Origin of the sequence: Bradyrhizobium shewense (assembly GCF_900094605.1) — a bacterium.
In the GTDB taxonomy this organism is placed as follows: domain Bacteria; phylum Pseudomonadota; class Alphaproteobacteria; order Rhizobiales; family Xanthobacteraceae; genus Bradyrhizobium; species Bradyrhizobium shewense.
Window position 1 is genome coordinate 113,511 of record NZ_FMAI01000008.1, and the last position, 113,505, is coordinate 227,015.

General features: G+C 63.6%; 104 protein-coding genes and 3 tRNA genes (2 of these 107 running past the window's edge). 47 read left to right on the forward strand and 60 right to left on the reverse strand.

Annotation, left to right across the window (positions count from 1 at the left end; all coding sequences use genetic code 11):
• Together GA0061098_RS43815 and GA0061098_RS17220 are read right to left on the reverse strand one after the other, a co-directional pair.
• A protein-coding gene (locus tag GA0061098_RS43815; RefSeq protein WP_129590875.1) for an NAD(+)--rifampin ADP-ribosyltransferase crosses the window boundary here: on the reverse strand, window positions 1-69 show its 5' portion. Its footprint begins 354 nt before the window's first position; the window shows 69 of its 423 coding nt (coding positions 1-69); it begins with the start codon at window positions 67-69; the stop codon falls past the left edge of the window.
• Window positions 70-216: 147 nt separating this feature from the next.
• Window positions 217-4,173, reverse strand: a complete 3,957-nt coding sequence (locus tag GA0061098_RS17220; protein ID WP_091958180.1) for an NACHT domain-containing protein — start codon at window positions 4,171-4,173, stop codon at window positions 217-219.
• A gap of 167 nt (window positions 4,174-4,340) precedes the next feature.
• Between GA0061098_RS17220 and GA0061098_RS17225 the strand changes: the two genes are divergently transcribed.
• From GA0061098_RS17225 to GA0061098_RS17245, 4 genes are all read left to right on the forward strand, one after another.
• Window positions 4,341-5,012, forward strand: a complete 672-nt coding sequence (locus tag GA0061098_RS17225) for a recombinase family protein (RefSeq protein ID WP_091958185.1) — start codon at window positions 4,341-4,343, stop codon at window positions 5,010-5,012.
• Window positions 5,013-6,690: 1,678 nt separating this feature from the next.
• Window positions 6,691-8,319 carry a recombinase family protein gene (locus GA0061098_RS17235; RefSeq protein ID WP_091958193.1) on the forward strand — a complete coding sequence of 543 codons (1,629 nt, stop codon included), beginning with the start codon at window positions 6,691-6,693 and terminating at the stop codon, window positions 8,317-8,319.
• Window positions 8,320-8,516: 197 nt separating this feature from the next.
• Window positions 8,517-8,867 carry a hypothetical protein gene (locus tag GA0061098_RS17240; RefSeq protein ID WP_129590876.1) on the forward strand — a complete coding sequence of 117 codons (351 nt, stop codon included), beginning with the start codon at window positions 8,517-8,519 and terminating at the stop codon, window positions 8,865-8,867.
• 577 nt (window positions 8,868-9,444) lie between these two features.
• Window positions 9,445-11,403, forward strand: a complete 1,959-nt coding sequence (locus GA0061098_RS17245) for a DEAD/DEAH box helicase family protein (RefSeq protein ID WP_129590877.1) — start codon at window positions 9,445-9,447, stop codon at window positions 11,401-11,403.
• Between the two features lie 870 nt (window positions 11,404-12,273).
• Here the strand turns inward: GA0061098_RS17245 and GA0061098_RS17255 are convergent.
• From GA0061098_RS17255 to GA0061098_RS17265, 3 genes are all read right to left on the reverse strand, one after another.
• Window positions 12,274-14,115: a site-specific integrase gene (locus GA0061098_RS17255; RefSeq protein ID WP_165637425.1), complete on the reverse strand. Its 1,842-nt coding sequence runs from the start codon at window positions 14,113-14,115 to the stop codon at window positions 12,274-12,276.
• Between the two features lie 99 nt (window positions 14,116-14,214).
• Window positions 14,215-14,289, reverse strand: a tRNA-Glu gene (locus GA0061098_RS17260).
• Between the two features lie 57 nt (window positions 14,290-14,346).
• Window positions 14,347-14,691 carry a hypothetical protein gene (locus tag GA0061098_RS17265; protein ID WP_091958212.1) on the reverse strand — a complete coding sequence of 115 codons (345 nt, stop codon included), beginning with the start codon at window positions 14,689-14,691 and terminating at the stop codon, window positions 14,347-14,349.
• Between GA0061098_RS17265 and GA0061098_RS17270 the strand changes: the two genes are divergently transcribed.
• From GA0061098_RS17270 to GA0061098_RS17280, 3 genes are all read left to right on the forward strand, one after another.
• Entirely contained in the window at window positions 14,690-15,697 is a 1,008-nt protein-coding gene (locus GA0061098_RS17270) for an RluA family pseudouridine synthase (protein WP_091958217.1), read from the forward strand. The two genes, GA0061098_RS17265 and GA0061098_RS17270, sit on opposite strands and share 2 nt — an antisense overlap.
• A gap of 217 nt (window positions 15,698-15,914) precedes the next feature.
• The gene (rpoH, locus tag GA0061098_RS17275; protein WP_018318222.1) at window positions 15,915-16,814 is read left to right on the forward strand and encodes an RNA polymerase sigma factor RpoH; all 900 of its coding nucleotides are present in this window, start codon (window positions 15,915-15,917) and stop codon (window positions 16,812-16,814) included.
• Window positions 16,815-16,994: 180 nt separating this feature from the next.
• Window positions 16,995-17,336 carry a hypothetical protein gene (locus GA0061098_RS17280; protein ID WP_091958220.1) on the forward strand — a complete coding sequence of 114 codons (342 nt, stop codon included), beginning with the start codon at window positions 16,995-16,997 and terminating at the stop codon, window positions 17,334-17,336.
• 9 nt (window positions 17,337-17,345) lie between these two features.
• Here the strand turns inward: GA0061098_RS17280 and GA0061098_RS17285 are convergent, their stop codons facing one another.
• The 4 genes from GA0061098_RS17285 to GA0061098_RS17300 all read right to left on the reverse strand — a co-directional run bounded on the left by GA0061098_RS17285 (window position 17,346) and on the right by GA0061098_RS17300 (window position 21,160).
• Entirely contained in the window at window positions 17,346-17,972 is a 627-nt protein-coding gene (locus GA0061098_RS17285; RefSeq protein WP_091958223.1) for a peptidoglycan recognition protein family protein, read from the reverse strand.
• A 33-nt stretch (window positions 17,973-18,005) separates the two neighbouring features.
• Window positions 18,006-19,217, reverse strand: a complete 1,212-nt coding sequence (locus GA0061098_RS17290; protein WP_165637426.1) for a GGDEF domain-containing protein — start codon at window positions 19,215-19,217, stop codon at window positions 18,006-18,008.
• An 838-nt stretch (window positions 19,218-20,055) separates the two neighbouring features.
• Entirely contained in the window at window positions 20,056-20,667 is a 612-nt protein-coding gene (locus tag GA0061098_RS17295) for a LysE family translocator (RefSeq protein WP_091958231.1), read from the reverse strand.
• A gap of 118 nt (window positions 20,668-20,785) precedes the next feature.
• A complete protein-coding gene (locus tag GA0061098_RS17300; RefSeq protein ID WP_091958235.1) occupies window positions 20,786-21,160 on the reverse strand; it encodes a response regulator in 375 nt (124 codons plus the stop codon).
• A gap of 121 nt (window positions 21,161-21,281) precedes the next feature.
• On the opposite strand from GA0061098_RS17300, the gene GA0061098_RS17305 reads away from it, so the two are divergent.
• Entirely contained in the window at window positions 21,282-22,112 is an 831-nt protein-coding gene (locus GA0061098_RS17305) for an SDR family NAD(P)-dependent oxidoreductase (protein ID WP_091958239.1), read from the forward strand.
• A gap of 224 nt (window positions 22,113-22,336) precedes the next feature.
• Here the strand turns inward: GA0061098_RS17305 and GA0061098_RS17310 are convergent, their stop codons facing one another.
• On the reverse strand, window positions 22,337-23,143 hold the full coding sequence (locus GA0061098_RS17310) for a lytic murein transglycosylase (protein ID WP_091958243.1): 807 nt from the start codon (window positions 23,141-23,143) through the stop codon (window positions 22,337-22,339).
• Between the two features lie 367 nt (window positions 23,144-23,510).
• Here GA0061098_RS17310 and GA0061098_RS17315 point away from each other — a divergent pair, with 367 nt between their 5' ends.
• Together GA0061098_RS17315 and GA0061098_RS17320 are read left to right on the forward strand one after the other, a co-directional pair.
• Window positions 23,511-23,852: a hypothetical protein gene (locus tag GA0061098_RS17315; RefSeq protein ID WP_091958246.1), complete on the forward strand. Its 342-nt coding sequence runs from the start codon at window positions 23,511-23,513 to the stop codon at window positions 23,850-23,852.
• Window positions 23,853-24,413: 561 nt separating this feature from the next.
• Window positions 24,414-24,650: a hypothetical protein gene (locus tag GA0061098_RS17320; RefSeq protein WP_018318231.1), complete on the forward strand. Its 237-nt coding sequence runs from the start codon at window positions 24,414-24,416 to the stop codon at window positions 24,648-24,650.
• 18 nt (window positions 24,651-24,668) lie between these two features.
• On the opposite strand, the gene GA0061098_RS17325 is transcribed toward GA0061098_RS17320, so the two are convergent.
• From GA0061098_RS17325 to dnaG, 4 genes are all read right to left on the reverse strand, one after another.
• Entirely contained in the window at window positions 24,669-25,046 is a 378-nt protein-coding gene (locus tag GA0061098_RS17325; RefSeq protein ID WP_091958250.1) for a thiol-disulfide oxidoreductase DCC family protein, read from the reverse strand.
• Window positions 25,047-25,201: 155 nt separating this feature from the next.
• Window positions 25,202-26,665: a hypothetical protein gene (locus GA0061098_RS17330; RefSeq protein WP_091958254.1), complete on the reverse strand. Its 1,464-nt coding sequence runs from the start codon at window positions 26,663-26,665 to the stop codon at window positions 25,202-25,204.
• Between the two features lie 29 nt (window positions 26,666-26,694).
• Window positions 26,695-28,839, reverse strand: coding sequence for an RNA polymerase sigma factor RpoD (rpoD, locus tag GA0061098_RS17335; protein WP_091958258.1), 2,145 nt, complete (start codon window positions 28,837-28,839; stop codon window positions 26,695-26,697).
• 375 nt (window positions 28,840-29,214) lie between these two features.
• Window positions 29,215-31,236, reverse strand: coding sequence for a DNA primase (gene dnaG / locus GA0061098_RS17340; RefSeq protein WP_091958261.1), 2,022 nt, complete (start codon window positions 31,234-31,236; stop codon window positions 29,215-29,217).
• Between the two features lie 270 nt (window positions 31,237-31,506).
• Between dnaG and GA0061098_RS17345 the strand changes: the two genes are divergently transcribed.
• Window positions 31,507-32,070, forward strand: a complete 564-nt coding sequence (locus tag GA0061098_RS17345; protein WP_091958265.1) for a chlorite dismutase family protein — start codon at window positions 31,507-31,509, stop codon at window positions 32,068-32,070.
• On the opposite strand, the gene GA0061098_RS17350 is transcribed toward GA0061098_RS17345, so the two are convergent.
• Window positions 32,067-32,465, reverse strand: coding sequence for a gamma-glutamylcyclotransferase family protein (locus GA0061098_RS17350; protein WP_091958270.1), 399 nt, complete (start codon window positions 32,463-32,465; stop codon window positions 32,067-32,069). The two genes, GA0061098_RS17345 and GA0061098_RS17350, sit on opposite strands and share 4 nt — an antisense overlap.
• A gap of 75 nt (window positions 32,466-32,540) precedes the next feature.
• On the opposite strand from GA0061098_RS17350, the gene GA0061098_RS17355 reads away from it, so the two are divergent.
• Window positions 32,541-33,344 carry an N-formylglutamate amidohydrolase gene (locus GA0061098_RS17355; protein ID WP_091958275.1) on the forward strand — a complete coding sequence of 268 codons (804 nt, stop codon included), beginning with the start codon at window positions 32,541-32,543 and terminating at the stop codon, window positions 33,342-33,344.
• Window positions 33,345-33,347: 3 nt separating this feature from the next.
• On the opposite strand, the gene GA0061098_RS17360 is transcribed toward GA0061098_RS17355, so the two are convergent.
• Both GA0061098_RS17360 and GA0061098_RS17365 read right to left on the reverse strand, forming a co-directional pair.
• Window positions 33,348-33,968 carry a LysE family translocator gene (locus tag GA0061098_RS17360; protein WP_080670083.1) on the reverse strand — a complete coding sequence of 207 codons (621 nt, stop codon included), beginning with the start codon at window positions 33,966-33,968 and terminating at the stop codon, window positions 33,348-33,350.
• 258 nt (window positions 33,969-34,226) lie between these two features.
• The gene (locus tag GA0061098_RS17365) at window positions 34,227-35,672 is read right to left on the reverse strand and encodes an LVIVD repeat-containing protein (RefSeq protein ID WP_091958279.1); all 1,446 of its coding nucleotides are present in this window, start codon (window positions 35,670-35,672) and stop codon (window positions 34,227-34,229) included.
• Window positions 35,673-35,786: 114 nt separating this feature from the next.
• On the opposite strand from GA0061098_RS17365, the gene GA0061098_RS17370 reads away from it, so the two are divergent.
• The 3 genes from GA0061098_RS17370 to GA0061098_RS17380 are packed head-to-tail and all read left to right on the forward strand — an operon-like array spanning window position 35,787 to window position 37,073.
• Window positions 35,787-36,101, forward strand: coding sequence for an ArsR/SmtB family transcription factor (locus tag GA0061098_RS17370; protein WP_091958284.1), 315 nt, complete (start codon window positions 35,787-35,789; stop codon window positions 36,099-36,101).
• Window positions 36,094-36,564 carry an SRPBCC family protein gene (locus GA0061098_RS17375; RefSeq protein ID WP_091958289.1) on the forward strand — a complete coding sequence of 157 codons (471 nt, stop codon included), beginning with the start codon at window positions 36,094-36,096 and terminating at the stop codon, window positions 36,562-36,564. Before GA0061098_RS17370 ends, GA0061098_RS17375 begins: the two co-directional genes overlap by 8 nt.
• Window positions 36,561-37,073: an SRPBCC family protein gene (locus GA0061098_RS17380; protein WP_091958293.1), complete on the forward strand. Its 513-nt coding sequence runs from the start codon at window positions 36,561-36,563 to the stop codon at window positions 37,071-37,073. Before GA0061098_RS17375 ends, GA0061098_RS17380 begins: the two co-directional genes overlap by 4 nt.
• A 191-nt stretch (window positions 37,074-37,264) precedes the next feature.
• Here GA0061098_RS17380 and GA0061098_RS17385 read toward each other — a convergent pair whose 3' ends face one another.
• On the reverse strand, window positions 37,265-38,035 hold the full coding sequence (locus GA0061098_RS17385) for a DUF2189 domain-containing protein (RefSeq protein ID WP_091958815.1): 771 nt from the start codon (window positions 38,033-38,035) through the stop codon (window positions 37,265-37,267).
• 240 nt (window positions 38,036-38,275) lie between these two features.
• Here GA0061098_RS17385 and GA0061098_RS17390 point away from each other — a divergent pair, with 240 nt between their 5' ends.
• Window positions 38,276-40,507: an ATP-binding protein gene (locus tag GA0061098_RS17390; protein ID WP_091958298.1), complete on the forward strand. Its 2,232-nt coding sequence runs from the start codon at window positions 38,276-38,278 to the stop codon at window positions 40,505-40,507.
• Between the two features lies 1 nt (window position 40,508).
• On the opposite strand, the gene GA0061098_RS17395 is transcribed toward GA0061098_RS17390, so the two are convergent.
• From GA0061098_RS17395 to GA0061098_RS17425, 7 genes are all read right to left on the reverse strand, one after another.
• The gene (locus tag GA0061098_RS17395; protein WP_091958302.1) at window positions 40,509-40,952 is read right to left on the reverse strand and encodes a hypothetical protein; all 444 of its coding nucleotides are present in this window, start codon (window positions 40,950-40,952) and stop codon (window positions 40,509-40,511) included.
• Window positions 40,953-40,954: 2 nt separating this feature from the next.
• On the reverse strand, window positions 40,955-41,341 hold the full coding sequence (locus tag GA0061098_RS17400) for a nuclear transport factor 2 family protein (RefSeq protein WP_091958306.1): 387 nt from the start codon (window positions 41,339-41,341) through the stop codon (window positions 40,955-40,957).
• Window positions 41,342-41,420: 79 nt separating this feature from the next.
• Entirely contained in the window at window positions 41,421-41,888 is a 468-nt protein-coding gene (locus GA0061098_RS17405; protein WP_091958311.1) for a MarR family winged helix-turn-helix transcriptional regulator, read from the reverse strand.
• A gap of 42 nt (window positions 41,889-41,930) precedes the next feature.
• A complete protein-coding gene (locus tag GA0061098_RS17410; protein WP_091958819.1) occupies window positions 41,931-43,541 on the reverse strand; it encodes an acyl-CoA synthetase in 1,611 nt (536 codons plus the stop codon).
• 130 nt (window positions 43,542-43,671) lie between these two features.
• Entirely contained in the window at window positions 43,672-44,811 is a 1,140-nt protein-coding gene (locus GA0061098_RS17415; RefSeq protein ID WP_091958314.1) for an epoxide hydrolase family protein, read from the reverse strand.
• Window positions 44,812-45,035: 224 nt separating this feature from the next.
• Window positions 45,036-45,491 carry a GatB/YqeY domain-containing protein gene (locus GA0061098_RS17420; protein WP_091958318.1) on the reverse strand — a complete coding sequence of 152 codons (456 nt, stop codon included), beginning with the start codon at window positions 45,489-45,491 and terminating at the stop codon, window positions 45,036-45,038.
• Between the two features lie 51 nt (window positions 45,492-45,542).
• Window positions 45,543-46,253: an alpha/beta fold hydrolase gene (locus GA0061098_RS17425; RefSeq protein WP_091958321.1), complete on the reverse strand. Its 711-nt coding sequence runs from the start codon at window positions 46,251-46,253 to the stop codon at window positions 45,543-45,545.
• A 146-nt stretch (window positions 46,254-46,399) separates the two neighbouring features.
• On the opposite strand from GA0061098_RS17425, the gene carA reads away from it, so the two are divergent.
• Window positions 46,400-47,590 (forward strand): glutamine-hydrolyzing carbamoyl-phosphate synthase small subunit, encoded by a 1,191-nt coding sequence (gene carA, locus GA0061098_RS17430; RefSeq protein ID WP_091958325.1) that lies wholly within the window; start codon window positions 46,400-46,402, stop codon window positions 47,588-47,590.
• A gap of 173 nt (window positions 47,591-47,763) precedes the next feature.
• The gene (locus GA0061098_RS17435) at window positions 47,764-48,285 is read left to right on the forward strand and encodes a cupin domain-containing protein (RefSeq protein ID WP_091958329.1); all 522 of its coding nucleotides are present in this window, start codon (window positions 47,764-47,766) and stop codon (window positions 48,283-48,285) included.
• A gap of 122 nt (window positions 48,286-48,407) precedes the next feature.
• On the opposite strand, the gene GA0061098_RS17440 is transcribed toward GA0061098_RS17435, so the two are convergent.
• On the reverse strand, window positions 48,408-48,932 hold the full coding sequence (locus tag GA0061098_RS17440) for a Dps family protein (RefSeq protein WP_028140495.1): 525 nt from the start codon (window positions 48,930-48,932) through the stop codon (window positions 48,408-48,410).
• A 114-nt stretch (window positions 48,933-49,046) separates the two neighbouring features.
• On the opposite strand from GA0061098_RS17440, the gene GA0061098_RS17445 reads away from it, so the two are divergent.
• Both GA0061098_RS17445 and GA0061098_RS45025 read left to right on the forward strand, forming a co-directional pair.
• Window positions 49,047-49,748, forward strand: a complete 702-nt coding sequence (locus GA0061098_RS17445; RefSeq protein ID WP_091958333.1) for a class I SAM-dependent methyltransferase — start codon at window positions 49,047-49,049, stop codon at window positions 49,746-49,748.
• 54 nt (window positions 49,749-49,802) lie between these two features.
• Window positions 49,803-49,878: transfer RNA gene (locus GA0061098_RS45025), tRNA-OTHER, on the forward strand.
• A 109-nt stretch (window positions 49,879-49,987) separates the two neighbouring features.
• Here the strand turns inward: GA0061098_RS45025 and GA0061098_RS17450 are convergent.
• Window positions 49,988-50,359, reverse strand: a complete 372-nt coding sequence (locus tag GA0061098_RS17450) for an ArsR/SmtB family transcription factor (protein WP_091958337.1) — start codon at window positions 50,357-50,359, stop codon at window positions 49,988-49,990.
• Window positions 50,360-50,472: 113 nt separating this feature from the next.
• On the opposite strand from GA0061098_RS17450, the gene GA0061098_RS17455 reads away from it, so the two are divergent.
• The 3 genes from GA0061098_RS17455 to greA all read left to right on the forward strand — a co-directional run bounded on the left by GA0061098_RS17455 (window position 50,473) and on the right by greA (window position 55,948).
• Window positions 50,473-51,642: an MFS transporter gene (locus tag GA0061098_RS17455; protein ID WP_091958340.1), complete on the forward strand. Its 1,170-nt coding sequence runs from the start codon at window positions 50,473-50,475 to the stop codon at window positions 51,640-51,642.
• A gap of 142 nt (window positions 51,643-51,784) precedes the next feature.
• Window positions 51,785-55,249: a carbamoyl-phosphate synthase large subunit gene (carB, locus tag GA0061098_RS17460; RefSeq protein ID WP_091958343.1), complete on the forward strand. Its 3,465-nt coding sequence runs from the start codon at window positions 51,785-51,787 to the stop codon at window positions 55,247-55,249.
• 225 nt (window positions 55,250-55,474) lie between these two features.
• A complete protein-coding gene (greA, locus tag GA0061098_RS17465; protein WP_007596674.1) occupies window positions 55,475-55,948 on the forward strand; it encodes a transcription elongation factor GreA in 474 nt (157 codons plus the stop codon).
• 309 nt (window positions 55,949-56,257) lie between these two features.
• Here greA and GA0061098_RS17470 read toward each other — a convergent pair whose 3' ends face one another.
• Window positions 56,258-56,737 (reverse strand): Lrp/AsnC family transcriptional regulator, encoded by a 480-nt coding sequence (locus GA0061098_RS17470; RefSeq protein ID WP_057741909.1) that lies wholly within the window; start codon window positions 56,735-56,737, stop codon window positions 56,258-56,260.
• 266 nt (window positions 56,738-57,003) lie between these two features.
• Here GA0061098_RS17470 and trxB point away from each other — a divergent pair, with 266 nt between their 5' ends.
• The 5 genes from trxB to GA0061098_RS43825 all read left to right on the forward strand — a co-directional run bounded on the left by trxB (window position 57,004) and on the right by GA0061098_RS43825 (window position 61,022).
• Entirely contained in the window at window positions 57,004-57,969 is a 966-nt protein-coding gene (gene trxB, locus GA0061098_RS17475; RefSeq protein WP_091958346.1) for a thioredoxin-disulfide reductase, read from the forward strand.
• A gap of 5 nt (window positions 57,970-57,974) precedes the next feature.
• Window positions 57,975-58,898, forward strand: a complete 924-nt coding sequence (locus GA0061098_RS17480) for a LysR family transcriptional regulator (protein ID WP_026201990.1) — start codon at window positions 57,975-57,977, stop codon at window positions 58,896-58,898.
• A gap of 459 nt (window positions 58,899-59,357) precedes the next feature.
• Window positions 59,358-60,266, forward strand: coding sequence for a 4-hydroxy-tetrahydrodipicolinate synthase family protein (locus GA0061098_RS17485; RefSeq protein WP_091958349.1), 909 nt, complete (start codon window positions 59,358-59,360; stop codon window positions 60,264-60,266).
• A gap of 311 nt (window positions 60,267-60,577) precedes the next feature.
• On the forward strand, window positions 60,578-60,724 hold the full coding sequence (locus GA0061098_RS45030) for a hypothetical protein (RefSeq protein ID WP_165637427.1): 147 nt from the start codon (window positions 60,578-60,580) through the stop codon (window positions 60,722-60,724).
• Window positions 60,725-60,857: 133 nt separating this feature from the next.
• Window positions 60,858-61,022 carry a hypothetical protein gene (locus GA0061098_RS43825; protein WP_129590879.1) on the forward strand — a complete coding sequence of 55 codons (165 nt, stop codon included), beginning with the start codon at window positions 60,858-60,860 and terminating at the stop codon, window positions 61,020-61,022.
• An 80-nt stretch (window positions 61,023-61,102) separates the two neighbouring features.
• Here GA0061098_RS43825 and GA0061098_RS17490 read toward each other — a convergent pair whose 3' ends face one another.
• Both GA0061098_RS17490 and GA0061098_RS17495 read right to left on the reverse strand, forming a co-directional pair.
• Window positions 61,103-61,780, reverse strand: a complete 678-nt coding sequence (locus GA0061098_RS17490) for a ParA family protein (RefSeq protein WP_025032179.1) — start codon at window positions 61,778-61,780, stop codon at window positions 61,103-61,105.
• 338 nt (window positions 61,781-62,118) lie between these two features.
• Window positions 62,119-62,457: a hypothetical protein gene (locus GA0061098_RS17495; protein ID WP_091958353.1), complete on the reverse strand. Its 339-nt coding sequence runs from the start codon at window positions 62,455-62,457 to the stop codon at window positions 62,119-62,121.
• A gap of 491 nt (window positions 62,458-62,948) precedes the next feature.
• On the opposite strand from GA0061098_RS17495, the gene GA0061098_RS17505 reads away from it, so the two are divergent.
• The 4 genes from GA0061098_RS17505 (at window position 62,949) to GA0061098_RS17520 (ending at window position 66,475) form a co-directional block, all read left to right on the forward strand.
• Window positions 62,949-64,115, forward strand: a complete 1,167-nt coding sequence (locus GA0061098_RS17505; RefSeq protein ID WP_091958359.1) for a CaiB/BaiF CoA transferase family protein — start codon at window positions 62,949-62,951, stop codon at window positions 64,113-64,115.
• Window positions 64,116-64,117: 2 nt separating this feature from the next.
• Window positions 64,118-65,041, forward strand: coding sequence for an HpcH/HpaI aldolase/citrate lyase family protein (locus GA0061098_RS17510; RefSeq protein WP_091958362.1), 924 nt, complete (start codon window positions 64,118-64,120; stop codon window positions 65,039-65,041).
• A 6-nt stretch (window positions 65,042-65,047) separates the two neighbouring features.
• Complete coding sequence (locus GA0061098_RS17515; RefSeq protein WP_091958365.1) at window positions 65,048-65,986, forward strand: AEC family transporter; 939 nt, start codon at window positions 65,048-65,050, stop codon at window positions 65,984-65,986.
• An 84-nt stretch (window positions 65,987-66,070) separates the two neighbouring features.
• On the forward strand, window positions 66,071-66,475 hold the full coding sequence (locus GA0061098_RS17520) for a nuclear transport factor 2 family protein (RefSeq protein WP_091958368.1): 405 nt from the start codon (window positions 66,071-66,073) through the stop codon (window positions 66,473-66,475).
• Between the two features lie 33 nt (window positions 66,476-66,508).
• On the opposite strand, the gene GA0061098_RS17525 is transcribed toward GA0061098_RS17520, so the two are convergent.
• On the reverse strand, window positions 66,509-67,006 hold the full coding sequence (locus tag GA0061098_RS17525) for a DinB family protein (RefSeq protein WP_091958822.1): 498 nt from the start codon (window positions 67,004-67,006) through the stop codon (window positions 66,509-66,511).
• A 214-nt stretch (window positions 67,007-67,220) separates the two neighbouring features.
• Here GA0061098_RS17525 and GA0061098_RS17530 point away from each other — a divergent pair, with 214 nt between their 5' ends.
• Complete coding sequence (locus GA0061098_RS17530) at window positions 67,221-67,586, forward strand: DUF7677 family protein (protein ID WP_091958371.1); 366 nt, start codon at window positions 67,221-67,223, stop codon at window positions 67,584-67,586.
• Between the two features lie 250 nt (window positions 67,587-67,836).
• On the opposite strand, the gene tenA is transcribed toward GA0061098_RS17530, so the two are convergent.
• Together tenA and GA0061098_RS17545 are read right to left on the reverse strand one after the other, a co-directional pair.
• Window positions 67,837-68,520 carry a thiaminase II gene (gene tenA, locus GA0061098_RS17540; protein WP_091958379.1) on the reverse strand — a complete coding sequence of 228 codons (684 nt, stop codon included), beginning with the start codon at window positions 68,518-68,520 and terminating at the stop codon, window positions 67,837-67,839.
• A 328-nt stretch (window positions 68,521-68,848) separates the two neighbouring features.
• Entirely contained in the window at window positions 68,849-69,988 is a 1,140-nt protein-coding gene (locus GA0061098_RS17545) for a helix-turn-helix transcriptional regulator (protein ID WP_091958382.1), read from the reverse strand.
• Window positions 69,989-70,332: 344 nt separating this feature from the next.
• Between GA0061098_RS17545 and GA0061098_RS17550 the strand changes: the two genes are divergently transcribed.
• On the forward strand, window positions 70,333-71,043 hold the full coding sequence (locus GA0061098_RS17550) for a hypothetical protein (protein WP_129590880.1): 711 nt from the start codon (window positions 70,333-70,335) through the stop codon (window positions 71,041-71,043).
• Between the two features lie 22 nt (window positions 71,044-71,065).
• Here GA0061098_RS17550 and GA0061098_RS17555 read toward each other — a convergent pair.
• Window positions 71,066-71,142 (reverse strand) — tRNA-His (locus GA0061098_RS17555).
• A gap of 195 nt (window positions 71,143-71,337) precedes the next feature.
• On the reverse strand, window positions 71,338-71,772 hold the full coding sequence (locus tag GA0061098_RS17560) for a phasin (RefSeq protein WP_091958388.1): 435 nt from the start codon (window positions 71,770-71,772) through the stop codon (window positions 71,338-71,340).
• Between the two features lie 667 nt (window positions 71,773-72,439).
• Here GA0061098_RS17560 and GA0061098_RS17565 point away from each other — a divergent pair.
• Entirely contained in the window at window positions 72,440-75,841 is a 3,402-nt protein-coding gene (locus tag GA0061098_RS17565) for a PAS domain-containing sensor histidine kinase (RefSeq protein WP_091958391.1), read from the forward strand.
• A 56-nt stretch (window positions 75,842-75,897) separates the two neighbouring features.
• Here the strand turns inward: GA0061098_RS17565 and GA0061098_RS17570 are convergent, their stop codons facing one another.
• From GA0061098_RS17570 to GA0061098_RS45035, 12 genes are all read right to left on the reverse strand, one after another.
• Window positions 75,898-77,871, reverse strand: coding sequence for a methyl-accepting chemotaxis protein (locus GA0061098_RS17570; RefSeq protein WP_091958394.1), 1,974 nt, complete (start codon window positions 77,869-77,871; stop codon window positions 75,898-75,900).
• Window positions 77,872-78,118: 247 nt separating this feature from the next.
• Window positions 78,119-79,291 (reverse strand): thiolase family protein, encoded by a 1,173-nt coding sequence (locus GA0061098_RS17575; protein WP_028140513.1) that lies wholly within the window; start codon window positions 79,289-79,291, stop codon window positions 78,119-78,121.
• A gap of 251 nt (window positions 79,292-79,542) precedes the next feature.
• The gene (serA, locus tag GA0061098_RS17580) at window positions 79,543-81,132 is read right to left on the reverse strand and encodes a phosphoglycerate dehydrogenase (RefSeq protein WP_091958398.1); all 1,590 of its coding nucleotides are present in this window, start codon (window positions 81,130-81,132) and stop codon (window positions 79,543-79,545) included.
• A 154-nt stretch (window positions 81,133-81,286) separates the two neighbouring features.
• Complete coding sequence (locus GA0061098_RS17585) at window positions 81,287-82,459, reverse strand: phosphoserine transaminase (protein ID WP_091958401.1); 1,173 nt, start codon at window positions 82,457-82,459, stop codon at window positions 81,287-81,289.
• Between the two features lie 81 nt (window positions 82,460-82,540).
• A complete protein-coding gene (locus GA0061098_RS17590) occupies window positions 82,541-82,732 on the reverse strand; it encodes a hypothetical protein (RefSeq protein ID WP_245323399.1) in 192 nt (63 codons plus the stop codon).
• 173 nt (window positions 82,733-82,905) lie between these two features.
• Window positions 82,906-83,370 carry a GNAT family N-acetyltransferase gene (locus GA0061098_RS17595; protein WP_091958825.1) on the reverse strand — a complete coding sequence of 155 codons (465 nt, stop codon included), beginning with the start codon at window positions 83,368-83,370 and terminating at the stop codon, window positions 82,906-82,908.
• Window positions 83,371-83,387: 17 nt separating this feature from the next.
• Window positions 83,388-83,978 carry a glutathione S-transferase family protein gene (locus tag GA0061098_RS17600; RefSeq protein ID WP_091958407.1) on the reverse strand — a complete coding sequence of 197 codons (591 nt, stop codon included), beginning with the start codon at window positions 83,976-83,978 and terminating at the stop codon, window positions 83,388-83,390.
• A 74-nt stretch (window positions 83,979-84,052) separates the two neighbouring features.
• Entirely contained in the window at window positions 84,053-84,862 is an 810-nt protein-coding gene (locus GA0061098_RS17605; RefSeq protein ID WP_208610656.1) for an outer membrane protein, read from the reverse strand.
• A 168-nt stretch (window positions 84,863-85,030) separates the two neighbouring features.
• Entirely contained in the window at window positions 85,031-85,858 is an 828-nt protein-coding gene (locus GA0061098_RS17610) for an outer membrane protein (protein WP_091958410.1), read from the reverse strand.
• Between the two features lie 226 nt (window positions 85,859-86,084).
• Complete coding sequence (locus GA0061098_RS17615; protein ID WP_165637428.1) at window positions 86,085-87,332, reverse strand: MFS transporter; 1,248 nt, start codon at window positions 87,330-87,332, stop codon at window positions 86,085-86,087.
• A 252-nt stretch (window positions 87,333-87,584) separates the two neighbouring features.
• Window positions 87,585-88,928, reverse strand: coding sequence for a phosphoglucosamine mutase (glmM, locus tag GA0061098_RS17620; RefSeq protein ID WP_091958414.1), 1,344 nt, complete (start codon window positions 88,926-88,928; stop codon window positions 87,585-87,587).
• Window positions 88,929-89,148: 220 nt separating this feature from the next.
• Window positions 89,149-89,316: a hypothetical protein gene (locus tag GA0061098_RS45035; RefSeq protein ID WP_162832259.1), complete on the reverse strand. Its 168-nt coding sequence runs from the start codon at window positions 89,314-89,316 to the stop codon at window positions 89,149-89,151.
• Between the two features lie 116 nt (window positions 89,317-89,432).
• Here GA0061098_RS45035 and GA0061098_RS17630 point away from each other — a divergent pair, with 116 nt between their 5' ends.
• Window positions 89,433-90,569, forward strand: a complete 1,137-nt coding sequence (locus tag GA0061098_RS17630; protein WP_028140522.1) for an alpha-hydroxy acid oxidase — start codon at window positions 89,433-89,435, stop codon at window positions 90,567-90,569.
• A gap of 352 nt (window positions 90,570-90,921) precedes the next feature.
• Here GA0061098_RS17630 and GA0061098_RS17635 read toward each other — a convergent pair whose 3' ends face one another.
• The 7 genes from GA0061098_RS17635 to GA0061098_RS17665 form a co-directional block, all read right to left on the reverse strand.
• A complete protein-coding gene (locus GA0061098_RS17635) occupies window positions 90,922-91,548 on the reverse strand; it encodes a hypothetical protein (protein ID WP_018318290.1) in 627 nt (208 codons plus the stop codon).
• Window positions 91,549-91,603: 55 nt separating this feature from the next.
• Window positions 91,604-92,443: a shikimate dehydrogenase gene (locus GA0061098_RS17640; RefSeq protein WP_091958835.1), complete on the reverse strand. Its 840-nt coding sequence runs from the start codon at window positions 92,441-92,443 to the stop codon at window positions 91,604-91,606.
• 74 nt (window positions 92,444-92,517) lie between these two features.
• A complete protein-coding gene (locus tag GA0061098_RS17645) occupies window positions 92,518-94,260 on the reverse strand; it encodes a SulP family inorganic anion transporter (protein WP_091958419.1) in 1,743 nt (580 codons plus the stop codon).
• A gap of 95 nt (window positions 94,261-94,355) precedes the next feature.
• A complete protein-coding gene (locus tag GA0061098_RS17650) occupies window positions 94,356-94,628 on the reverse strand; it encodes a helix-turn-helix domain-containing protein (RefSeq protein WP_026201995.1) in 273 nt (90 codons plus the stop codon).
• Window positions 94,629-94,979: 351 nt separating this feature from the next.
• Window positions 94,980-97,028, reverse strand: a complete 2,049-nt coding sequence (locus GA0061098_RS17655) for an elongation factor G (protein WP_091958426.1) — start codon at window positions 97,026-97,028, stop codon at window positions 94,980-94,982.
• 190 nt (window positions 97,029-97,218) lie between these two features.
• Window positions 97,219-97,698, reverse strand: coding sequence for a DUF992 domain-containing protein (locus GA0061098_RS17660; protein ID WP_028140527.1), 480 nt, complete (start codon window positions 97,696-97,698; stop codon window positions 97,219-97,221).
• Between the two features lie 446 nt (window positions 97,699-98,144).
• A complete protein-coding gene (locus GA0061098_RS17665; RefSeq protein ID WP_026201996.1) occupies window positions 98,145-99,347 on the reverse strand; it encodes a pyridoxal phosphate-dependent aminotransferase in 1,203 nt (400 codons plus the stop codon).
• Window positions 99,348-99,975: 628 nt separating this feature from the next.
• Here GA0061098_RS17665 and GA0061098_RS17675 point away from each other — a divergent pair.
• From GA0061098_RS17675 to GA0061098_RS17695, 6 genes are all read left to right on the forward strand, one after another.
• A complete protein-coding gene (locus GA0061098_RS17675) occupies window positions 99,976-100,626 on the forward strand; it encodes a glutathione S-transferase family protein (protein WP_018318298.1) in 651 nt (216 codons plus the stop codon).
• Between the two features lie 156 nt (window positions 100,627-100,782).
• Window positions 100,783-100,959: a hypothetical protein gene (locus GA0061098_RS45040; RefSeq protein ID WP_018318299.1), complete on the forward strand. Its 177-nt coding sequence runs from the start codon at window positions 100,783-100,785 to the stop codon at window positions 100,957-100,959.
• A gap of 73 nt (window positions 100,960-101,032) precedes the next feature.
• The gene (locus GA0061098_RS17680; RefSeq protein WP_165637429.1) at window positions 101,033-101,188 is read left to right on the forward strand and encodes a hypothetical protein; all 156 of its coding nucleotides are present in this window, start codon (window positions 101,033-101,035) and stop codon (window positions 101,186-101,188) included.
• A 128-nt stretch (window positions 101,189-101,316) separates the two neighbouring features.
• Window positions 101,317-102,129: a PAS-domain containing protein gene (locus GA0061098_RS17685; RefSeq protein WP_091958432.1), complete on the forward strand. Its 813-nt coding sequence runs from the start codon at window positions 101,317-101,319 to the stop codon at window positions 102,127-102,129.
• Window positions 102,130-102,200: 71 nt separating this feature from the next.
• Complete coding sequence (locus GA0061098_RS17690; protein ID WP_091958437.1) at window positions 102,201-102,656, forward strand: GNAT family N-acetyltransferase; 456 nt, start codon at window positions 102,201-102,203, stop codon at window positions 102,654-102,656.
• A gap of 251 nt (window positions 102,657-102,907) precedes the next feature.
• The gene (locus tag GA0061098_RS17695) at window positions 102,908-103,849 is read left to right on the forward strand and encodes an aldo/keto reductase (protein ID WP_091958441.1); all 942 of its coding nucleotides are present in this window, start codon (window positions 102,908-102,910) and stop codon (window positions 103,847-103,849) included.
• 18 nt (window positions 103,850-103,867) lie between these two features.
• Here GA0061098_RS17695 and hmuQ read toward each other — a convergent pair whose 3' ends face one another.
• From hmuQ to GA0061098_RS17710, 3 genes are all read right to left on the reverse strand, one after another.
• Window positions 103,868-104,191, reverse strand: coding sequence for a heme-degrading protein HmuQ (gene hmuQ / locus GA0061098_RS17700; protein WP_027534263.1), 324 nt, complete (start codon window positions 104,189-104,191; stop codon window positions 103,868-103,870).
• 86 nt (window positions 104,192-104,277) lie between these two features.
• Complete coding sequence (locus GA0061098_RS17705) at window positions 104,278-105,492, reverse strand: DUF1501 domain-containing protein (protein WP_091958445.1); 1,215 nt, start codon at window positions 105,490-105,492, stop codon at window positions 104,278-104,280.
• Between the two features lie 2 nt (window positions 105,493-105,494).
• Complete coding sequence (locus tag GA0061098_RS17710; RefSeq protein ID WP_091958450.1) at window positions 105,495-107,066, reverse strand: DUF1800 domain-containing protein; 1,572 nt, start codon at window positions 107,064-107,066, stop codon at window positions 105,495-105,497.
• 114 nt (window positions 107,067-107,180) lie between these two features.
• Here GA0061098_RS17710 and GA0061098_RS17715 point away from each other — a divergent pair, with 114 nt between their 5' ends.
• Window positions 107,181-107,387, forward strand: coding sequence for a cysteine-rich CWC family protein (locus GA0061098_RS17715; protein ID WP_091958453.1), 207 nt, complete (start codon window positions 107,181-107,183; stop codon window positions 107,385-107,387).
• A 172-nt stretch (window positions 107,388-107,559) separates the two neighbouring features.
• Here GA0061098_RS17715 and GA0061098_RS17720 read toward each other — a convergent pair whose 3' ends face one another.
• The 3 genes from GA0061098_RS17720 to GA0061098_RS17730 all read right to left on the reverse strand — a co-directional run bounded on the left by GA0061098_RS17720 (window position 107,560) and on the right by GA0061098_RS17730 (window position 109,382).
• Window positions 107,560-108,258 (reverse strand): glutathione S-transferase family protein, encoded by a 699-nt coding sequence (locus GA0061098_RS17720; protein ID WP_165637430.1) that lies wholly within the window; start codon window positions 108,256-108,258, stop codon window positions 107,560-107,562.
• Between the two features lie 117 nt (window positions 108,259-108,375).
• Window positions 108,376-108,606, reverse strand: a complete 231-nt coding sequence (locus GA0061098_RS17725) for a hypothetical protein (protein ID WP_091958459.1) — start codon at window positions 108,604-108,606, stop codon at window positions 108,376-108,378.
• Window positions 108,603-109,382 (reverse strand): sulfite exporter TauE/SafE family protein, encoded by a 780-nt coding sequence (locus GA0061098_RS17730; protein WP_091958462.1) that lies wholly within the window; start codon window positions 109,380-109,382, stop codon window positions 108,603-108,605. The genes GA0061098_RS17725 and GA0061098_RS17730 overlap by 4 nt, the downstream gene beginning before the upstream one ends.
• Before the next feature lie 328 nt (window positions 109,383-109,710).
• Between GA0061098_RS17730 and GA0061098_RS17735 the strand changes: the two genes are divergently transcribed.
• From GA0061098_RS17735 to uvrB, 4 genes are all read left to right on the forward strand, one after another.
• Window positions 109,711-110,628: a LysR substrate-binding domain-containing protein gene (locus GA0061098_RS17735; RefSeq protein WP_028140186.1), complete on the forward strand. Its 918-nt coding sequence runs from the start codon at window positions 109,711-109,713 to the stop codon at window positions 110,626-110,628.
• Window positions 110,629-110,730: 102 nt separating this feature from the next.
• Window positions 110,731-110,955, forward strand: coding sequence for a hypothetical protein (locus GA0061098_RS17740; RefSeq protein WP_018318312.1), 225 nt, complete (start codon window positions 110,731-110,733; stop codon window positions 110,953-110,955).
• Window positions 110,956-111,008: 53 nt separating this feature from the next.
• A complete protein-coding gene (locus GA0061098_RS17745) occupies window positions 111,009-111,239 on the forward strand; it encodes a hypothetical protein (RefSeq protein ID WP_091958465.1) in 231 nt (76 codons plus the stop codon).
• 92 nt (window positions 111,240-111,331) lie between these two features.
• Window positions 111,332-113,505: the 5' portion of an excinuclease ABC subunit UvrB gene (uvrB, locus tag GA0061098_RS17750; RefSeq protein ID WP_091958469.1), read on the forward strand. 802 nt of this gene lie beyond the right edge of the window; only the first 2,174 of its 2,976 coding nucleotides appear in the window; it begins with the start codon at window positions 111,332-111,334; the stop codon falls past the right edge of the window.

The following is a 113,505-nucleotide window of genomic DNA, read 5'->3' on the forward strand; positions in this document are numbered from 1 at the left end:
CGGCACCTTCGATCTGGCCGCTGGTGCTAGCCCCGTTCTACGTTTTCTCTTTCCGAGCTTTTGGTTCATTAGTTCAATCCAAGGTATCAACAACCTCGATGAGAACTCTCCGAATGGATCGATCCGCTCCGATAAGCCCCGTTAGGTTAGCGCTAAGTCACGCGGAGCGGCTTGCCGCAAACTCTTGCCTTCGAACAAAGCGCTGAACGTATGGGCTCAGCTTTCATTGGGAAAATCCGGAAGTTCCAGCTCAGCTCGCTTGCTATGCTCAGTCAACGGAGACGGCCGCGCTCCAAGATCATACGCGAGAAGCCTAAGAGGAACGTGCAAAACGATCGGCTCTCCAACGGGCCTTAAGCAAATGGCTCGGAGAAAGGACGGATAGTCGGGGTGCTTCCGCAAGTCTGGAATGGCAGAGGAAGGTATGTGAAGCTCTCCGGGCGCCCAATTCAAATCGCGAAGGAGCTCCGGCACATCTTTTTCTGCCCAAGAATGTCCACCGAGCCGCAACAGCGCCACTGCGTGTCGCACAGATGGCGGGTCACTTGGCAAAGCCGTGAACGCTGATCTGTCTAGCCGAGAGACGGCAGCTTGAAATCCCGTTCCCGGTCCGAGCCTAAGAAACGGCAGAAGACCTCGCCGTCGAGGATCGCGGGTGAAGGCCGCAGCAACGAGAGGTGCTGGCGCAAATTGATGCGCTCCCCGACGCCCCGCTTCATCAACGAGATCAACGAACTTGTCTCTCTCCCAAGCACCAAGCGTCCTTAGCAGGTAACTAAACAGCCTTGCCACTTTGAGGTGCTGATGATCTGCGACGACGTCGATGGCTTCCTCTATTAACTCGTTCGCCCCTTGCGGAAGAGCATTGTTCGGCGTGTGGCGCGTGGTTGAAATCAGAATTTCAAGCAGCCTGATTTTCTTCTGCTCAGACTGGATACCACGCAGAACGACAATGAAATCGTCGTATTCGAATGGTCCGGCGTCTCTCCCGAAGTGCCTCAATGCATTCAGATAGGCAAACCCCTTTGATCCCACACCTGCATTAAAGTATCGCCCGCTCGCCCACGGCTCAAAATCTCCGGGGTGAACACCTTTCTCGATCCACCGTTCCTCGGCCGCTTTCCAGTCATCGAGGTCGCCAAACTTCCCATCTTCAACTTCCTGCGCAAGCAACTCTGCTGAGGCTCCGTCCCGTAGTTCCGCAAGCATAGAGACGCAAATCCAAGGCAGACTTTGCGTTGAAAGCCCTTCGTAACCGCAGATGGCCATTTGCCGGAGCATTCCCGCAAGTGACGTAGCGGATGGCTTGCCGACAAAAGTCGCAAGAGCCAGGTACGCTCCCCAATTCGGCCTAGCTTGCAAACCGGGGCAAACAACGTAAGCAGATGCTTCGTTAAGAGAAACGAACATCGAGTTTGCCACCACGTGGCCGCGACGATCACGTATTGCTACTCGTTCAGTGAGGCGATTGTTCAAGAAACCTGATGGAAGAACGCTAAAGCTCAACATTCTTTCCAACACCGCGTTCGGCGGCTCATCCTCGTCGTACCAGTCAATACTGTCGATGAAGCGATGGGTCGCCCGCGGGCCGGCTTCCGCTTGAGCTAGTTTGATTTTCTCTAGTAACCGACTAGTCCAAGTACCGGTCATGACATCCACGGTTTCCAGCACTCGCTGCGGGTCGGAAGGCCAATGAGCCAGCAGGATGCTCTCCGAGAAGGCAGGATCAACATCAAGGAGCTCTGTTGTTAGCGCCCAAGCTGCCTTCGCAGCCGGAGTGTTCCCTTGCGCAAGTCGACTAGTTAGCTCCTCGTGGAACACGTTTGCAGTGCCTGAAACCAGTTGGAGCTTGAGCCTCGGGTCCAACATGTCTGGGCCGATATCCAGTACAGACAGTGCCCGGCGAACGAGATTTCTGCGGAAGACCGGAGCAGTATGAGCCAAACCGTCGTGCAACAACTCCAACGCAAGTCTTGCTCCGGAGCGCACCAATCGACCGTCTTCACCTTGATCGCCATTATCGAGCGCGTGACAGATTGCGACCACTTCGGAACGCAGTGGACTGAGTTCAGCCACAGAAAATATCTTGCTCGCAGCTATACGAAAGACGTGCTGCCAGTGAGCGCTGAGCGCGATTGCTCGCAAACGCTGCACTACGATTGTGGTCGAGAACGCAGCGATTTGAGCGGCTGCCATGAATTCTTGCAATGATCTCACGTCGAACGCGATCCTGCCTTCTACGCGACATGCGAGCAAAACAAGCCTCTCAGTAGCAATTCGAACAAGTTGCTCAGAAATGCTGGAAACCTCCTCTGGAGTGTACTCCTCCTCGAATAACAGTCTGACGACCAACGCTCTGAACTGATCAATAGATAGGTGCGGATTAGCCGCGCCAGCGACCTCCGATATGACGTGGAGAATGAACCCCGCTTGATAATGTATGGTGTCGATTTGCCTCTTGTAGTCACGAATGAGCTGAGCATCAGAACTTGATTTCTGAGCTTCTCTATCACGGAGAAGAGTGTAGTAGCGCTCAAAAAGCTCCCACCGATCCTGTGGTATGGCGCCTTTCAGAAGGGAAATTCCAAAGAGGATAGTCACTTGAAGTGGCGTCGTGAGCAGGAGCATGGTTGATGCATCGCTTGCCGCGCGGGTCAGCTCAGCAAGAACAGCCTCCCGCCTATCCGGGTCCGAGAGACGAACTTCGGAAAGCCGACGAGCGAAATTCAGAGCGCTTGATGGAGTTAACGGCGAAAGCTCCCAATGCTGCCAGTATCGAGAACTTAGGTCGTCATTGTAGCCCTGCGGTCGTGTCGTGACGACAACAAGAGCGTCTGAATTCGCTAGGCTCAAATCGTCCCAAAGCGCATCAATGCTCTTGATAAGCTGCGCACGATTTCCACTTGGCGGCACCTCATCCAAGCCGTCCAGGATGATCAGCGCGGGACAACTCGATAACCAGTGACGCAGGTCGGTTGCCGATATAGCCTGATCCACATCGCGAGAAAGACGCGCCGCCATGAAGGCAATAAGACTGACGCCATCGCCTCCTGCTTTCTGCAAAGCATCCGCATAGAGAGGTAGATCGACGCGAACTGGAAAACGAGCAGGGCCGTACAGCGGTAGACCTTCGATACGAGCTCTTTCCAAAACAGGAAAAACAAGATCACCTGTTTGGGGGTTTAGTTGTGCGCTTGAATGCTGAGATAGTAGCCTTGCTCGGGCCACCTGCGCCAGAAACTGACCGAGAGTTGACTTGCCTTGCCCTGGGCCGCCGAGAATTACAATTCTATTGGGCAATGGAAGCAACCGCTCCTTGTCAGGTCGCGGGTGACAAGAGATGGCCTCACTATCCAATTTGTCTGCTGCCCGTCGCAAGATTTCAGCGACGATGTTCGGAGCTCTCTCTTTCGGTTCGTCAGAGTTCTGGAACGGTAACTCGTCCTCATCCTCCTCGCCCCCATCTTGAGGCTTACCTTTTTCTACATGCACCTCATGTAGAAAGGGCAAATCAACAAAGAGGTCGTGTAGGTAAACCGGCTTCTCTGTTTCTTGTCCGGCGTCCCTGAGGCGAATGTCACGCTCTTGCCTCAGGTCACGAGCGAGCGCTAATGGAAGAACATCCTTGAGCTTTGGGCGTGCAATGTGGTCAATTAATTCAGCAAGAACATCCCCCGGCGTGAGCCAAGCCGAGTAGGTTATGCGCACGTCGCGGGCATTCTCCAGAAGAGCTCGCAAATCATCTGCTGCCCATATTGCAGCTGCTTTGAATTTCAACTTCTTCTGATATTGTTCGAGTAGACGTTCGACTTTCGCTCTTCCACCATTTTTTGCTTCGGCCGAGAGTGTGACGTTAGTCGCTATGATGTAATACTCTGGGCGTCGAAGACGCTTGGTCTTTTGAAATTTGGCAAATTCCGCCTTCAGTTGGTTTATCAGCCAACTGGCATCTCTGGCGTCGCCCTTCGGGACTTCTTTGCATTTCGCTTGGACAACAATATAGCCGCTCCACGGGGCTTTTAGGCTAGGAAAGGGCACTGTGCCCTCAAAGACAGCTTCCCGCCCGCCGTCTGGCCCAGCCCCAAATACGACGACCCCCGGTCCAAGTACGTTGACACACAACGCTTGGATCAAACGTTCGAAAGACTGCGCCGAAAAGTTATCAAAGAGCATCTGGTCACCGGCAAGTTGGATGACCTTATTGAACGTGAACCTATCGATTTCGCAACTTCTGCTGGCGCACGAGGGGAACTTATGAACCCAATTTCCGCAATCGCGCTTGTATAAAACCTAAATGGTCGATAAGGTTCTTTACAGCCCAGCTCTGGAGGACCTCCGACGTGCCCGCAGCTCCCCTCGTCACTTACATCCGGGTCAGCACCACCAGCCAAGGCCGCTCAGGCTTAGGCATTGAGGCGCAGCGGCAAGCCCTCGCTCACTTCGCCTCCTCCGAGGGATATGAGGTGGCCCGGGAGTTCGTTGAGGTGGAGACCGGCAAGGGCGCCGATGCGTTGGACCGCAGGCCGGAGCTCAAGGCAGCACTGGCCGCCGCACGGAAGCTCAAGTGTCACGTAGGTGTGGCTAAGCTTGATCGGCTCAGCCGGGACGTTCACTTCATCTCCGGCCTTATGGCTCACAAGGTGCCGTTCCTGGTTGCCGAACTCGGTCCGGACGTTGATCCCTTCGTGCTCCACCTCTTCGCTGCGCTAGCCGAGAAGGAACGCGCTCTGATCTCCACCCGCACCCGGCAAGCCCTCTCGGCCGCCAAGACGCGCGGGGTCACCTTGGGCAACCCAAGGCTCCATATGGCCCGCAAGGAAGCCGTGGAAGCCGTGAAGGCTGAGGCTGAACGATACGCGGCCAACGTGCTCCCGATCATCCGCGAGGCACAGAAGGCCGGCGCCAGCACGCTGCGGCAGATTGTGGACGCGCTGAATGCTCGGGGCATCCCTACGGCACGCGGAGGGCAATGGTACGCTCAGAGCGTTGCAAACATCCTTGAGCGGGCTTGAGCACAGAAACCACCGATGACAACGCTTAGGTGTTCGGCGCGCTGGCAATTAGGCGACCGGTCAGGATGATAGGCACCAAGACTTCCCGAAAATCTTGGGTCCCCTTTTTCAATAGGGGTCCCAATCTGGATCGAGGCCGCCACCCGGCTTCAAATATCTGGCTTAAAGCCGCCAATCGCTTCTGAGGTGACGACAGCAGTTAGCGCACGACGTGCCCCGTATCGAACCAAGAGCCTCAGGATCGGTCGCTGCGCTAGGCCTTGGGACCCGAATGAGCCTCACGTTTTCTTCGGCAAACCCGCAAATAAGCCTCTTGTTGTTTGTTTCAAACGAGTTACCGAGGTTTCACCCCCACATATGGCAGAAAGCGATCAAATTGGTGCTCAACTCATAGGGTCGCACAATGATTGCAAAGGGTTACCCAGTTTCGACCGTACAATAGACCAGAAGGCGCCCCCTCCGATGCGCTTGGTCGCCAACAGCGGCGGTGCAGCTCCCAATCTGGTGCGAAGCGACTGTGGTCAAGCGGCCTCCCTGCGCACCTTGGCCCATGAAGCCAAGGGCTTAGGGGCCGTCGTACCGGACTTCTGCCCAAAGGCGCCTCATCTGAGCACCTTTGGTAATGCGGCCAAGCCCTTATCAGCGTTCCACCCCCACGACCGGGGGAAAGCATGAAAAGTCGCTACAGGGCAGCAAGGGACGTTATCTGCACACCTTGGCCCACGATGCCAACTACTTAGCGGGCGTCGCTAACCTCCTACACAGGAAGGCGCCTTCACCAGCGGCCCCGAGCAGCACGCAGGTCTAACGATGGGCCGCGAAGCGTGCGCCCTCGCACCACCATCATCATCATCAAACCATCACACGTGTGACCGAACCAAAATCAACACACACAAGGCCGACACAGGCCCCGGACTTCACGCGGGTGCGCTCCTATCTCCCAACCATCCAGCAACGTTCCGCCCTCGGTGGCTTCAGGCCGGGTGGTCTCCCGCTAAACTCGCTGAGTTCGTCCGGGATGTCTACCTCACTCCGGGCAGGACTTATCCGACCGCAGCGTCTTACATCTATGCCATGGAAAAGGGCGCAGATCATCCGTACGCCGTGGAGACGTTGGCGTCCCTCCGCGCACCAGGTTTCAACATGCCGCCCTTTAGCCGCCCGGTGCCGAAGCAGTACGAATGGGATGGACCGGAAAACCCCGAGCACACACCAGAGCTACGCGCCGACATCGAGGTAATGAGCCGTCTCTGGAGAAACCGGCAGGCCGTCAAGCGGGACCAGCCGTGGCCTACGGAGTACCCGCCGATACCTAGGGCGCTGTTGAAACGCCTTTACCGTCTTCGCAACCGATACCATTCACTCGAAGACACGCTGCAGCTCGAAGGCCTCCAACGTTATGCTGAGCCTCCTGCGAAACTCGTCCAACACTGAAACTCTGCAGACACAGACGTCCTGATCCGATCGTTCCGTTGAGGCTGTTAAGTGCCAAGCGCCAAAACCCCGGGTTCTGCTTATCTCCTCAACAGCGCATCGGACATTGACATTGATGAGATCCCAGAGCGCCAGCAGCCAGCTCAGATGGGACAGAATAGCTGACGGTACTCGCACTTCTATTGATTGCATATCAGCGCATATTGTCGCTTCAGTTGATGGACTGCAAGTGGGAGCCGCGGCAATGTCAAAAGCTCTCGTCGTACACAAGGATCGGCTACCTCTATCTCAAAAGATGTGCCGTGCGGCGCAATACGTACGCATGTCAACGGACTACCAACAATACTCGATCGAAAATCAGGCGGCAGTGATCGCGACGTATGCCGAGCTTCACAAACTAACGATTGTCCGCACCTATCGCGACGAGGGCGAGAGCGGGTTAAAGATTGAGAATAGGCAAGGTTTGATCGAGTTGATCGAGGACGTTCAATCTGGGCAGACGGACTTCGGCCATCTGCTGGTGTTTGACGCTAGTCGTTGGGGACGCTTTCAGGACGTAGATGAGAGCGCGCATTACGAGTTCATCTGCCGCAAGGCGGGGGTGAAGGTAGCCTATTGCGCCGAGCAGTTTGACAATGACGGTAGTCTGCTTTCCAGCATTATCAAAAATATAAAAAGAGTTATGGCCGCCGAGTTCAGCCGAGAGCTTTCTGGCAAGGTTCACGCGGGAGCAATGCGTCTAGCGAGCTTGGGCTATAAAATGGGCGGACCTGCGCTGTTTGGGCTAGAGCGACAGGTCGTGGATGACAAGTGCCGGCTGAAAGGAAGACTGCGGCCCGGTGAACACAAATTTCTGATTACGGACCGAGTACGGCTCGCGCCCGGAGCGAAGGAGCAGGTGAACGTAGTAAAGTGGATCTTCGATGAATACGTCCGAGGCACCTCCCAAAGTGCGATTGTGCGGGAGCTTAACCGACGCGGAGTGCGGACGAATACAGGAGGTCCGTGGCGCCAAAATGTGATCAGCTCCATGTTGCGCCGCGAGGCTTATATCGGCAACGCCCTGTACAACCGTGTCACGAGAAAACTCGGCACCAAGAGAACACATAATCCAAAGGAGCTTTGGGTGAGGTGCGAAGGCGCGATTGAACCGATAATTGAGCCTGACGTTTTCAAAAGAGTGAGCAAGGCTTTAGAGCAGCATCACGTCCACATATCAGAAGAGGAAATGCTCGTCCGCCTTCGAAAAGTCCTGATGAAGAAGGGCAAACTCACTGCGAAAATTATTGAGGCCGCTCCCGGTCTGCCATCCCTCACTACCTATCTGCATCACTTCGGCACCCTGCGGAATATCTACCGCCTGATCGGATACACCGGCAATCAGAGTTATTGGGACACGCTAGATGCACACAAGTGCTGGACCGAACTTCAGCTCAAAAATGCTGCATGCCTTGCAGACGCCTTTGAGCGGACCGGCAGAACAGCCACTGTGGACGTATCCGCCGAATGTGTCCGTGTCGATGGCTGTGTAAACATTTGCTTCCGAGTGGCTAGGTGGCGAAAACATGTTGGCAACTCGATACGGTGGTCATTGATGCGCCGCGTGCGGAGCCCCACAGGATGGATTGTCGCACTCAGGCTGGGCGAGAAAAACGAGGCGATCCTAGACTATGTACTGTTGCCTTCAACTTCGCTTTCATTCCACGGCCGCTTGTTCTGGTTTTCCGAGACTTCGCTAGCATCCCACAAAATTGTGCGATTTGATGGTTTCGAGGAGCTATCCCGGCTTCTCATCAGGCGGGTCAACAAAGCATTGCGTTCATCAGAGACTGCGCTCACAAAACCCGGCAAATCGAAATCTACGTCCAGCTAGCCGCTGTGAATGTCTGAATTGCCGCGGTGAGCGCCAATACTTGAACGGGCAGAGAACTTCTTTCAGGCGCAGCGGTGGAAACCTGCACTCATGCCCCCCAAAATCCTGTTGAAGATAGTTGCTAGTTGTGTCGCGAAGTGCGCGCCCACGTAGGGATGGTGTATCGCTCGGGCTCTTTCGGAACCAGGAGCCGGCCGTTGACTGAGCAGGAGAATGATCCGAACTGGTTTACACCAGAGCTTCGCGAGGTAGCGATAGGTGTCGCCAACGCCATCAGCGTGATGCTCTCCATAAGGAGCACCATGCCGTTTCAGTACGTGATGACCTTCCTTCAAATAGCACAGGAGGAAGGCCTCTCCATCACAGCTCTGGCGGCGCGGCGTGAGCTTCCGGTTAGCACCTTATCGAGGCACTTGCTCGACCTTGGGAAGACCAACCGTCACAACCGTCCCGGCTTCGGGCTGGTGAGACTGGCCACGTTAGGCCACCTGACCAAAGGGAGCACCGCGTGTATCTCACTGAGCGCGGTGTGGCAGTGGCGCGCTTGATGGTGGCGGCCCTTGGTCGGCGGTCGTCTCTATTGAAGATGCCTCGCGCCCCACTGCGTCCAGACGGCCGGTCCCGCAGGAGGACCAAGGGAGACCACGCGCTTTAACTCGCCTTCCCTAGATGCCCCGTCCGAGCGGACCTTGGCCCCGATTGGGGCACTTTGGAAGCTTTGGTGCGAACACCAACAAAACCAAGCCCTAGCAGCCCTCCAGAGGCTTGGGGAAAGCGGCTGATGAGTTTTGAGAGCGCTTCGGAGCTTCTTTGGTGGTGTCAGAGCGAGAGCTCTCATCTAGTCATAAACTGTACCGATACACCAACGCCACAATCCTTCGGAAAGGTGCCCCCTGAGACCTCTAATGGCTATCCTTCTATTAGAGCTTTCGGGGGGTGATTTAAGATGAAGTTCTCTCCGATCTACTCTTAGCTTCCATTACCTCCCTTAGACCCTTCAGGGGCTCCTTTCGGCTGGTCTAGTCGAGACCAACCATCTTCACAAACCACATTCACAAGCCCTTCCACGGTGCTCCTCGGAGTTCACCGCGCGGCTTGTCGTGTCCCACAAGGAACACCAACACTATGCACGACACTACATTACCGAAAGCAAAATATGCACTCGTGTGCCCGCAGGATTTCAGCCAGCGGATGAACGCGCACTGGACCAAATCTCGCTCCGAAGGCGGCCTTGGTCAACACTCCTCGTCAGACCTTCAGACGCTCTGGAGGATCATGGCTGAGAACTTCGAGACCTCCATCGTTGAAGCAGCCAGCGGTGTTCAATCTCCATGGCGCATTCTGCAGCCTCCAACGGGCACTGGTAAAACACAAGGCAGCGTGTACGCTGCTATGCAAGCGGACCTCAATCGAGAGACGGAGGACACATTGAAAGCGGTTGGTATCCTCATCGTGACGCGACTGAGGGAGGATGCGAACAACATTCAGGACACAATCAACAGATTGGCTGGCCGCTCAGTGGCTGTCGTGCATCACTCGGACAGCTACGCTAAGCACGAGGAGCTGCATGAGAGCGATGTGGTGATCATCACCCATCAAGCCTTCCTGAACGCCAAGAGGAAGGTCAAGGGGCAGGACTGGCGGCCTTGGGAACGGCTGGTGTCCTGGAGAGGGGGACAGCGGCTCCTCACCATCATTGATGAGGCTCTTGCCAATGTCGTGGACGAAAGCAGCGCTACGACGGAGAACCTTGCTTTCGTGATCGGCCTCATTCCGCCTGCCGTGCGCGCTGAATTGCCCGGGCAAGTCGCCGTTCTCGAAGAGGTGCATCGGGTGCTCCTCGCTTACGTGGACCTTGACGACCTCGACGGCGCTATGTCGCTGATCTGGGAAGACGGTAATGCACCCGCGTGCGTAGACTTCGCACCCCTCATCTCAGCAATGCTGGCCCTCCCGTACGACCGGATGGTGTACAACCACACCAGCGCCGCAGACAGAGGCCGCTTGGCGAAGCGTGTTGAGGAAACGATCAATGCCGTTCAGTCGTGCTTGGACCAGTTCGCGTATTACTCCAAGTCCGGCGAATGGCATTCAATTAACTCTGCAGCTTTGGCGGTGCCCCTGAACGCGCCGGGACCTGTGGTCCTAGATGCGACTGCACGCGCGAACTTCCTATGGGACCTCTTCGAGGAACATCATCTCCGACCGACCGTTCCGGGGCGTGCTCGGGACTATAGCAGCGTGAAGCTCCATGTTGCGCGGGCTTCCGGCCTTGGGAAGAACGCCATGATTGAACGGATCAAGGATCGGCTTTCACGTGTTCGGCAATCAATCGAAACAGCGGTAGGTCCCGAACGCTCTGTCTTCATGTGCGTCCACAAGGACGTCGAACAAGTCGTTACGAAGAGATGGGTCGAAAAGGCGAGCTTCAAGCAGTTCTCGGTCGGGCATTGGGGGGCCGTTGACGGTCGCAACACGTGGCAGGACTTCGACACGGCGCTCATCCTCGGCCTGCCCTACCGGCCCCAGACGTGGGCCACTAACATGTTCTGCGCCTTGCAGGGAGCTCAGGACAGTGAGTGGCTTAAGTCACCAGAGTGGAAGCAGTACAAGAACGTCCGCAAGGAGATGGAGCAACGGCAGTTGTCGGTCTCGGTGATACAAGCAATCAACCGCATCTGCTGCCGTCATGTGATCGATGCTGAAGGGCACTGCCCCCCTGCTGACGTCTTCATCGTACTGCCGCAGGATGCAATGGGAGATGCCATCCTCGAGGACATCAAGGCGGACATGCCGGGCATTGTCGTGAAGCCATGGGATTTCTCGCTCGACCCCGCGAAGGAGAAGCGGCCTCGGGCGGGAAGCTCTCACGTTCGGCTAATTGAGTACATGCGGAACGTCACCGCAGGCGTCGTTTCCCTCTCGATCATTCAACATGCTCTGCAGCTCAGCAGTGTGAAGAAGTTGCGGGAGACCTTGAACAACGGCGAACATCCGACAACACAAGCGCTCATGGAAATGGGTGTGAGTTACATTCCAGGTGTCGGGCGAGGTTCCAAAAGCTTCCTCGTGAAAGCAGCGTAGCACATCACTGGCCGCACCAAGGTTTCCCTTCGGACGCTCTGGTGCGGCTTTTTTTCTTCGTGGCACGTCCGCTTAGAACGCAATGGCGGACATAGGCGGCTTGGCCCCAGATGCCGCTACGGACCAGAAGCTGACTTAATGGTCTGCAAACCCTAATCGTCAGAGAGCTGCCAGCTGAGAGCGTCCTCGTGCTACTTTGGTGGGATGCCGCCTTTCAGCATTCGTTCCACCCTTATGCTCGTCCTCGTCGTCGGGGGCACGTCAAGCGCATTCATGTTCCTCGGCCTCGGCCTCGTCGTGGTACTGATAGCCTTGGGCCTAGCCTGCCTTGTGTACGTTCCGTTCGCTAAGCGGTACGGATGGGGCAATGAGGGGCGTCTCATGAGACATCTCAGTCGTCCGCCATTCGAAGACGAAAACCGCAGAGCCGATTAAACACGAGAGCGCACGTACCCTGAAGGAACAGGGATGACTGTTTCAGACGAAGTCCGAGTTTGGCGGTTTCGAGTGCGAGGCTTTGCGGTTGCTGGAGTTGTATGTCTCGCCCTGATTTTCTTGCTCAAGATTTTCGACGTAACCGAGTTCGCGAAAAGCGTCATTCTTCCGCTTGTCCTGCTTCTCGTCTTCCTTTGGCTGTGCGGGCTATATTGCACCTGGCGGTATTGGAAAAGTTTCAGAGAAGATGAAGTACGGCGCGGCGGATCAGAAGAAACTGCTCGCGTAAAATGGCATAGACTTCACCCGCCTCCTGGCTAGATGGCTGGTGGGCCGCTTTGGGTCAAACTGCGACCTACCGAACTGCTCCGGCTTCGTCCGCTCCTCGTGCCTTAGCCGACCAGCTCTCGGTGAGCCCCTGCAGACCTTCCGCCATCATCGGGTTGCCTTGGTGCCGCGTGTGATGCGAGCAGCAGGGGAAGAGGTGCGGACACGAGACAGGTCCAGACCGGGAAAATCGATCTTGGCAATGGTCTCCTGCAGCTTCTGAATGCCCCAGCGTTGAAGCATTTGTTTGGCGCCGTAGGTCCGGCTGACAGATTTTCCTGCAGCGCTACGGCCTGCCAAGGCGTCTCGCAACTCCTCATCAGGCGTCGCCCGACGAAGCGCATCCTGAAAGCCATGCCGGAAACTGTGATAGACGAGGTTTTGGTCCTCGATGCCGATGTGTGTTCGAAGATAACGGCTCCACCATTTGGCCCAAGACTTGCGCCCGCCACGTTGATCAGGTGCCACAGCTGGGAATAGCCACGCCTTGTCGCCATCCTGTTCTTTACGTTGAGCGACGTAGTCAAGAAAACCGAGCTTGATAATCTGCGGGTGTAGAGGAACCACCCGCTCCCCAGCATCACTCTTCACGCGCTTGCCTGCAGCGGCTTCGCGGGCGATCCACATGAGCCAAGTATGCGTTTCCGCGTCTTCTCTGATGTCCGACGCACGAAGTGAGGCAAACTCGTTCTGTCGTGCCCCCATGAACACGGCGAGTAGCGGAAGCCAAACTGCAGTCAGTCCCTTGCCCCCCGCGGGGATTTCGTGGTCAGTGAACAGTGGCGCGTCAAATACAGCCTGCAAACCGTGCGGATCGAATGCGTCCCGCGTTGACTGTGTGCCCTCCACCCGAAGGTTCTTGAACGGGTCGGTCTCGGGTATTTCATCGGGCACAAGTCCATGACGGAAGCCCCAGCCGATCATAGCCTGCACCGCCCCCAGTTGCTTGTTCACGGTCCCCGCAGAGACCTTCGGAGCTTCTGGATGCAGCTCGCCCCACCGGCGCAACTCAAGCAATCCGGCATCTCGTAGCTCCCCTTTTCGCGTCTTGGGCACTTGCCTTAGGGCATCACGGAACTGGCTCGCGTGCGAGCGCTTAATGTCCCCAATGGGCAGGTTGCCGTGCAGCTCGATGAACATCTCAACGGCACGGGTGTATTCGTAGACGCCGTCCTCGGGCCGCTGCCGCTCCTTCTTCCAGCCCTCCAAAGCCTCCCTGAGCGTACCTCCTGTTGCTGGAGTACTCACGGGACCGTTGGCGAATGCTGGTGTATCCACAGGATCGCCCGCGTTCCTCCGATCAATGTCCTTGAGCGCCTTTACGCGAGCGGCGAGCACAGCCATTCCCAGTCGTCTGTACGAATGGCTCTTGCTGTCAAGGTTCAGCTGAAACTCTTCCAGCAACTCCTCTACGTCCAAGCGCACATGAGTGATGTCGCCCTTGGAGAGCGCTGACATGGCGTCGGGTCGGCTCTCGGCCAGCGCGTGCTCTCGCTTGAACACCTCCCGGTCGGACAAGCCCGCTTCAGGCAGCGCGCCGACCTTGAATGGTGTCTCGAACTCTAGGCCCGCAGCAGCAAGCTGAGCCGCAACACTCTGGAAGATTGGCTCTGACCCTGTCCCCTCCTGCCGCTCCTCCTCGTCAAGGGCTAAGATGGAGGCGTAGTAGTGCTCGGCCATTCGCTTGATCTGTGCGTCAGTGACCGAGGCTACTAAGGGACGTTGTTTGAGCAGGGCCTCGGCACTTGCCAGCGTCCGATTGAAGTCCGCCAACACGTGCGTGGCAGCAATGTTCGCCTCCTTCAGCACCTTGGTGCCGAGAGACTTCTTGAGGAAGACTTGCTTGGGTTTCTCGGAATTGAGGACGCGTGCGACGGCTTCTTGGAGACGTTCCGGCACCTTCCGTTGGACGTAGTAAGTCCCGTGTCTGTCTTGGATCAGTCCCGGCATCGCGCGCATCAAAAAGCTACTACTCTCTGCTACCACCTGACAGCAGACAAAGCCATGATTTGCGTGATGTTTTTGAAATCTCAGCGCTTCTAGAGCCGCTGGCGCTCCCTAGGGGAATCGAACCCCTGTTTCAGCCTTGAGAGGGCCGCGTCCTAACCGCTAGACGAAGGGAGCGTGAGGGCTAGCCAATAGCCTCGAAATTTGTCCGCCGCAAGGACCCCGAGGAGCCTTTTACGGCTCATTGGCGAATTTCAGCCGTCCGGCCGGCTTGAGCGTGTGGGCGTCGAAGGTGCGGATCTCGATGACACCGCCGACATCCAGGCTGACCACGAGACGGTCGCCGGCGAGGCCGGTCGAGACGATTTTGGCGCCCTTCGGCAGGATGGCGGTGACGTCGCTGGCCACCTCGGCCGCCCTTCCCTCGGACTTGAAAAGGCGGTAGCCCACCGCGATCAGCACGGCGCAGATCGCCAGCGCCGTGGTCAACCCCGCGATCAGCATCATCCGCCGCACCCGCGCGAACAGCGCGGCCTGCTCGGGGCTCGGTTCGGGAACAGCGGTATCAGTCGTCGTCATGGAAAATTTTGGCTCTGCGCAAAGGTTGGAGGTTGTCGTCGACGGCAACGAGGGCTCGGCCCGGCTCGACCGCGTGCTGGCGGCACACCTCACCGACCTGTCGCGATCGAGGCTGAAAGCCCTGATCCTGGCGGGCGCGGTGAGCCTGAAGGCCTCCGCGGTCCGCGACCCCGCTTATCACGTCACATCCGGCGATACGATCACAATCGACGTGCCGGAAGCGGCCCCGCCGGAGCCGAAGGGGGAGGATATCGCCCTCGATATCGTGTTCGAGGACGATGACATCGTCGTCCTCAACAAGCCGAAGGGGCTGGTGGTGCACCCCGCGGCCGGCCACGAGACCGGCACGCTGGTGAACGCGCTGATCGCCCATTGCGGCTCTTCGCTGTCGGGCATCGGCGGGGTGCGCCGGCCCGGCATCGTGCACCGGCTCGACAAGGACACGACAGGGCTGATGGTGGTCGCCAAGAACGACCTCGCCCATGCCTCGCTGACCGCGCAATTCGCCGACCACGGCCGCACCGGTGCGATGCGCCGCGGCTATATGGCCTTTGCCTGGGGCGTCCCTAGCCGCCATCGCGGCACCGTCGACGCGCCGATCGACCGCCATCCGCATGCGCGCGAGAAGATGGCGGTGCGCCAGGGCGGCCGCGAGGCGGTGACGCATTGGGAGATATTGGAGAGTTTTAACGGACGCGACGGCAAGCCGATCGCGACGCTGCTGGCCTGCGAGCTCGAGACGGGGCGCACCCACCAGATCCGCGTCCACCTCGCCCATGTCGGTCATCCCCTGATGGGCGATGCCGTCTATGGCCCGCATTTCAAGACCAAGGCGAACCAGCTCGGTCCCGAGTCGCAGGTCGCGCTGACCGCGCTTGGGCGGCAGGCCCTGCACGCATATTTGCTGGTATTGGAGCACCCGAGGACCGGAGAATTACTCCACTGGGAGGCGCCTTTGCCGGAGGATTTGCTTCTCCTCCAGAGCACCCTGAAAGCGGCGGTATGACGCAGGCCCTTTAAGAAAAGCGTTACATTACAAAAGATTATAGCTGCCACACGGGGTCGTGACGTCAGCAATCCTTCCCTTTTTGTCCCCCCATGGGGTATATTGCGCTTGCGTTGGAAATGACCAACGGAACATCGCAGCTACGGCCGGCTTTAACACAGCGGTCGTCTGCCTGGCCCGCCGCTATCGGGGGCCTGAACCTTTGGAGGGCTTCAGTATGGCCCGTACCGCTGCTTTGCCGGTCCTCAATGGAGAATCCGGCCTTTCCCGTTACCTCGCCGAGATCCGCAAGTTCCCGATGCTGGAACCCCAGCAGGAATACATGCTCGCCAAGCGTTGGCGCGAGCATGACGATCGCGACGCGGCGCACCAGCTCGTCACCAGCCATCTCCGGCTCGTGGCCAAGATCGCCATGGGCTATCGCGGCTACGGCCTGCCGATCTCCGAGGTCGTCTCGGAAGGCAATGTCGGCCTGATGCAGGCGGTGAAACGTTTCGAACCCGAGAAGGGGTTCCGTCTCGCCACCTACGCGATGTGGTGGATCAAGGCGTCGATTCAAGAGTACATTCTGCGTTCCTGGTCGCTCGTGAAGATGGGAACCACCGCGAACCAGAAGAAGCTGTTCTTCAACCTGCGCAAGGCGAAGAGCAAGATCAACGCGCTGGACGAGGGCGATCTGCGCCCCGACCAGGTGAAGATCATTGCCAAGCGCCTCGGCGTCACCGATCAGGACGTGATCGACATGAACCGCCGCCTCGGTGGCGACGCGTCGCTCAACGCACCGATCCGCGACGACGGCGAAGCCGGCGAATGGCAGGACTGGCTGGTCGACAATACGCCCAACCAGGAAGCCATGCTGGCCGAGCACGAGGAGTATGACGAACGCCGTGACGCGCTGAACGGCGCCATGGGCGTGCTCAACCCGCGCGAACGCCGCATCTTCGAGGCCCGCCGCCTCGCCGATGAGCCGATGACGCTGGAAGACCTCGCTGCCGAGTTCGGCGTGTCGCGCGAGCGCGTCCGCCAGATCGAGGTCCGCGCCTTCGAGAAGGTGCAGTCCGCGGTCAAGGGCACGATCGCAAGGGCCGAACAGGCCGCGCTGGAAGCCGCGCACTAAGCGGGGCGTTTCCGCGGTAAGAGATTGGCGGATCGAGAAGAGAAAAAGCCGGCGGCAACGCCGGCTTTTTTGTTGGGTGAGCTGTGGCAGCTTCGCGAAGCTGGCGGGGCACCTTGAACGCCTATGACGGGTCGCCCGACACATGATGGTCGGATCACATCACAAGAGCGGGCACGCACCGTGTCGATCATCCTGCAATCCACCGTCGGCGGCTTTTCCGCCCAGTTCATGCGCAAGCTGCCGCTGGTCGAGCAGGCGATGCGCGAGCATGGGCTGGAGCCGTCGGAGTTCGTGATCTCCAAGGACTATGCGTCGACCGCGACGATCCCGCTCATGGGGCCGTTCTTCTTCAGTTACAGCGTGTTCTTTGGCGAGGAGACATTCACCGTCACCGAGCCGAACGACATGGTGTTTTTGGATTACTTCTTCAAACGTGTACTGGCTGTCGATGATCCGCCGGAATTGCCGCAGCGGCCGGGTTTGATGCGACGGTTCTTCGGCTGGATGGCGCAGGCGGTTTAACGCCTCCCGTCACTCCCCCCACATCCTCGCCAGCGTCGCAAGCCAGCAGCCTTCGCAATAGCGCGCGTCCTTGTAGTCGATCCAGTTGTGGGCATAGACGCGGTCAAGCGGGATGTCGTAGCGCGCGCGCAGCACCTTCACGAGGGTCTTCCACGCTGCGACCTGCGCCTCGGTGGGGCCGGCCGCGACGTCGGGATAATTGCCGGCGAACTCGACGCCGATCGAATTGTCGCGCACGACCTGACGATAGGTCGCGCTGTTGTCGATGAACTTGTTGTCGTTGCGATTGGCGCCGTCGCCATGGGTCGGCACCAGGTTTTCCGCGACCGCCCAATAGACCGTGCCGTCGGTCTCCACCCACACGGTGACGCCGCGCCGCGTCGGGGTCTTCGCTTGCGCTTGCGCGCCGCCGCGCGCCGAGCCCGCCGGCCCCTCGGTCTGGTGCACGATGATGTTGCGCCAGGGTCTTGCGCTCAGGACGTCACCCCAGGGCGCCAGCCAGACCATCTTCAGGCCGGGAATGTCGGGCGTGCCGGAGGCGCGTGCAAGCTTTGCGAGCTCGGCATCCTCGGCAGCGGCGGGGGCGATCAGAAAGAAAGCGGCCAGAACGGCCGCGAGCAGGCGAGCGATCATCATGCGGGTCCAACAGAGACCAAACCTAGCATGGCCTCAGGCGAAATGGCGCGCGGTCTCGCCCCGGCCGATCGGCTCAGGCGAGAGCGGCGGCGACGGATCGTAGACGGCAAAATCGTTCTTGCCGTTCTTCTTGGCGGCATAGAGGGCGTGGTCGGCATTGGCCATCAGGCGATCCGGGAATTCTCCGATGCCGCGATCCCACTGCGCGACGCCGATCGAGATCGCGATCGGGATCTCGCTGCCGATGCAGGCCTCGGCGTCCTGACGGCAGACCTCGAGCACGCGCCGGGCGATCGCGGCGGCCTCGCGCAAGGACGAGGACGGCAGCACGACGCAGAACTCGTCGCCACCGGTGCGGGCCAGCATGTCGCCGGGCCGAAGCCGCGTCTGCGTCATCAGGGTGAAGTGCTGCAGGCAGGCATCGCCGGCGGCATGGCCGTGGGTGTCGTTGATGGTCTTGAAGCCGTCGAGATCGATCACCAGCAGCGAGAACGGTGCGCCGCTACGCTCCGAGCGGGCGCATTCCTCGGTCAGGCGCTGCAGCAGATGCCGCCGGTTGGCGACGCCGGTGAGATCGTCGAGCAGCGCGAGATCGGCGACCTCGCCCCGCAGCCGGTCCATCGCCATCAGCAGGAAGCCGAAATTGAGCGTCATCGACAGGAACAGCAGCCCCAGCACCATGACGGCATGGGTCTGGCCGCCGGCCTTCGCCGAGAGATCGTGGCCGAGCAGATTGCCGATCGTGCGGGCAATGAGGATCGCGATGATGGTGAGGATGACGATGCCGGACAGCCGCGCGCCCGGGCTGACGCGCCCTTCCGGCGGCGACAGCAACAGGCGCAGCGCCAGCACCAGCGGCAGGGCCTGACCGAGCGTGTAGCTGAGCATGCGCAGCTGCATGTGCTCGAAGCCGACCATGAAGACCACGACGCCGGCAAGGCTCAAGCCTCCCGTCACGGTCATCAGGCGCCACGAGACCGGCCGGCCATAGAAGCGCTCAATGCCCATCGCGGCGAGGCAGCTCGCGGCGATGACGCCGCCCGCGCCGAGCAGAAGCGGGAGGGGAGAGGCGACGAACAGGCGGACCAGCGCCGTCATCGCGCCGATCGCACCGACAAAGGACGATGCCATCCAGAACCGCGCGGCGGCGAATTTCGGATAGGAGCGCGTCACGTAGGCCCAGATCACGCCGAGCGCCAGGAAGTTGACGACGAAGACGGTCCAGAGCGTTGGCACGTTCAGCATGACACGTGCGGCATGCGCAGCGTCGCGCCCCCCGTCCCTGGCAGCCGTCCGTCCATGACCCATCCCCGTTTTCTTGCGGAGAAGAATGCGGCCCGCGCGCTTAATGGAGTCTCACCGCGTTCCGGCAAAACGCGCCTTTGGTTTTGGATTCATGAACGGCGCCGCTCCGTTGTCGGATCGTTAGGGATGTCGGCGGCGACGTTGCTTCGACGCCGCGATGCGGATTCGCGCACCAAAATCACCCGAAAATGCATCTGAGCTGTGGATAACGCGATGACACGGATGTGACAGCACGGGGCAGGAAGGCGCGAATCTGCTGAGTTTGTCGTCGAGGATGTTGCGAGGCTGGCCCTCCGCCGAGCATCCCTCGTGTCGCGTTCCACCATTAACCCTTAAGAGGATCCTATGGCTAAGAAAGCGAAGAAGGCGACGAAGAAGAAGGCGAAGAAGGCCAAGAAGGCGAAGAAGAAGTAACGAGGCTTCTGTTTCTTTGCCCGGGTGGAGCCTCGCTCCGCCCGGGCTTCGGGTCAGCGTTGAGAGAGTATGAAGGTGGCGGGCGCGAGGCCCGCTTTTTTATTGGGTGGCGCCGCTCTCTCACTTCTCACCCGCTCCGGCGATAGGGCAATCGCCTAAAGACTTGGCAGCGCCTGAACGCACGCCTCGTCCTTCGAGACGACCGCCGCCGGCGGTCTCCTCAGGATGAGGCTAAGCGGCGCTGTGCCCGTTGAATCCGCTGCCACGCACTCCGTCCTCATCCTGAGGTGCCCGCCTAAAGCGGGCGTCGCGAAGGATGGCGGCAAGTGCAAATGCCCTAGCCACGAGCGACCTGAAGAAGAAGCTATCGTTCCGCGAAGGCCAGCTTGGCGCCGAGTGCGGCGAAACCGGCGGCGAAGCTGCGGCGCAGCCAGGCCATGATGCGCGGGCGGGAGATGACGTGCTCGCGCACCGAGGCGGCGCAGAGGCCGTAGACCACGAACACCGCAAGGGTCATCGCCATGAAGGCGCCGCTCAATTCCAGCATGCGCGCCAGCACATGGGCTTCGTCCGCGGCGATGAACTGCGGCAGGAAGGCGAGGAAGAAGATCGACAGCTTCGGATTGAGGATGTTGATGAGAAAGCCGGTCACGATCACACGGCCGACCGAACGCTCGCGGATCTCACCCTCGACCGCCAACGCCCCGCTCTCGCGCAGCGCCTGCCAGGACATGTAGAGCAGATAAAGCACCCCGCCCCATTTCAGCGCGGCGAAGGCGAGCGCGCTGGTGTGGAGCACGGCGGCGAGCCCGAGCATCGCCGCCATCATGTGCGGCACGATCCCGAGCGTGCAGCCGAAGGCGGCCGCGAGGCTGGCACGCGAGCCGCGCGTCAGCGCCGCAGCCAGCGTGTAGAGCACGCCGGTGCCGGGGGACGCGACGACGATGAGCGAGGTGAGCAGGAAGGACCAGGTCATGGGCGGACGCTACCACCCGGCGTCGCGGCGGGGAAGCCGGGCCTTGGGCCTTCAGTCTTGATCCGTCATCCCTGCGCAACGGCTTGGCCGTTGCGCAGGGATGACGGATTGAGAACGCTCACGCCAGCTGCGCGAGCTCGGCTTCGCGCAGCACGTCGAGCGGCGCCCAGGGTTTGGCCCAGAACTTTGCGCCGTCGGGCAAGGGCTGCATCAACGGACGGCCGGAGGTGACGACGACGTCGAGCTTGGGATTGCGGTCCTTGGCGACATGCGCGAGCTCGACGCCGTTCATGGGCCCCGCGAGCTGGACGTCGGTCATCATCAGGCAGAGCGCGCCGGCGCTCTTGTCGAGGACGCGCTCGGCGGCCTCGGCGCTTTCGCACTGGATCACCTGGTAGCCGCTCTCCTCCAGCAGCAGGCTCAGCATCTCCCGCTGCATGACGTCGTCTTCAACGATCAGCGCAGTTGCGCGAAATGGCTGTGCTTGTCCCATCGGCGTCTCCCAACGATCGCTTGCGTAACGTATGTTAAGGAGCCAATGCGTCTGCGGTTCAGTTCCATTCTGAAAAAATGTAAAGCATAGTTCCCGCAGCAGAGGCTCGACGGGGAACATCATGACAGCGATTCGCGGCGCCGCCGCCATCACGGGAGCCGCCAGCGGCATCGGCCGCGCGCTGGCGATCGAGCTTGCACAGCGCGGCTGCGATCTTGCGCTCGCCGATCGCGACGAGGCCGGGCTGAAGACGCTCGCGGCCCAGATCGGTGCGGGCCGCAAGGTCAGCGTGCACCGCGTCGACGTCGGCGAACCCGACGACATCGCGCAATTCGCGAATGCGGCGATCTCCGCGCATCCCGCGCTCGGCATCGTCGTCAACAATGCCGGCGTGGCGCTGATGGGCTCGTTCGAGGAGATCGACCAGGCGCAGATGGACTGGCTGTTCGACATCAATTTCTGGGGCGTGGTGCATGGCACGCGTGCCTTCCTGCCGCATCTGAAGACGAGGCCGGAGGCGCACATCGTCAACCTCTCTTCGATCTTCGGCATCATCGCGCCGCCGGGGCAATCGGCTTACGCGGCGGCAAAATTCGCGGTGCGCGGCTTCTCCGAGAGCGTGCGGCACGAGCTCGCGGTGGCGGGCAGCCCGATCAGGCTGTCGGTCGTGCATCCCGGCGGCGTCGCCACCGCCATCGCGCGCAACTCGCGCACCGGGGTCGGCGTCACCGACAATGCCCGCCGCGCGCAATCGATCGAGCGGTTCGAGACCGCGGCGAAGACCACGCCGAAGGATGCCGCGCTGCGCATCATCAGGGGTATCGAGAAGAACGAGCCCCGCATCCTGATCGGCAATGACGCCAGATTCATGGACCTGTTGCAGCGCTTCCGCCCGGCAACGTATTGGGCGCCGCTGCAGCGGCGGCTGGAGAAGATGGCGAAGGGAACGTGAGTTCGTAGGATGGGTAGAGCGCAGCGAAACCCATCCTGTTTCCGTGAGGAGGTCGCGCGATAGGTTCGCTTCGCTCTACCCATCCTACAAGCGATGCGCCCTTTACTGCCCCGGCTGCCGTAGGGTGGGCAAAGCGAAGCGTGCCCACGACTTCGTACGACGACGCAAAGGTCGTGGGCACGGCGCGTTGCGCCTTTGCCCACCCTACGAGACTGAGTATGTGGTCACTGCCCCGCCAGCCGATCGGCGAAATAGCCGATCGTCTTGCGATACACCACCGCCCTGTTCCACTCGCGCATCGCCTCGAAATTCGCGGTGCCTTCGCCGTAGGGCTGGCCCATCTTGAAGCCGCTGGTGTGGAGCAAATTCGCGGTCGAGGCGAGCACGTCGGGGACGCTGTGGCGGAGGTCGATATGGCCGTCGCCGTCGAAATCGACGCCGTATTTGATGTAGGACGACGGCAGGAACTGGGTCTGGCCGATCTCGCCGGCAAAGGCGCCGATCAGGTCGCGCAGCGGCAGGTCGCCGCGCTGCACGATCTTCAGCGCAGCGAGCAGTTCGCCCTGGAATAGATCGGTGCGGCGGCAATCATGCGCGAGCGTCGCCAGCGTGCGGACCACCGGCATCTTGCCGATGTCGCCCTTGCCGAAATCGCTCTCCAGTCCCCAGATCGCGACCAGGATATAACGCGGCACGCCGAACTGCTGCTCGATGCGCGAGAGCAGCGCGGCGTGGCGCTGCAAGAGGGCGCGGCCGCCATTGATCCGGCCAGGGCCGACGCGGGTCGAGACATACTGCTCAAAACTCTTGTTGAAGGTGTGGCGCTGGCGCCGGTCGAAGGCGAGCACCGCGCCATCGGGGGTGACGCCGCTGAGCGCTGCGTTGGTCACGCTTGCCGAGACGCCGGCCGCTTGCGCTTCCTGGGCCATGGTGGCGACGAAACTGTTGAAGTCGCCGCCGCAGCGCGCGGCCTGCGCCGACCCGCCGGCCAGACAAATGACGGACGCGGCGGCGAGAAGCAGTCTCAGCATGTGGAGCAATCCCCTTAAAAATCCTAGCTGCGAAGCAGCGCGCGGATCATGCCCGGGAAAGCAGCGAGCGTCAAAGCGCAAGGCTTGAAAGCACAAGGCTTGAAAGCGCCAGGCTTGATCCGCATCAAACTGTCCCACCGCCCAGATGGCAGCGAGCGGGAGATCGTCACCTCGCTCGGCCTTGCGCCGCGCGCGATTTCGAACGCGACGGCCGCGCGCTGAACCGGCGTGTGGAGCTGGTGGCGCCGTGAAGCGTCGCGCGGGAGTTTGATGCGGGTCAATATCGCAGCATGGACGGCGTGAGATGGATGCCGCAGACATGCTCTCTCGTCATTCCCGGGCCCGACAAAGTCTGAGGCAACCAGCCATGCCCGACCATCAGAACAAGCCGGCCCGCCCCTCGCTCCTCCGCATTCCCCTGTTCCGCCTGCTCGCCATCAACCTCGCGATCGGCGCCTGCGCCGCGACGCTCCTCGTCGGCGGCCTGCTCTGGCTCAATCCCGGACGTCTGCGCGAGTTGATCTTCGCCGACAGTTCGCCCGGCATCGCGCTCGCGCTGCTGCTGGCATCCTTCCTCATCACGTTCGGCTCGGCCGCGATGGGCAGCGCGATCATGGCGCAGGGACTTCAAGAGCACAGCGGCAAGAGCGGCGGACACGGATCGCGGCTGGCGGTGCAGGAGACGGCGCGGCGCACGCGCGCGCATTGAGACATGAGTTGCGGCGATGGAACTCGCTTTTACAAATCGAGATCACACTGTCTGCACGCAGGCGGGAAGAGGTGCAGGCTGGCGCGCCTTCCAACACAGTGCGTCGCTCGCGTTGCATCGCCAGGGCCGGCAAGATGAACAAATTGGTTTGACGGTCTAAACAATTGCTTCGATGTGAATCGAAGCCACATGTCGCGACCATCGCATATCTGATCCGCTCGCTGCGACATCAACGCCGCCACGATTTGCCTTGCCATCGCAGGGCGCCTTCTATAGCCTTCTATTTTAGGTTGTCGCCCTGCCAGCCCCGGGCGACACTGAAGACCAAAAATAAACGGCGGGCTTCGGCCCGCCGTTTATTGAGGCAAGCGTTGGCCGAACAAGGGTTGTTGAGCAAGGGTCCCCTCGAAGGGCCGCCGCAGATCGCAGGCAGGCGCCTGCCTCCTCCCCGCAGCCGGATTTCCATCAACCGCATTTAGTCCCGTCGCGTTCGGGGCCGGACTGCCGTCGGTGATCGCCAAAGTCATTTGACTGCGGCCCTCCAATCGACGACAAGCCGCCATGGCCAAAAAACCCGGAACCAATCCCAAAGGCGAATTCGCCTTTTTCAACGTCTTCTATGAAGACGATTCCCAGCGCTCCAACCGCCGCGTGCCTAGCGAACTGCTCGGCGGCCTCGACGGCGACGAACCCGCCCGCGCCTTCATCATGGAGCAGGACCGCGAGATCGCGGAGAAGAGCGGCCGGCCGGCGCTGGAGATCAAGCGGATCGAGCGGGTCGGGGTGAAGAAGAAGTAGGACGACATAAGCAGGCGCTCACCAGCGCCCGCTCCTCTTATTCCAGGCAAACAGCAGATCGGCAAACCGGTCGTAGACAAGCCGCGTGACCGGCAGCGCTACGCGATTGCCGAACAGCGCAGCAAGCCAGCCCTCCCCCGGCGTCAACCGCCACAACGCAATCGCGACATCCGCACCGACGATCAGCCTGCCGACCTCATCGGTCGCGTGCAGGCGGCGCCTGATATCGTCGAGCGAAGCACCAAACTGCGCCAACGCGTCGGGCTGCTCGTTGATGTCCCTGAACTCGACCGTGCCCGCCCGCACCAGCGCCAACAGCTTGTTGCGCTGCCAGTCGATGCCGGCGTCACAGACGGGGCAGCAGGTGTTGTACCAGACGGTGAGGTGGGCCGGCATCGATGCGCCTTTCGCGTCGGAAGTATAGCCGATGGAAAGGCGGATGAACGTCTTTGGTTCAATGCTGACGGTGAGTAGGCAAACAAAAACGGCGGGCGTTCGGCCCGGCGTTTTTGAGGGGTAGGGGCCGAGCTACGGTGACATCGGCGACTTACCTACCGTACATTTTCAACAACGCTAGTTTGCTGACGAGTGGCTCCCAAAGCACTAGCTTTATTTGCAGGTGACGGAAACAGAACCACGTCGCCCATCGACGAGAGGATTGCCTTGCGACAGGCCTCCGCATAGGAAGGGTCTGAATTCTCCTTCAGGTACTTCGCTGGCTCGAACAGATCTGGGGTCCTGACCAAGGCGGCCCCAATCCTTTTAGCCGCCGAAAGACACTTGGTAGTGAAGAATTCCCCTCTTTGTTGCACTGGCATGAGCCGAAAGGCGTTTCCGAACAGCACTCCCTTCGCATACTCAGTTATCTCCTCGCGGGCAAAGTCCTCCTGAAGATTTCGTTCCAATTGGCTAAACTTCTCAACGTTGATGGCCTTACTATCTCTCCCTTCGACCTCACCTAAGCACCTACCTTCGGGACTCTCGAATACCACGTCGAACTCCGATTCTTGATTTACGAAGGGATACGCTAAAAATCCGAAAATTCGCATTGCTTCCAGAACCGCATCTTCAAGCGGCTTGCCTTGTTCGTATAGGAGATGCCTCAGCGCGCCAGCCTTACTTAATTGCTCTTCCAATTCGACCTTGTGCTGCTGAAGAACAGCGATCTTCGCTGCCGCTTCCAAAAGCTCAGCCTCGATTTCCTGCTCTTGTGCCAGCTTGTATTCCGTATGATCCAGCCAAGAAGGCGCCACTGTCCGCGCACTGGTTTGCTTCAAACCATCATAAAGCGCGACCAGACGAGAAACGAGTTGCTTGCCAAACTCGAGCGCCTCCGTGGTCCAGTACGCCGAGTCAGCGTCTTCATCCTCCTCGGAGTCGCGAACGAAGGAGTCCTCATCGTACGAGATCGGCGGAAGATACAAAATAGAGCCACCTTCCTGCGAATTTATCGCCGCGCCAACGACGCGATCCCCCGCAGAAGATCTCATGAGGACCTGAGATGAGGCAGCTTTAACTTCGATCTCGACCTCATAAGGCGACATCGAAGACACGAGACTCCAGTAATCTTTAAGGAAGGCACCTTGCTTCTCTAGGCGAATTGAACGCCCAGCTTTTGGGACGACGTTCACGAGACTGGGCACAGCATCGTAAGAAGAGATCGATGAAACGGGGCCACCCAACGACGTGCGACCAATTCTTTGCAGCGCATCGGCATGGCGAAACTGCGTCGTTGGCCTTTTCAAGAAGACAACAACGAGCTTGCCAGCATTAACAGCACCTACGATTTCAGCATGCCAGTGGCTTATGCGAGTGGGCTTCTGAAATGAATCCCGCTGCGAGAGAGTCTGCCTGCCTTCATAAGTATGGGAGCTATCAAAACTGCAAACGCCTAAGGTCGGCTGGAACAGAATGATGTCCGCATCTAGGAGCGTCTGATCGGAATCGAACTCGATAGACTCAAATTCATCGCCGGGCAGATCAAGCCCCACGGTGAAAATGCGCTTCTTAGCCATGCTTTCACCGTGGGCAATTCTGTCCCGAATTAGTTATCCAAAAAGCTCCGCAGCTTCCTGCTCCGCGACGGATGCTTCAGCTTCCGCAGCGCCTTCGCTTCGATCTGGCGGATACGCTCGCGCGTCACCGAGAACTGCTGGCCGACTTCTTCCAGCGTGTGGTCGGTGTTCATGCCGATGCCGAAGCGCATGCGCAGCACGCGCTCTTCGCGCGGGGTGAGCGAGGCCAGCACGCGCGTGGTGGTCTCGCGCAGGTTGGACTGGATCGCGGCGTCGATCGGGAGGATCGCGTTCTTGTCCTCGATGAAATCGCCGAGGTGTGAATCCTCTTCGTCACCGACCGGGGTCTCCAGCGACAGCGGCTCTTTCGCGATCTTGAGAACTTTTCGCACCTTCTCCAGCGGCATGCCGAGCTTCTCGGCGAGCTCCTCCGGGGTCGGCTCGCGGCCGATCTCGTTGAGCATCTGGCGGCTCGTGCGCACGATCTTGTTGATCGTCTCGATCATGTGCACGGGGATGCGGATGGTGCGGGCCTGGTCCGCAATGCTGCGGGTGATCGCCTGCCGGATCCACCACGTCGCGTAGGTCGAGAACTTGTAGCCGCGGCGGTACTCGAACTTGTCGACCGCCTTCATCAGGCCGATGTTGCCTTCCTGGATCAGGTCGAGGAATTGCAGGCCGCGGTTGGTGTACTTCTTGGCGATCGAGATCACGAGACGGAGGTTGGCTTCCACCATCTCCTTCTTGGCTTGGCGTGCCTCGCGCTCGCCCTTCTGCACGGAGTGCACGATCTTGCGGAACTCGACGATCTCGAGGCCGGTCAGCGCGGCGAGCTGATGCACCTCGTGACGCAGGTCCTTGATGCGGTCCTTCTCGTGATGGACGAAGTTCTTCCAGCCCTTGGCCGAGAGCTTCGAGACGCGGTTGAGCCAGCGCGGATCGAGCTCCGAGCCGGTGTAGTTGCGCAAAAAGTCCTCGCGCGCGACGCCGTGGCTGTCGGCAAGGCGCATCAGGCGGCCCTCGTGCGAGACGAGGCGCTTGTTGATGTCGTAGAGCTGCTCGACGAGTGAGTCGATACGCGCCTGGTTGAGACGCAGCGACTTCACCTCGACGATGATCTCGTCCTTCAGCTTCTTGTACTTGCGCTCCTGGTGCGGCGAGAGCGACTCGTTCTGGAGCTGGTTCTGGATGTCCTGCTCCTGAAGCTTGCGCAGCTTCTTGTAGCTGTCGGCGATCTTGTCGAAGATCTCGACCACCTTCGGCTTGAGCTCGGCCTCGATGGCCGCCAGCGACATCTGGTTCTCGAACTCGTCGTCGTCCATGTCGGACTCGGCCGCAGCCTCGCCCGGATCCTTCTCCTCGCCGGCCTCAGCGCCGCCCGGCGCAGGTGCGGCACGGAACGGGGTCGGCGACGGCGGCGCGGCGGGTGGGGCGACATGCGCGGGGGCGCCGACCGCAGCAGCGGCCTGGCCACCCTCGGCGGGCGCTTCACCGTTCTCGCCGGTGGGACCTGATATCATCGCATTGTTCATGCCGGCCTTGGCGTCGGGGCCGGCATAGGTGGCTTCGAGATCGATGATGTCGCGGAGGAAGATCTTCCCTTCGTTGAGCTCGTCGCGCCAGATGATGATGGCCTGGAAGGTCAGCGGGCTTTCGCAGAGCCCTGCGATCATCGCCTCGCGGCCGGCCTCGATGCGCTTGGCGATGGCGATTTCGCCTTCGCGGGAGAGCAGCTCGACTGTGCCCATCTCGCGCAGATACATGCGCACGGGATCGTCGGTGCGCTCGCCCGGCTCGCTCTTCTTGACCTCGGTGACGGCCTTCTGGGTGACCTCGACGAGCTCGTTGTCGGTCTCGTCCTCGCCGCCCTCGTCCTTGTCGTCCTCGCCTTCGCTATCGTCGGCTTCGGTGACGTTGATGCCCATGTCCGAGAGCATCGACATGATGTCCTCGATCTGTTCGGGCGAGGTCTGGTCGGACGGCAAGACTTCGTTGAGCTGATCGAAGGTCACGAAGCCGCGCTTCTTGGCCTGCTTGATCATCTTCTTTACGGCGGCGTCGGACAGGTCGAGCAACGGCGAGGGCGCGTCCTGGGAATCCTTCTCCGGCGCGTCCGCTGCCTTGTCGTCTTTTTCCTTGTCCTTCGCCTGCAGCGTCTTTGCCTTGGTGGCCATCCATTGCTCCTAAACGCGCTTCAATGCAGTCGGCTCGCCGCGTCTGCCTGAATTCACATGAACCTGTTGCCCGACGCTCTCGCTTCGGCAGCTCTCGACACGGAAAGGGCGGCGCACATATCTCTCGCCACCCCCAACTCTCTCTCGCCGGAAATGCCTAACGCTTCGTCAGCCTCTTTGTCGCAGCGGATGCAGGTGTAGTGCCAACAGCAATGCGCGGATTCATTCCTGACGCGTCTGTTCTGCCTGCGGCCGCCTGGTGGCCAAAGTGCTACAAGACCGTTAAGCCTCGATTAACCCTGTTTTTGCCGCCAAACCTTGGATTTGGCGAGTCTTTTAGCGGTTCCGGCTCCGGCCGTCCGCATGATTCTTTCATCACACGCTCTTCTGGAACCGACCCGACAGCTCGCCAAAACCCTCGATCAGGGCTTCGGTGCCGTCGACCTCGGCCATCCGGGCCTTGACGTCACGCAGCCACGCCAAATTGGCCTCGCTGGGGTCCTCCCCCAAGGCCAGCTCGGCGTCTTTCAGCTCTCTAAGTAGTGAATGCCATTGCCGATGCAAGGCAACGAGCTGATGCCAGGTGGCGAGAACATCGTCGGGGGCAGCACCTTCGCGGGCGCCCCACACCGCCGCAGTCGTGATGCCGTTCTCAACCCTTTGAAGGACTTGCGAAAATCCGCCTTTGGCGAGATCGCCGCGCATCTTTTCGGCCTGCTCGCCGGGGTCCGCGGAGTGGTGGTGGTCGTTGGCAAAGGCGGCGATGATGCCGGCCCTGAGCTTGTGGGCCTCGGGATGGGCCAGCTCCAGGGCCGCGACCTCCTCGAGGTGATCGTGCAGCAGCCAGGGGTGGTTGATCAGGCATTGCAGGATCAGGGCCTCCCGGCGGGAGATGGCGCTGCGCTGGCCGCGCATGATCGGGCTGGCCGCCAGCTGCGGGCTCGCCGCCTGGTAGGGACCGGAGGGTAGCGGGATGGGACCGGGCGGGCCGCGGCGGCCGCCACCGAACCCCTGGCCACCGAATCGATTCGCGCCCCCCGCAGCCCGGGGCTGGAATTGGCGGCCGGAATTGCCTTGAAAATTACCTTGGAAATTGCCCCGGCCGGCAAAGCCGCCGCGGCCACCCTCAGGCGCGAAAGTGCGCCGAAGCCGCTCGGCAAAATCATCGCGGTAGTAGCGCCGCACCACCTCGTCGCGGATGCCGTTGGAGAGCTCCTTGATGCGCGCCTCCAGCGCGGCTCGGCGCTCAGGGGTGGCAAAGTTGCCGCCTTCGAGCTCGCGCGACCAGATCATCTCGGCAAGCGGCTTCGCCGCCGCGATGACTTCCTCGATGGCACCGCGGCCGCCGGAGCGCGCGAGATCGTCGGGATCCTGGCCTTCCGGCAGCAGCGCGAAACGAAGACTCTTTCCGGGCGCGAGGAATGGCAGCGCGAGATCGGCAGCACGATAAGCCGCCTTCTGGCCGGCACGGTCGCCGTCGAAGCAGAGGATCGGCTCGTCCGCCATCTTCCAGAGCAGCGCCAGCTGGCTTTCGGTGAGCGCGGTGCCGAGCGGCGCGACAGCGCCCGCAAAGCCCGCGGTGACCATGGCGATGACATCGACATAGCCTTCGACCACGATCAGCGCGCTGCCATCATGGGTGGCCTTGCGCGCGGTCTGATGGTTGTAGAGATTGTCGCCCTTGTGGAAGAGCGGCGTCTCCGGCGAGTTGAGATATTTGGCCGGAACGTCCTTCTCCAGCGCGCGCCCGCCGAAGGCGATGACACGGCCGCGCAGATCGGTGATCGGGAACATCACGCGGTCGCGGAAGCGGTCATACGGCACGGGAATATCGTTGCCGGCCACCAGCAGGCCGGTCTCGACCATGTCGTCGACGGAGATACCGAGCTTGCCGAGATGCTCCTTCAGCGCGAAGCGATCGGGCGAGGCATAGCCGAGGCGGAACTGCAATTGCGTCGCCGGCGAGATCGCGCGGTCGGCGAGATAGCCGCGCGCCTTGGCGCCGACGCGCGAGGCCAGCGTCTCCGCGAAATAGGTCGCGGCGAGATCCATGACATCATGCAGCGTGCGGCGGCGCTGCTCCTGCCGCGCCGCATCCGGCGTCACCGCTGGCAGCGCCAGGCCCGCCATGCTGGCGAGCCGCTCGACGGCCTCCGCAAACGGCAGCCCGTCGGTCTCCATCACGAAAGAGATGATGTCGCCGTGCTTGCCGGAGGAGAAGTCGTGGTAAAAACCCTTCTGGTCGTTGACGTAGAAGGACGGCGTCTTCTCCTGCTGGAATGGCGACAGCCCCTTCCACTCCCGCCCGGCCTTCTTCAGCTTGACGCGCTTGCCCACGACCTCGGAGACCGAAAGCCGGGCACGAAGCTCGTCGAGGAATTGGGGTGTGAAGCGCATGGGCCTGTGTAGCGCGAACCGGGGTGAGTCGGGCGAAGGATGAGGGATATAGGGGCGCGCCGACCAAAGGCCAGGTTTCTCGGGCTTATCCGGGTTATTCGACCTATGCACAGGGCTCCGCCACGCGTCATTCCGGGGCGCCCGCAGGGCGAACTACGGTGCGCAATTGCGCACCTGAGAATCTCGAGATTCCGGGTTCGATGCTGCGCATCGCCCCGGAATGACGGGAAAGCCTTGAACCCGCCCCGGTTCCACGCTTCCATATCCCCCATGTTCAGGACCTTTCGGGGCGGCCACAGCGGGGGCTGGCGTGTGATCTCGATCGCACCCGTAACCGGCGAGCCCCTGCCCTTCATGCCGGCGCTGTCGGTGACGGACAGCGAGGCCGTCTCGTTGCCGCTGGTGCCCTCGCGCAATGCGTGGCGGCTGGTCGGGGCCCCGAGCAATTTGCGCTACACCGAGCGGCCTGAGAAGCAGCAGCTCACGGCCGTGCAGGCCGGGCTCGGCCGGGTGGAAGCAACCAGCGCGGCACTGATCCCGATCCGCAAATCGCAGGCCTGGTGGGATCTGACGCAGGAAGAGCGCCGCAAGATCTTCGAGGACAAGTCGCACCACATCGCAAGCAGCCTTCGTTTCCTGCCCGCGATCGCGCGCCAGCTCTATCATTGCCGCGACCTCGGCGAGCCCTTCGATTTCCTGACCTGGTTCGAATTCGCCCCCGCGCATGCCTCGCTGTTCGAGGAGCTGGTGGCGATGCTCCGGGAAACCGAGGAATGGAGTTACGTCGAGCGCGAGGTCGACGTGCGCGTGGTGAAGGAAGTGCTGTCGGCTTAGTGCGCCAAGAACCGCCCGGACTCGATGAGTGGCAGACCGGTGACGGGCCAGTTGTAGACATAGGTCCAGGCCTTCTCCGTGGTGCCATCGGGCAGCGTCACGTCGATCAGCCGGCGCAGATATTCGGTCGGCTCCGGAAAGCCCTCGCCGCAGGCCTCGTACATGTCGAGCTCGCCCAGGAGCTCGTCAGGCACGCGCATCCGGAAGAGCTCGCCATGGACGATGTCGGAGGCAGCATTCGACAGCAGCAATCCCGGATAATGCTTCACCAGAACGAGCCGGCCGCGGCAGGTCGCTTCACCCAAGAAATCCGCGTGGCCCGCAAGCAGCCGCGCCATCGGATGGTCGAAGCCGCGCATCAGGGTGCCGTAGACGAAAAGGCGATCGGAGGTCATGCTGCTCTAAAGTTGCGACGTCGGTGCAATATCGTTACTCCGTTTAGACACGTAATTGTTTCATAGGCAATCAGGATGGATCTGCACACGGCCGAGACCGCCGATCAACTGCTCGGCGAGGGCGATATTTTGCCCGTACATGAGGTGAATGCCGAAGGGACTTCGCCCTTTCTGCTCACCTCGGATCATTACGGACGGGTGCTGCCGCATGCGCTCGGCGATCTCGGTGTTACTGAGACCGAGCTTGTCAGGCACATCGGCTGGGACATCGGCATCGCCGGCGTCGCCGACCCCCTAGCCAAGATGCTCGACGCGCATCTGATCGCGCAGCGCTATTCGCGGCTCGTGATCGACTGCAACCGCCCGCCGGCCGCGGTGAGCTCGATCCCCGTGATCTCCGAGGCGACCGCGATCCCGCGCAACGAAGGGATTTCGGAGGGCGAGCGCGAGGCACGGCGGCGCGAGATTTTCGAGCCCTATCATGATCGCATCGATGCCGCGATCGACGCCCGCCTGCACGACAAGCGGCCGACGGTGCTGGTGTCGCTGCACAGCTTCACGCCCGTCTATGCCGGCGTCGCGCGGCCCTGGCACATCGGCGCGCTGTACAACCGCGACACCGTGCTGCCGCAGCTGCTGTTGAAACATCTGCGCAGCGAAGGCGATCTCGTCGTCGGCGACAACGAGCCTTACGCGGTCAGCGACCTCACCGACTACACCATCCCCGTCCACGGCGAAGGGCGCGGTCTCGTCAACACCGGCATCGAGATCCGGCAGGATCTGATCGCCGACCACGCGGGCCAGCAGCAATGGGCCGAACGGCTGGCAAGGATCCTTGCCGAGGTCGCGGTGGAGCTGAAGGCGGAGCTGCTGGTGTAAGCCTCACTTCGCCCTGGTCAGCGCCAGCCAGATGCCGCCGCCGATCATGAAGCCGCCGGAGATGCGCGACATCATCCGCGTGCGGCGCGCCGAGAAGAATTTTCGCGCGCGGCCTGCGGCGATGGCGTAGAGCGCATCGGTCACCACGGCGGTGACCATGAAGGTCGCGCCCAGCAGCGCGACTTGCGGAAAGTGCGGCTGGTTCATGTCCATGAACTGCGGGATGAAGGCGCCGAAGAACACCAGCACCTTCGGGTTCGACAGCAGCACCAGAAAACCCTGCAGGAAGAAGCCGCCGCGCGGCGGCGGAGGCGGTGTGTCGACATCGACGCCCTCGACCGGCGCCCAGATCAGCTTGATGCCGAGCCAGACCAGATAAGCGGCGCCGGCAAAGCGCACCCAGTCGAACCAGTAGCCCATGGTCGCCATCAGCGAGGTCAGGCCGACCGCGACGATGCCGATGACGATGGCAAGGCCGGCCTGCGCGCCGGCCACGTTGGTGAGCGCGGCGCGCGTGCCGTGGCGCAGGCCATTGGCGATGACGAGGGTGACGATCGGCCCCGGCAGCAGCGCCAGCGCAATGCAGGCGGCGACGAAGGCGAAATAGGCTTGCATGGACATCATGGGGGAGACTCGGCTGATGGCGGCTTGCGGGTATTAATGCATGGGATGAGCGCAGAGGGAAGTGAGATGAGCGCAAGGTGCGCGCTCAACCGGCAGCGTCATCCTCCGCGAAAGCGGGGGATCCAGTACGCCGCAGCTTCTCCGTATCCCACCAGCGTCTCTGGAATACTGGATCCCCCGCCTTCGCGGGGGACGACAGCGTTGAATGTGGAAGCCGGCGTACCAACATCGACGCCGACATCGCCCCGCGCCGCATCGTCAGTTCTTCGGCAGGCCGGCGACATTGCGCGCCGGGCCGGTCAGCTCCAGGATATGCAGGCCGGTATTGGCGCGGTCGACGATGTAGATGTAGCCGCGGTCATCGGTCTCGACATTGTTGGTCTGGATCGCGACCTTGCAGCGCTCGCCGCCCTCGATCGGAATGCAGCGCTTGTCGGTCGCGGCCGTGATCGACGGAATGAAGTAGCCGACTTCCTTCGGGTGGTAGGGATCACGGATGTCGAGCGCACGCACGCCGGCGTTGAAGAAGGCGATGAAGGCCATCTTCTTGTAATAGACCGGCGCCATGCTCTCGTTGGAGGAATGCGAGCCGAACCGCCCGCCGCGCTGACAGAACTGCCCGCTCGCCTCCGGCACGGTATAGCTCGAGATCATCATCGGCCGCGTCTCGGTGGTGACGTCGGCGAACCACACCATCTGCCGCGCCTCGCCGCATTCGTTGAGGATCGCTTCATTCACGATCATGACGATGTCGCGGGTCTTGCCGTCCTTGTCCTCGGAAAATTCCGCGATCGGCATGTCGAGCATCGGAAACGTCGTATGCGCGCCGTTGAAGGCCGACGTCGGCATGCGCGCAATCTCGGGATAGCGCAGATTGTCCGGCGTCGGCTCTTTCGGCCCGTTCAGGAGCTTGTCGCGATCGACGATCTGCAAAATGCCGCCCTTGTTGGTGCCGTAGCCGAAACAGACGCGGTTGCCGTCGGGCCCGGTCGAGATCGGCCCGTGCAGCTCGGTCGGCACCGCGCCGGTCGAACCGGGCTCCTGACCGGGCAGACCGAAGTCGCGGATCTTCTGCGGATGCGCGGGATCGGAGAGATCATAGATCTGCGTCATGCGCCGCGTGCGCCAGTCCGGCGCGCCCGAGACGAGATAGGCAATGCCGGTGTCGCACTCCCACCAGCTCTTGTGGGTGTCCTTCAGGCCGCCGATGCGCGTGATGAGCACTGGGCTCGCGGGATCAGTGACGTTCCAGATCTCGTGCGCCTCGCCGCCGAAGGTCCTGAGCATGTAGACCGCGTTGGGATCGCCCTTCGGCAAGGCCTTGCCGTCGCACACCCGCACCATCTGCGCGCCGCCGGATTCGTACTTGCCCTCCTGCCCCGGCAGATGCCGCAGATATTTCGGACGCGCGGGATCGGTGACGTCGACGATAGAGGTTCCGTTCGGCTCGGCCTTGCCCGTCATCGGGTTGACGGGCGCGGGCACATCATCAGTGCCGCCGTGATGGCCGATATAGGCGATCCACCGATCGCCCTGGTGATGGATGGTCGGCTGATAGGCGCTGCGGGCCTGGAGGTCGTTGCTCCCGACGAGCTTCATGTTGGACGCTTCAGGCGGCGCGCCGATGGTCTGCTTCTGCGCCTGGGCCGCGGTGCTGCACGCTAAAAGGACGAGAGCGGCAACAAGTGAAACGCGACGGAACATCAACGTCCTCCCGGAACCAATCTATGTCGGCTGAGCGTCGAGGCTAGCACGGCCGATTGCGCGCGCCAAAGACTCCATCTTGACATGCAACCATTTGGTTGCCTATTATCGGCCATGGATGAGGTCTTCAAAGCGCTCGCCGATGCGTCACGACGGTCGCTGCTCGACAAGCTTCACGCCAAAAACGGCCAGACGCTGAACGAGCTCTGCGAGGGCCTTGCGATGACGCGACAGGCCGTGACCAAGCACCTTGTCATTCTGGAAGAGGCCAACCTGGTCACCACCATCAGGCATGGCCGCGAGAAGCTGCACTATCTCAATCCGGTGCCGATCCATCAGATCGGCGAACGCTGGATCAAAAAATTCGAGCGCGGCAAGCTCGCCGCACTCAGCGAGTTGAAACGCCAGTTGGAGAAGCGCGATGAGTAAGCCGGAGTTCGTCTACGTGACCTATATCGAGACCACGCCGGAAAAGCTGTGGGAAGCGCTGACGTCGAGCGAATTCACCAGGCAGTACTGGTTCGGCGCCGAGGTTCGCTCCGACTGGAAGGTCGGCTCGCCCTTTGCGCTCGCGCTCGACGGCGAAGTCACCGATTCCGGCGAAATCCTCGAGGCCGATCCGCCGCGCCGCCTGTCCTACAGCTTCAAGCACGAGAAATTCGAAGAGCTGCGCGGCGAGCCGATCTCACGCGTCGTCTTCACCATCGAACCGTTCGGCGCGCTCGTGCGTTTGACCGTGTTGCATGACGGCTTCGTCGAGGGCGGCAAATATCTCGGCGCCGTCTCCAATGGCTGGCCGGCGATCCTGTCCGGGCTCAAGAGCCTGCTGGAGAGGGGCAAAGTCCTCGCCATCCCGCGCACGGCGCTCAACAAGGGATTCGACGCAAAATGAACCTCGATCAATTCAAGCCGCTGACGGTCTACACCATCTACATCGCTTCGACGCCGGAGAAGGTGTGGGAGGCGCTGACCTCGGCCGAGTTCAGCAAGCAGTATTTCTCCGGCTTTGCGGTGGAGATGGAGCCGAAGCTCGGCGGCAGTTTCATCGTGCACGCACCCGACGGCTCCGAACACATCCGCGGCGAAGTGTTCGAATACGATCCGCCGAGGAGGCTCACGGTGAGCTGGAACGTCAATTGGCCCGACCTCGTGGAAAAGCTCGGCACCACCATTGTCACCTACGAGATCGAGCCAGCCGGCGAAGCCGTCCGCCTCACCTTGAGCCAACGCCACGACCGCGAGCTCAGCGACGATATTCTCTCCGGCGGCCGCACCGGCTGGCCCGCGATCCTCTCCGGATTGAAGAGCTTGCTGGAGACCGGCAAGGCGCCGCAGATCGAGATGTCCCCACCGGTGAGATTGCTGGAAGCGCTGAAGGCGATGGGCATCAAGACCCCGTAAGGTGAGACGGGGTCTGTCTCCGCGAACTCGGTATCGTGGGGTGGGCAAAGACGCACTTGCGCCGTGCCCACGACCGAGTCGACACCGCAACAGACGCGTGGGCACGCTTCCGCCTTCGCTCTGCGAGCTACGGCGGACAAGTCGCTTTGCCCGCCCTACGGCACTGCCCAAGGACAAAGGAAAGCAACTAGCTACACCGGCACCACCAGCCGCCGATAAAGATGCCAGGTCGCATGCCCGAGCACGGGCAGTGTCACGATCAGCCCGAGAAAGTAAGGCAGCGCCGAGACGATCAGCAGCATCACGATCACGGCGGCCCATGTGATCATCGGCAGCGGGCTCGTCACCACCGCGCGCACGCTTGTCACCATCGCCGTGACGAAATCGACCTCGCGGTCGAGCAGCAGCGGAAACGACACCACGGTCAGCGAGAACAGGATCAGCGACAGCACCGCACCGACCGCATTGCCGATGCCGAGGAACAGCAGGCCTTCATTCGTGGTCAGCACCACGGTCATGAATTCCTGAAGGCTCGAGAACGAAGCGTGCAGGCCGAGCAGCAGCGCGATCAAAAGCCGCACCTGGTACATCCAGATCACGAACACGAACAGCGTGACGAACGCCATCCAGCCGATCTCGCTGCGCGCGCGCACGGCCGACCAGATCGCGCCGAAGGAGACCGGCTCGCCGCGCTCGCGGCGGCGGCTGACCTCATAGAGCCCGATCGCCACGAACGGCCCGATCAACGCGAAGCCTGCCGCCAGGGGATAGACGAGATAGACCATACCGAAGGCGGTGAGGCACAGCATGACGGCGATCCCGCCGGCGGCGTAGAGCGCGCCGAAGCAGAGACCGTAAAACGGCAGCGCCTGGAAATCGCGCAGACCCTCGACCAGCGCCTCGGCGATATCGGTCGCCGCGACGCGACGTACCACCGGATCGACCTTGCCGGAGATGGACATCAGCTCCCTCCACACATCGACGCGATGTTTCGTCGCGCGCATGCTGCGATACTAGCGCCGCCGCGCGCAGGCGCAACTTGATGCGAACCGGCGCGAAGAGCAGCGGCGAGGTAACAATGCTCGCGGTGTGAAATCCTTCACCATCGGTGCGATTTTCGCGCCAATGCTATGGACTGGGCAGACGATCGTCCGCAAATTGTACCTCCGAGCAGATGCGTCTGAGAGCGGACCGCCCCACCGATGAGCCTGCGTACCCGGTTACTGATCCTCGTCATCGCCGCCATGCTGGTGCCGGCGATCCTGGTCGGGCTGCGCTTCGTGCAGAACCGGGCCAGCGAGATCGACGCGGCGCTGGCCAATCTGGCCGCATCCGCCGACGACATCGCCAGCGATCTGAACGAGAAGATCCAGGGCACCGCCCAGCTCCACTACGGTCTGGCCCGCGCCCGCGACCTCGACACGCGCGACAAGGCGGCGTGCTCGGCGTTTCTGTCGGAAGTGCGCGAGGAATACCCGCAGTTCACGGGCATCTTGACCATCGATCCCGACGGCAGCCTGTTCTGCGACTCGCTTCGGACCAACCGCACCCTCGACCTGAACGACCGCGGCTATTTCAAACAGGTCAAGGGTCTTCAAGGCGTCGTTGCCGCGGAGCCGGTGTTCGGCCGCCTCACCGGGCTATCGGTGCTCCAGATCGCCTATCCCGTGCGATCGGAGACGGGCGCGCTGAAGTTCGTGCTGCTCGCGTCCTTCAACCTGAACAAATTCGCGGAATTTCACGACAAGCGGCTGCTCGCCGAGAAGGACATCCTGTTCGTCGACGCAAAAGGTACGGTCCTGGTCGCCCCCAAGGGCGGCGGCTGGAGCGAGCCCGTCGGCGGGACCATTGCGGGCTCCGACCTGTTCCGCTTTGCCGCAGCGCCCGATGGCGAGCCATTTCGGGAAGTCACCGACCGCGGGGGCCGCACGCAGATCTGGGGCGTTGCCCGCTCGCCCTCGATGCGCAAGGCCGGCCTCACCATCATGGTCGGACGCTCCAAGGACGGACTGGTCGCGGCGGCGAACCGCCGGCTTTACGAGGACATGGCGATTCTCGCGGTGGCCTTGCTGCTGCTCCTGGCCGGCTTATGGATCCTCACGACCGTGAGCATCGGCCGCCAGATCGGGCGGCTCGCCACCATGGCGAAGAGGCTCGGACGCGGCGATCTCAGCGCGCGCATTCCGGAGCCCCATCCGGGCGGCGAGCTCGGCGGATTGATGACCCTGCTCAACGGCACGGCCGAATCGCTCGAACAGCAGCGCGCCGCGATCGCGGATCTCAACCAGAAGCTCAGCCAATCCCAGAAGATGGAAGCCATGGGCCAGCTCACCGGCGGCGTGGCGCATGATTTCAACAATCTCCTGACCGTCATTCTCGGCAACTCGGAGCATCTCGCCGACCAGCTGGCGGGAAACAAGGAATTGCACCGCATCGCCGGCGACATCGCGACCGCCGCCGAGCGCGGCTCTGACCTGACACGGAGCCTGCTCGCCTTCGCACGCAAGCAGCCGCTGCGGCCGAGAGAGATCGACATCGCCGAGAAGGTGCTCGGCATGGAGCAGCTTCTGCGTCGGACGCTGGGCGAGCACATCGAGTGCCGCTTCGCGTTCGAACGGGATTTATGGCCGGCCAGCGTCGATCCCGGCCAGCTGACGACGGCCCTGCTCAACCTCGTACTCAACGCGCGCGATGCGATGCCGGAGGGCGGCAAGCTGACGGTCGAGGTCCATAACAGCTCGCTCGGTGAATCCGACCTCGACGTCAACGGCGAGCCGCGGCCCGGCGACTATGTGATGGTGGCCGTCACCGATACCGGCAGCGGCATGAGCGCCGAGGTGGTCAGCCGCGCGTTCGAGCCGTTCTTCACAACCAAGGAGGTTGGCAAGGGGACCGGCCTCGGCCTGAGCATGGTCTACGGATTTGCACAACAGTCCGGCGGACTTGTGCAGATGCAGTCCGAGCCGGGACGAGGCAGTGTCGTCAGGCTGTTCTTTCCCCGTCTCGCAACACCGCCGAACGAGGATCCGCGCCCCGCGGAGGCGACCGTCACACAAGCGGGACACGAGACCGTTCTCCTCGTCGAAGACGACGATATGGTGCGGGCCTATGTCGAGAACGAGCTCAGGACGCTCGGCTACCGGGTCATCGCCACGTCGAACGGGCCCGCAGCACTGGAGCTGCTGCGCCAGCCCGGGGACATCCAGCTGCTGTTCACTGACGTCGTCATGCCCGGCGGCATGTTCGGGCCGGAGCTTGCGAGGCAAGCAACCGAGCTGCGGCCTGATCTTAAGGTGCTCTTCACCTCGGGCTACAGCCAGACTCCCGTCAAGACACCGGACGGGGGCGGCGACGCCCGCATTCTGACCAAGCCGTTCCGGCGAAAGGATCTTGCGGCGATGCTGCGGGCCGCGCTCTCGGAGCCGTCGCGGTAGATCAGGATGCTATCGCGAGCTGGAGCGCCACTGCGAGATTGGCCGCGAACAGGCCCGCGTCGATGACGAAGATCCGGAGCATCGGACCCTTCAACACCGGCCAGTAGGCGACCCCGACGCGTCCGCCACGCATCAGCACCGGGAGGTTATAGGCGAACTGGCTGAAATGGCAGGCCGAAAAGAACAGGAACAGCGTGAGCTGCGCCTCGACCGGCTGGAAGAAGAGCGGACGCGCAACCAGAAGGTAGAACGACAACAGCCCTATCGGCAGGTTCATCCCGCCCAGGAACGCAACGCTGGCCGCCAGGGTCGGCGCGATCGGATTGCTGCGCTCTTCCCGCGGCAGCAAGATCTTCAGCGTGTTGGCCTGCGCAATGCTGAACTGGATGAAGGCGCCGCCGAACCACAGCGAGTTGAGGAGCAGGACGATATCCGAAAGGCGCATGGTCATTTTCCGTAAAAGGCTTCGCTGCGCACGACGCGCCCCGTATCGTCGAAATCCATGAACTCGCTGGCGCGCGTGTCTCCGAGCTGCCACCACACCGTCAGGCGCGCGATGGTGTCGTCCCAGCTCCAGCTCAGGATCTTCAGGTCCGCGCTTTCGATGTGGCCATAGGCTTTGCGCCAATAGGCGCGGATATTCTCGATGCCGGCGACGACAGGAGAACCGGTCAGCGTCAGCGCCAGAGGGCTGCGCATCTGCGCATTCTCTGCAAAATGCGCCACCACCGCGTCGATATCGACCTTGCACCAGTTCGCGCACCATGCCGCGACGAAGCGTTCGGCGGCCGCGCGAGTCATCTTCTGCGCGCTCAATGGATTCTGTCCGCTCATGACACGGGCCCTCCCGGCCTGTTGCCAGGACAGTGGCAAAGCCCGCTTCTCATGTCAACTACATTGACTTTAAGAGCCGTCAATTGTTATCGGCGATCGTCCCCATGACCGCCATCCATGCCGCCGCCCCGGATGCGCCGACGCGATCGAACGCCTCGCGCAAAACCTTGCGCTCGTGGTCCGAGGCCCGTTGCTCGATGCGCTGCCCGGCGGACGTCAGACGCAGCAGCTTCGAGCGATGCTGCTCGGGCGAGCGCTTCGACGTCACCAGCTTGCGCTCCAGCAGCAGACTGAGCGGCCGGCTCAAAGCCTGCTTGGAAATGCCGAGGACCTCGAGCAGCGAGCCGATCGCAATATCGGGCCGCCGCGCCACCACGTAGAGAATGCGATGATGCGGACGCGACAGGCCCTGCTTTGCGAGATATTCGTCCGCGTCCAGCGTCATGCCGCGCCAGCCGTAATACATGAGCTCCAGCGCCGCATCGAGATCGTGCAGCTTGTCGAGCGAGGCGCGGTGAAGTCCCGCGGCTTGAGACGTCTTGGCCATTGTCGGAAGTCAGCCCTTGTAAGAAGTCAGCCCTTTAAGAAGTCAGCCCTTGGCCCGCAGCTCGCGCCGCAGCACCTTGCCGGTCGCCGTCATCGGCAGCGTCTCGGCGAATTCGACGAACCGCGGATATTCATGCGCGGCGAGCTGCACCTTGACGAACTCCTGGATCTCGCGCGCCAGCGCGTCGGTGCCGGTAAAGCCCGGACGCAGCACGATCCAGGCTTTGATCGATTCGGTGCGGATCGGATCGGGAATGCCGACCACCGCGGCCATTGCCACCGAGGGATGCTTCATCAGCGTGTGCTCGATCTCGGAGGGGCCGACGCGATAACCGGCGGTGGTGATGACGTCGTCCTCGCGGCTGACATACCAGAAATAGCCATCCTCGTCCTGCACGCCGAGATCGCCGGTGAGCAGGAATTCGCCTGCATATTTCTTCGCCGTCGCCTCCGGATTGCGCCAGTATTCGAGCATAGTGACGGGGCATGGCTGGCGCACGCCGATGATGCCCCGCTGGCCGCGCGGCAATTCTTCGCCCTTGTCGTTGACGATGCGGACGTCGAAGCCCGGCGTCGCCTTGCCCATCGAACCCGGGCGGATCGGAAACAGGTTGGAGTTGCTGCCGATCACGAGATTGCACTCGGTCTGGCCGAACACCTCATGCGCGTCGATGCCGAAGGTCTCGCGCACCCATCCCAGCAGTTCGCCGCCAAGGGACTCGCCGCCCGTGAAGATGCTGCGGAGCTTGACACCCGAGTGCTTCACGCCCGCCTGCCGCATCAGCTTCAGCGCGGTCGGCGGCAGGAAGACGTTGCGGACGCCGAGATCGGCCATCATCTGCATCGCCGCCTGCGGCTCGAATTTGCGCGCGCGATGCCCGACCAGGGGGATGCCGTGATACCAGAATGCGAGCAGGCCGTTGACGAGGCCGCCGATCCAGGCCCAGTCCGCCGGCGTCCACATGAGATCGCCGGGACGCGGCAGGAAGTTGTGACACATCTCGACATTGGGGAGATGGCCTAGCACGACGCGGTGCGCATGCAGCGCGCCTTTGGGATTTCCTGTCGTGCCCGAGGTGTAGATGATCAGCGCGGGATCGTCGGCGGCGGTGTCGACGGTCGCAAAGTCCTCGGACGCGGTTTCGATCGCCGGCCAGAATGGCTTTGCGCCGGCGTGGACGGCGCCGCTCGTGATATAGATGTCCTGCAAATAGGGCAGCCGCTCGCGGATCTTCGTGAGCTTCTCCCAGCCCGCCTCATCAGTGATGATTGCCTTCGCCTGTGAATTCGACAGGCGGAATTCCAGCGCGTCCTCGCCGAACAGTGCGAACAGCGGGATCGAGACCAGGCCTGAGCGGAACGCCGCCATATGCGCGATCGGCAGCTCCAGCGATTGCGACAGGAACACCGCGACGCGGTCGCCGCGCGAAAGCCCATCGGCCTTCAGCACATTGGCAAAGCGGCGCGACATGTCCGCGACCTCGTCGAAGGAGGTTCGCGTGGTGGCGCCGTTCTCGTCGACATAGATCAGCGCGAGCCGGCCGGTGCCGTCGGCATGCCGATCGCAGCATGCTTCCGCCATGTTGAAGCGCGCCGGGATGTCCCAGCGGAAGTTGCGAGTGAGCTCGTCGTAGGTTGCAGCTTCGGTCAGCATGGCTTGGTCGTTTCCCAGCAACTCCGTCATGGCCGGGCTTGTCCCGGCCATCCACGTTCTTCTTGCTTTGGCGACACTCTAAGGCCGTGGATGCCCGGGACAAGCCCGGGCATGACGGCTGAGTGCGTGCTTACCTTACCGTCGCGAAGAACTTCCTGACATCGCGCACGAACAGCTCCGGCTGCTCGAACGCGGCGAAATGGCCGCCCTTCTCCATCTCGCTCCAATGCGTGATGTCATGGAAGTTGGGTTCCATCCAGCGCCGCACCGGCGTGATGATCTCCTTGGGGAACGCGGCGACGCCCGTCGGCACCTTGACGACAGGCGTGGTGCGGCGCTTGCCAAAACTTTCCCAGTAGAGCCGCGCCGAGGAGGTTGCCGTCTCCGTCACCCAATAGAGCATGACGTTGTCGAGCAACTCGTCCCTGGTGAAGATGTTCTCGGGATGGCCGTTGCAATCGGTCCAGGCCCAGAATTTTTCCAGAATCCAGGCCGCCTGCCCGCTCGGCGAATCCGTCAGGCCATAGCCGAGCGTCTGCGGGCGCGTCGATTGCTGCTTCGAATAGCCGGAGTCGAGATCGACGTAATGCTTGAGGCCGGCGAGCGCGCGCTTCTCCTCCGCGGTCGGCTCGCCCTCCATGCGCGGCGGCGAGTTGAAGGACAGCGTGATGTGAATGCCGGCGCAGTGCGCCGCATCCTGCGCGCCGAGCGAGGCCGTCACCGCCGAGCCCCAATCGCCGCCTTGCGCGCCGTAGCGGGCATAGCCCAGCCGCTCCATCAGCTGCGCCCAGGTCGCGGCGATGCGATCGACGCCCCAACCGGTCGCCTTCGGCTTGGCGGAGAAGCCGAAGCCCGGCAGCGAAGGACAGACGACGTGAAACGCGTCCGCGGGATTGCCGCCATGCGCGATGGGATCGGTGAGCGGCGCGATCACCTTCTGGAATTCGACGATCGAGCCGGGCCAGCCATGGGTGATGATCAGCGGCAGCGCGTTTGGTTCTTTCGAGCGCACATGCAGAAAATGAATGTCGAGCCCGTCGATCTCGGTGGTGAACTGCGCGAAGCGGTTGAGCTTTGCCTCGCGCGCCCGCCAGTCATACTCGCTCGCCCAGTAGGCACAGACCTCCCGGATCCATTGCAGCGGCGCGCCCTGGCTCCAGTCGTCGACCAGCTCCGCCTCCGGCCAGCGCGTGCGGGCGAGCCGCGATTTGAGATCGGAGAGAATGTCGTCGCTGATCGCGATGCGGAACGGCTTTATGGCGCCGGTCATGGTGCCTCCCGATTTTTGTTGTCGAGAGAGTAGACCGGATCGCAGCCACGTCAAAGGTACCCATCCTCCCCTGGAGGGGAGGATCGGTTCGCATGAAGCGAAGCGGCATGCGAACCGAGGTGGGGTGACAGTCTTTCCGCGGAAGCGCTGCCCGAGTGGAGAGATCACCCCACCCCGCTCGCGCTTCGCGCGATCGACCCTCCCCTCCAGGGGAGGGTAAGCAGCTAGCCCGACAGCGCGCCCTTCACGAGACCGCTCGCCTTGCCGAAATCCATTTGTCCCGCGTACTTCGCGCGCAGCACGGCGATCACCTTGCCCATGTCCTTCATGCCGGCGGCGCCGGTTTCAGTGATCGCGTCCGCGATCGCCTTCTTCACCTCATCGTCGGCCATCTGCTTTGGCAGATACGCCGAGATCACCGCGATCTCCTCGCGCTCCTGGGCCGCGAGCTCGGCGCGGCCGCCTTTTTCGTAGAGCTCGACCGACTCCTGCCGCTGCTTGATCATCTTCTGAAAGACGCCGAGCAGGTCGGCGTCCGACAACGGCGGCTTGCCCTGCCCGCGCGCATCGATGTCGGCATTCTTGATGGTCGAATTGACCATGCGCAGCGTGGACAGCTTGCGCTCGTCCTTGGCCTTCATGGCCTCCTTGACCGCATTGTTGATGTCGTCGCGCAACATGATCGTGATCCCTTCGAATATCTGACGCCTGATCTAGGCCGTTCGCGGCCCCTAGACAACCTCGGTTCCGAGCCATTCGGTCAGGGCCCGCACTGTCGCTTCCGGCTGCTCGGCTTGCGGCAAGTGCCCGCAGCGATCGAGGACTTTGAGCCTTGCACCGGCGATGCCCTCGGCCATCTCCTTCGAGAGCGCATTCGGGATGGTGTTGTCGGCATCGCCCGTCAACACCAGCGTCGGGCATTTGATGGCCGCAAGCGTCGGGCGAGAATCCACCCGTGCGATGATCGCGGTCTGCTGCCGCAGATAGCCCTCAACGCCGACATCCTCGTCCTGCGCATGGACGAGCTTCAGAATATCGGCATCATCGCGCCGCGACGGATGCACGAGCTCCGGAAAACTCTCCTCGCGGACGGCGCGGAGCTCGCCGCGCCTGGCGCGCTCCATCAGGCCGCGGCGGCGCGCGGTCGCCTCCGGCGTGTCGGGTCGCGCCTGGGTGTTGATCAGCGCGAGCTTGGCCACCCGCTCGGGCGCCTGGCGCATGATCTCGAACGCGATGTAGCCGCCCATGGAATGGCCGGCGAGCGCGAAGCGCGGCGGGGCCTCGCTCAGCACGCGGGCGGCGATCGCCGCCATGCTGTCGTCGCGGATATGGTTGGCAACCATGACCGGGCCGAAGCGCCACAGCGCCGGGATGACAGGGGCATAGATCCGGGCCGAGGAGGCCAGCCCCGGAACCAACAGAATCGGGGTGGTCTGGTCCATTATTGCCTCGCAAGCCCAGGAATTTGCCGGAAATTGTGCGGCCAAGCTTAGGAGCCCGAGACGGGCTGTCAAATATGCAAAAACGCATGTGAATCGGCGCATCTGCGCTTTGACGGGGGCGTCCGGCAGGCTTATGAAACGCGCTCATGACACAACATGACAACGATCCCGCTTGGCCGGACCATAAACCGACCGCGCTCCTCGTGCTCGCCGATGGCACCGTGCTCGAAGGCTTTGGCCTCGGCGCCGAAGGCCACGCCGTTGGTGAAGTCTGCTTCAACACCGCGATGACCGGCTATGAGGAGATCCTCACCGATCCCTCCTATGCCGGCCAGCTCATCACCTTCACCTTCCCGCATATCGGCAATGTCGGCACCAACGAGGAAGACATCGAGACGGTGAACATGGCCGCCACACCCGGGGCCCGCGGCGTGATCCTGCGCACCGCGATCACCGATCCCTCGAACTACCGCGCCACCAAGCATCTCGACCAGTGGCTGAAGGCGCGCGGCATCATCGGCCTCTCCGGCATCGACACCCGCGCCCTGACCGCGCTGATCCGCAGCAAGGGCATGCCCAACGCCGTGATCGCGCACGCCAAGAACGGCGAGTTCGACCTGCATGGGTTGAAGGAAGAAGCGCGCGAATGGCCCGGCCTCGAGGGCATGGACCTCGTGCCGATGGTCACAAGCGGCCAGCGCTTCACCTGGGACGAGACGCCGTGGCTGTGGGACAAGGGCTTTGGCCGCCAGGACAAGGTGGAGTTCAACGTCGTCGCCATCGACTACGGCATCAAGCGCAACATCCTGCGCCTGCTCGCCGGCGTCGGCTGCAAGGTGACGGTGGTGCCGGCGACGACCTCGTCCGAAGACATTCTGGCGATGAAGCCGGACGGCGTGTTCCTGTCCAACGGTCCGGGCGATCCGGCCGCCACCGGCAAATATGCCGTGCCTGTGATCCGGGACGTCATCAAGTCGGGCACGCCGACCTTCGGCATTTGCCTTGGCCACCAGATGCTCGGCCTCGCCGTCGGCGCGAAGACGAAGAAGATGCATCAGGGCCATCACGGCGCCAACCACCCCGTGAAGGACGAGACCACCGGCAAGGTCGAGATCACCTCGATGAACCACGGTTTTGCCGTGGACGAGAGTACGCTGCCGAAGGGCGCGACGCAGACCCACATCTCGCTGTTCGATGGCTCCAATTGCGGCATCCAGCTCGACGGCAAGCCGGTGTTCTCGGTGCAGTATCATCCTGAGGCCTCGCCAGGCCCGCGCGACTCGCACTATCTGTTCCAGCGTTTTGCGGATCTGATGCGGCAGAAGAAGAGCGCGTAAGACGCGCGCTCTCACGCCCCGCCGAACCAGGGCCTACCACTCGCCGCTCTCTGGGTCCCGGCTCTGCGCCGCAGCGTTGCACGCTGCAGCTCGTCCGGGACAGGTGACCTGTTGAGGAACACCTCCACACGATAGAATGTTGTCCCGCTGTCTTTTGCAGCCGGAGCCCCACCATGTCCGTCGTCCGCGACAAGGCCGAGCCGCTCGCCATCGTGTTCGAGGATGACGGGCTCGTGCCGAACAACATCCTTCCGTTCCTGGTCTACCAGGGTGCGGTGAAGCTCGACCCGAAGCGGCCGGAAGAGACCATCGAGAACCTGTTCGAAGCGAACGGCTGGGGCGGGACGTGGCGCAACGGTGTCTACGATTATCTGCACTACCACGCGACGGTGCATGAGGTGCTCGGCGTGGCGCGTGGCAGTGCCCGCGTCCGCTTCGGCGGCGACCATGGCCAGGAGCTTGAGGTCAAGGCGGGTGATGTCGCGGTCCTGCCGGCCGGCACCGGACATCAATGCATCAAGGCGAGCGACGATTTCTGCGTGATCGGCGCCTATCCGCCGCGATCGCAGATGGAGGTCACCCGCGCAACGCCGGAGAACCACGCCAAGGCGCTGAAAACGATTCCAGAGGTCGCGCTGCCGCCGGCCGATCCGGTGACGGGCACGGATGGGGCGTTGATGCGGCTGTGGCGGTAGCCATAAAGGCGGTGCCGTAGGGTGGGCAAAGCGAAGCGTGCCCACCATCCGATTTGAGCCATAATGAGATCGTGGGCACGGCGCGCAAGAGCGCGCCTTTGCCCACCCTACGGCAGAGCGCCCTACGCCGCGTTGCTGCCTTCCTGCCGCGTCGCCTCGAACAGGAACCACGTCCGGCGCTCGGTCTCGTCGATGAAGACTTCGAGGATGCTGGCGCTGGCGACATCGCCGGCGTCGTCGCAGACGTCGTGCGCTTTGCGCATCGCAGCCGCGACGTGCTTGTTGTCCTGCATCAGTTCGCGCAGCATTTCGCGCGGCGGGACATAGTCCTCGTTGTTGTCCTTGATGGTCTGGAGCTTTGCGACCTGGCCGATCGACTTCAGCGTGGTGCCGCCGATCTTGCGGACGCGCTCGGCAAGCTGGTCGGTGGTGGCGAAGATCTGGTCGGACTGCTCGTCAAGCAGCAGATGATAGTCGCGGAAGTGCCGGCCGCTGATGTGCCAATGGAAATTCTTGGTCTTCAGATACAGCGCGAAGGCGTCGGCCAGAAGTACGTTGAGCGCCTCCGAAACCTTCTTGACCCCGTCGGGCGACAGGTCGGTGGGGGTATCGAGATCGGGCGAGACCTTGTTGTTGGTTTTGCTCACGGGAAGCCTTCCTGTTAGGACGCGGACATTGACGGCGCGCCGTCGCACCCCTAACGCAAGGCGGGCAGCGCCGGTTCCTTGACGGGAACCGTTTGGCCGGGACCTTCGAATACCATGGACGATTGGATCGATTATTACGACTCGACGCACACGATCTATGTCAGCAAGCTGCATCGCGACTTGCACTTCCAGATCATCGCGCGGGACATCATCGGCTACATCTCCTCGCCGGACGCGACGGTGCTGGACTATGCCTGCGGCGAGGCGCTGTCGGCGAGCCAGGTGGCCGCTAGCTGCGGCCAGCTGATCCTCGCCGAGCCCGCGCCGGGCGTGCGCGGCCGGCTGATCGCGCGGTTTGCCCCGAACACCAGGATCCGCGTCCGCTCGCTCGACGATGTCCGCAAGATGCAGGACCAGTCGATCGACCTCGTCGTGATGAACTCGGTCGCGCAATACATGGCGCAGGACGAGCTCGACGCCGCGCTCCTCACCATCCGCCGCATCCTGAAGCCCTCCGGTAAGCTGGTGCTGGGGGACATCCTCCAGCCCAATGTCGGCATGTTCAGGGACGTCATGGCGCAGCTCGGCTTCGGCCTGCGCCACGGTTTCTTGAAAGACGCGCTGATCGGGCTGATCAGCACCGCGCTGTCCGACTACCGTCATCTGCGTACGCGCATCGGGCTCCAGCGCTACAGCGAGGAGGAAATCACCGCCAAGCTGAGAGCGGCCGGGTTCGCGGTCCAGCGCGCCCACACCAATATCGGCCACAATCGCTGGCGCATGACCTTCATCGCACGGCCGCCTCTGGTTCGTTAAGCATAACAATTAGCCGTTGTAGCTTGTCGCACTGCAATCGGTAATGATCGCCTCGGCCCGGTGGCGGAAGCGTCTACGCGAGGGCGGTGCAACGCTCTACATCCTGGTTCAAATCCAGGCCGGGTCTCCAGCCTTCGCTGCTTACGCAGCTTCGGCTCGGCAAGCCTTCTCGTGGCGAAGGCTGCCGCGGCGAAGCCCGAAGGGGCGAAGCCGGGCGTGGTCAGCAATCCGCCCCAACCTCAATCCGCCGCAACCACTTCACCCTCCGGCAGCAACTGAAGCCGCTCGGCATCCCTGGCCGCGGATTTAATCACCGCATCGAGCAGGCCGGGAAAACGCGCGTCCAGATCCTCGCGGCGCAGCCGCATGAAGCGGTTGGTGCCGGCCACGCGCGTCTGCATCACGCCGCATTCGCGCAGCTTGGCGAAGTGATAGGCGAGGTTGGACTTGCCTGCGAGCCCGTTGAAGTCGCCGCAGCAGAGCTCGCTGCTGACACGTTCCTGCTGGGCAAGCTGGTAGACGATGGCGAGCCGGATCGGATCGCTCAGGCAATCCAGCACCATCGGCAATTCGATCTGCTCGCGGGTCGGGTGGAGAGGTGTGCGGCTCATGACCCTTGAATCATAGCGAAGCGGCCGCAATGTTCAATAGTTCTTGAACCAATTGACTTACAAACCACTACACCCAATAGTTCAATAAACGTTGAACATAGGGATATCGTCGAATGAGCGTGTTCTGGCTGGCCCTGGCGGCCTTTGCGATCGGCACCGAAGGCTTTGTTATCGCAGGTCTTTTGCCCGGCATCGCAGCAGATTTGCAGATTTCGGTCTCCGCCGCCGGCCAATTGGTCACGGCCTACGCCCTCACCTATGCCGTGGGCTCGCCGATCCTGGCCGTCGCGCTAAACAATATCGACCGCCGAACCGTGCTGGCCCTGGCGCTGGCGACCTTCATCGCCGGAAATCTCGCCGCGATGGTGGCTTCCAGCTACGCCCTGCTGCTGGCCTCGCGGATGCTGATGGCGCTGGGCTCCGGGCTTTGCATGCCGACGGCGCTCGCGGTGTCCGTGGCGGTCGCCTCGCCGGAACGGCGCGGCCGAGCGGTGGCGCTGGTCACGTCGGGCCTGACGGTCGCGACCGTCATCGGCGTTCCCCTCGGCAACCTCGTCGGCAGCCTGCTCGGCTGGCGCGCGACCTTTGCCATGGTCGCCTTGATCGGCACTGTTGCGCTCGCCGGCCTGCTGCTCGGCCTACCCCGCGGCCTGCCACGCAACACCGCCTCGCTGGGCGAACGGCTGGCGGTGGCGCGTCACAGCAATGTCCTGGTCGCGCTTGTGATCACGATCCTATGGGCGCTCGGCGGCTTCACCGTGTTCACCTATTTCGCGGTTCCGCTACGCGGCCTCGGCTTCGATGCGTCGCAAATCAGCCTTGCGTTGCTGGTGTTTGGCGGCGCGGCCGCGATCGGGAACATGTTCGGCGGCTTACTTGCCGACCGGCTCGGTACGCTCGCCACCGTGGGCCTCGGGCTCGCCGGCATGGCAGCTGCGCTGATCCTGCACTCGGTGGTCCTGAAGCTGATGCCGGGCCAGGCGCACTATGCGGTGCTGGGCACGATCTTCCTCTGGGGCATCTCGGGCTGGGCATTCTACCCGGCCCAGGTCGCCAGCATCATCCGGATCGAGCCGCAGGCCTCGATGATCGCGCTCTCGCTCAACGCCTCCGCCATGTATCTCGGCTTCGCCATCGGCGGGGCATTGGGCGGGGCGGTGCTGGCGACCCTCTCGCCGAACGACCTCGGCTGGATCGGCGGAATGAGCGTTGCGGCCTCACTTCTGGTGCATCTCGCCCGTGGTTGGCAGGCTAGGCCAAAACCCGTCAAAATTGCCGGTTGATGGGCGTTTTTCGGGGTTTCGCCGCCCCAGAATCTGGTCTAAGACCCACCCGCGCGCGAGGGAGACCACCGCGCTCTCGGCCAAAGGGACGCGCAGGAGCGCGCCCTTTTTTTGTGCCCAAATTCCAGTCCGGCGAGAGTTGATGCCCAAACGTACAGACATCACCACCATCCTGATCATCGGCGCCGGTCCCATCGTGATCGGCCAGGCCTGCGAGTTCGACTATTCGGGCACCCAGGCGGTGAAGACGCTGAAGGAAGAGGGCTATCGCATCGTCCTCGTCAATTCCAACCCGGCCACCATCATGACCGACCCGGAATTGGCCGATGCGACCTATATCGAGCCGATCACGCCCGAGATCGTCGCCAAGATCATCGAGAAGGAACGTCACGTCATTCCCGGCGGCTTCGCGCTGCTGCCGACCATGGGTGGACAGACCGCGCTGAACTGCGCGCTGTCGCTGCGCCAGCAAGGCACGCTGGAGAAGTTCGACGTCGAGATGATCGGCGCCACCGCCGACGCGATCGACAAGGCCGAGGATCGCCAGCTTTTCCGCGAGGCCATGACCAAGATCGGTCTCGAGACGCCGAAGTCGCGGCTCGCCAATGCCTCCGCCCTGAAGAAGTCCTTCCGCGACAAGCGTCAGGCTGAACGCGAAAAGCTCTCGGGCGCGGCCCTCGAAGAGCACGATCGGCAGTGGACGCTGGGCGAAAGCGACCGCCGCAAGCGCTATCAAGAATACGCCTTCGGCCAGGCCATGATGGCGCTGTCCGAGATCGGCCTGCCCGCGATCATCCGCCCCTCCTTCACGATGGGCGGCACCGGCGGCGGCATCGCCTACAACAAGGAAGAGTTCCTCGACATCATCGAGCGCGGCCTCGATGCGTCTCCAACCAACGAAGTGCTGATCGAAGAATCCGTGCTCGGCTGGAAAGAGTACGAGATGGAGGTGGTGCGCGACAAGAAGGACAATTGCATCATCGTCTGCTCGATCGAGAACCTCGATCCGATGGGCGTGCACACCGGCGATTCCATCACGGTGGCGCCGGCCCTGACGCTGACCGACAAGGAATACCAGATCATGCGCGACGCCTCGTTGGCGGTGCTGCGCGAGATCGGGGTGGAGACCGGCGGCTCCAACGTGCAGTTCGGCGTCAATCCCGAGGACGGCCGCATGGTCGTTATCGAGATGAATCCGCGCGTGTCGCGCTCCTCGGCTCTGGCTTCGAAGGCCACCGGCTTTCCGATCGCAAAGGTCGCCGCCAAGCTCGCGGTCGGCTACACGCTCGACGAGATCGCCAACGACATCACCGGCGGCGCCACGCCGGCCTCGTTCGAGCCGACCATTGACTATGTCGTCACCAAGGTGCCGCGCTTCGCCTTCGAGAAATTCCCCGGCGCCTCCACCACGCTGACCACGTCGATGAAATCGGTCGGCGAAGTCATGGCGATTGGCCGCACCTTCCAGGAAAGCCTCCAGAAGGCACTGCGCGGGCTCGAGACCGGACTGACCGGCCTCGACGAGATCGAGATCGAAGGTCTCGGCCGCGACGACGACAAGAATGCGATCCGCGCCGCGCTCGGCACGCCGACGCCGAACCGGCTGCTCCAGGTCGCCCAGGCCATGCGGCTCGGCTGGTCGAACGAGGAGATTTTCAACTCCTGCAAGATCGACCCGTGGTTCCTCAGCGAGATGCGCGGCATCGTCGACATGGAGGAGAAGGTCCGCAAGAACGGCCTGCCGGGCAATGCCTTCGGCATGCGCACGCTCAAGGCCATGGGCTTCTCCGATGCGCGGCTCGCGGTGCTCGCCGAGACGACGGAGGCCGAGGTCACCGCCAAGCGCCACGCGCTCGACGTTCGCCCGGTGTACAAGCGCATCGACACCTGCGCTGCCGAATTCGCTTCGCCGACCGCCTATATGTATTCGACCTATGAGGCGTTGTTCGCCGGCGCGCCGGCGGACGAGAGCACGCCATCCGACAAGAAGAAGGTCATCATTCTCGGCGGTGGACCGAACCGCATCGGCCAGGGCATCGAGTTCGACTATTGCTGCTGTCACGCCTGCTTCGCGCTGCACGATGCCGGCTACGAATCCATCATGGTCAACTGCAACCCGGAGACGGTGTCGACCGACTACGACACCGCCGACCGGCTCTATTTCGAGCCGCTCACTGCCGAGGACGTGCTGGAGATCATCGCCAAGGAGCGCACAAATGGCACACTGCACGGCGTGATCGTGCAGTTCGGCGGCCAGACGCCGCTGAAGCTCGCGCGCGCCCTGGAAGCGGCCGAAGTGCCGATCCTCGGCACCTCGCCTGATGCCATCGACCTTGCGGAAGACCGCGACCGCTTCAAGCGCGTGCTCGACAAGCTCCGTCTCAAGCAGCCGAAGAACGGCATCGCCTATTCGGTCGAGCAGGCAAGGCTCGTCTCCGCCGATCTCGGCCTGCCGCTTGTGGTGCGCCCATCCTACGTGCTCGGCGGCCGCGCGATGCAGATCATCCGCGAGGAGAACCAGCTCAACGATTATCTGCTCGGCACGCTGCCGGAGCTGGTGCCGGCCGACGTCAAGGCGCGCTATCCGAACGACAAGACCGGGCAGATCAACACCGTGCTCGGCAAGAACCCGCTGCTGTTCGACCGCTATCTCTCGGACGCAATCGAGATCGACGTGGACTGCCTCTGCGACGGCAAGGACACCTTCATCGTCGGCATCATGGAGCACATCGAGGAAGCCGGCATCCATTCCGGCGACAGCGCCTGCTCGCTACCGGCGCATTCGCTCGAGCCTGAGATGATCGAGGAGCTGGAGCGGCAGACCCGCGAGCTCGCGCTCGGCCTCGACGTCGTCGGCCTGATGAACGTGCAATACGCCATCAAGGACGGCGAGATCTACGTGCTCGAGGTCAATCCGCGCGCCTCGCGCACCGTGCCCTTCGTCGCCAAGGTGGTCGGAACGCCGGTCGCGAAGATCGCCGCGCGCATCATGGCGGGCGAGAAGCTCGCCGATTTCAAGCTGAAGAAGGCAAAGCTCAAGCACGTCGGCGTCAAGGAATCGGTCTTCCCGTTCGCGCGCTTCCCCGGCGTCGACACGGTGCTCGGCCCCGAGATGCGCTCGACCGGCGAAGTCATGGGCATCGACCGCAATTTCGAGGTCGCCTTCGCCAAGAGCCAGCTCGGCGGCGGCACGCGAGTACCGCGCAAGGGCACGGTGTTCGTCTCGGTGCGCGAGAGCGACAAGACGCGCATCGCCGAGGCGGTCCGCGAACTGCATTCGCTCGGCTTCAAGGTGCTTGCGACCTCGGGCACCCAGCGCTTCCTGACCGACCAGGGCATCCCGACCGAGAAGGTGAACAAGGTGCTGGAGGGCCGGCCGCACATCGTCGACGCCATCACCAATGGCGACGTCCAGCTCGTCTTCAACACCACCGAAGGCCCGCAGGCGCTCGCCGACAGCCGTTCGCTGCGGCGCGCGGCCCTCTTGCATAAAGTGCCGTATTACACCACTCTTTCCGGGGCCGTGGCGGCCGCGCAGGGCATCCGTGCCTATCTCGGCGGGGACCTTGAGGTTCGTACCCTGCAGAGCTACTTTTCGGAAACCTGATCGTGAGCAGGGGCCAAGCCTTGCGGGGTCGAGCCTTGCGCTAAGTGATTGGCGATGAAGCCACAATGGCCGGAGGAACTGTCCGGCCATTGTGGTTGTTCTGTTCCGGCGCCAAGCCCACATAACGTTCCGGTGGCGATATGCTCAGCCCCGGAAGCACTGACGAATCAAGGTTGCCGCGCCCTCGGTTTTTGCGGGGCGCGCGACTGAAGAACGAGAGAAGAGATGGAAAAGGTTCCGATGACAGCGGGCGGCTTTGCCGCGCTCGGGGAAGAATTGAAGAAGCGCCAGTCCGAGGACCGTCCGCGCATCATCGAGCATATCGCGGAGGCGCGCTCGCACGGAGACCTGTCGGAGAACGCGGAATATCATGCCGCGAAGGAAGAGCAGTCCCACAATGAAGGCCGCATCGCCGAGCTCGAGGACAAGCTCGCGCGCGCCGACATCATCGACATCTCCAAACTGTCCGGCGACACCATCAAGTTCGGCGCCACCGTGACCTTGGTCGACGAGGACACCGAGAAGAAGACGGTGTGGCAGATCGTCGGCGAGGTCGAGGCTGACGCCAAGAAGGGCCGCATCTCCATCACCTCACCGCTCGCCCGCGCACTGATCGGCAAGAAGAAGGGTTCGACGGTCGAAGTCAACGCACCCGGCGGCGCCAAGGCGTATGAAATTACCAAGGTGGAATGGCGGTAAGGATTTGCCGCTGCGCTGACGTTTCGAAAAGGCCGCGCAATGCGCGGCCTTTTTGTTGCTGCGTGGTGCTTGCGCTCGATGAACACATGCCTTCACCACACGTCATTGCGAGCGTAGAGCAACAGCATACACCGCTCTCGTGTCCCGGACGCGCTGCAACGCCCTTAGCGTTGCTGCGCAGAGCCGGGACCCAGAAAGCAACACGGGAAGGCGCGGTGAGATGGGCCCCGGCTCTGCAGCGCACCGCACCGGACGATGCTTCGCATCGCCGGGAGCGCTGCGCAGCGTCCGGGGCACGAGACCGGAGACCTACCTCCGCCCCTTCACATCCAGCGGCACGGCCGCCTCGTACTTCGAATTATGCAGCACCAATGACGTTCGCACATTCCGCACGTGGGGCGCGGCGGTGAGATGCGTGACAAAATCCTGGAAGGTCGCCATGTCGGGGGCGACGCATTTGAGGATGAAATCAACCTCGCCCGACAGCATCCAGCATTCCCGCACCAGGGGCTCGGCGCGGACGAACTCCTCGAAGGCGCGTAAGTCCGCCTCGGCTTGGCTGGACAGGTGCACGGCGGCGAATACGGTGACGTCGAAGCCGAGCTTGCGGGCGTCCAGCAGGCCGCGATAGCCGTGGATATAGCCCTCCTCCTCCAGCGCCCGGACGCGGCGCAGGCAGGGCGGCGGCGAGATGCCGACCCGTTTGGCCAGCTCGACATTCGTGATTCGACCGTCGGCCTGAATCTCGGAGAGAATTTTCAGGTCGATCTCGTCTAGGTTCCGCGACACTTGATTGGAACTCCTGGCCTTTGCGGCTTTATTGGTAGGTTTGCCGCAATCCTCATAGCCCAATCCGCACGAGTAGCGCAATTTTATTGCGCGTGCACCGCAATCGACTTTTGTTCCTTGTTGGAAAAATCCGCCGACAGGCAATGCAATTCTTGCATAGCTCACCAGAAGGCTTAGATTAGCTCTGATATTTCAGCGCCTCCGCGAGGCCTCCCGGCACGTTCCGCGCCCGCGCTGCGAATCCCCCGTGAAAGGCGTCCGTCAATATGTCCGCCCCTGTCCATGCAAAGGTCGTCATTATCGGCTCCGGCCCCGCCGGCTACACGGCGGCGATCTACGCCGCGCGCGCGATGCTCGAGCCGATCCTGATCCAGGGCATCCAGCCGGGCGGCCAGCTCACCATCACCACCGACGTCGAAAACTATCCCGGCTTCGCCGACGTGATCCAGGGCCCCTGGCTGATGGAGCAGATGGAGAAGCAGGCGGTCCATGTCGGCACCAAGATCATCTCCGACCTGGTGATCAAGCTCGACAGCTCGCAGCGGCCGTTCCGCCTCACCTGCGACTCGGGCGATGTCTATCTCGCCGACGCCGTGATCCTGGCCACCGGCGCGCAGGCGCGCTGGCTCGGGTTGCCGTCCGAAGTAAAGTTCCAGGGCGGCGGCGTATCGGCCTGCGCCACCTGCGACGGCTTCTTCTACCGCAACAAGGAGGTCGTGGTGGTCGGCGGCGGCAATACCGCGGTCGAGGAAGCCCTGTACCTCACCAACCATGCCTCGCAGGTCACCATCGTGCATCGCCGCGACCATTTCCGCGCCGAGCGCATCCTGCAGGAGCGTCTGTTCAAGCACCCGAAGATCAAGGTGATCTGGGACAGCGCCGTCGACGAGATCTGCGGCACCGAGAACCCCAACAAGGTCACCCATGTCCGCCTCAAGAACGTCAGGACCGGCGCACTGACGGACGTGAAGACCGACGGTGTCTTCATCGCCATCGGCCACGCACCGGCGACCGAGCTCGTGAAAGACCAGATCAAGCTCAAACCGTCGGGCTATGTCGAGGTCGCCCCGAACTCGACCGCGACCTCGATGCCCGGCCTGTTCGCCGCCGGCGACGTCGCCGACGAAACCTATCGCCAGGCCGTCACGGCCGCCGGCCTCGGCTGCATGGCAGCTCTCGAAGCCGAACGTTTCTTGGCCCTGCGCGCCAGCGAGCGCGCGGCAGCGGAATAAAGATCATGCCCCGAACACGCGACGGATTTACGGATATGGACTGGGACAAGCTGAAGGTGTTTCACGCAGCGGCGGAAGCTGGCAGCTTCACGCATGCGGGCGAGCAGCTCGGCCTGTCGCAATCGGCGGTGTCGCGCCAGGTCTCGGCGCTGGAGCAGGAGCTTTCGGTCTCGCTGTTCCACCGCCATGCCCGCGGCCTGATCCTGACCGAGCAGGGCGATTTGCTGTTCCGCACCGCGCATGACGTGTTCATGCAGCTCCAAGCGGCGCGCGCCAAGCTGACCGACAGCCGCGAGCGGCCGAGCGGCGACCTCAAGATCACCACCACCCCCGGCGTCGGCATCAACTGGCTGATCCCGCGGCTCGGCGAGTTCACCGCGCTCTATCCGGAAATCCGGATCTCGCTGATCGTCACCGACGAGGAGCTCGACCTGTCGATGCGCGAGGCTGACGTCGCGATCCGCACCCGCAAGCCGACGCAACCGGATCTCATCCAGCGCAAGCTGTTCGCGATGGGCTTCCACGCCTATTGCTCGCCGGAATACATCAAGCGCTTCGGCACGCCGCGCACGCTGGAGGAGCTCGACTCCCACCGCATCATCACGCTCTCGGACGGCAACTTCGCGCCGCATTTGCAGAACCGCAACTGGCTGGTCGAAGCCGGCCGCAACGGCTCGGGTCCGCGCGAAGCCTATTTCAGGGTCAACAACATCCTCGGTCTGGTGCGCGCCTGTCAGCAGGGCCTCGGCATCGCGGCGCTGCCCGACTACCTCGTCGAGGAACAGAGCAAACTCGTGCAGCTGTTCGGCGAGTCGGATTCGATCCAGCTCGATACGTATTTTGTCTATCCCGAGGAGTTGAAGACGGTCGCGCGCGTGCAGGTGTTCCGCGACTTCGTGGTGAGCAAGGCGCAGCGCTGGCCGTCCTGATTTCCGCATGACTGACATGCGGCCTCGGCTGTTGCTGCATGGCGCTCGTCAAGCTCATACTGTTTGCACGCTGAGCCTTCGCGTTGCGCATTTGTCCCCCTCCTCCAGTGGCGCGGGAGTTCAGTAATCCCTCTTGGAAGGTGATTGTGTCGGCCTCACGTGGCCAATACCTTAAGCCGGGCTCGTTCGAGCCCGGCTTTTTTTCGGGCAGATCGGCCCTCGCCTTCCGCGTGTATTGACAGTTCCAGGCATACCCCGCATCATTTGCAGATGATCACGAAGTCGTGCGCAATCTCGTCGAAGGCGATCGCCTCGAAAAAAGGCCCCCATCCGGGGACCTCGGAGTTTTGCGCGCGCTAGACCGGCTTCGTCATCGCTGCAATCCCGAAAACCCCGCCGCCTGGACGGGGTTTTTTCATGTGCCCTCCGTCTCAGGTTTCCCGAGAAGGAGATGGAAACATGACCGGACTTGAAGATCATTTGCGCGGGCTGTGGCTGCCGCTGGTGACGCCGTTTCAGGGCGGCGCGCTCGACGAGCGATCGCTGCGGCGGCTGACGCGACATTACAGCGCGCAAGGCATCGACGGCTTCATCCTGGGGGCGACCTCGGGTGAAGGCATGACGCTGCGCGAAGCCGAGCTCGAACGCCTCGTCGCCATCGTGCGCGACGAGATGGCGGCGGGCCGGCGCACCTTGCCGATCTGCCTCGGACTGTCAGGCGCGGACACCGCGCGGCTGAAGGACCGTCTTGACGAGACCGCGGACTGGCCGATCGACGGTTATCTGATCGCAAGCCCTTATTATGTACGCCCCTCGCAGCGCGGCCTCTTGGCGCATTTCGAGACGCTCGCCGATCACGCGGCATGGCCGCTCGCGCTCTACAACATTCCTTATCGCACCTCGGTGAACATCACCAACCAGACCATGCTGCGGCTCGCCGAGCATCCCAACATCGTAGGCTTGAAGGATTGCGGCGCGAGCCGCGAGCAATCGATCGCGCTGCTGCGCGACCGGCCGAAGGAATTTCGCGTGCTCACCGGCGAGGACGCCAACTTTTTCGAGGCGCTCAGCGACGGCGCCGACGGCGGCATCGTGCTGTCCGCCCATGTCGAGACCGCAACGTTTGCGGCGGTGTATGCGGAAGCGAAGCGCGGCAACCACGACGCGGCGCTGGCGCGCTGGCACGAGGTCGCCGATCTGACGCGGCTGCTGTTCGCCGAGCCGAGCCCGGCGCCGGCGAAGTACTGGCTGTGGCGATGCGGCCTGATCGACAGCCCCGAGGTGCGCCTGCCGATGGTGGAAGTGAGCAGCGAGCTCGCGGCCGCGATCGATCGCGAGATCGAGCGACGGACGAAGGTGGCGGCGTAGTTTCTCGTTCACCCTCCCCTGGAGGGGGAGGGTCGATCGCGCGAAGCGCGAGCGGGGTGGGTTGATCTCGCAACTCACTGTCGGATGGGGCGAGACCGTCACCCCACCCCGTCTCACATTTCGCTGCGCTCATGTGAGCCGACCCGGGCGAGCTTCGCTCGTCCCGGACCCCTCCAGGGGAGGGTAAGAGCGCCGCCCCTTGGTTAACCGCGCCCCAACGGCCTTCGCTGTTGCCGCATGGCGCATCCACGTCTCGTTTACGCATCCGTCCCTATCGTTGCACTCCAGGAACTTCCAGAGGGGGAATGACCATGGGACATCGCACCCGGCCTACGGCCGCGAGCCAATACGCGCCGGCCGATCTTTTGCAGGGAATTCTCGTCGTTTCGTCGTTCGGGTTCTGGGCAGTGATGCTCGGCCTGATGCCGGTGCTGCTGTATCGGATCTGGCTCGCCTGAAGGCGGCACGTCGCGCGGATGGTTAAGCCGCCGTCACAAATGCGCTCAAAATGCGCAGCGGCTTGCAAGCCGGAATCTTAAAACATCCCGCGTATCGTTCACGCCCATAAGCGAAGAAATCGCGGGGGCGTTTATGAATAGTCATAATGAGATGGCGTCGCATTTCGGCGCCGGACAGGAGAAGCTGTCCACCGAGCAGAGCTTTACCACCGAGGACATTCTCTGGGCCGCCGGCATCTGGTCGGTGATCCTGACGCTGTCGCCGGTCATCGTCTTCTACATGCTGATGGTGGCGTAGCCCGCCTTCGGCAGATCCCGAAAACGCAAAACGCGCGGACGTTCCCGCGCGTTTTTCGTCCGGGGAAATGAATAATGAAATTAAGCAGCCTGCTTGTGCATTGCGCCGGACGCCGACGCCGTGCCGCGAATGGCCTTGACTGAACGCTCGATCGCCGCCCACAGCCTTGCGATTTCCTGAGCCGCACGGCTCTCGGCCTGATATTCCCGAGCGCCTTCGCCGTGGCTCAACGCCATCAGCAGATCCGAACGGTTGGTGATCTGGCCGCCCCACACCGGAGCCCGGAATTTCGCCAGCGCTTCGCGGGCGATGGTGACGATCGGGCTTTCGGCTTCGTCGCGCTTGGCCGGCGCACCGTTGAGCACGACCGCGTAGGGCTTGCGCGCGGCGCGGCACATCTGAATGGTTTCCTGCACCGCGTTGACGTCGAACACGCCGGGACGCGCCGGAATGACCACCATCGTCGCGTTCTTGATCGCGTCGTCGACCACGGCCGAGAGGTTCGGCGGCGTGTCGATCAACACCCATTCATAACCGTCGCGCTTGGCAGCGGAGACGATGCCGCTGACGGAGTTCACGGCCGCCTTGATCGGCGGCTCGTTGGTGCCACGCAGCTTGTGCCACAGCGTGAGCGAGCCCTGCGGGTCCGCGTCCACGAGCATGACCTGCTTGCTCGCCTTGATCTGCGCGGCGAGATGCGCGGCTAGGGTACTCTTGCCCGAGCCGCCTTTACGCGATGCAAAAACAATAACGTTCATACCTTCGGCCTCCAGATTGACCCTAGGCCGCGAAAATGAATCACCGCGCTGATTCGTGAAAGAAAAATTTATCGGGGGTTGCGTTACAGCCACGAAATAACAAGGCGTGTTGGCTTTTGAGTCACACTGCGTCGCAGGACGAGAGACCAACTGCAGCGAAACACCGCCCGCGCGAGCATCTGTGCGTTCTTTGAGCAACCGAGCGGGATCAAGCGGAATGCAACCTTCCCGCGCAAACCCTTACCCGACTCTTTTCCATCGCGCGTTGGTAATTGCCGCAGGCATCAGCGCGGCCCGCGCGAACAAAAGGAGTCCACGGGAACGCGGCTGTCCCGCGCTCAGCCGTCGCTGGTCTTTTTCTTCTTGGGCTTGGTGCTCTTCTTCGCGGTTTTGGGCGCGATGTTGGTAGGCCTGCCGGCGCGGACCTCGCCCGGCTCCGGTCCGCGGCGGAAGAACACCGCGCATTGCGGCGAGAGCTGCGCCTTCTTCTTGATCATGCAGGCGGTAATGGCGTCGACGTTCGGGACGAACTCGCCGCACAGCCGCATCGCATCCGGCGTGCAGGCCTGCTGTTCCTCCGGGGTGTAGGCGAAGCCGGTACCGGGCTGGATCAGAACGGCCAGGGCCATCCCGAGGGTTACAACAGCCAAGGAAGTCTTGAAGCGAAACGCCGGCATCGATCCCCCCACATGTCGAGTCGGAGGGAATAGTGGGTGAACGGCGGTTCGTTGGCAACCGAGGGGGGATGCGAAAGGTCGGACCTGTGCGGTCTCGGCAACAGGCGGGCAGGCTTCACTCGCAGTCATCCGGAGAGCGTTTGATGCGAGCCGACGTCATGGCCGGGCTTGTCCCGGCCATCCACGCCTTGCCGCGCAGCACTCAGAACGTGGATGCCCGGGACAAGCCCGGGCATGACGGCCACATGGAGGCGCGGGCGGATGACAGCTGTGTGCGGGGAAGCGCTAAACACAAAAAACGCGAAAACAACCCCATGCACAGTAGCCAAGCCCTCGCAATCGTTACGCATTTCACAACTTAGGATTTAACGAAGTCGAATTTGACTCGTCGGGCAAAACAGGGGCATGATGTCACCATCAAAAAGATGCGCGTGGGGTGGTCGGCTTGTCTCCTGCGCTGGTTGAAAAGCGCACGAGAGGAAGCGATCGCAATGGAAGGGAATGAAGCGGAGCTGCCGCTGGCGGGCGTCACGGTGGTCTCGCTCGAGCAGGCGATCGCAGCGCCGCTGGCGAGCCGGCACCTGGCCGACTGGGGCGCGCGGGTGATCAAGATCGAGCGGCCGGGCGCCGGCGACTTCTGCCGGGACTACGACCACGTGATGAACGGCATGTCGAGCCAATTCGTCTGGACCAACCGGTCCAAGGAGAGCCTCGCCATCGACATCAAGAGCGAGGACGGCCGCAAGGTGCTCGATGCCCTGCTGCCGCAGGCCGATGTGTTCATCCAGAACCTGGCGCCGGGTGCGGCGGAGCGGCTCGGCCTCGATGCCGCGTCGCTGCTGCGCAGACATCCGCGCATCATCGCCTGCGACGTGTCGGGCTACGGCCCTGGCGGTCCCTACAGCGACAAGAAGGCCTACGATCTGCTGGTCCAGTGCGAGGCCGGTGTTCTCGCCATCAACGGCACCGAGGCGGAGCCGGCCAAGGTCGGGCTGTCGGTGGTCGATATCGCCACCGGCATGTACATCCTCAACGGCGTGCTGATGGCGCTGTACCGCCGCGAGCGGACCGGCAAGGGCACCGCTTTCCAGGCCTCGCTGTTCGACTCCATTACGGACTGGATGAGCTATCCCGCCTTCTACACGCAAAGCACGGGCCGGCCGCTGCCGCGAACCGGCGCCAGGCATGCGACGATCGCGCCGTACGGGCCGTTCCGGGTCGGCGACGGCAACACCATCTTCTTCGGCATCCAGAACGATCGGGAATGGCGATCGCTGTGCAGCATCGTCCTCGGCGATGCCGGCTTCGCCGATCATCCGAGCTTCCGCACCAATCCGCTGCGCATGCAGAACCGCGACGAGCTGCAAGGACATATCGAGCAGCGCTTTGCATCCATGACCAGCGAGGAGGTGCTGCGACTGCTGGATGAGGCCTCGATCGCCAACGCGCATTTGAACTCGGTCGAGGCTTTCCTGGAGCACGAGCAGCTCCGCGCGCGGTCCCGGGTGCAAAGCGTCGGCTCGCCGTGCGGGCCGGTGATGAGCTTCCTGCCCGCGCTGACCATTCCAGGCGTCAAGCCGCGGATGGATCCGGTGCCGGACGTGGGGCAGCACAATCAAGCCATTCTCAGCGAACTCGGGCTGGCGAAGGACATTTGACGATGGCGCAACAACGGCCAACGCGGGCCTACCTCGCCGTCCCCGCGCATCGCTCCCGTCTGGTCGCCAAGGCAGCGGCATCAGTTGCGGATGCGGTGTTCATGGATCTCGAGGACGCGGTGCCGCCATCCGAGAAAAGCCTTGCTCTGAACGAGGCCATCCAATCCCTCGCCTCGCTCGACTGGGGCAATAAGCGCGTCGCGGTGAGGATCAACGCCGTCGACAGCCCCTTCATCGCGCAGGAGATCCGCGCGCTGGCTACCCTTCCCCGGCTGGATGCGGTGATCGTGCCGAAGGCGGAGCGCGCCAGCGATATCGCCGGGATTGCCGATCAGTTGCGGGCAGCCAACCCCGATCGCTCCGCGCCGGTCGCGTTGGAATTGCTGATCGAGACGGCGCTCGGTCTCGTCAATGTCGACCCGCTCGCCGCGTGCCACGACAGCGTCGCTGCGCTGCATCTCGGCGTCGGCGATTTCGCGGCATCGATCGGCGCCCGCTCCTCCGACATCGGCGTGTCGCCGGACGGCTATCGTCACGTCGGATCAGCGCAAAGCGGCTATGCCTCGGCCCCGCTTGACCTGTTCGCCTATCCGATGATGCGCGTCCTGGTGGCCGCCCGCGCGTTCGGCCTCATCGCCATTGACGGTCCCTGCGGCGCGTTCCGCGATGAAAGGCTAACCGAAAGCAGCGCGCAAAAGGCCGCGGCGATGGGGTTTGACGGCAAGCAGGTCATTCATCCCGACCAGATCGAGCCGACGCTGCGCGCGTTCATGCCGCTGGACGCGGAGCTGGCCCAGGCGCGACGGATCGTCGACGCCATGGAGCAGGCGGAGGCGAACGGCCAGGGGGCGGTGACGCTGGACGGCAAGATGATCGACTATGCCAATGTGCGGATGGCGCGCCGGATCATCGAGCTGGGGTCGTAGCGGCGCATGGCCACCTTGCTGATCGTCGCGCCGGTGTTTGCGCTGATCGCGGCCGGCTATGCCGCGGTGCTGTTTCGCTTCGTCTCGGAGAGCGCGCACAAGGGCATCAGCGAATTCGCCTTCAGCATCGCGATCCCTGCCCTCTTGTTCCGCACCATCGTCGTATCGGAATTCCCCGACGTCAGCCCCTACCGGATGTGGGGCGCCTATTACGGCGCGCTGGTCGTCATCTGGATCGCGGCGCTGGCGATCTCGGCCCTGCTGCGCGCGCGGCGCGAAGACCGCGAGGACGGCGTCGTGTTCGCGATCGGCTCGGTCTACGGCAACATCGTGATGCTCGGCATTCCCCTGACGCTCTCGGCGCTGGGCAATGAGGCCGCAGGACCGATGGCGCTGATCCTGTCGGTGAACACGCCGCTGCTCTGGCTGTGCGGCATCCTGCAGATGGAGCTGGTCAACCGCAAGCGGACCGGCTCGGCGCTGTCGGTGATCTGGCCCGTGCTCACAGATCTCGCCCGCAACCCGCTGATGCTCGCGATCGGCTTTGGCGTGGTCTGGCGCTTCACCGGCCTCGGCCTCACCCCCGTCGTCGACCGCACCATCGAGCTGCTCGCGCAGGCGGGCTCGCCGACCGCGCTGATCGCGCTCGGCATCAACCTGTTTCGCTTCGAGGTGAAGGGCGAGAAGCTGAGCATCCTGGTGATGTGCGCACTGAAGCTAGCGGCGATGCCGGCGGCGGCGTTCGTGCTGGCTAGACTGCTCGACCTGCCGCCGATTGCGGCCGGCGTCGTCGTGCTGTTCGCGGCAATGCCGACCGGCGCCAACGCCTACATCTTCGCGGTGCAGTATCAGCGGCTGGTGAATCCGGTGTCGGGCGCGGTGGCGCTGGGCACGCTGCTGGCGGCGGTGACATTGCCGGTGGTGGTTTGGGTGGTGGCGCGCTGAGCACGCGCAGCACGATTCCAATGATTTTGCCTTTACACGCAAAGGTCGCTAGGCTGCCCTGATACGTGTAGCAGGGAGGGTGACATGGCACAGCGCGAAGAAATGCTTGCATTGATCAGGACCGCCTACGCCGCGCGCGGTGAGGGCGACGTCGAAGGCCTGGTGGCGGCTTTTCATCCCGAGGGCCACTTCACCTTGATGGGCGACAAGGGCGCGCTCGAACTGACGGGGCGCATGGAGGGGCACCCGACCCTGCGCGGGGCTTTCACTCAGTTCACTGCCGCCTTCGGCTTCGAAAGCCGCGAGATCCTGACTGAGCTGGTCGACGGGGACCGCGTCGCAGTCCATTCCCGGGTTGTCGTTCGATACAATCCGAGCGGAAAGACTTTCAGCACCGAGATCCTGGACCTGTTCAGATTTCAGGACGGCAAGATCGCGGAGTTGGTTGAGTTTGCGGACACGGCGCAGATCAAGGCGATGATCGCCTGACATGCGATGAGATGGATTGGAGCGTCGCACGAGCTACGCCAGAAGATGAATGTCAGTCGGCCCTGGCTCTGCTCCCGCTGCCGTCAACATCGCGTGGACCTGGCCTCGATGGTGGGTCTGGTGATTGAAGAGTTGAATAGCCACGAGCGTCTTTGGCTTCTCGATCCGAGTTGAACCGTCCCCTGGATACCAAACAAGCATCCCGTTCAGGTCCGCATCGACCAATCGCGCTGACCATTCTTCGATTTCCGCGTTCCGTCGGGAGCGGAGTGCCTTGAAGGCCTCCCAATCTGTGGGATCCGTGAGGGAGTGCTTGATGGTTGCCTCTGGACGCTCGTTCCCCTTTTGCCGCTCCAGTATCAGGGCATCAGCCCAATAAAGATGGTTCAATGTAGCTGCGATCGACCGGAAGAACGCACCTCGATCCTTCCAGCGATCCTCGTTGGTAAGCCTGTCGGCGGCCGTTACCAAAGAGGCGTTCTGCCAAGTGTTGTAGCGGGCCATAAGTCGGCAGTATTCGGCTGAGATCATTTTCTCAGGCTCCAAAAGTTATTGATGTTGGCTGGTTTCGGGATGTAGCCCCAGACGTGAGGCAGCTAGAGTTAGGGTGGCAGGCATAAAATTGGCCTTCGTCAATGGCCTCATGGCACGCCTCCGGGATCTGGTTTGGTGCACTGTCACCGTAATGCCGTGCATTGATTCGACGGCGGAGCTTGGCTCACTTGCTACTTTATGGTGTTCGAACATGAATCATCCTTCAAAGCTAAGCGCCGCCTTCTCGGGAGCGTTACGTAACTTCAGCTATTGGATTGCTGCTGGCTCCGTCGGGCATCCTCTTCTCGAAGGGATCGAATATCGCCAGGTAATGTTAGCAGAGCCGAGCTTGATGGAGCAGGCCTATGCGATCTTTGCGAACGTCATCGAGTTTGATCAGCAGGGTATGCCCGTTAACGCGAAGTATGCGGAGCACCGTGCCGCCCAATGGATCCGGAGCTATTGCGACCGCGGGTTCCAAGTGAGTCCGCCATTTGAGTCCTGGGAGCTCGAACTCAATGGACCACCACCGAGAGAAGATCCGAAGCCTTGGTCGACGGCGGGCGTACGGAAGTGAGGCAAATGGCACCGTCTGAATTAGACGACCGCGGCCCTTGCGCCGGATAGGCATGCAGGCTCGACCTCCCGCTTTCCCGGGTTCTCGTTCGATACAATCCGAGCGGAAAGACTTTCAGCACCGAGATCCTGGACCTGTTCAGATTTCAGGATGGCAAGATCGCCGAGTTGATTGAGTTTGCGGATACGGCGCAGATCAAGGCGGTGATCGCGTGAGGGGCGGCGCGGCTCCGTCGGAGTTTCGTGCATTGTTACCGTAATTCGGCAACACGCTGGCCCTCGCGCCAGGCCATCTCCCAGAAGTCTGCCTCGAGCCGGGTGGCTTCCTTGAAGATCGCAGTCAGCTCGGCCTCGCGGGCCGGCGTGGCATAGAGATCGGCCAGATGGTCGAGGTGCGCACGGGCTTTGGCAGCGACCTCCTGGTACGGCACGCCGGCGTACTCGGCGATCCAGACGCGATAGGCGTTCGTCGCGGCGTCCGCATGGGGTCGCGAGGCGAGCCGCGTTGCGATCTCCGCGTACCCGATCACACAGGGAGCAAGCGCCACCTTGAGTGCCAGCAGATCGCCGCGCATTCCAGCGTCGAGCACGTAGCGTGTATAGGCCAGCATCTCGGCCGCCGGGGGGGCCTGTTCAAGGTCAGCCGGGGATAGACCCCAATCGGCACAGAGCTTCACATGCAGGTTCATCTCGACATCGAGGATGGCCGACAGGCCGGCCGCGGCCTCGCGCATGTCGGCAAGGCTGGGCGACTTGTAGACCGCGAGCGCGTAGGCGCGGGCAAACTCGATGAGGAACAAATAGTCCTGAACGAGATAGTGACGAAACGCCGCTTGGGGGAGCGAGCCGTCTGCCAATCCGTTCGTGAAGGGATGTTCGGTGTAGGCCCGCCACTCAACGGATGCTGCTGTCTTGAGACGCTCGAAGAAACTCACGATCTTTTTCGCCCGGGTTGCTTGTCCATGAAAATCTTTAGCTCGCTACCGATATCGCATTGCGAACCGACGAGCTACGGTGACCGCGCACAAGATTGGCTTTGAGCGGCGTTGCGGAGAGGGCCCTCCCCGTGTCGAATGTTTGGTGCACTGTCACCACAATTCGCACCATCGCGCTGCTGGAGCAAGCAGCATCGCCGGCCGCGCTGATTGCACTCGGCATCAGCCGGTTCCGCTTCGCTCGTGGCGATTCCAACGCCCCCGATTTTCTTCCCCGCTATATCCGTTCATTGGGGTCGATGGGTGCACCGCATGCCATGCCGCTGCTTCAAGGCCCTCGCAACACGAGCCGGCCGAGCAGCGCCGCGAGTTCGCTTTGCCTGGATATGCCGAGCTTTTGGAATACGCGCTTCAGCACGTTGCGCGCGGTGTCTTCGGCAATTCCGAGCCGGCCTGCAGCCTGTTTCGGCGGAACGCCCGAGCCCACCAGCGAGGCGATCCTGGCTTCCCCGAGCGTCAAGCCCAGGACGTCTCGCACGATGGCGGGATCCGGAGGCTCGGCAGATTTCTGCTCGATCGCGAGCACGATCGCTCGCGTGCGGGTCAGGAAGTGGTCGTCTGAAAGTGCGCCGGCGGTGATCGGGAGCAGGTAGATGACGAAGCGCCGGCCTGTTGCACTCGACTCCACGAGAATGGGTCTCGGCTCGGCCAGCAGGTCGCGCGCCTCGGCGCGAAGCGTGCGCGTCATTGCGGTCTCGAATGGAGCCCGGCTCGCCGCCATGCGAACAAGCAGACGATCGTTCGCGAGGTCGAACACCTCGCCGACAAGACTTTCGCCGACCGGATTGGCGAACAGCAGGCGCGCCGACCAGTCCAGCGCGAACACGCCGATGCCGACCCGCGCGAGGGCGTCGCCAAGGCCGAGATTGGCCAACTCGGTATCAAGCAGCCTGATCGACAGGCGCAGCGATTTCTCTGCATGGCGCCCGAGCGTCGCGATGAGGTCCAGCTCGGCGTCGGAGAATTGCGGCTTGGCGAACGCGCGCTGCACGCTGAGCGCCACGATGATCCGCGGGTCGGGCGACACGCCTATCGATCCGAACCAGCCCAAGCCGTGCCTTGCAAGGAAGTCCGTGCTGAACGGATGGTTGAGGTAGGAATCGTCGATCGGGCCGATGTGCCGGTCGGTGAAGGGCTCGCCGCTGACGTAAAGGCCGGCCGAGACACACCGCTCGGCCTTGAAATCGTGCTGCCCCCAACGCTCCCCATAGTCGCCGAGCGCCGGCCCGAGGCTTTCGGAGGCGATGGCTCCGAACGCCCCGTCGTCCCTCCGCCATTGCAGGATCGCGCCGGCGTCTTCGAAGCAGTCCGCGATCTTGCCAAGTGCGGATGGCCACAATGACGGGCTCGCTGCCGTATCGTAGATCGCTTCGACGGCGGCGAGGAGACGCTCGGTGGCTGCGGGCATGAGGGTCCGATCGATCAGAGAACCCGTTCAGGTTACACGAGATTCCCTTCCAGCAAGCGCGGCCGGGCCGCTTTTACCGGGGCTTTTGCCCCCGGAGTTCTACGGACAGCCAGCTGTGGGGGTCGGTTGCGGCAGGAGCGAAGCGGCCGGGCGCGGCCTGGGATTTTCGGGGCGGGCGCCGCCAACCAGACCCGTTTGGGTCATGCGACGGTCTGGCGAGGTCTATTGGATAAAAGCCGCTGGCTGGAAGTCCTTTCAATGACATCGCTATTCGTATTGCCTCACGCCGTGATGCGGCCGCGCCTAAGCGGCGAGGCTGTGTTCAACCTGCACTCGGCCGCGCCATGACCAACGACCGCAAAGAAGACGTGCGGTGTTTCTGCTGCGGGGAGACATCGGAGCAATTGGGCCTTTCGCGCTCCAGCCAGCTCGGCGTCAGGGATCTCGATCTACGTTCGGGAATGATGCCGTCCACCATGGGCCGCTGGCTGCAGGAATGTCCGAACTGCGGCTACGTGGCGGCCGACCTGGCTAAAGGAGACGAGTGCGACCGCCTGTTTGTTCAGACGGAGAAGTATGCAGCGCTATGCGAGCTTCCTCAATTTTCGCGGCGATCGTCCCGCTTTCTGCTCCGCGCCGCGATCGAGCTCGCGCGGGAGGATTTCGAGCGGGCATTCGACTCCACGCTGTGCGCGGCAGGGGATGCGGATGACTGCAATCTCCCGGACATTGCGCGCGGGTTACGAAAGATTGCGAGTCGCTATCTTGCCGGCCGTCCTCTGACCGTCGACTTGCGCGTGAGCTTGCTGGATGTGCTTCGCCGCGTGCCCGACTGGGCCGCTGCGGCCGCGCTCGCTGTGGAATTGATGGACGAAAATTTGGGGCATCCGCATGCCGCAATTGTCTGCTTTCAGCTCGGCAGGATCGAAGCACGAGATGACCGCTGTTACACGCTCAGCCAGGTTTTGCGTTCGAACCACGATCCGGAGGCTTCCAACGATGACGCCGAACATCTGGAGCATGTCGTGCTGTTGGGCCGACTGAAGCGTCGATGATCGTCCGTAATCTAAAGAGAGCTGGTACAGTTGGGTGGGCTCGAACCACCGACCTCCTGTTCCACAGACAGGCGCTCTAACCAACTGAGCTACAACTGCATCCTGGCGAGCCGCGCCTTGGGACGCCCTGACAAGGGCCGGTCACCGAGGGGGCTGGACGGGGCGGAAACTAGGTGCAACGGGCGTTTTTGGCAAGGCCGCAAGACCCCCAAATCGTCCCCTAAGCGACGTTATTTCCAAAGCAAAACCCGGGCCTCGCGGCCCGGGTTTGTTATCGAGAACCAGCCGGCCGGATCAGGCGGCGGGCTTGTAGAACTTCGAGGCGCTGGCCTTGATCGGCTCGGCGGTCTCGGCGGCGACGCGCTGGGTCAGCTCGACCAGCTCCTTGGCCTGAGACTGGAAGGTCTCGAGCTGGGTGCGGGTGTGGCCGGTCCACAGCTCCATCGCTTCGGCCGGCGACTTCAGGCCGAACAGCTGCTGGGCGAAGTCCAGCTGGGCGTTGCTGTTGGCCTTCATGAATTCGACCAGCTTGGCGGTGTACTCGCTCGCGCCCTTGCTGGCGGAGGTGAACACGGCCTCGACGGTGCCGTTGTGGGTTTCGGCGGCGTCCTTGAACTTGGCGTAGCTCTCGCGGGCCTGCGACACGCCCTTTTCGGCGAACGCACGCATCTGCTCGGGCACCTCGAACGGAATGATCGAGGCAGAAAACGGATCAGTCGCACCTGTCATGGTTGTCCCTCACGATAATGAAAAATGGAGTGAGCCTTCTGGCGCGCCCGCCGGCCCCCGGTCTGGGCCGTCACACATTGAGCGGGTACGAAAGACTGGAAACGCGAAACAAAGAGATGGCTCGCCCAGCGCCCAGCATTATGGCTGCCTATCATGTCAACATTGTGCAGCGCAATGCAGCCATAGGGTGCGGCGCGATAATTTAATCTCGGTTAGGGCGAGGTTCCGGGTTGGGGGAACCGGGGGTTGAGGTAAGGGGGTGGGTGGTTTGCCCGGCGGGTCTTTCTTACCCTCCCCTGGAGGGGGAGGGTCGATCGCGCGTAGCGCGAGCGGGTGGGGTGATCTCTCCCCTCGGGCAGTGTGCGATGTGGAGAGACTGTCACCCCACCTCGGCTCGCATTTCGCTTCGCTTCATGCGAACCGATCCTCCCCCTCCCAGGGGAGGATGGGGACCTTTGATGCCGCGCGGCCTGTGCCTCTCTTCGAATCCCTTGGATGAACCGGGCGGCGGCTTGCGGGTTCGGGCTGATTAAGGTTATCGCGGCTTAGGGCCGCCGCCGGGGACCGGGGCCGTGGACCTGCCCGCGGGCGCGGGCGATACTAACCCTTTCTTAAGGCTGTCATTCCCGGCAGCCGCCAGCTTCAAGCGTGAGACACAGCCGGTCGGATGACGAGTTCGGATTTCCAGTTGCGAGGTGTGGGCGATCCCCGGCTGGCCGTGCATGCGACCTCGCCGCTCGCGACCTGGCTGTGGTCCACCGACGGCGCGCGCGTGCTGTGGGCCAATCCGGTCGGCGCAAAACTGTTCGGCGCGGCCAATGGCGCAACGCTCGCGGAGCGGATTTTTGGCCCAGCGGACGGCCATCGCCGCCAGGTCGCCCGGCTCGCCCGGCAGCTGCCGGCGAGCGGCACCGTGCGGCTCGAACGGCTGCGCGGCTTCGGCGCCCGGCTCGGCACGCTGATGACCTGCGCCTGCGCCCGGCTCGACTTCGCCGATGGCGGACACGCCGTGCTCGTCACCGCGATGGACCCGACCTTGCGCACCATGCCGCTGGTCGAGCGGCTGCATCGCCTGGTCGAGGGCGCGAAGATGCCAATGGCGGCGTTCGCACCCGACGGCCTGTTCGTCGGCGCCAGCGAAGCCGCCCGCTCCCTGCTCGGCTTTCGCGATCTCGGCGAGGCCGGGCTCGAACAGGCGCGCAGCGATGCGCTTCGCGCGGGCCGCGTTGAAACGCCGATCGGCATCGGCCAGATGGTGCTGCAACGGGTCGGCAGCGGCGCCGATGTCGGCCTGATCGCGCTGATCGAGCCGGCCACGCAGGCTGCGCCCGCGGCGGCCGTGCCCGAGAGCACGTTGGAAACCGCAAACGAGGCGCCGGCCGAACCTTCGCAGCAGGCCGCGGCCATTCCGTGCGAGCCGCCACCGTCGCAGGACGGATCGGCCGGGATCTCGTTGTTCGATGCGTTCGCCGAGCCGGTCGAGGCCGACGAGCCTGTTCGAGAACCAGCTCGCGAAACCCCGGACCAGACCGCCGACGTCGCGCCAAAGACTCCGGTTGAAAACCCGCATCAAGCCATCGTCTCGCCGCAGGCTGCGCCGATCACTCCCGGCATGGTCGAGCCGTCGTCGAGCCAGCAATCGTCTGGCCGGGATTCGTCGGGCCAAGAGCCGCCCGCACCGCGTCAGCATCCGCTGCGCTTCCTCTGGCAGATGGATGCAGAGGGCCGCTTTGTGCTTCTCTCCGACGAATTCATCCGCCTGATCGGCGCGCGCACCGCCGCCGGCTTCGGCCGCCCTTGGCGCGAGATCGCCGAGGACTTTTCGCTCGATCCTGAGGGGCGCGTCGCGGAGGCGCTTGCGCGCCACGACACCTGGGCCGGGATCACCGTGAACTGGCCGGCTGACGGCGGCGAGCGTCTAGCGGTCGAGCTCGCGGGGCTGCCGGTCTACGACCGCGAGCGCAACTTTGCCGGCTTCAAGGGCTTTGGCGTCTGCCGCGATCTCGACGGCCTCAACCGCCTGGAAGCACTTAGGCGCTTCGAGACGGTGGTCGAACCGCCGGCGCAGCACGGCCCGTCGGCCGAGCTGGTCGCGCCGGAGCCCGAGGCCGAGCCGGTCGCGGAGGCGCCGCCTCCGCCGATCGAGCCGCCCGCAGCCGAACCCGAGCCAACATCCGAACCTGAACTGCCCGAACCCACCAGCGACGCGAATTCACATCCAACCGATCCGGACATTTCCGTGGAAACGCCAGTCGAAACCCCTCCGAATGTCGTGCCGTTCCGCCCGCACGGCGATGTCAGATCACCCAGTGATCAGAGATCGCCGACGCTGACGCCGGTCGAGAACAGCGCGTTCAATGAGCTCGCGCGGCAATTGTCCGAACGACTCGAACGCGAGCGCGAGACGATCGCGGCAGAAGCTTCCGAGCCTGTGGCGGAGATCACCACCGAGCCGCCGGCGCCGGAGCCCGCGCCGCCCAACGCGCCGGCCGAATGGCTGACCGAGCCCGCGACGCCGGCACGCGGCGCCAGCGCGCGCGACCGCACCCTGCTCGACCTGTTGCCGACGGGCATCCTGATCTACCGGCTCGACCGCCTGCTCTATGCCAACCCTGCCTTCCTCGCGCGCATGGGCTATGCCGGCATCAACGCGCTGGAGAATGCCGGCGGGCTCGATGCGCTCTATGTCGAGCCGGGCGTGTCCTCGGCCAGCAGCACCTCGCAAGCCGGTACGCCGGTTACGATCAGCGCGACTCTCGCGAACGGCGAGCAGCCGCTTGCCACCACCGGAGCGCATCTGCACACGATCGACTGGGACGGCGAGAGCGCGCATGCGCTGATCTGCGCACTGCCGCAGGCGCCCATCGTCGCGGCGCCCGTGATCGCAGAGACCATCGTCGTCGAGCCCATCGTCGCCGAATCCTTCCCCTACGCGCCCGAGCTCGAATCCGCGGCCGGCGATGCCGATGCCGAGGATCTCGCCGCGATCCTCGACACCACCGCTGAGGGCATCGTCATGTTCGATGCCGAAGGCAACATCCACGCCTGCAACCGCAGCGCGGAGGCGCTGTTCGGCTATGACGGCACCGAGCTGCTCGAGCAAAATCTGACAACGCTATTCGCGCCGGAGAGCCGGCAGATCGTCGCCGACTATCTCGAAAGCCTCAAGAGCCAGGACATTTCGAGCCTGCTGGACCACGGCCGCGAGGTGCTGGGACGCGAGAAGAAGGGCGGCGTCCTTCCGCTCGCGATGATCATGGGCCGCACGCGGCCGGACGGCCCGAACTTCTTCGCCGTGTTCCGCGACTTGTCGCAGAGCAAGAAAGGCGAGAACGAGCTGACGCAGGCCCGCCACCTCGTCCACAGTGCGGCCAACGCCAAGGCCGACATGCTGGCGCGGATCAGCCACGAGATCCGCACGCCGCTCAACGCCATCATCGGCTTTGCCGAGGTGATGATCTCCGAACGCTTCGGCACGCTCGGCAACGAGCGCTACGGCGAATACATGAAGGACATCCGCGCCTCCGGCGAGCGCGTCATCGCGATCATCGACGATCTGCTGGAGCTGTCGCGGATCGAGACCGGCAAGCTCGATCTCAATTTCGCCAACCTCAGCCTCAACGACCTCGTCGAAGCCTGCGTGACCGTGATGCAGCCGCAGGCCAATCGCGAGCGCATCATCATCCGCACCTCGCTCGCGCATGCGCTGCCGCAGGTCACGGCTGACGCGCGCGCGATGCGGCAGATCACCATGAATCTGATCTCGAACTCGATCCGGCTCGCCAGCGCCGGCGGCCAGGTCATCGTCTCCACCGCGCTGTCCGACCGCGGCGAGATCGCGCTGCGCATTCGCGACACCGGCCATGGCCTCTCCGAGCGCGAAGTCGCCGCCGCGATGGAGCCGTTCCGCACCCCGCCGCCGGGGGACGCCGCGGACAATTCGGCGCTGAGCCTGTCGCTCACCAAGGCCCTGGTCGAGGCCAACCGCGCCCGCTTCAACATCAAGAGCGCGGGGAATTCCGGCACGCTGATCGAAGTGGTGTTCGCACCGGTGGTGGCGGGGGCGTAGCAGTCACCGCAAGCTCGTCATGCCCCGGCTTGTCCGGGCATGACGACACGGGGGCATCACGCCGCGCGCACCGTGTCCAAGAACCTGCTCACCTCGATCTTCAGCCGGCTGCTGTCGTTCGACAGCGACTGCGCTGCGGAGAGCACCTGCGAGGAGGCAGATCCGGTCTCGGTCGCGCCCTGGCGCACGCTGCTGATGTTGGCGCTCACCTGCGTGGTGCCGGCGGCCGCGTTCTGGACGTTGCGCGATATCTCGCCGCTCGCGGCGCCCTGCTCTTCCACGGCGGCGGCGATGGTGGAGGAGATCTCGGACAGCCGCTCGATGGTGCCGCCGATGGTCTTGATGGCGCCGACCGAATCCTCGGTCGCAACCTGGATGCTGGAGATCTGCTGACCGATGTCGCCGGTGGCCTTCGCGGTCTGCTCGGCCAGCGCCTTCACTTCCGAGGCCACCACGGCAAAACCGCGCCCGGCTTCGCCGGCACGCGCGGCCTCGATGGTGGCGTTCAGCGCCAGCAAATTGGTCTGACCCGCGATGGCGCTGATGAGCTCGACCACGTCGCCGATGCGCGCGGCCGCCTTCGACAATTCGCTGACGCGGTCGTTGGTCTGCCCGGCCTGGCTGACGGCTTCGCCGGCCATGCGTGCGGAGGCCTGCACCTGGCGGCTGATCTCGTGGACCGAGGCGGTCAGCTCCTCCGCCGCGGAGGCCACCGACTGAACGTTGGTCGCGGCCTCTTCGGAAGCGGCCTCGACCAAGGTGGCAAGCTCGGTCGAGCGGCTCGCGGTGGTGGTCAGCGACGTCGCCGACGCCTCGAGCTCGTTGGCGGCAGACGACACGGTCTCGACGATCTCGCCGATCGCGCCTTCGAAATCGTCGGCCATCCTGATCATGTCGGCACGCCGGCGCTCGGCGGCGAGCTTGTCCTGCCTGATCTTCTCTTCCGCCTCTTCCTGCGCCTTGCGCTCGGCATTGACCTTGAACGTCTCGACGGCCTGCGCGATCTCGCCGATCTCGTCGGGACGGCCGAGCCCTGGCAGCACGATGGCGAAATTTCCGTTGGCGAGCTCGATCATCGCCGCGCGCATGGCCGATAGCGGCTTGGAGACCGAGCGGCCGATGAAGATGCCGAGGCCGAGCACGCCGGATGCGATCAGCGCGATCGCAACGCCGATCCACCACTGGATGCTGTCGCGCTGGGCATCGTTCAGCCGGTCGGCTTCGGCGCGGATCTGGTCGACCGCTTGCGACACCTGCTCGATGACGGGCTCGACCGCGGAGAAGGCCTCCGACATTGCTTTCAGTTCAGTCGCCAGAGTCAGCGCGGTCTCCATCCAGGCGAAGAAATCACGCTGGTAGTCGGCGAGCTTCTGGCGCAACTCGGCCTTCGCATCGCCGGGAATGGAGGGCTCGTCGAGGCCGGCCACAAACTCCGCCGCGCGCTTTTTCATGTCGTCGCCGTATCTGGCGTCGCGACGCAGCATGAAGTCCTTCTCGTGCCTTCGCATCATCAGCATGGTCACTTTGAGCGACGGATTCCGGAGCTCGCCGACCTTGGTCTCGATGTCGTGGACCGAGGCCCGCAAGCGGCCTTCGAGACCGGACTTTTCGTCGAGCCCGAGCCGCTGTCTCTGCTCGACCACCGCGGCGAAACGGGTCTGATAGGTTTTCAGCGATGCGGTCATCGCGTCGATCCTCGCGACCAGCTCGGGCTTGCCGAGCCCTGAAATCCTGGCGCGAAGCTTCTCGATATCGAGCGAGACCTGCTGGCTGATCTCGGCCTGGCGCTGCGCCTTGGCCGGCTCGCTGCGCAAGAGGAAGTCCTTCTCGGCGCGGCGTCCCTCGAGCAGCTCGACGGCGATCTTGTTATTCAGCTCGAAGATGGTGCGCGCGTTCTCGGCGGCGCCCCGATAGAACGCCATCGCGTTCTCGCCATACAGATGGATGCCGCCGATCAGGACGACACCGATGACGCCGATGACGCCGATCGCGGTGATCTTGTGGGTAAGACGAAGGGAGAGAAATCGCATCTTGGCTTCAAAAATCGGTTGTCGCTGATGCGAGTATGAAACGTCAGGGCTGGGAAACTTCCGTTAATTTACCGGCACGTACGAATACGTACTTATTCACGATACACGTCATACGAGAGGTAACAAAGTCCCAACGCCGGTTTATCCTGGCCATGTTATGCACGGTGAGATGCATAGGCGCAGACAAAAAAACACGGCGCTCGTAGCGCCGTGCTGTCATGTCTTCAAGTGACTTTGGCGGTCCGGATCAGCTGTAGATCTCGAACAGGCCGGCGCCGCCCTGGCCGCCGCCGATGCACATCGTCACCACGCCCCACTTGGCCTTGCGGCGCGCGCCTTCCTGCAGCAGGTGGCCGGTGAGACGGGCGCCGGTCATGCCGAAGGGATGGCCGATCGCGATCGAGCCGCCGTTGACGTTGTACTTGGCGGGATCGATGCCGAGCTGGTCGCGGCAGTACAAGCACTGGCTGGCGAAGGCTTCGTTGAGCTCCCAGAGATCGATGTCGTCGACCTTGAGGCCGGTGCGCTTGAGCAGCTTCGGGATCGCGAACACCGGGCCGATGCCCATTTCGTCGGGCTCGCAGCCCGCGGTCGCCCAGGCGACGAAGCGGCCGAGCGGCTTCAGGCCGCGCTTCTCGGCGTCCTTGGCTTCCATCAGCACCACGGCGGCGGCGCCGTCCGAGAGCTGGCTGGCATTGCCGGCGGTGACGAACTTGCCGGGACCCTTCACCGGCTCGAGCTTGGCGAGACCTTCCATCGTGGTCTCGGGCCGGTTGCACTCGTCGCGATCGACGACGTAGTCGACGATGCTCTCCGCCTTGGTCGCCTTGTCGACGACCTTCATCTTGGTCTTCATCGGGACGATCTCGTCCTTGTACTTGCCTGCCTGCTGCGACGCCGCCATGCGGCGCTGCGATTCCAGCGAGAACTCGTCCTGGTATTCACGGCTAAGCTTGTAGCGCTCGGCGACGATGTCGGCGGTGTCGATCATCGCCATGAAGATGTCGGGCGCGACCTTGAGCAATTCAGGATCGATCGATTCCTTCGGCGTGCCGCCGCCCGGCATCGAGATGCTCTCGACCCCGCCGGCGACGATGCAGTCGGCGCCGTCCGAGCGGATCGAGTTGGCGGCCATCGCGATCGTCTGCAGTCCCGAGGAGCAGAACCGGTTCACCGAGACGCCGGCGGTGGTCTTCGGCAGTCCGGCGAGCAGCGCGGCCTGGCGGCCGATGTTGGGCGCGCCATGGGCGCAATTGCCGAGATAGCAGTCCTCGACATAGTCCTTGTCGACGCCGGCGCGCTTCACCGCATGCTGGATGGCGTGCGCCGCGAGCGACATCGGCGGCGTGATGTTGAACCCGCCGCGGCCGGATTTTGCGAGGCCCGTGCGCGCATAGGAAACGATGACGGCTTCACGCATGTGTTTCTCCCTTGTCGAGCGATTTTGAACGGAGCGCTCTTTGAACGAGTTGTCCTGGCGCCATTGGTACACAAAGTTTGAAGGCTGCGGAAAATAAAAACGCCGCCTCCGGTGACGGAGGCGGCGTTGTTCCGCGGGTCGGAATATGATGCTCGTCATTCCGGGGCGATGCGAAGCATCGAACCCGGAATCTCGAGATTCTCAGGTGCGCACCGGAGTTCTCGCTTCGCGAGCCCCGGAATGACCGTAACTCAGAACGTCAGCGCCTTGACCTGCTTGACCTGCGGCAGGGCCTGCACCTTGGCGAGCACGTCCGCCGGGACCGCGCCATCGACCTCGACCAGCGCGATAGCGTCGCCGCCCTGCTCGACGCGGCCGAGATGGAAGGTCGCGATGTTGATCTTGGCGTCGCCCAGCAGGCCAGCGAAACTGCCGATGAAGCCCGGCTTGTCCTCGTTGGTGACATAGATCATCGACTTGCCGAACTCGGCGTCGACGCGGATGCCCTTGATGTCGACCAGGCGCGGCTTGCCGTCGTGATAGACGGTGCCGGAGACCGAGCGCTCCTGGCGTTCGGTCGCGACCGTCACGGTGATCAGGCTCTCATAGTCGCTCTGGGCGGCGCGCACGATCTCGTCCACCACCATGCCGCGCTCCTTGGCGACGACGGGCGCGGACACCACGTTGACCTCGCCCAGCATCGGCCGCAGCAGGCCCGACAGCACGGCGGAGGTGATCGCCTTGATCTTCATCTCGGCGACGTGGCCCTCATAGGTGATCTCGACCTTGAGGATGCCGGTCTCGGTGAGCTGGCCGGCGAACGAACCGAGCTTCTCGGCGAGCGAGATGAACGGCTTCAGCTTCGGCGCTTCTTCCGCCGTGATCGAGGGGAAGTTGACCGCGTTCGAGATCGCGCCGGTGAGCAGGTAATCCGACATCTGCTCGGCGACCTGGAGCGCGACGTTCTCCTGCGCTTCGGTGGTGGAGGCGCCGAGATGCGGCGTGCAGATCACGTTGGGATGGCCGAACAGCACGTTGGCGTTCGCGGGCTCCTCGACGAAGACGTCGAACGCGGCGCCGGCGATGTGCTTGGAATTGAGCGCATCGACCACCGCTTGCTCGTCGACGAGACCGCCGCGCGCGCAGTTGATCAGGCGCACGCCCTTCTTCATCTTGGCGATTGCGGGAGCGTCGATGATGTTCTTCGTCTTCTCGGTCAGCGGCGTGTGCAGCGTGATGAAATCGGCGCGCTTGAGCAGGTCGTCGAGCTCGACCTTCTCGACGCCGATGTCCTTGGCGCGCTCCGGCGACAGGAACGGATCGAACGCGATCACCTTCATGCGCAGGCCGAGCGCGCGGTCAGCGACGATCGAGCCGATGTTGCCGCAGCCGACGACGCCGAGCACCTTGCCGGTGATCTCGACGCCCATGAAGCGGTTCTTCTCCCACTTGCCGGCCTGGGTCGAGGCGTCGGCCTGCGGGATCTCGCGCGCGAGCGCCAGCATCAGGGTGACGGCATGCTCGGCGGTCGTGATCGAATTGCCGAACGGCGTGTTCATCACGATGATGCCCTTGGCCGTGGCGGCGGGGATCTCGACGTTGTCGACGCCGATGCCGGCGCGGCCGATCACCTTGAGGTTGGTCGCCTTGTCGAGAATCTTTGCGGTCGCCTTCGTCGCGGAGCGGATCGCAAGGCCGTCGTAATTGCCGATGATCTCGGCGAGCTTGTCCTTGTCCTTGCCGAGATTGGGCTGGAAGTCGACCTCGACGCCGCGATCTTTGAATATCTGCACGGCAGCGGGCGAGAGCGCGTCGGAAATGAGAACTTTGGGTTTGGTCATGGGAATGATCCGTGGTGCGTGCTGCGTTTACGGAACGTCATCCGCGGGCTTAAGCGCGAAGCGCGTCTTCGCGCCAGAACCCCGCGGATCCATCTCTCTTGATCGATGGATGGCCGGGTCAAGCCCGGCCATGACGGGAATGAGTTGGAGCGAATTACGCCGCCTTGGCGAGCGTGGCCTTGGTCTCGGCAAAAGCCCAGTCGATCCACTGCGTCAGCAGTTCGACGTCCTTGGCCTCGACGGTGGCGCCGCACCAGATGCGCAGGCCGGCCGGCGCATCGCGATAATACGCGAAGTCGTAGCCGGCGCCTTCCTTCTCGATCAGCGCGACCAACTTCTTCGAGAACTCCGCCTGCGCGTCCTCGGACAGCGAGGTGATCGCGGGATCTGTGAACTTCAGGCACACCGAGGTGTTGGAGCGGATCGAAGCGTCCTTGGCCAGGAAGTCGATCCACGGCGTCTTCGCCTTCCAGTCGGCGAGCACCTTGGTGTTGGCATCGGCACGCGCGATCAGCGCCTTGAGGCCGCCGATCGACTTGGCCCAGTTCAGCGCATCGAGATAATCCTCGACGCAGAGCATCGACGGCGTGTTGATGGTCTCGCCGACGAAGATGCCTTCGTTGATCTTGCCGCCCTTGGTCATGCGGAAGATCTTCGGCAGCGGCCAGGCCGGCTTATAGGTTTCCAGCCGTTCCACCGCACGGGGCGACAGGATCAGCATGCCGTGCGCGGCTTCGCCGCCGAGCGCCTTCTGCCAGGAGAAGGTGACGACATCGAGCTTGGCCCAGTCCAGCGGCTGCGCAAACGCGGCCGAGGTGGCGTCGCAGATGGTCAGGCCTTCGCGGGTCGCGCTGATCCAGTCCGCGTTCGGCACACGCACGCCTGACGTGGTGCCGTTCCAGGTGAAGACGACGTCGCTCTTGGGATCGACCTTGGAGAGGTCGGGGATCTCACCGTAAGCCGCATTCAGCTTGGTGACGTCCTTGAGCTTCAATTCCTTGACGATGTCGCTGACCCAACCCTCGCCGAAGGATTCCCAGGCGAGCGTGGTGACGGGGCGCGCACCGAGCAGCGACCAGAGCGCCATCTCGACTGCGCCGGTATCGGAGGCTGGCACGATGCCGATGCGATAATCGGCGGGCACTTCGAGCACTTCGCGCGTGAGATCGATCGCGAGCTTGAGCTTGGTCTTGCCGACCTTCGCGCGATGCGACCGGCCGAGTGCTGCGTCCTTGAGATTTTGGGCGTTCCAGCCGGGGCGCTTGGCGCAGGGGCCGGAGGAGAAATGCGGCACGTTCGGCCGCGAAGCGGGCTTCGCTACAGTCATAATATCTACCCTTCCAGATAGTCAGCCTCCCGTTGGGGGGAGGTGTCCCGCCGCGGCTGATACGGGAAACAGGAAGAGTCGTCAAGGAAGTTCCGGCGTCTCACGGCGGCGTGATGGTGCTTCCGGTGCGATATCAGGGGATTCGACGACCGCGAGCGCATTCAGCAAGTCCGTGGCCTCGCTGATCAATTGCGCGGCTCTGCGGCGGCTGGCGACTTTCAAAATGCACTTGTCATTGGCCTGCACGACGTAATCGTTGCCGACCTTGATCATTGAATAGCTTGTCATCGAAATCCCCGAACCGACAGAGCCCGGTGTCTGAAGCTGCCGTAGCACCGTTCGTTCCCGGATCAACGTGAACGACGGCTGGGTAGTTTATCAGCTGTTAATATGAACAAACGCGCGATCCGAATTCGCTGATCGAGCAAGGCTCGCGAGGAGCTGCCTCAAAAGCGGACAGTCATACCGACGTGGCTCGCCGCGAATCCGAGCCGCTTGTAGAAGCGCTGCGCATCGACGCGGCTCGCGTGCGTCAGCAACTCGATCAGACTGCAGCCGCGCGCTTTCGCTTCCGCGATCGCCCATTGCACCAACCGCTCGCCGATGCCGCGGCTGCGACAATCCGAAGCAACGCGAACGTCTTCCAGCAGGCCGCGCACGCCGCCTTGCGAGCTGATGCCCGGCAGGATCGCGAGTTGCAGGCAGCCGACCACCCTGCCCTCGCTCTCGGCAACCACGAGCGTGAGGTTCGGATCGCGCTCGACGCGCGCGAAGGCATCGTAATAGGCGGCAGGCAACGGATCCTCGACGCGCTCGCGCGCGCGGCCGAGATGATCGTCGGCGAGCATCGCCACGATCGCTGAAACGTCGTCGCGGCGCGCGCGGCGAATGGAGACGGATTCGGCGTTCATGTCAGGCAACTCCAACCTCAGCGCGCCGGCGGGAGGCCGAGAAACGCTTCGACCTCGCCGATCCAGCGGCGGAGGGCGGCATAGCGGCCGAGATCGAAGCCGCCTTCATGCGCCACGCGGGTATAGGCGAGCAGCGAGACGTCCGCGAGCGAAACCTCTTCACCGGCGAAGAAGCGGCCGGCCGAAAGATGCTGCTCCATGCGGTCGAGCGCTGCATAGCCGCGCTTGACCTTTTCGGGGTCGAGCTCGGATGCGTCCTTGCCGAGATAAACGAGGAGGAAGCGGCACACCGCGATGTAGGGCTCGTGGCTGTACTGTTCCCAGAACAGCCATTCGTCCATCTTGGCCGCAATGAAGGCGTCGCGCGGGACGAGCGCGCTGTCGCGGGCGAGATAGCGGATGATGGCATTGGACTGCGCCAGCGTGCGGCCGTCGTCGAATGCGACGGTGGGCACCTGGCCGGCGCCGTTCATCTCAAGGAATTGCGGCGTGCGCGTCTCGCCCTTGCGCGTGTCGATCTCGATCCATTGGTACGGCAATGCGAGCTTGACGCAGACCCACTTCACCTTCAGGCAATTGCCGGAATTGCTGTCGCCGTAGATCTTCATCGCTGCCGCCCCGCGTTGGAGCGACAGAGCATCAGGACGGCGCGGAGCTGTCAACCGCGGCGTACGCGGCTGCGTCAGAACTTGTAGCCGAGGCCGGCGCGGACGGTGTTGATACTGGTGTCGACCTGGGAAGTGAAGCGAATGTATTCCCACTCGGCGCGCATAAAGAGACCGCCGACGAGGTTGACGTCTACGCCCAGCCCCCCGCTGTAGCCGTAGATCAGATGATTGTGCTGCGCCTCGCTCGCGGAAACCGGCCCCAGAAGAACGCCGGCAGGCGTCACGAAATCCTGAGCGCTCACCGTGCGGACGATATCGGCATTGCCGAGCGCGAGCCCGCCGAACACGTAGGGCAGGAAGCATCCCCATGCATAACCGGCCCGGCCGCGAAACGTTGCCATGTCCTTGATCGCGATCGAGGCCGTCGAGCTCGCCGTCACCGAGTGCACGTTGCCGTCGGACAGCGTATTGCTGCGAGCTTCGCTGGCAGTGGTCGATCCGCCGAACTTACCGTGCAGGTAACTGGCCTCCAGGCCGATCACGACATCGTCCCATTGGGCATTGTAGCCCACGAAAGCACCATATCCGCTGCTGCGCTGAGAGGCCTTTCCGAGGCCGAGATTCCATTGCGAGACCTGCATCTCCTGCTCGATCAGGGTGTCTGCGAGCAGCGCCGCCATCATATTGCTGGTCGACCCGTTGAAATTCTCATCGGATGATCCGTGGCCACCCTGCCCGCCGACATAGAAGCCTTGCCAGTTGACGCTGGACCGGGTGAGACCGTCGGTGAAGCTGCCGCGCAGGATGGGAAGATCGGGCATATCGGCCGCATGCGCGGCAGACACCGTCCCCAACATCGCCGCCGCCAACAAAAGCCCACGCATCGCAACGCTCCATCGAACTCGAACTTTCACCCGTGATCATGGCTCGTTAACCTTAACCAATGGTTGCGTCGGGCGCCTTCATCGCTACTCGCCATGAAAAATGCGCAAAGCAAAACGGCGCGGGATGATCCCGCGCCGTTAAGAAGTCCTAACCGATCGAAGTGTCGATCAGCCCTTGGTGACGAGCGGCGGCGCGTAGACCGGCGGGCTGCTGAGATCCCAGCGCACGCCGAGCTTGATGTCGTGCGAGGTGAGCTCTTTGACCTTGATCGAGGTCGGGCCGGAGGCGCTGTTGTCGAACAGGCGGTAATTGCCGGGCGCGGCGTCGCCGAGGTTCATGTAGCTGTAGGCCAGTTCGACGGTGAATCCGGGATTGACCTTGTAGGCGAGACCGGCGTGAGCGGCCCAGGCGAGGTTCCACTTTCCGTTATCGGCGAAGTAGGCAACGCTGTTGTTGAGCAGCGGGTTGTAGGACACGCCATCGTCGCGGAAGCCGCTGATCTTGTTGTAGGAGCCGCCGACACCGGCGCCGATGAACGGGGTGATGCACCACCAGGTGCCGAGGTCGACATAGGCGTTGGCCATCACGACCCACTCGGACTTGCTGCCGCTGTAGTTGTTGACGCCGACGAAGCCGGGTCCAACGACGTTGTCGCTGCCGTGCAGATTGGATTTGCCACGGTACTGGCCGATCACGTCGGCGCGGAACCAGTTGTTGAAGCGATAGCCGACGCCGAGATCGAACAGCCCCGCCGAGTCGAAGCCGAGCCCCTCCGTCGTCTTGGAATAGCCGGCCGGCAGGGCGCTATCGATGCGCTTGGCGCTCTGGTTGGTCATGCCGATGTCGCCGCGCAGATACCAGCCGCCGAAGTCCGCGGGCGGAGCCGGCGGCGCGTACATGGGAGGGGGCGCCGCGATCGGCATATCGGCGGCGAACGCCATCGACGAGATCAGGGTTGCCGCACCCGCGGCAAGGAGAGACTTAACGCTACGCATTGGCTTCGTCCTTTTGGCCGGTGAGGCAAATACGCAGGCCTCACGTTCTGGAAACTCACGGAGCGGACGATGCCAGCAAATGTTTAAGCGCCACTTAACCCTAATTTTTAAGGTTGATTTTTCCTGACTGCTCGCGCGCACGGACGAGAAGCGTTGCAAAATTGCAGCGCCTCACGCCGCAATTGCTAACGATGTGTAAAGCCGCAGTGCAGCGGGAGAGAATCCGTTAACGCGCGTGCCGCGGCAGCTTGGGCAGGAACACCGCAAGCAGGCCGATCGCCGGCAGGTAGGCGCAGACCTGGTAGACGAACTCGATCGAGGTGTGGTCGGCGAGCTTGCCGAGCACGGCGGCGCCCAGGCCCCCGATGCCGAACGCAACGCCGAAGAACACGCCGGAGATCATGCCGAATCTGTGCGGCACCAGCTCCTGCGCGAACACGATGATCGACGACGTCGTCGAGGAGATGATCAGGCCGATAATGACTGACAGCACGGCGCTGCCGACGAGCCCGGCATAGGGCAGCGCCAGCGTGAACGGCAGCGCGCCCAGGATCGAGATCCAGATCACGATCTTGCGGCCGAAGCGATCGCCCAAGGGACCGCCCAGAAACGCGCCGACCGCATTCGCCGCGAGGAAGATGAAGAGATAGATCTGCGCTGCCTGCGTCGACACGCCGAACCGGTCGATCAGGTAGAAGATGTAATAGCTCGACAGGCTCGAGACATAGAGCTGTTTTGAAAACAGCAGCGCGACCAGCACGAGCAGCGCAACGGCGACGCGGCGCGAGCTCGGCGCCTCGGGATGGGCCTGAACCGCCGCCATCTTCTTCGCCTTGATCTGCGGCGCATACCAGCGGCCGATGCGCCAGAGGATGAGGATCGCGAGGAAGGCGATCGAGGAGAACCAGGCGATGCTGCCCTGCCCGAACGGCACCACGATCAGCGCCGCCAGCACCGGCCCCATCGAGGTGCCGAAACTGCCGCCGAGCTGGAACACCGATTGCGCAAACCCGTAGCGGCCGCCGGAGGCGAGCCGCGCGATGCGCGCGGATTCGGGGTGAAACACCGCCGAGCCGAGACCGACCAGCGCGGCGGCGACGAGGATGACGAGATATTGGTGCGCGGCACTGAGCAGCAAGAGGCCGAAGAAGGTCGAGGCCATGCCGATCGCCAGCGAATAAGGCTGCGCTTTCTTGTCGGTATAATGCCCGACCACCGGCTGCAGCAGCGAGGCCGTGAACTGAAACGCGAGCGTGATCATGCCGATCTGCGCGAAGTCGAGCGCGTAGGTGTCCTTCAGGATCGGATACACCGAGGCGATCAGCGACTGCATGGTGTCGTTGAGGAAGTGTGAGAAGCTGATGCCGGCGAGCACGACATAGGCCGGCCCGGCCGCTTTGGCCGCGGGTGCCACGTCAGCCACGACGACGGGCTCGGTCAGCGTTTCCTCTGAGACGACGACAGATTTGTTCAATGCAGCGGTCCCGGCGCGGCAGATTGCCGCGACCTCGTAGGTACGATGCAACGCGCGGTGGAACCACCGCCAATCGCAAATGGCTGGGATGCGTGTGTCTTACCCTCTCCCCTTGTGGGAGAGGGTGGCTCGCCGCGTTAGCGGCGAGACGGGTGAGGGGTATCTGTCTTCACGAAAAGTATTGCGAGTCGAGAGAACCCCTCATCCGGCGCTTCGCGCCACCTTCTCCCACAGGGGGAGAAGGAAGAGAGCTCAGGCCGCGGCCTGGCCGAGCGCGAAGACGATGGTGTCGACGACGTCCTCGACCAGGATGCGGTCTTCGCCCTCGCCCATGACGCGGATCACCGGCTCGGTGCCGGAGGAGCGGATCAGGAGGCGGCCGTGGCCGTTGAGCCGTTTCTCGCCGTCGGAGATCGCCGACTTGACGTCGGAATTGTCGAGCGGCTTGCCGCCCTTGTGGCGGACGTTCTTGAGGATCTGCGGCAGCGGATCGAAGCGGTGGCAGACTTCCGACACGGGGCGGCGCAGCTTCTGCACCACCGCCAGCACCTGCAGCGCAGCGACAAAACCGTCGCCGGTGGTGGCGTAGTCGGACAGGATGATGTGGCCCGACTGCTCGCCGCCGAGATTGTAGCCGCCGTTCAGCATCTGCTCGAGCACGTAGCGGTCGCCGACCGGCGTGCGCACCAGATCGAGCCCCTGCCCTTTCAGGAAGCGCTCGAGCCCGAGATTGGACATCACGGTGGCGACGATGCCGGGACGCGACAGGCGGCCGTCTTCCTTCCAGCTCTGCGCGATCACCGCGAGCAACTGGTCGCCGTCGACGACATGACCGCGCTCGTCGACCAGGATGACGCGATCGGCGTCGCCGTCGAGCGCGATGCCGATGTCGGCGCGCATCTCGCGCACCTTCCGCGACAGTGCTTCGGGCGAGGTCGAGCCGCAATCCTTGTTGATGTTGAAGCCGTCGGGCTCGACGCCGATCGGCACGACGTCGGCGCCCAACTCCCACAGCGCTTCCGGCACCACCTTGTAGGCGGCGCCATTGGCGCAATCGATCACGACGCGCAGGCCGTCGAGCGAGAGGTCGCGCGGCAGCGTGCGCTTGGCGAATTCGATGTAGCGGTCATGCACGCCGTCAATACGACGGGCGCGGCCGAGGCTCGCGCTTTGTGCCAGCCGCTTGTCGATGGGCTCATCGAGCAGTTGCTCGATCTGCCTCTCGACGTCGTCGGAGAGCTTGAAGCCCTGCGGGCCGAACAGCTTGATGCCGTTGTCCTCGAACAGATTGTGCGAGGCCGAGATCATGACGCCGAGATCGGCGCGCATCGACTTGGTCAGCATCGCAACTGCCGGCGTCGGCATCGGGCCAACCAGCAGCACATCCATGCCGACCGAGGTGAAGCCGGCGACCATCGCGTATTCGATCATGTAGCCGGACAGGCGGGTGTCCTTGCCGATCACGACCCGGTGGCGGTGGTCACCGCGCTGAAACGCAAGGCCTGCGGCCTGGCCGACCTTGAGCGCGAGCTCCGGCGTGATCAGTCCGTTGGCGCGGCCCCGAATCCCGTCCGTCCCGAAATATTTGCGACTCATATCGTCCCCCGAGCAACAACCAGGGGATCCCCTCTACAACCACGGGCTGCCCGAACGGGGCCCGCATCCCTGATTTGCTAGGCCTGTTATAATGCCTGTGAGGCTAACTTGGCTTCAAAAAATATGATGAATCATTACGGAACCGGGGCGCCGCCGTTCCGATAACGTCTTGTTAACATTATATTTCCTGTCCGTGGCGCCGAAACAGGGTGGAACCCGTTTAATCGCTGCGCTTCACGTGGCCATCGCCGCGGCTCGGCGCCGGCTGGGTGACGTTGACGGGATCGGAGCCCGGAAAGGTCTCTTCCAGACCCTCTTCCAGGGCTTCCTCGAGATCACGCTTCTCCTTGATCTCTTCCGGCGAAGGTCCAGCGTGCGGCTTCGTCATGGCGCCCTCCTGCAAAACCGTCTGCAAACGGATTTGGCTGTGCATCCAACCATGCTAGATGACCCCGAAATCTTCCGATGCAAGACTCTTGGTAGAAGACGGGCCGGGGAACTATCATGAAACATATCACCTGTATCGACGATCTTCGCACGCTGCATAAGCGCCGCGTGCCGAAGGCGTTCTTCGACTATTGCGACCGCGGCTCCTATGCCGAGGAGACGCTGCGCGCCAACCGCGAGGATATGCAGGCGATCAAGTTCCGCCAGCGCATCCTGGTCGATGTCTCCAAGCGCGACACTTCGACCACGATCCTCGGCGAGCCCTCGACCATGCCGCTGATGCTCGCGCCCGTCGGCCTGCTCGGCATGCAGCATGGCGACGGCGAAATTTACGCCTGCCGCGCAGCGCAGGCCGCCGGTATCCCGTTCACGCAATCGACCATGTCGATCTGCTCGATCGAGGACATCGCCGCCAATGTCGAGAAGCCGTTCTGGTTCCAGCTCTACGTCATGAAGGACCGCGGCTTCATCAAGGAATTGATCCAGCGCGCGATCGCGGCCAAGTGCAGCGCGCTGGTGCTCACCGTGGACCTCCAGGTGATCGGCCAGCGCCACGCCGACATCAAGAACGGCATGACGGTGCCCCCCGAGTGGTCGTTGTCGAAGCTGCTGGATTTCGCCAGCAAGCCCAGCTGGGTCTCCGGCGTGCTGCAGGGCAAGCGCCGCACCTTCGGCAACATCGCCGGCCACGTAAAGAACACCGAGGATCTCAATCGCCTCGCCGAATGGACGGCCTCGCAGTTCGACACCTCGCTGAACTGGAAGGACGTCGAGTGGGTCCGCAGCATCTGGCCGGGCAAGCTCGTCATCAAGGGCATCCTCGACGTCGAGGATGCCGAGGAAGCAGCCAAGACCGGCGCGCAAGCGCTCGTCGTCTCCAACCACGGCGGCCGGCAGCTCGACGGCGCGCCGTCCTCGATCGAGGTGCTGCCCGAGATCGCCGATGCGGTCGGTGACAGGATGGAGATCATGTTCGACGGCGGCATCCGCTCCGGCCAGGACGTGATGCGCGCGCTTGCGCTCGGCGCAAAGTCCTGCATGCTCGGCCGCGCCTATGCCTACGGCCTGGGTGCCGGCGGCCAGGCCGGCGTCGCCAAGGCGATCGACATCATCCAGAAGGAGCTGCTCACCACCATGGGCCTGTGCGGCGTCAACCGGATCGACGAGATCGACGATCATGTCATCGCGATGTGAGGTGCAGCGGCGGTGCCGTAGGGTGGGCAAAGCGACTTGTCCGCCGTAGCTCGACGAGCGAAGGCGGAAGCGTGCCCACCATCGTGCGCGGAATGTGAGAAAGACGTGGGCACGGCGCAAATGCGCCTTTGCCCACCCTACGAGATCTCGGCGTGATCGAAGATCGCAGCCACAAATTTCCGCTGTCGTCCCGGACAAGCGCAGCGCCGATCCGGGACCCATGACCACAGGGAGTAGTTTGGCGAGGACTGGTGATTAGTCAGTCTTCGCGCGGTACTGCAATCTTCTCACATCGAACGATCACGAATGGGTCCCTGCTTTCGCAGGGACCACTGCGGCAGCGCCCCCCAACTCACATCGGCGGCGTCAGGCCGTCACGGCCGACGCTGACGCGGTTGGTCTCGAACGAGCCGTCCGGCAATTGCTTCATGAAGGCGATGACCTTGGCGCCGGCCTTGAGGTCGGATTTGTCGCCAGGCACGAAGGTCACCACCGGCGTGTTGTCGGCGACGAACACCTTCTTCTCGCCGTCCTTGTACTTGACCAGCAGCGTATGGCCGTCATTGCCGACCACGCTCTCCGAGACCGTGGCGTTGGTCATGCTCGAATTCGGCTTGAGGTCATAGGGCCGCGAGCCCTCGCCGGTGCCGCGCATGCTCTCCGGAAACACGTGGACCTCGACCGCGTTCTGGCCGCCGTCCGGTCCCGGCACCGTGGTGGCGCCGACGAAGGAGCCGACCTTGATGTCGGCGAGTGAAATTTTGGTAATCCCGGATACGTTCACGTCGGGAGCGATGCGCAGCTTGACGTCCTCGCCGCTGCGCGATTTGACCTGCATCGTGTCACCATTGACGCTTTCGATCGTGCCGCGCACGCGCGTCGGCACCGGTGCCCTCTGCGCGTAGGCATAGAGGGTGGAAGCGGCCACCATCGCGACGGCGATGAGCGGACGTGTGAAAGTTGCGCGTTGAACAGACATGACGGTCTCCGATTGTCCCCCGGATGGAGAACTCCGGACGACGCGTGCTATTCTCTCAAGTCTTTGTGAGATCGGCCTCGACCAGCGCCCGCAGCTCGGCCGTGACCTCCGGCCGCCGGCCGAACCACAGCTCGAAGCCGCGCACTGCCTGGTGCAGCAGCATGCCGAGCCCGTCTGCCGTCTTCAGGCCGCGCGCCGTTGCGGCGGCGAGCAGCGGCGTCACCAGCGGCACATAGACGAGGTCGGCGACCACCGCCGCCTGCGGCAGGCGCGCGACATCAACATCGAGTGAGGACTGGCCGTGCATGCCGAGCGAGGTCGTGTTCACGAGAAGTTTTGCGCGCGGTAGCACATCGTCGATCCCGTCCCACGTCACGGGATGCACGTTCGGCCCGAACTGTCTTGCCAGCGTCTCGGCCCGCGCGATGGTGCGATTGGCCAGATGGATGCGCTTGATCCCACGCTCGAGCAGACCGAACACGACCGCCCGCGAGGAGCCGCCGGCGCCGAGCACCAGCGCCTCCTCGGCGGCATCCCAGCCGGGCGCGCTGGCGTCGAGATTGCCGATGAAACCTTCGACGTCGGTGTTGGTCGAGCGCAGCTCGCCGTCGGCAAACCACAGCGTGTTGGCGGCACCGACGGCCTTGGCGCGGGCGTCGGGAGTGGACAGCGCCAGCACCTCCTCCTTGTGCGGGATGGTGACGTTGGCGCCGACGAAGCCGCGCAGTGACAGCCGCAGCACGAAATCCCTGAGATCCTCGGGCGGAACCGCTTCGATGACATAGCCGCCGGCGATGCCGAGCGTGCGCAGCCAGTAATGATGGATCAGCGGCGAGCGCGAATGCGCGGCCGGCCATCCGATCAGACAGGCTGCAGGAGCTTTGGGCGCGGTCATCTTTTCCTCGGGGGTCGTATTCCCGAGGCGATCCATTTCGCGTCCCGTGGGGCCTGTCAAGCGTGCGGACGTCGCTAGTCCGCCGCAGCCTCGTCGGCCGCCCGGCCCTTGATGTCGGCGATCGCGCGCTCGAGGCTCTGGCGATAGCGCGCCCGGGGCGGCGTCACGCCATGGGTGAGCAGCGCGCGCCGGACCGCGGGCGAGGCGCCGGTGATGAACAGGCGGATGCCCTGGCGGTGCGCCTTGGCGGCGACGCGGCCGAGCACGTTGGCCGCCGTCGAATCCAGGAACGGCACCGCGGCGAAATCGACCACGAAGGCCTTGCGCTTGTCGGCGACCTCGTCGAGCACGCCTCCGATGGCGGAGGCCGCGCCGAAGAAGAACGCGCCGGTGATGCGATAGACCAGCACGTCGCGATCGACCGCAAGCGCAGGATCGTAGCGAACGCGATCGCCGTTGCCGTCGTCGGGACGATCGCCGGCGACGAGTGGCGAGCGTTCCTCGATGCCCGTCATCTCCGCCATGCGATGGATGAACAGCACGGCGCCGAGCGCAAAGCCGACCAGGATGCCTTCGGTGAGATCGCGGAAGATCGTCAGCAGGAATGTCGCGAGCAGCACGACGGCGTCGCCCCACGACGAACGCAGGAGCGTGGCGAATTCGTGCTTCTCCGCCATGGTCCAGGCCACCACGACCAGCACCGAGGCGAGCGCGGCCAGCGGAATGTAGCTTGCGAGCGGCGCCGCGATCAGCATGAACAGCAGCAGGAACACGGAGTGCAGCATGCCGGCCAGCGGCCCGCGCGCGCCGGCGCGGATGTTGGTCGCGGTGCGCGCGATCAGGCCGGTGACGCAGATGCCGCCAAACAGCGCCGAGCCGATATTGGCGGCGCCTTGCGCCACCAGCTCGCAATTGGAGCGGTGACGGCGCCCGGTCATGCCGTCGGCGACCACCGCCGACAGCAGCGACTCGATAGCTGCCAGCAGCGCGAACGCGATCGCATCCGGCAGCACGGCGCTCGCCTTCGCGACCGAGAACGCCGGCAGCAACGGTGACGGCAATTCGCGCGGAATGCCGCCGAAGCGCGACCCGATGGTTTCCACCGGCAGCGACAGCACGGCACACGCCACGGCGGCGAGCACGACCGCGATCAGGATGCCGGGCCAGGACGGCCGCCAGATCCGCAAGGCCGCGATGATGGCGATGCTGATGATTGCGACCGCCACGGCGGATGGATTGATGGTGTTGAGACCGCCGGCGAGTGCGACCAGCTTTGGAACGAACTCGCTGGGCTCTTTCCCAGCAAGCGTGATGCCGCCGAGATCGCGGAGCTGGCTGGCGAAGATGATCACGGCGATGCCAGCGGTGAATCCGACTGTCACCGGATAGGGAATGAACTTGATGTAGGTGCCGACCCGGAGCAGGCCCGCGGCGATCAGGAACACGCCCGCCATCAGGGTGGCGAGGATGACGCCATCGACGCCGTGACGTTCCGCGGTCGCTGCGACCAATACGATGAAGGCGCCGGCGGGTCCGCCGATCTGGAACCGGCTGCCGCCGAGCAGCGAGGCGATGAAGCCGCCGACGACAGCGGTGTAGAGACCGCGGTCCGGCGTCACGCCCGAGGCAATCGCGATCGCCATCGACAGCGGCAGCGCCACGATCGCAACCGTCAGCCCTGCGAAGACGTCGGCGCGGAAGTCCGCGACGCCGTAGCCTTCACGCCAGACGGTGACGAGCTTTGGCAGATACAGTTCGGCGAAGGTCGGCTGACGCAGCTGGTGCAGCCGGCTTGCGTGATCGCTTGTGATGCTCATGCTCCGCTGCCCCACAATGCTCCACTGCATCGTGCGGCCGCGATTCGGACGCGACGGTGCGCTGGTTCAGTCTGCTCCGGGCATGACCCGCAAGATCACGCCCCCACCCGACGCGGCGGCCCGGGCTCCTTCAGGCGGACGCCACGCCCGCCGCTGTCGCTGCGGACCTGCTCGCCGATCAGCTCGACACCGGCCCGGTCGAACGCCTCGACCACCTTGATCAGGGTCTCGACCACGCCGCGCACATTGCCGGTGCTGGCCTCCATCCGCTGGATGGTCGGCAGCGAAACGCCGGCGAGCTCGGCCAGGGTTTTCTGGTCAATGCCCAGCAGCGCGCGGGCTGCCCGCATCTGGAACGACGTGATCACCTTGGCCTCACTTACCAGAACTTATAAATGATATCTGAGACGTGTACAATGATGTAAAATACATCATCCATGGGCAAGCGCAAGGGGCTTACGCCTATCTCCTCCATCATTCCGAGGAGCTCTTGCGACGAAGCAATCCAGGCTGCCTCCGCAGAGACAGTCTGGATTGCTTCGCGGAGCCTGTCATCGGGCCGCGCTTTGCGCGGACCCGGTGGCTCGCAATGACGAGTGGAGAGAGGGCGCGGCCTAAATGAAGCGTCGCACCGTGGAGACAGCCCTCACCCCAACCCTCTCCCCGTAAGGACGGGGAGAGGGTGTGAGAGAGTGCCGTCCCTGACTAAGCCAGCTTGATCAAGCCGCGTGTTGATGCGCGGCGATGATCTGGTCGGCGGCGCGGCCTGTGACTTCGGCCATGTGGTCGAACGTGCGGGTGAAGCTGCCGGCGCCGGCGGTGGCCGAGCGCAGTTCCACGATCAGTTCGCCGATCTCGGCTTCCGGCATCATGGCACGGACGCTGTCCCAGCCGCTCCAGCCGTCACGCGTGTCGAAGCCGAGGATCTGGCCGCGCCGCGCCGACAGGATCGCATTGATCTTGGCGGTGGCGTCGGTCGGACAGACGATCTCGACCACGTGGATCGGCTCCAGCAGCACCGACTGACAATGCGGCAGGCCCTCGTTGAGTCCGATCCGCGCCGCCGTGCGGAAGGCGAGATCGGAAGAGTCGACGCTGTGATAGGAGCCGTCGGTCAGCGTCACCTGCAAATCGGTGACGGGGAAACCGAGCGGACCGCGCGTCAATCCGTCGACGACACCTTCTTCCACCGCGCCGATGTAGTTGCGCGGCACGGCGCCACCAACGACCTTCTCGGCGAACTTGAAGCCCTCGCCGCGCGGCAACGGCCTGATGTCGAGCACGACGTCGCCGAACTGGCCGTGGCCGCCGGACTGCTTCTTGTGGCGGCCGCGCTGGACGATCGGCTTGCGGATGGTCTCCTGATAGCCGATGGCCGGTGGATGCGAGGTGATCTTGACGCCGAAGCGGTCGCGCAACCGCTCGCTGGCGACGCGCAAGTGCATCTCGCCCTGTCCCCACAGCACGGTGTCGTGGGTCTGGGCGTTCATCACGATGACGAGCGAGGGATCCTCCTCGTGCAGCCGCGTCAGCGCCTGGCCGAGCTTGACGTCGTCCTTGCGATCGGTGGCCGCAACCGAGATCGCGAGCACCGGCGACGTCGGCTCCGAGACCGCGAGCGCCGCAGGCGGGGTCTTGCCGCTCGAGACCGTGTCGCCGGTCTTGATCGGATCGAGCTTGGCGAGCGCCACCGTGTCGCCAGCTTCAGCTGTGGCACGCTTGGTGTCGTAGGCGCCGTTGACGGCGAGGATGCCGGAGATGCGGCCCGCTCCTCCGGAAGCGGATTGCAGCGTGGCGCCGTCGTCGAGATGGCCGGCGAGCAGCCGCGTCAATGACAGTTTGCCGCCATGCTGCGAATGCAGCGTCTTGAACACGAAGCCGAGCGCGTCCCTGGTCTCGGTAACGCCGAGACGTTTTGCGGTCTCCGCTATTCCCGGCGCCTCGTGACGCAGCGCCTTCATCAGACGCAGTACGCCGTTTTCGCGCGCGGCTGCCCCTAACAGCACAGGGCAGATCACCCCTTCGCGCAATTCGCGGGCGAGATCGTCGAACACGGCATCACGCGGCGGCTGGATGTCTTCGAGCAGCTGCTCCATCAGCGCGTCGTCGTGATCAGCGAGCTTCTCCAGCATCGAGAAGCGGGCCTCCTTCTCGCGGTCGAGATTGCCGCCTTCGAGCGCGACCACCTCGGAAGCCTTGTGCTCGCGATAGATGAAGGCGCGTTCCAGCGCGAGATCGACGAAGCCCTCGATCAGTTCGTCCTTCCAGATCGGGATCTGGCGCAGCACCAGTGGCACGCGGGAGGCGGGCTGCAGCATTGCGAGCGACTCGCGGATGCGCTGGCTCGCACGGTCGATCTTGTTGAGGAACAGGAAACGCGGGATCTTCAGCTCCTCCAGCTCGCGCAGGATGATCTGAAGCTGCGGCAGCTTCTTCTCGTCGGCCTCGCAGACCACGATCGCGGCATCGACCGCGGGCAGCGCGGCGCGCATGTCGTGGGCAAACTCGACGGAACCGGGACAATCGAGGAAAGTGTAGCTGTCGCCCATGAAACTCGTGGTGGCGGCAGTGAGCCCGACGGTCATCTTGTGATGACGGGCCTCGGGCGCAGCGTCGCCGACGGAAGTTCCGGCGTCGACACTGCCGGCACGCGGGATTGCGCCCGTTCGCGCCAGTATTGCTTCGAGAAGTGTGGTTTTACCGCTTTGGAAAGGGCCCACCAGCGCGATGCACCGTGGACCTCGGGGACTTCTGACGTCTTGTCCCATTCGCCGCCTCCTTGGTGTGGAGCTCGGCCCATGATTGGGTCGGCAATCGCAGATGCTCTGCCCGTCCCCGAGATTTGGCAAGCATCAAACGTCGCTGCGGTGCGTCGTCAGTTAGATCAAGTCTTAACGGTGGTGCTCCACCTCTTCCCGCTGGGAAGAGGTGGAGCAGCACCACCCGCCCGGCGCGCGATCAACGGCCCGGACGAAGTTCCAGGCTCTCGAGGCCGGCGGCAATGTTGAGGCCGACCTGGCCCTGCACGCTGAGCGGTTGGAGCGCGATCGAATTGTTGGAGCCGCCGACCAGCACGTTACCCCCCAAGCCGACACCGACCGAGGCGCTGCCCTGCGCACCGGCATAATTGCCCGAGAGGTCGCCGGGGCCGAGCCGGTCGACCGGCGCGAACACGCCCCACGCCAAAGCCGTCTCCTGGGTGATGCCGATGTCGAGACCGACTTTGCGGATGGTTGCGACGTAACGATCGTCGGGCAGACCATCGGCGCGCAGCACGCAGCCGAGATGGGTCACCGATCCCACGATGAAGCCGACGCTGGCGCCGCCGCGGCATTCGAGCACGCCGACCCGGGCCATCCGCTGCTGCGCACTGCCGCTCACGCTGGAGGCAACGAGGCTGGCGGCGGCGAGCCCGGCGAAGATGAACGAACGGCGCATGAAATGTCTCCGGCGATGAAGTGATGCGAGCAGAGAAGGCGCACTGCACGCTGCGCGATGGTCTATGCCACAAGTGCGTTGTGGGTGCCAGATCGCAGGCGGTTAGAATCGAACTTGTGGAGAGAGCCCCTCACCCCACCCTCTCAGGGCGAGCTTTGCTCGTCCCGCCCCCCGTAAGAACGGGGCGAGGGAGTGAGAGAGCGGTGCGCCCCTCACTCAAAGCCAATCAAACTTCAATGGCGCGTGGCGGGCGTCCTAACCTCTCCCCGCTCTTCAGCGGGCAGAGGTCGGATCGCCCCGGCGATGCGAAGCATCGTCCGGCGTGATCCGGGTGAGGGACAAGGCACAATGCTGCCCCAAGCAAAAGCCCATCCGACTCCACTCATCGAACACGCATAAAAAAGGCCCGCACGAAGCGGGCCTTTTCAATTCTCGTCGCGACAGACTTACCGCAAATTACCGCAGAAGCGCTGGATGCGCTTGCATGCGTCTTCGAGATCCGAGGTCTTGGTCGCGTAGGAGATGCGGAACGCCGGGCCGAGGCCGAAGGCCGAACCCTGCACCACCGCGACGCCTTCAGTCTCAAGGAGCTCGGTGACGAAGGTCTCGTCATTGTCGATCACCTTGCCCGACGGCGCGGTCTTGCCGATCGTGCCGGCGCAGGACGGATAGACGTAGAACGCGCCCTCGGGACGCGGGCATTCGATGCCCTTGGCCTGGTTGAGCATGGAGACGACGAGGTCGCGCCGCTCCTTGAACACCTTGTTGTTGGCGGGGATGAAGTCCTGCGGACCGTTCAGAGCTTCCACCGCGGCCCATTGCGCAATCGAGGACGGGTTCGAGGTCGACTGCGACTGGATGGTCGACATCGCCTTGATCAGCTGCGCGGGGCCACCGGCATAGCCGATGCGCCAGCCGGTCATGCAATAGGCCTTCGACACACCGTTCACGGTGAGCGTGCGGTCGTAGAGTTTCGGCTCGACCTGCGCCACCGTGGTGAACTGGAAGTCGTCATAGACGAGATGCTCGTACATGTCGTCGGTCATCACCCAGACATGGGGATGCTTCACCAGCACGTCGGTGAGCGCCTTCAGTTCGGAACGCGTGTAGGCGGCTCCCGTCGGGTTCGACGGCGAGCACAGGATCACCCATTTTGTCTTCGGCGTGATCGCGCGCTCGAGCGCCTCGGCCTGGAGCTTGAAGCCGGTCGCAGCGGTGCAGACCACCGGCACCGGCTCGCCGCCGGCGAGCGCCACCATCTCAGGGTAGCTGACCCAGTACGGCGCGGGAATGATCACCTCGTCGCCCGGATTGATGGTCGCCATCAGCGCGTTGTACAGCACCTGCTTGCCGCCGGTGCCGACGATGATCTGGTTCGGCTTGTAGGCAACGCCGTTCTCGCGCTGAAACTTGGCGATGATCGCGTCCTTCAGCTCGGGAATGCCGTCGACCGCGGTGTACTTGGTCTTGCCGGCCTCGATGGCGCGGATCGCCGCCAGCTTGATGTTCGCGGGCGTGTCGAAGTCGGGCTCGCCGGCACCGAGACCGATGACGTTGCGGCCCGCCGCTTTCAGCGCGCGTGCTTTATCCGTGACCGCGATGGTCGCGGACGGCTTCACACGGTCGAGCGCAGCGGCAAGGAAGGACATCGTCATCTCCTGACAAGCGTCGAAAAGCCCTGGGCCTCACGACTCTGATTGTGGGAATGAGATACCCTAAAACGTGTGCCGCTGCGCCGCAAGAAACTTCGGCCCGATCTCGGAAAAACTTACGGATTTGGAGCGGTTCAAGCAGCGATTTCCAGCAATTTTCCGCAACTTTATCGCGCGAATCGCTCATATCCCGGAAGGCTTGTCCTCGGAGCAATTTTGCGTGTTGCGTGCTGAAGCTCCGTCATGGCCGGGCATAGCCGTCCGAAGGACGGCGTCGCTCTCCGCTCGCCAGTGTCCCGCCATCCACGCCTCACCCGCGGCACGAAGAACGTGAATGCCCGGGGACAAGCCCGGGCATGACGGCGCACTGGGTTGATGACAGCGCTCTTCCCCAATCGCTCACCCTGCGCACGATCGCGCGAGCCAAGCGCTCGCATGCTGACGCAAGCGTGATCTGATTTGCATCGTCGCGCGGAAATGATCTTCCGTGGCGCTGCAGTGCGGTAGGGATTTCGAGTTTTTCTATTGGCCGGCCCTTGCGGCGGATTCGCATCGGCATCATTGTTTAGCCGCCTCGCGCGGCAACGAGCGACGCGCGTCCCCGTCTTCCGGAATCATTCTCAGAATGTACAAACTCTATTCGATGCAACGCTCGGGCAACAGCTACAAGGTCCGCCTTGCGCTGGCGCTGCTCAACGTGCCTTACGAAGCGATCGAGGTGGACATTCTGCGCGGCGAGAGCCGCACGCCGGACTTTCTGACCAAGAACCCGTCGGGACAGGTGCCGCTGCTCGAGGTCGGCGACGACCGCTTTCTCGCGGAGTCCAACGCCATCCTCTGGTACGTCGCCGTCGGCACACCGCTCGCGCCCGAGAACCGCATCGACCGCGCCGAGGCGCTGCAATGGATGTTCTTCGAGCAGCACGCGCTGGAGCCGAACATCGGCGCCGCCTATTTCTGGCTATCATTGGTCAAGGGCGGCCGCGACCTCCAGACCCATTCGCTGGAAGACTGGATGGAGCGCGGCTATGGCGCGCTCCAGGTGATGGAGAACCACCTCAAGACCAACGCCTATTTCGCCGCGCGCCAGCTCACGGTCGCCGACATCGCCTTGTACGGCTACACCCACCTCGCCGACCGCTGCGACTTCGACCTCCAGGCCTTCCCGGCGATCCGCGACTGGCTGAAGCGGGTGGAAGCTGCGCCGGGCTTCGTGTCGATGGACTGGCGGCCGGCCGACGTCGACGACCCCGCCAGCATTGCCGCCGGGGCCTGAGCGCGCGCCCTGCGCTCTGGCGAATAGCGAGTACAAAGGTAACATCGCCGCAATCCCGCCATTTTCCGCGCGATAGCCGCCGCAATATTGCCGGTTGAAACTGGGAAATTGTGGAAAGTCGCGGGTGATTCGCTCGCACGTTGAAGGATTTAGACCATGATACGGGCGTCCGGCACGGCAGGCTTTCAGGGCCATCCCGCTACCGTCGCGTCTTCCCGGCTGACCAACGCGGTCGCGGCCTCGCTCGCCGTCGCCGCGCTCTCGCTGTGCCTGATCGTCACCCTGACGGTGCTGTCGACCAAGGCGACCATGGCGATGGGCCTGCCGGTCTGATTCCCGTTTCATCCTGGTCCAGCCTTCAAGGCGCCGCGTGGCCCGTGCCTTCAGGCATCGCGACAGGACGTCGATGAAATCACCCGTGGTAGTCGTTGCAATCGCACTGACTGCGGCCATTTTGGTCGCGGCGTCGCTGTTGATTGTCGTCACGCGCAAGGGCCCGGGGATTTCGACGCTGAATGCGCCTGCGCTGCAACAGCCCCTCAAGCACGCCCACTTGGTCTAAAATCATCCGAAAACCTGAAGCTTGCACGCAAGCGGCCCTTAAACACATCGCGGGAAAACGTATCGCGGTGGCGCAACGATCAGTCAGTGTTGCGACGTTACCTCGTTCGGGAGGAGCGAGACGGGTCCATGCGGTTCGGATGGCGTGCGATCTCCGGTCCGGTGCTGACGGCAGCAACCCTGCTGCTGGCGATGCTTTTCGACCGCTTTCTCCCCACTGCCTCGCCCGTTCCGCTGCTCGTCGGCATCGTGGCGCTCGCCGGCGCACTGTCGGGTCTCGCCTCCGCCATCACCAGCGCGGCCGTCGCGGTGATCGGCGCGGCGCTGCTCCTCCTCGGCCGCCACGGTGTTTCCGGCTTGACCACCACCGATCTGGTCCAGCTCGGCCTGCTGGCGATCACGACTGCCGCCACCGCCGGCATCACCGGCCTGATGCGCGAGCGGCTGCTCGGCACGGTCGCGGCCGAGCGCCGGAGCCACGCCACGGCGGCACGGCTGTCGGCCGCGCTCGACCAGGTCGATATCGGCATCGTGCTGCTCGATGCCGAGACGCGGGCCGAGTTCATCAACCGCGCCTTCCGCGATTATTTCGCGGTGCCGGACGAGATCGCCGACGGCAAGCCGCCCTTCATCGCGCTGATGTATCACGGCCGCGACACCGGCGCGTTCGAGCTGCCCGAAGACGAGCTCGGCACCTTCATCGCGCAGCGCATGGAGATGGTGCGCATCGGCGATGCCACGCCGATCAACATCGCCTTGCGCAACGGCGAGGTGCTGCGCTTCGTCTGCGCCGCGCTGCCCGACGGCGGACGCATGCTCAGCTACACGCCGGTGACCGACCTCGTCCGCCACACCGACGCGCCCTCACGCGCCGACTACTACCGCTCGCTGCGCGATCCCACGGGCCGCAGGCTGATGCGGCATCTGCGCGCCGCGGAGTGATGCGGCTGGCGGTTGATCGGCACGCCCGTCATCACGTATGAAGGACGTCCCATCGATCGCAGGAATTCCACATGTCGCTCACCATTCGCGCCGTCACCAGGCAGGACTACGATCAATGGCTGCCGCTGTGGGACGGCTATAACGCCTTCTACGGCCGCTCCGGCCCGACCGCGCTGGCGGGCGAGATCACTGCGATGACGTGGCAGCGTTTCTTCGATGCCTATGATCCGGTACATGGGTTGGTCGCCGAGAGCGACGGCAAGCTGCTCGGCATGACGAACTACCTGTTTCATCGCAGCACCACCGCGATCGAGCCGTCCTGCTATTTGCAGGATCTGTTCACGCTGGAAGCCGCGCGCGGCAAGGGTGTCGCCTCGGCGCTGATCCACGGCGTCTATGAGCGGGCGAAACTGGCGGGATCGCCGCGCGTCTATTGGCAGACGCACGAGACCAATCTCACGGCACAGCGCCTGTATGACAAGGTCGCGGAGCGGTCCGGTTTCATCGTCTATCGCAAGCTGTTCTGATCCCTGCCCGCACCTGTGGATAACTCCCGCTGTCACCCGCGCGTAACATAGCGGGACTACGCTGCACCTGCGTCTGATCAGGCCCCCCGTCACCGATCAAGCGCCCCAAGCGGTCCCCGTCAGTCGCCGCGTCTGACAGGGGCCGCATTTTTTTGTCCGCCTTGTCAGCATGGCAGCAGCGCGGCGCGCGCCTTGCTGCTGCGGCGCACGATGGTCACAATGAGTGGCTGCTCTCTCTGACAGGATCTCCCATGGAAATTCGCAATCTCGGCGCCTCCGGCCTTCGCGTGTCCGCGGTCGGGCTCGGCTGCAACAATTTCGGCCAGCGCACGGATCTGGAGACCTCGCGCAAGGTGATCCATCGCGCGCTCGATCTCGGCATCACCCTGTTCGACACCGCCGACATCTATTCGAACATGGGCGGCTCGGAGAACGTGCTTGGCGCTGTGCTGGGCGACCGCCGCAAGGACATCGTGCTGGCGACGAAATATTCCAAGCCGATGGCGGAGGACGGAACCAAGCAGGGCGCCTCGCGCAGCTACATCATGGACGCCGTCGAAGCGAGCCTGAGGCGGCTGAAGACCGACTACATCGATCTCTACCAGCAGCACGACTACGACCCGCTGACGCCGATCGAGGAGAGCCTGCGCGCGCTCGACGATCTCGTCCGCCAGGGCAAGGTCCGCTACATCGGCAATTCCAACTTCCCGGCCTGGCGCGTCGCTGAAGCCGAGTACGTCGCGCGGGCGATGAATGTCAGCCGCTTCGTCTCCTGCCAGGACGAATACAGCCTGCTGGTGCGCGACATCGAAAAGGACCTGCTGCCGGCGGCGCAGGAGTACAAGCTCGGCCTTTTGCCGTTCTTCCCGCTCGCGAGCGGACTCCTGACCGGCAAGTACCGGAAGGGCGAGGCCGCGCCCGATGATACCCGCTTCGGCAAGGTTGAGCGGCTGCGCGACCGCTACGTCACACCGCGCAACGAGGACATCGTCGAGAAGCTCCAGGCCTTTGCCAAGGCCCGTGGCCACAGCATGCTAGAGCTCGCCTTCTCCTGGCTCGCCGCCCGCCCGCAGGTGTCCAGCGTGATCGCCGGCGCCACCCGTGTCGAGCAGATCGAGCAGAACGTCAAGGCGATCGCCTGGAAGCTCAGCGCGGATGAGATGGCGGAGATCGACAAGATCACGCTGGGCTGACGTTCGAGGCGCGGCGTGTTATTTCGCGCCGCGTCCCACGGTCTGCATCACCTCAAAGCCTTCGAACTGGGGGTGGCCGAGATAGAGCGGCTTGTTGTCGCCTGCCTTGTGGTGCGCGGCCCGAAACGCTTCGGACTTGGTCCAGGCGTCGAACGCGGCATGGTTTGCCCACACGGTGTGCGAGGCATAGAGCGTGTGGTCCTCGAGCTCGGGTCCACGCAGCAGATGGAATTCGACGAAGCCCGGCACCTTGTCCAGATGCGTATCGCGGCTGAGCCAGACCTGCTCGAAAGCGGCCTCGGAGCCCTTGGCGACGCGGAAGCGGTTCATGGCGATGTACATGGGGATGGTTCTCCTGATGCTGCACCATTATCTCGTCATTCCGGGATGCGCCGCAAGGCGCAGGCCCGGAATGACGGCGCGTGGGGTTAGGCGACCAATCCCTTCATCGGCCGTACTCCCGCACTATCCGGGAACACCGTCTCGGCCAGCACGCGATCGGACAGGCCGAACTGGCCCTGCAGCACGCCCTTGATCACGGAGCGAAGATCGGTGGTCGGCTTGAGATCGCGAGCTTCATACAAGTTCGCGAGCTTGAGGCCCGGCCAGTCGGAGATGACGCGGCCACCTTTCACGGCGCCCCCGGCGAGCAGCGCGATCGTGCCGGTGCCGTGATCGGTGCCGTCGGTGCCATTGATCCGCGCGGTGCGGCCGAACTCGGTGGCGACGACGACGACAGTGTCGCGCCAGCGCTCCCCCAAGCCGCTTTCGAATTCGGCGAGTGCGCCACCGAGCCCGCCGAGCAGGAAGGCGAGACGACCGACCGGGCCGCCTTCATTGGCATGCGTGTCCCAGCCGTCGAAGGCGAGCGCGGCGATGCGCGGGCCGTCGTCCGCCGCCATCAGCTTGGCCGCGCCGCGCGCGACCTGGCGCATCTGCGCCACCGCATTGCCGGGTTTCGGCTTCATGTCGTCCCCGCTCGCGGCCTTGTCGAGCTGGAGGCCTTGCGACAAGGCCAGCGCCAGCGCGGGATCGCGATGACGGTAGAGATCGACGAGGCGCATCGCGGTGTCGTCGTCCGCCTGCGGTAGCGCCACCGGCGCCCATCCGACGGTCGGCGCGTTGCCGCGCAGCACCAGCGGCGTGGTAGGCCCGACCGCAAGAGCGCTCGACACGCGCTCGCCGCGCGGCAGCGCTTCCAGCGCGCGATTGAGCCAGCCGGACTGCACGCGGCCAGGCCCGGCATAGCCGCTCTCGAGCACGTCCTGGCCGTCGAAATGCGAACGGTCGCGATAGGGCGTCGCCACTGCGTGAATCACCGCGGCATGCTTGTTGCGATACATGCGCGCAAACTCCGGCATCGCCGGATGCAGCGCGAAGGGGGAATCCAGCATGATCGCGGGATGCGCGCCGTCCGCGGCGAGCGCGATCGAGCCGTGCAGGCCGGCATAATCGGGATCGCCGATCGGCGCGACGGTCGAGAGACCGTCGAGCGCGCCGCGCAGGATCACCACGATCAGCCTGGGATCGCGCCCATCGGCCGCGCGTGCGAATTTCGGCAGGTAAGCCCAGGCTGCGAACGAGGCGCCGCCGAGCAGAAGACCGCGGCGCGAGGTGAGGAGCCGGTTCTCGGTGCAGTCCATCGTCACCTCCTCTGCATTTCCGGCGACATCAGCAGCAGCGCCAGCGCCTTCTGGCGCGACTCCGCGCGCTCGATGGTCCGGCGCGTTTCGATCGAGGCCGCGTCCGACGCCGCGAACTCGAGCAGATCCAGCGGATCGATGTTGGGCCCGAGCCGTGCGCCCATCTGCGCGGCGATATCGAGCCTGAGCTTCATGCCCTCAGGCGCGGCCCATGCGGCGCTGGTATCGGGGAAACCATTGGGGCCGGCCGGCGACCACAGCGGCTGTCCCAGCAAATTGAGATCGTTCAGATAGGCGCCGGGATCCTCCGGCACGCGCGCGAGCAGCCGGCCGCTCGCGACCAGAAAATCATAGGGCGAGCGCATCTTGGTCAGCGGCGCCTTCCACGCCTCGTCGGAATCGACCAGCGCCGTGGCAAGCGCCTTGAGGTCGCCGTCGGTCTTGACGAAGATTTCACGCAGCCGCGCCACCAATCCCGGCGGCGGATCGTCGGCGACGAAATGGCGAACGAACTTGGTGGCGATGAAATTCGCGGTCGACGGATGGCGCGCGATGTCGGCGAGCGCGGCTTCGCCTTGCGCCAGGCCCGCCGCCTCGTAGCTCTTGCCGAGCAACATCTGTGCGCCGGGCTGGTGCGCATTGGCGTTGAACACGAAGGAGCCGGGTGTGCCGAGCTGACCCTGCCTTCCGGCAAAGGTCCAGCCGGTGATGATGCGCGCGAGCGAGGTGACGTCCTCCTGCGTATAGCCGCCGCCGACGCCGAGGGTATGCAGCTCCATGATCTCGCGCGCGAGATTTTCGTTGAGCCCCCGCTTGCGATTCTGGCCTGCGCGCGAATCCGGCCCGAGCGATTGCTGATTGTCGAGGAAGAACAGCATCGCCGGATGCTGCTCGACCGCTTTCAGCATGTCGGCAAAATGCCCGAGCACATGCGGCCTGATCGCCTCGCGCTCGAACGCGCCGGCCCAGATCCGCGCCAGCTCGCCCTTCGTCGCGGAAATGCAGAAATGGTTGGACCAGAACGCGACGAGACGCTCGGTGAAGCCGCAGGTCGCCAGCGTCGCGCGCTGCAGGCGAGCCAGCGCCTCGGAGCGGAAGGTCTTTTGAATCACGTTGAGCGGCTGAGGTGCCGGCTTTGCGGCCGGCGGCGCGGCGGCGTTGGGCTGCATCGCGTCCGGCCTTGCCGCATTGTCCGCCGGCTTGTTGTCCGCCGGCTTGGCCTCCGTCATCTGGCCGGCGACCTCCGTTGCTGCCGCATTCAGCGAGAGATTGCGGCGGAGCCCGGGCTTCTGTTCGGTCGGCGCAGGCGGCGGCGTCTCGGCGGGCGCGGCGGCCTTCGCCGCTTCGCGCGCCTGCCTGACCTGATCCTGATAGGCGAAGACGGCCTGCCCGAGTTGCTGGGTCGATTGCAGACCGGGCGCCTCCAGCAGCACCCCGCTCGCACGGACCAGCTCTGCCTTCACGAAACCGCGCGGATCGGAGGCTGCGTTGATGAGATCGCCCGAGGCGCCGCCGCGGGCGCCGAAGCCAAAACGGTTGAGCGCGACGAGCGCGGCTTGCGAATCGCGGGCCATCGATTTGTCCTTCGCGTGTCAGGAGCCGCTTTCGGAGTCCGCGCGCGACGCCTAATATACCGCAGCGACCGATGAACCCGACATGAAAATCACGGCGAAGCTTCGACGTAAATCATGACAAATCCGAAAGAATCCTCACCGCCGGAACCGCGCCGCCTCGCCTGCGCGCGCTGCGGCACCGAGTTCGGCTGCGACCTCTCGGGCAATTGCTGGTGCGCGGAGGAAACCGCGAAGCTGCCGATGCCGGTCGAGGGCGAAGACTGCCTGTGCCGCGAGTGCTTACGCAAGGCGGCGGCGGAAGCGAGCGCGGCGGCTCGTTAACCGCGAGAGGATCACCGCACCCTCCCTGTCGTCCCTGCGAACGCAGGGACCCATAACCACAGGGAGAGGTTTGGCGAAGACTGGTCGTCCGGTACTTCGACCATCCGCGCTCGAATAGATCACGCGGTATGGATCCCCGCGTTCGCGGGGACGACGTCGGAGAGACCGTACCTTACACCTCATGCCCCGGCGATTTCCGCGCCATGCCGTCGAACGCATCGAGCAGCTTTTCGCGCCATGCATACACCGGATCATCCGTCTCGAGCAGCTTGAACGGGCTCACCACGCGCGCCCACTGGAAACCGCCAAACACGATGTAGTCGGCGTAGTTAGGCGCCTCGCCGCCGAGATAGGGCTGCTTCTTCAACGTCTGGCGCATCACCTCGAGCGACTTGCGGAAGGCGACCACGCCAATGTCGCGGCTCGCCATGACCGCTTCCAGGCTCTTGCCGCCGAAGCGCGCCTCGCGCGATTTTCGGAAATAGGCGGCGTCGACCTCGGCGAGATTCGTCGGGATGTCGGCGACGATCAGCGGAAAGATGCCGCCGACCACGGCGATGTCGCCGAAGGTGTTGATCATGCGCGCGATGGCGCGGCCGCCCTCGCCGCCGAACAGCGACGGACGGTCCGGGAAATTATCCTCGAGATAGGTCGCGATCATCCAGGAGTCGACGACGGGCTTGTCATCGTGCAACAGCACCGGAACCTTCTCCGAGCCATGCGGCGCAAGCGCGCTCTTCTCGGTGAAGCGCCAGGGCAGCGATTCCGCCGCGAGGCCCTTGTGCGCCAGCGCCATCCGCGTGCGCCAGCAATACGGGCTGAAGGGACGCGAGGCGTCGGTGCCGACGAGTTCGTAGAGTTTGAGTGACAAAGGCGCCTCCACTGGCTCCGTCATTGCGAGGAGCCCTTGCGACGAAGCAATCCAGCCTGCCGCGCGGCGACATTCTGGATTGCTTCGCTGACGCTCGCAATGACGATGTGGCGAGAGTTAGCGCCCGTTGGTTCGCAGCAATTTCTCGCCGCCCTCCGTCACCGCGATCACCAGCCCGAGACCGGGCAGCGTCTCGCGCGCGACGTAGCCGCGCTCAGTGGCGTCTTCCCAGATGGTGAGGCGCGGGCACGAAGTTTTCCAGGTCGCGATCACCTCGGCATAGGCGCGCGGCTCGCGCGCAACCCATTCGACGAAGTCCAGCACCAGCGGATCGGCGCTACAGCTCATTGCAAACCTCCCTTGTCGAAGGCGGCCAGCACTGGCGTGCGAACCATCAGCCAGCCGCCGTAGGCGATGTAGTAGCAGGCGATGGTGGTGATCAGCTTGTTCGACCAGGCCACGAATTGCTGATCGGTCATCGCTTCCAGGATGCGCCGCGCCAGCGTGGTGCCGAGCATCGAGGCAAGGATGGCGACCCCGGCGAGCACGGGATCGAGGCTCGCAGCCTGGTCGATGATGCCGCCGAAATAGATCAGCTTGGTGAAATGGCTAACGAGCTGGCACATCGCCTTGGTCGCGACCTTCTCGCGTCGGCCGAAATCGCCGCCGAGGAAGAAGGTGTCGAGCAGCGGACCCGAGACGCCGGTCATCAGCATCAAGCCCATGCAGATCGTGCCGTAGACGGTGCCCTGCCAGAGACGGTCGGGATCCGGCTTGATGTTCGACGGCAACAGCCGCGCCATGAACGGGGTGACGCCGAGCAGCAGCAGCGCCATCGGCTTATCAGGCACGTAGCGCGTGATCGACCAGGCCGCGAGCGCGACGGCAGCGCCGACCATATAGTTCGCGACCGGCCGCCAGCGGATATGCGCGCGCCACAGAAATGCGCGCCAGCCGTTCGAGGCCATCTGCGTGATCGCATGCAGCACCATCGCGGTCGGCAGCGGCATCAGTGCCAGCAGCACACCGATCAGGATCAGCCCGCCCGCCATGCCGAACAGCCCCGACAGGAACGCGGTGGCGACCATCAGCAATCCGAGGGCAGCGATCATGATGGGCGTCACGTGGGGAATCTCCGGTGGTGGGGCCGTTGAGTAAGGGACGCGGGCTGTCTCACTCCCTCGCCCTGCTTGCGGGGAGAGGGTGGGGTGAGGGGGAGCCTCCGCGGGGACGGCGAGAGTGACTCGTGGAGAGTCCCTTCCCCGGAATCCAAGCATTGCTTGGATTCCGGCCTCTCCCCGCACGCGGGGAGAGGCGAAGAAGCCGCGGCACTCCCGACAAATCATTCCGAAACTACGCTGGAAAATCTGCCTCGCTTGCTCCTTCCGCGCAAACTGAGTTATCTTGGCCTGGCATCAGCTTTCCTGAGGGTCTTGTATAAGGGTCTTGCCTTTGCGGCGTCTGCTGTTTCTCAACGGCATCAAGGCATTCGAGGCGGCGGCGCGGACCGGCAGCTTTGCTGCGGCCGGGCTGGAGCTGAGCGTGTCGGCGGCCGCGGTCAGCCGCATGGTGCATCTCCTGGAAGAGCGCCTCGGCGTCGCGCTGTTCGAGCGCAAGGCCAATCGCCTGGTGCTGACGCAGGCCGGCCGCGCCTACCAGAGCGGGCTGACGCCGATCTTCGATGCGCTGGCAAGCCTCACCGCGCAGGTGACGGCGCCGGCAAGCGTCCGCGTGCTCACCATCGGCGTCGGCCACACCTTTGCGATGCGCTGGCTGATCCCGCGCCTGTCGGAGTTTCGCAGCGAAGAGCCCGACATCGAGGTGCGCTTCACCACTGGCGGCGCGTCGGTGCCGTTCGGCGAGGACTGGAGCTGCGGCATCAAGCTCGGCACCGGCGACTGGCCCGGGTTGGTCGCCGAGCCCCTGTTCGCCGGCGATCTCACGCCCGTCTGCGTGCCCCGCCTCGCGAGCGGCCTGAAGCGCCCGGCCGACCTGAAGGGACCGAGTCTGATCCGGGTCGAACATTCGCCGGAGGACTGGCCGATCTGGCTGAAAGCCGCGAACCTCACCCGCATCAATCCGCGCGGGCCGGAGTTCCAGTTTTACGGCCAGGCGCTGCAGGCCGCCGCCGACGGGCTCGGCATCGCCATGGGCATCCGCCCCTATATCGACGACGACCTCGCCGCCGGCCGGCTGGTCGCCCCGTTCGACCTCTCGGTGCCCAAGGGCATGCGCTGGTACCTGCTCTATCGCAGCTTTCAAACCGAGCACCGCGACTTTGCCGCGTTCCGCCGCTGGATCATGCGCGCGGCCTCGGAACCCGCTGCCCGCCCGGTCAAGCGGACGGGCCGTGTCGCCGCGCGGAACTGACGCCCGAGGCAAAAAAGCCTGCCGCTTGTGAACGGCTTCACATTCCGGAATCCGCAAACGTGGTCCCCTGACCCTCCGAAAAGAAACGTGGGACCGACAAGAATGACGACCCTCTACGACGGCTTTGACATTGAATCCTTCGAGGCTGGCAAAGGCCTCTGGCACGCCCGCATCCGCCGCGCCGATCTCAGCCCCGTCGCCATCGACGGCGTGCTGTTTCCGGCGATGGAAGTCGGTTTCGCCTGGCCCGATCAGAACGCCGCGATCGCCGACGCCAAGCACCACATCGACCGCTTCCGCCGCCGGGCCGACAGCGACGACGAATAAGCAAGCCGGACGGCAAGCGAACCGGGCAGCAGCATAAAGGGGGGAACCGGGTCATGTCAGTCATCGACATCGAAGACACGCCGCGGCCGAGAATTTACGCCCGCAACGTGCTGTCGAATTGCCCGGAATGCGCCGGCGATCTCTCGGTGCTCCGCGTGATCGGCGGCCGCGCGGGGTGCGAATACTGGACCATGCGCTGCACCGATTGCGGCGGCATCCACCTCGACATCCTCAAGCCGTATCAGGCGGGTGAGGACGACGGCGGGCCGCTGCCGGCGGCGTGAGGCCGAGGCTGCTGCCAACCTGCTGTCAGCAGGCTGCATGAGGATGGTCGTTCGCCCTTTATCGGGAGGCGGACTCATCCCATATTCGCCTCATGGCGAAGAAACCTGCATCCTCCGAAAAATCCGGCAAATCCCCCAAGACCAAGGCCCCCAACTCGAAGGCACATCGCCCCGACGTGCAGCCGATCGGGCCGGCGCTGGCCGAGCTGCTCAATCCCGCGATCAATCGCGGCGACGCCGGGCTTGGCTCGGGCACCGGGCTGCAGCCGCCGCCGGACAATTCGCGCGACCGCCGCTCGGGCGGCGAGGCTGCGGCGCATCGCGCGCGGGCCTCGACGCCGAAGGAGTTTCCGCAGGACAGTGCGCGGCCGATGCCGCTGCGGCCCAACCCGCAGCCGGCGGGCGCCCGGCAATCCACCGAAATTGGCGGACTGGAAGAAGCGCCGCAGGCCAATTACGGAACCGCGGCCACGATCCCGACGCTCGATCCGGAACTGGCGCGGCAGCTTGGCCTGCCCACCGAGGAGGACGATGCCGAAGCGCTGGCACGTCCGCCGCGCAGCAAGATGGAGGCGCTCGGCGTCAAGGCGACCGCGGATGCGCTGGAATCGCTGATCCGCGAGGGCCGGCCGGAGTTCCGCAAGAACGACGGCTCCACCAAGGTGTGGACCCCGCACCGGCCGCCGCGCCCCGAAAAGTCCGAAGGCGGCGTCCGCTTCGAGATCAAGTCGCCCTATGAGCCGCGCGGCGACCAGCCGACCGCGATCGCCGAGCTGGTCGAAGGCATCCAGCGCAACGACCGTTCGCAGGTGCTGCTCGGCGTCACCGGCTCCGGCAAGACCTACACCATGGCCAAGGTGATCGAGGCGACGCAGCGCCCCGCCATCATCCTGGCGCCGAACAAGACGCTCGCCGCCCAGCTCTATGGCGAGTTCAAGAGCTTCTTCCCCGACAACGCGGTCGAGTATTTCGTCTCGTATTACGACTACTACCAGCCGGAAGCGTATGTCCCGCGCACGGACACCTACATAGAAAAGGACTCCTCGATCAACGAGCAGATCGACCGCATGCGCCACTCGGCGACGCGCGCGCTGCTCGAACGCGACGACGTCATCATCGTCGCTTCGGTGTCCTGCATCTATGGTATCGGCTCGGTCGAGACCTACACCGCGATGACCTTCGCACTGAAGAAGGGCGAGCGCATCGACCAGCGCCAGCTCATCGCCGATCTCGTCGCGCTCCAGTATAAGCGCACCCAGGCCGATTTCACCCGCGGCACGTTCCGGGTGCGCGGCGACGTCATCGACATCTTCCCGGCGCACTATGAGGACCGGGCCTGGCGCGTGAACCTGTTCGGCGACACCATCGAGACCATCGAAGAATTCGATCCGCTCACCGGCCACAAGCAGGACGAGCTCGAATTCATCAAGATGTACGCCAACTCGCACTATGTGACGCCGCGCCCGACGTTGGTGCAGGCGATCAAGTCGATCAAATCGGAGCTGAAGCAGCGGCTCGACCAGCTGCACGACCAGGGGCGCCTGCTCGAAGCGCAGCGGCTGGAGCAGCGCACCACTTTCGACCTCGAGATGATGGAGGCAACAGGGAGCTGCGCCGGCATCGAGAACTATTCGCGCTATCTCACCGGGCGCCGCCCCGGCGAGCCGCCGCCGACGCTGTTCGAATACGTCCCCGACAACGCGCTGGTGTTTGCCGACGAAAGCCATGTCACGGTGCCGCAGATCGGCGGCATGTTCCGCGGCGACTTCCGCCGCAAGGCGACGTTGGCCGAATACGGCTTCCGCCTGCCATCCTGCATGGACAACCGCCCGCTCCGCTTCGAGGAATGGGACATGATGCGGCCGCAGACGGTCGCGGTGTCGGCGACGCCGAGTGCCTGGGAGCTGAACGAGAGCGGCGGCGTATTCGTCGAACAGGTCATTCGCCCCACCGGGCTGATTGATCCGCCCGTCGACATCCGCCCCGCCCGCACCCAGGTCGACGATCTCGTCGGCGAAGTCCGCGCCACTGCGCAGGCCGGCTACCGCTCGCTGATCACGGTGCTGACCAAGCGCATGGCGGAGGACCTCACCGAATATCTGCACGAGCAGGGCATTCGCGTTCGCTACATGCACTCCGACATCGACACGATCGAGCGCATCGAGATCATCCGCGACCTCCGTCTCGGCGCGTTCGACGCGCTGGTCGGCATCAACCTGTTGCGCGAAGGCCTCGACATTCCCGAATGCGCGCTGGTCGCGATCCT

Coding starts and splice junctions, on each gene's coding strand:
- GA0061098_RS17220 (WP_091958180.1), bottom strand. CDS start 4,173: ATGCTCTTTGATAACTTTTCGGCGCAGTCTTTCGAACGTTTGATCCAA.
- GA0061098_RS17235 (WP_091958193.1), top strand. CDS start 6,691: ATGTCAAAAGCTCTCGTCGTACACAAGGATCGGCTACCTCTATCTCAA.
- GA0061098_RS17245 (WP_129590877.1), top strand. CDS start 9,445: ATGCACGACACTACATTACCGAAAGCAAAATATGCACTCGTGTGCCCG.
- GA0061098_RS17255 (WP_165637425.1), bottom strand. CDS start 14,115: ATGCCGGGACTGATCCAAGACAGACACGGGACTTACTACGTCCAACGG.
- GA0061098_RS17270 (WP_091958217.1), top strand. CDS start 14,690: ATGGAAAATTTTGGCTCTGCGCAAAGGTTGGAGGTTGTCGTCGACGGC.
- GA0061098_RS17265 (WP_091958212.1), bottom strand. CDS start 14,691: ATGACGACGACTGATACCGCTGTTCCCGAACCGAGCCCCGAGCAGGCC.
- rpoH (WP_018318222.1), top strand. CDS start 15,915: ATGGCCCGTACCGCTGCTTTGCCGGTCCTCAATGGAGAATCCGGCCTT.
- GA0061098_RS17285 (WP_091958223.1), bottom strand. CDS start 17,972: ATGATGATCGCTCGCCTGCTCGCGGCCGTTCTGGCCGCTTTCTTTCTG.
- GA0061098_RS17290 (WP_165637426.1), bottom strand. CDS start 19,217: ATGCTGAACGTGCCAACGCTCTGGACCGTCTTCGTCGTCAACTTCCTG.
- GA0061098_RS17295 (WP_091958231.1), bottom strand. CDS start 20,667: ATGACCTGGTCCTTCCTGCTCACCTCGCTCATCGTCGTCGCGTCCCCC.
- GA0061098_RS17300 (WP_091958235.1), bottom strand. CDS start 21,160: ATGGGACAAGCACAGCCATTTCGCGCAACTGCGCTGATCGTTGAAGAC.
- GA0061098_RS17305 (WP_091958239.1), top strand. CDS start 21,282: ATGACAGCGATTCGCGGCGCCGCCGCCATCACGGGAGCCGCCAGCGGC.
- GA0061098_RS17310 (WP_091958243.1), bottom strand. CDS start 23,143: ATGCTGAGACTGCTTCTCGCCGCCGCGTCCGTCATTTGTCTGGCCGGC.
- GA0061098_RS17315 (WP_091958246.1), top strand. CDS start 23,511: ATGCCCGACCATCAGAACAAGCCGGCCCGCCCCTCGCTCCTCCGCATT.
- GA0061098_RS17320 (WP_018318231.1), top strand. CDS start 24,414: ATGGCCAAAAAACCCGGAACCAATCCCAAAGGCGAATTCGCCTTTTTC.
- GA0061098_RS17325 (WP_091958250.1), bottom strand. CDS start 25,046: ATGCCGGCCCACCTCACCGTCTGGTACAACACCTGCTGCCCCGTCTGT.
- GA0061098_RS17330 (WP_091958254.1), bottom strand. CDS start 26,665: ATGGCTAAGAAGCGCATTTTCACCGTGGGGCTTGATCTGCCCGGCGAT.
- rpoD (WP_091958258.1), bottom strand. CDS start 28,839: ATGGCCACCAAGGCAAAGACGCTGCAGGCGAAGGACAAGGAAAAAGAC.
- dnaG (WP_091958261.1), bottom strand. CDS start 31,236: ATGCGCTTCACACCCCAATTCCTCGACGAGCTTCGTGCCCGGCTTTCG.
- GA0061098_RS17345 (WP_091958265.1), top strand. CDS start 31,507: ATGTTCAGGACCTTTCGGGGCGGCCACAGCGGGGGCTGGCGTGTGATC.
- GA0061098_RS17350 (WP_091958270.1), bottom strand. CDS start 32,465: ATGACCTCCGATCGCCTTTTCGTCTACGGCACCCTGATGCGCGGCTTC.
- GA0061098_RS17355 (WP_091958275.1), top strand. CDS start 32,541: ATGGATCTGCACACGGCCGAGACCGCCGATCAACTGCTCGGCGAGGGC.
- GA0061098_RS17360 (WP_080670083.1), bottom strand. CDS start 33,968: ATGATGTCCATGCAAGCCTATTTCGCCTTCGTCGCCGCCTGCATTGCG.
- GA0061098_RS17365 (WP_091958279.1), bottom strand. CDS start 35,672: ATGTTCCGTCGCGTTTCACTTGTTGCCGCTCTCGTCCTTTTAGCGTGC.
- GA0061098_RS17370 (WP_091958284.1), top strand. CDS start 35,787: ATGGATGAGGTCTTCAAAGCGCTCGCCGATGCGTCACGACGGTCGCTG.
- GA0061098_RS17375 (WP_091958289.1), top strand. CDS start 36,094: ATGAGTAAGCCGGAGTTCGTCTACGTGACCTATATCGAGACCACGCCG.
- GA0061098_RS17380 (WP_091958293.1), top strand. CDS start 36,561: ATGAACCTCGATCAATTCAAGCCGCTGACGGTCTACACCATCTACATC.
- GA0061098_RS17385 (WP_091958815.1), bottom strand. CDS start 38,035: ATGTCCATCTCCGGCAAGGTCGATCCGGTGGTACGTCGCGTCGCGGCG.
- GA0061098_RS17390 (WP_091958298.1), top strand. CDS start 38,276: ATGAGCCTGCGTACCCGGTTACTGATCCTCGTCATCGCCGCCATGCTG.
- GA0061098_RS17395 (WP_091958302.1), bottom strand. CDS start 40,952: ATGCGCCTTTCGGATATCGTCCTGCTCCTCAACTCGCTGTGGTTCGGC.
- GA0061098_RS17400 (WP_091958306.1), bottom strand. CDS start 41,341: ATGAGCGGACAGAATCCATTGAGCGCGCAGAAGATGACTCGCGCGGCC.
- GA0061098_RS17405 (WP_091958311.1), bottom strand. CDS start 41,888: ATGGCCAAGACGTCTCAAGCCGCGGGACTTCACCGCGCCTCGCTCGAC.
- GA0061098_RS17410 (WP_091958819.1), bottom strand. CDS start 43,541: ATGCTGACCGAAGCTGCAACCTACGACGAGCTCACTCGCAACTTCCGC.
- GA0061098_RS17415 (WP_091958314.1), bottom strand. CDS start 44,811: ATGACCGGCGCCATAAAGCCGTTCCGCATCGCGATCAGCGACGACATT.
- GA0061098_RS17420 (WP_091958318.1), bottom strand. CDS start 45,491: ATGTTGCGCGACGACATCAACAATGCGGTCAAGGAGGCCATGAAGGCC.
- GA0061098_RS17425 (WP_091958321.1), bottom strand. CDS start 46,253: ATGGACCAGACCACCCCGATTCTGTTGGTTCCGGGGCTGGCCTCCTCG.
- carA (WP_091958325.1), top strand. CDS start 46,400: ATGACACAACATGACAACGATCCCGCTTGGCCGGACCATAAACCGACC.
- GA0061098_RS17435 (WP_091958329.1), top strand. CDS start 47,764: ATGTCCGTCGTCCGCGACAAGGCCGAGCCGCTCGCCATCGTGTTCGAG.
- GA0061098_RS17445 (WP_091958333.1), top strand. CDS start 49,047: ATGGACGATTGGATCGATTATTACGACTCGACGCACACGATCTATGTC.
- GA0061098_RS17450 (WP_091958337.1), bottom strand. CDS start 50,359: ATGAGCCGCACACCTCTCCACCCGACCCGCGAGCAGATCGAATTGCCG.
- GA0061098_RS17455 (WP_091958340.1), top strand. CDS start 50,473: ATGAGCGTGTTCTGGCTGGCCCTGGCGGCCTTTGCGATCGGCACCGAA.
- carB (WP_091958343.1), top strand. CDS start 51,785: ATGCCCAAACGTACAGACATCACCACCATCCTGATCATCGGCGCCGGT.
- greA (WP_007596674.1), top strand. CDS start 55,475: ATGGAAAAGGTTCCGATGACAGCGGGCGGCTTTGCCGCGCTCGGGGAA.
- trxB (WP_091958346.1), top strand. CDS start 57,004: ATGTCCGCCCCTGTCCATGCAAAGGTCGTCATTATCGGCTCCGGCCCC.
- GA0061098_RS17480 (WP_026201990.1), top strand. CDS start 57,975: ATGCCCCGAACACGCGACGGATTTACGGATATGGACTGGGACAAGCTG.
- GA0061098_RS17485 (WP_091958349.1), top strand. CDS start 59,358: ATGACCGGACTTGAAGATCATTTGCGCGGGCTGTGGCTGCCGCTGGTG.
- GA0061098_RS45030 (WP_165637427.1), top strand. CDS start 60,578: ATGGGACATCGCACCCGGCCTACGGCCGCGAGCCAATACGCGCCGGCC.
- GA0061098_RS43825 (WP_129590879.1), top strand. CDS start 60,858: ATGAATAGTCATAATGAGATGGCGTCGCATTTCGGCGCCGGACAGGAG.
- GA0061098_RS17490 (WP_025032179.1), bottom strand. CDS start 61,780: ATGAACGTTATTGTTTTTGCATCGCGTAAAGGCGGCTCGGGCAAGAGT.
- GA0061098_RS17495 (WP_091958353.1), bottom strand. CDS start 62,457: ATGCCGGCGTTTCGCTTCAAGACTTCCTTGGCTGTTGTAACCCTCGGG.
- GA0061098_RS17505 (WP_091958359.1), top strand. CDS start 62,949: ATGGAAGGGAATGAAGCGGAGCTGCCGCTGGCGGGCGTCACGGTGGTC.
- GA0061098_RS17510 (WP_091958362.1), top strand. CDS start 64,118: ATGGCGCAACAACGGCCAACGCGGGCCTACCTCGCCGTCCCCGCGCAT.
- GA0061098_RS17515 (WP_091958365.1), top strand. CDS start 65,048: ATGGCCACCTTGCTGATCGTCGCGCCGGTGTTTGCGCTGATCGCGGCC.
- GA0061098_RS17520 (WP_091958368.1), top strand. CDS start 66,071: ATGGCACAGCGCGAAGAAATGCTTGCATTGATCAGGACCGCCTACGCC.
- GA0061098_RS17525 (WP_091958822.1), bottom strand. CDS start 67,006: ATGATCTCAGCCGAATACTGCCGACTTATGGCCCGCTACAACACTTGG.
- GA0061098_RS17530 (WP_091958371.1), top strand. CDS start 67,221: ATGAATCATCCTTCAAAGCTAAGCGCCGCCTTCTCGGGAGCGTTACGT.
- GA0061098_RS17545 (WP_091958382.1), bottom strand. CDS start 69,988: ATGCCCGCAGCCACCGAGCGTCTCCTCGCCGCCGTCGAAGCGATCTAC.
- GA0061098_RS17550 (WP_129590880.1), top strand. CDS start 70,333: ATGACCAACGACCGCAAAGAAGACGTGCGGTGTTTCTGCTGCGGGGAG.
- GA0061098_RS17560 (WP_091958388.1), bottom strand. CDS start 71,772: ATGACAGGTGCGACTGATCCGTTTTCTGCCTCGATCATTCCGTTCGAG.
- GA0061098_RS17565 (WP_091958391.1), top strand. CDS start 72,440: ATGACGAGTTCGGATTTCCAGTTGCGAGGTGTGGGCGATCCCCGGCTG.
- GA0061098_RS17570 (WP_091958394.1), bottom strand. CDS start 77,871: ATGCGATTTCTCTCCCTTCGTCTTACCCACAAGATCACCGCGATCGGC.
- GA0061098_RS17575 (WP_028140513.1), bottom strand. CDS start 79,291: ATGCGTGAAGCCGTCATCGTTTCCTATGCGCGCACGGGCCTCGCAAAA.
- serA (WP_091958398.1), bottom strand. CDS start 81,132: ATGACCAAACCCAAAGTTCTCATTTCCGACGCGCTCTCGCCCGCTGCC.
- GA0061098_RS17585 (WP_091958401.1), bottom strand. CDS start 82,459: ATGACTGTAGCGAAGCCCGCTTCGCGGCCGAACGTGCCGCATTTCTCC.
- GA0061098_RS17590 (WP_245323399.1), bottom strand. CDS start 82,732: ATGATCAAGGTCGGCAACGATTACGTCGTGCAGGCCAATGACAAGTGC.
- GA0061098_RS17595 (WP_091958825.1), bottom strand. CDS start 83,370: ATGAACGCCGAATCCGTCTCCATTCGCCGCGCGCGCCGCGACGACGTT.
- GA0061098_RS17600 (WP_091958407.1), bottom strand. CDS start 83,978: ATGAAGATCTACGGCGACAGCAATTCCGGCAATTGCCTGAAGGTGAAG.
- GA0061098_RS17605 (WP_208610656.1), bottom strand. CDS start 84,862: ATGCGTGGGCTTTTGTTGGCGGCGGCGATGTTGGGGACGGTGTCTGCC.
- GA0061098_RS17610 (WP_091958410.1), bottom strand. CDS start 85,858: ATGCGTAGCGTTAAGTCTCTCCTTGCCGCGGGTGCGGCAACCCTGATC.
- glmM (WP_091958414.1), bottom strand. CDS start 88,928: ATGAGTCGCAAATATTTCGGGACGGACGGGATTCGGGGCCGCGCCAAC.
- GA0061098_RS45035 (WP_162832259.1), bottom strand. CDS start 89,316: ATGACGAAGCCGCACGCTGGACCTTCGCCGGAAGAGATCAAGGAGAAG.
- GA0061098_RS17630 (WP_028140522.1), top strand. CDS start 89,433: ATGAAACATATCACCTGTATCGACGATCTTCGCACGCTGCATAAGCGC.
- GA0061098_RS17635 (WP_018318290.1), bottom strand. CDS start 91,548: ATGTCTGTTCAACGCGCAACTTTCACACGTCCGCTCATCGCCGTCGCG.
- GA0061098_RS17640 (WP_091958835.1), bottom strand. CDS start 92,443: ATGACCGCGCCCAAAGCTCCTGCAGCCTGTCTGATCGGATGGCCGGCC.
- GA0061098_RS17645 (WP_091958419.1), bottom strand. CDS start 94,260: ATGAGCATCACAAGCGATCACGCAAGCCGGCTGCACCAGCTGCGTCAG.
- GA0061098_RS17655 (WP_091958426.1), bottom strand. CDS start 97,028: ATGGGACAAGACGTCAGAAGTCCCCGAGGTCCACGGTGCATCGCGCTG.
- GA0061098_RS17660 (WP_028140527.1), bottom strand. CDS start 97,698: ATGCGCCGTTCGTTCATCTTCGCCGGGCTCGCCGCCGCCAGCCTCGTT.
- GA0061098_RS17665 (WP_026201996.1), bottom strand. CDS start 99,347: ATGTCCTTCCTTGCCGCTGCGCTCGACCGTGTGAAGCCGTCCGCGACC.
- GA0061098_RS17675 (WP_018318298.1), top strand. CDS start 99,976: ATGTACAAACTCTATTCGATGCAACGCTCGGGCAACAGCTACAAGGTC.
- GA0061098_RS45040 (WP_018318299.1), top strand. CDS start 100,783: ATGATACGGGCGTCCGGCACGGCAGGCTTTCAGGGCCATCCCGCTACC.
- GA0061098_RS17680 (WP_165637429.1), top strand. CDS start 101,033: ATGAAATCACCCGTGGTAGTCGTTGCAATCGCACTGACTGCGGCCATT.
- GA0061098_RS17685 (WP_091958432.1), top strand. CDS start 101,317: ATGCGGTTCGGATGGCGTGCGATCTCCGGTCCGGTGCTGACGGCAGCA.
- GA0061098_RS17690 (WP_091958437.1), top strand. CDS start 102,201: ATGTCGCTCACCATTCGCGCCGTCACCAGGCAGGACTACGATCAATGG.
- GA0061098_RS17695 (WP_091958441.1), top strand. CDS start 102,908: ATGGAAATTCGCAATCTCGGCGCCTCCGGCCTTCGCGTGTCCGCGGTC.
- hmuQ (WP_027534263.1), bottom strand. CDS start 104,191: ATGTACATCGCCATGAACCGCTTCCGCGTCGCCAAGGGCTCCGAGGCC.
- GA0061098_RS17705 (WP_091958445.1), bottom strand. CDS start 105,492: ATGGACTGCACCGAGAACCGGCTCCTCACCTCGCGCCGCGGTCTTCTG.
- GA0061098_RS17710 (WP_091958450.1), bottom strand. CDS start 107,066: ATGGCCCGCGATTCGCAAGCCGCGCTCGTCGCGCTCAACCGTTTTGGC.
- GA0061098_RS17715 (WP_091958453.1), top strand. CDS start 107,181: ATGACAAATCCGAAAGAATCCTCACCGCCGGAACCGCGCCGCCTCGCC.
- GA0061098_RS17725 (WP_091958459.1), bottom strand. CDS start 108,606: ATGAGCTGTAGCGCCGATCCGCTGGTGCTGGACTTCGTCGAATGGGTT.
- GA0061098_RS17740 (WP_018318312.1), top strand. CDS start 110,731: ATGACGACCCTCTACGACGGCTTTGACATTGAATCCTTCGAGGCTGGC.
- GA0061098_RS17745 (WP_091958465.1), top strand. CDS start 111,009: ATGTCAGTCATCGACATCGAAGACACGCCGCGGCCGAGAATTTACGCC.